The organism is Achromobacter sp. EG18 (assembly GCF_059759395.1).
In genome coordinates this window covers 4,041,419-4,154,376 of sequence record NZ_CM186213.1, presented here as the reverse complement: position 1 = coordinate 4,154,376, position 112,958 = coordinate 4,041,419, and the positions used below count along the sequence as shown (strand labels likewise).

Genomic DNA, 112,958 nt, shown 5'->3' with positions numbered 1-112,958 from the left:
CCGCAAGCTGCCCTCAAGGTCCGCGCATGAAGCCCGCGCGCAATCCCATGGCCGCGGTCCACGGCCCGCAATCCGGACGGTATCAGAAAACCGCCATGAAATCCCCGCGCACCGCCGACGCCCGCGCCGGCCTGCGCCGCTGGCTGCCATTGCTGGCGCTGTTCACGGCGGCCTGCGCGCCCGTCGACGCCCAGCAGCGCACCGCGTCCGTCAATACCCAGCCGCAGCCCGCCGCGCAAGCGCCGCAACCGGCCATCGCCGTGCCGCCGGCCGTGCTGGCGGGCTTGCCGCCCACCGCCGAAACGCCCGCGCTGGCCGCCGTGGTGGCCGCGCGCGAAGCCATGAATCGCAAGCAGTGGTCGATCCTGGGCGCCCTGGTGCCCCAGGCCAAGTCCGATCCGCTCGGCATGTATCCGGAATACTGGCTGTTGCGCTATCAGCTGTGGAGCCCGCCCGCGGGCGGGCGTCCCAACGCCGAGCTGCAGAAGTTCATCAACAGCAATGGCGATGCCTATCTGGCGGATCGGCTGCGCGCCGACTGGCTGCTGGCCGCCGCGCGCAGCGGCGACTTCGAGACCGTGCGCAAGCTGGCTCCGGTCAAGAACAGCAACGCCCAGGTCGAATGCGCCATCCTCAACGCCAAGCACATGACCGGCCAGCGCGCCACGGCCGCGCAGGCCATGGCGGTGTTCGCGCCGGGCAGCGCCTGCTGGACGCTTTACGACCAGCTGGTGGCCGACAACGTCCTGGGCTGGGACCAGCTTGAACCGCAGTTGCGCGACGCCATCGAGGCCAACAAGACCACCGACGCGCGCAAGTTCGTGCAGTACATGTTCGAGCCGCGCGACCAGAAGACCTACGACGTCCTCATCAAGGACCCGATGCGCTGGCTGACGCGACAGGACCGCCTGCCGGTGGGCCGCAACGAAAAAGAACTGGTCACCATCGCCCTGGCGCGCCTGGCCCGTTCCGACATCAACGTGGCGGATTCCTACCTGCGGCGCGAATGGGCCAAGTCCATGGCCAAGTCGAACCTGGCCTGGATCCGCGGCCAGTACGCGCTGGTGGCCGCGCTCAACCTGGACAGCCGCGCCGACGACTGGTACCACGAGGCCGGCCATATCCGCATGACGGAATACAACGCCGGCTGGAAGGTGCGGGCCGCGCTGCGCCAGCCCAAGATCGACTGGAAGTGGGTCATCGAGTCCATCGACCAGATGCCTGCAGCACAACAGCAGGATCCATCCTGGATCTACTGGAAGGCGCGCGGCATGGCCGCCACCGGCCGCCGCGACCAGGCCAATGCGGCCTATGCGTCCATCGCCGACCGTTTCGATTTCTACGGCCAGTTGGCCGCCGAGGAACTGGGCCGGCGCATCACCGTGCCACCGCGCCCGGCGCCCATCAGCGACAGCGAGATCGCCGAGGCTCGTGCCAACCCGGGCCTGCGCCGCGCGGTGCAGCTGTTCCGCCTGGGCTGGCGCCAGGAGGCCGTGCCCGAATGGAACTTCGCGTTGCGCGGCATGAGCGACCGCCAACTGCTTGCCGCCGCCGAACTGGCACGCGCCGAGAACATCTACGACCGCGTGGTCAATACGTCCGACCGCACCGAGAAGGAATTCGACTTCAGCCAGCGCTTCATCGCGCCGTTCGAAGGCCGCGTCACCGCCAAGGCCAATGCCATCGCGCTCGACCCCGCCTGGGTCTACGGCCTGATCCGCCAGGAGTCGCGCTTCATCATGGACGCGCGCTCGCACGTCGGCGCCTCCGGCCTGATGCAGCTGATGCCGGCCACGGCCAAATGGGTCGCGGGCAAGATCGGCATGAGCAACTTCACGCCCGACAGCGTCAACGATTTCGACACCAACACCGAGCTGGGCACCAACTACCTGAACATGGTGCTGCGCGACCTGAACGGCTCGCAGATGCTGGCCAGCGCCGGCTACAACGCCGGTCCGCGCCGCCCGCACAACTGGCGTTCCACCTTCAGCCATCCCGTCGAAGGCGCGATCTTCGCCGAGACCATTCCGTTCAACGAGACGCGCACCTACGTCAAGAACGTGATGTCCAACTCGGTCTACTACGCCGCCATGTTCAGCGGCCAGCCGCAGTCGCTGAAAGAGCGGCTGGGCAACGTCGTGCCGCTGGGCGCGGAAAGCACCACCCTGCCATGACGGCGGATGTGGCGACGCAGGGCTTGCAGGCCTACATCGTGGGCGGCGCGGTGCGCGACGCGCTACTCGGCCTGACGCCCGGCGATCACGACTGGGTGGTGGTCGGCGCCACGCCCGAAGACATGGCGCGGCGCGGCTTCATTCCGGTGGGTGGCGATTTCCCGGTGTTCCTGCACCCGGTCACCAAAGAGGAATACGCGCTGGCGCGCACCGAACGCAAGTCGGGCCGCGGCTACAAGGGTTTCACGTTCTACACGGGCACCGACGTCACGCTCGAAGAGGACCTGCGCCGCCGCGATCTGACGGTCAACGCCATTGCGCAGAAGCAGGACGGAGAACTGGTCGATCCGCTCGGCGGCGCCGCCGACGTCCGGGCCCGCGTGTTCCGCCATGTGGGCGAGGCCTTCGAGGAAGACCCGGTGCGCATCCTGCGCCTGGCGCGTTTCGCCGCGCGCTTTGCCGACTTCAGCGTCGCGCCCGAAACCCTGGCGCTGTGCCGCCGCATGGTCGAAGCCGGCGAGGCCGACGCCCTGGTGGCCGAGCGTGTGTGGAAAGAAGTATCGCGTGGCTTGATGGCCGCCGCGCCGTCGCGCATGTTCGACGTGCTGCGGCAGTCCGGCGCGCTGGAACGCGTCATGCCCGAGTTGCGGGGCTCGGAGGAGACTGGCGGTGACGTCGATCGCGCGGCCGCGCGCAACCTGTCGCTGCCGGGCCGCTATGCCTTGCTGTGCCGCCTGTCACCCGAGCGGGAAGCGCTGGGCCGGCGCCTGCGCGTGCCCACCGAATGCAACCACTACGCGCGGCTCCTGCCCGAGATGTTGACGGGCTTGGACGCCACGCAGGCGCCCGGCGCCGACGAAGCCGACGCACAGCTCGCGCTGATGGAGCGCGTCGACGCGCTGCGCAAGCCCGAGCGCTTTTTCGATCTGTTGGAAACGACGGCAGTGCTGCGGCCGGTGGCTATCGACGCCTGGCGCGAACGTGCCGAAGCGGTGCGGGGCGTGGATGCCGGCGCCATCGCCCGCGCCTGCGCCGGCGATTCGGCGCGCATCAAGCAGAGCGTGCGCGAGGCGCGCCTGCAGCGGCTGCGCGCCGCCTGACGCCGACTACTATAGCTTGCCGAGGCGGTCGCCGCGCGCAAAGCCGATCAGCGGCTGCGTGATGCCGCGGCCCACCGCCAGCACCTTGAACAGTTCGCCCATCTCGGCTTCCGACAGCAGCTTCTGCACCGGCGCCACCGCCTGCGCGTAAGCGCGCGCATCGGTCGGATCCAGTTGCGCCAGCAATTCCATCAAGCCGGCGTTCATCAGGAAGCGCGCCTGCGAGGTATACCCCAGCACCTGCAGACCCGCTGCCTGCGCCGCATCCGCCATGGCGGTGAAGTCGACGTGCGCCGTGATGTCCTGCAGCCCCGGCGCGGTGAACGGATCGCCATGCGCGTGGTGGCGCAGATGGCACATCAGCGTGCCGCCGGCGCGTTGCGGGTGGTAGTACTCACCCTGCGGAAATCCATAGTCGACCAGCAGCGCCGCGCCCTGTTCCAGCCAGCCGCTCATGCCGTCGATCCAGGCTTCGGCCTGCAGGTTGATCTCGGACACATACCCCGGCAACGCCGGCATGCGCGCTGCCACCGCCTCTGCCAGGCGCCGCGGAGCCGGCCGGTCTTCCCAGACGAAACCCTGGGCCGGGTCCAGCGTCACGCCGCGTTCCAGCACCACGCCGTCATCGCTCCAGCGGAATAGCGACACTGGCATCGCGTCCAGCACCTCGTTGGCCAGCACGCAACCGCGGAAACGTTCGGGTAGCGCATCCAGCCAGCGCACCCGCTCGCCGAACGGCGCCAGCCGCTCGGCCTGGCGCGCGCGCAGGTCCGCCGACACTTCGAGAATCAGGTACTGCGTATCCTGCAGCCCCTGAGCATCCAGCTCGCGCAGCACGCCTTCGGCCAGCGCGCCGGTACCGGCGCCGAACTCCAGCACCGTCTGGGTATCGGTCTGGCGCAGCACCTGGGCGACCTGGCGTGCCAGGGTACGGGCGAACAGCGGCGTCAGTTGCGGCGCGGTGACGAAATCGCCCGCGGGCGCGCGCGCATCGGCTTCGGCCAGCTTGACGTTGCCGGCCGCGTAGTAGCCCAGCCCCGGCGCATACAGCGCCTCGGCCATCCAGTGATCGAACGGCAGCCAGCCCGAAGCGGCGGCGATGGCGGCGCGCAGATGCGCGGCGGCGGCTTCGCTATGGGCCTGGGCGGCGGGAGACAGCGGGGGCAGGTTGGCGGGAGCGGGGCGTTGCATGGAGGAAGGAAAGGCGTCGTGAATAGGGCATTTTCCCAAAAAACAAACCCCGCGACAGGCGCGGGGTTTGTTGGGTGCCGATCAGGGCTTAGCCGCGGCGGGCGCCGGCCGGCTTGTTGAAGCGCTTGGCGGGGCCGCCGGGGCGCTTGTCGAAGCTGGGACGGTCACGGAAACCGCCTTCCGAGCGGTCGCCGCCGCGGAAGCCGCCTTCGCGCTGCGGCCGGTCGCCAAAGCTGGGGCGATCGCTGAAGCTCGGACGCGAGTCGCGGTCGCCACCACGGAAGCCGCCTTCACGCGGGCCGCGCTCGTTGAACGGACGCGGATCGCGCTGCGGGCGATCGCCGAAGCTGGGGCGGTCGCTGAAGCTCGGGCGCGAATCACGGTCGCCGCCACGGAAACCGCCTTCACGCGGGGGGCGGTCGCCGAAGGGACGATTGCCCTGGTAGCCGCCTTCGCGCTGGGGACGATCACCGAAGCTGGGACGATCGCCGAACGAACGGGCCGGGCGGTCGCCGAACGGGCGGTTGCCTTGGTAGCCGCCGCCTTCGCGGGCGCCCTGGTAGCCGCCTTCGCGCGGCTTGAATTCACCACGCGGACCGCCGAACGAGCGGCCTTCACGCGAACCGCCGTCACGGTGGCCCTGGTAGCCGCCGCCGAAGCCGCCCGGACGCTTGCCGAAAGGCTTGCCGCCGCGCGGCGCGCCGCCGGTCGACGGACGCGGGGTGCGCTTGGGTTCCAGGCCGGCGATCACTTCGGGCGTGATGGACTGGCCAATGTAGTGTTCGATACGGCGCACCTTGTGGCGCTCGGAATGCGTGGCCAGCGTGAACGCCAGGCCGTTGCGACCGGCGCGGCCGGTACGGCCGATACGGTGCACGTAGTCCTCGGCCTGCATCGGCAGGTCGAAGTTGACGGCGTGGCTGATGCCTTGCACGTCGATGCCGCGGGCGGCCACGTCGGTGGCGACCAGGATGCGCAGTTGGCCGCGCTGCAGCTGCGACAGCGTGCGGGTGCGTTGGCGCTGGTTCATGTCGCCGTGCAGGGCGGCGGCGGCAAAGCCCTGGTCGGCCAGGTGGTCGGCCAGATCGTCGGCGCCGCGCTTGGTCGACGTAAAGACGATGGCCTGGTCCAGCGAAGCGTCGCGCAGGACGTGGTCCAGCAGCTGCATCTTGTGGCTGGCGTCGTCCGCGTACAGCAGGCTCTGCGTGATGTTGGTGTGCTTTTCCTTGGCGCCGGCGACTTCGATGCGCTGCGGGTCGCGCATCATGCGCGCGGCCAGCTTGGCAACGGTGCCGTCCAGCGTGGCCGAGAACAGCAGCGTCTGGCGTTCGGCCGGCAGGCGGCCAACGATGGTTTCGATGTCCTCGATGAAGCCCATGTCCAGCATGCGGTCGGCTTCGTCCAGCACCAGGGTGTGCACGGTGTTCAGTTTGACGCGACCCGAGTTCAGGTGGTCGATCAGGCGGCCGGGCGTGGCCACCAGCACATCGACGCGGCGCGACAGCGCCTTCAGCTGAGCGCCATAGGGCATGCCGCCGACGACGGTGGCGGTGCGCAGGTCGGCCAGCTTGCGGCCGTAGGTGGCGGTGGCGTCGGTGACCTGCAGGGCCAGTTCGCGCGTCGGGGCCAGCACCAGCACTTGCACGCCGACGCCCTTGTTGGCGGGCGTCTGGGCGATGCGGTGCAGCGCCGGCAGCATGAAGGCGGCGGTCTTGCCGCTACCGGTCTGCGACGACACCATCAGGTCGTGGCCGGCCAGCGCCTGCGGAATGGCCGAGGCTTGAACGGTGGTGGGGGTGGTGAAGCCAGCGTCTTGCAGGGCCGACAGCAGGGCGGGCGCCAGGCCCAGGTTTTCGAAAGACATTACTTTCCCTTGCCGCGATCAAATGCGGCGCAGTGCTTGGTCGGGCCAGGGGATTAGGCGGCCGGATCCAGGCGACGGTTGATGGAGCATCGTGCCGACCGAATCAACCGTGCGCGTGGCGCGTTCCCGTGATGCTGCTTGGAACGCAGGGCGAAAGGAAAGGAGGTCAGGAATCGATGATGTTCGGCATGGGCCGGGCTTGGTTGCCCGGCAGACTGCTGAAAATTTCCGCTAAATCAAGGCGGTAAATGCCGAACTCGTTTGGTGCAGTGCGGCGATCATAACCCGAATTCGCCTTGTGCGGGAATTATTTTTTTGTCCAGCTTCCAATCAATAGGGTTTTTCCCTTGGTCGCTCAACCAACGGTTGGTCGCCAGGAAATGGCCGCAGCCCAGGAACGGCACGGGCGGGCGCCGGGCGGACAGGGGAGAAGGATGATTGGCCATCAGCACCAGATGGCCACTGTCGTGCGGAAGCAACGCCTGCTTGGCCTGGGCGTGGGCGCCCCACAGCATGAAAACCTTCGGAGACGGGTCCTGCGCCACCAGGGCGATGAGCGCGTCCGTCACGGTTTCCCAACCCCGCTTGGCGTGGGACGCGGGTTGCCCGTCCTCCACCGTGAGGGCGGTGTTGAGCAGCAACACGCCTTGAGCGGCCCACGGCGTCAGGTCATTGCCGGCCGGCAGCGGCGTGCCGGGATATTCCTGCGCGATTTCATTGAAGATGTTGCGCAGGCTGGGCGGGCGCTTGCAGTCGTCCGGCACCGAGAATGCCAGCCCTTGTGCCTGTCCAGGGCCGTGATACGGGTCCTGGCCCAGGATCACCACTCGCACGTCCGAGGGCGCCAGGCCGTGCAGGGCGCGAAAGGGCGTGGCCGGATAGATCACCGCGCCTTCGGCAAGGCGCTTTTCCACATGGGCGGTCACGGCCTGTAGCGCCGTGGCGACGCGTGGGGCCTGCAGGGCGGCCTGCCAGGCGGCGGGCAATTGTGCCGTCTGGGCGGCGAGGGCGGAGGGAATCAGGCGGTTATCGATCGGCATGGGCGCGATTTTGGCACAGCGCGGGCATGGCAGCGCTTGCCCGGTAAATGCCTCTTGCGCAGCGAATTCAGACTTATCTCATAGCCAGCCGGCCAGCCTCCCGGCTAATTTGCGGCGTAATCGCATGCTACTGGTTCGAAGATGTGCGCCACTCGCATTTTTTTGGTTCATGCCTGAACGTCTGTGAAAACAAGGCATAAATTGAAATGTGCGCTTAATTAATCTCGGAATCTTCCGTTATGGATGGAAACCGGCAATTTCAATAAGAAACAAGTGCATACCGTCTTCATGCGAAGACGCCTCCGGCAGAGGCGTCTTCCCAGTTTGGCGCTGTCCATTTCGTTCGTCGCCATTTTCGCCATTTTGCCTCCCGCCGCTGCGCAGCTTTCGCCCGCGGAAGCGGCCGCGCGCGCCAGCGACATCCAGCGCCGCCAGGAACAGGAACTGGACGCCCAGCGCGCCCGCGCCGCCGAGCGGCCGGACGTGCTGTCGGCCCCCGCTGCGCCAGCAGCGGCCGACGGTGTCCTGGTGCTGCCGACGGAATCGCCTTGCTTTACCGTTGCCAAGGTGGCTTGGGATGGCCCCGCGCCGCCTGCCACGGTGCGCCGGGCCAGCGAAGGGGTACTAAGCCAGTGCGTGGGTGGGCAAGGCCTGCAAGCCCTGCAGGCCCACCTGATGGCGCGCCTGATCGACCGCGGCCTGATCACCGCCCGCGTGCTGGTGCCGGAGCAATCGCTGGCCAGCGGCACCCTGACCCTGCGCTACGTGCCCGGCCGCATCTCCGGGGTCAAGAGCGACGGCGCGCCCGGCTGGTGGCGCACCGCGCTGCCCACTTGGCCGGGCGGCGAGGTCAATCAGCGTGACCTGGACCAGGCGCTGGAAAATATCCGCCGCCTGGCCGGCCAGGCGGACGCGTCGATCGACGTCGCGCCCGGTCCCGAGCTGGGCGATTCCGACATCATCATCAAGCCCGGCACCGGCAAGCGCTGGCATGCCTACGTGGGTGGCGACAACGCCGGCATGGAATCGACCGGCAAGAACCAGGTGAACGCCGGACTCACGCTCGATTCGCCGCTGTTCCTGTACGACCAGTTGTCGGTGTCCTGGAACAGCAACGCCGACCTGCGCAACAACGACGCCGGCTCGCGCGCCGCGTCGGTCAACTACAGCATTCCGTTCGGCTACTGGACCCTGTTCGCCGGCGCCAGCAAGTCGCGCTATCGCCAGACGGTGGCCGGTTTCGAAGAACCCATCGTCTATGGCGGCACCAGCAAGCAGATCGAGGCGGGCGTGTCGGTGGTGCCGTACCGCGGCGCCAGCTACAAGGGCACCGCCATGTTGAAGTTCCTGCGCAAGCGCGCGAGCAGCACGCTGAACGACATCGACATCGAGGTGCAGCGGCGCGACGTGGTCGGCTACGAATTCAGCTATGGCCACCGCCAATACATCGACCAGATGGTGCTGGATCTTGGCGGCGGCGTGCGCGGCACGTTGCCGCAGTTCTCCGACCAGCCCGGCTACGTCTACGGCGATCCCGACTGGAACGGCCGCAGCACCATCCTGACGGCCAACGCCGGCCTCTACCTGCCCTTCAAGGTGGCCGGCCAGCAACTGGCCTACCAGGCCAATTGGCAGATCCAGCACGCCAAGACGCCCATCGTGCCCGCGGATTACTTCACCATCGGCAACCGCTATGCGGTGCGCGGCTTCGATGGCCAGATGACGCTGGCCGCGGAAGACGGCTGGACCCTGCGCAATGACCTGTCGCTGAACCTGGGCAACCTGGGCCAGCAACTTTACACGGGCCTGGATGCCGGCCGCGTCGGCGGCCCTTCGGCCGAGTACCTGGCCAGCCGCACGCTGGTCGGCGCGGTGGCCGGCTTGCGCGGCCGCATCGCCATTCCCGGCGCCGCCAATGCGGTCAACGCCAGCTACGACCTGTCGGCCGGCTGGCCGCTGAAAAAGCCGGACAACCTGAAGACCCAAAGCACGGTCTTCGCCGCCACGCTGATGTTCGAGTTCTAGACCGGGCGGGCCCTGGGCCCGGTCCGCCGTTCGATCTGTTGCTTCACGTTTACCGAGAGTCGCCTCGCCATGTCCAAGCTTCGTTCCGTAGTCGTCTGGTTGGTGCTGTATACGCAGGTCTGGACGCCCGTGCTGGCGCAGACCCTGCCCATCTCCGTGGACAAGAACGTGGCGGGCCAACGGCCCGTGGTGGGCACAGCCAACGGCGTGCCTGTGGTCAACATTGCGCCGCCCTCGGCCGGCGGCGTCTCGAACAACCGCTTCACCCAGTTCAACGTCGGTCCCTCGGGCGTCGTGCTGAACAACAGCGGGGCGGCGAGCCAGACGCAACTGGCAGGCCAGGTGGCGGGCAATCCGATGCTGGGCAACCAGCGCGCCGCAACCATCCTGAACCAGGTCACAGCAAACAATCCGTCGCGCTTGATGGGCATGCTGGAAGTCGCGGGCAACCGCGCCAACGTCATCGTCGCCAATCCGGCCGGCATTACCTGCAACGGCTGCGGCTTCCTGAATGCCAACCGCGCCACGCTGACCACCGGCAAGCCGATGATCGGTCCGGACGGCTCCCTGGGCTTTGACATTGCCAGCGGTCGTCTCGCCATCGAGGGCGCGGGCCTGTATGGCGCGAACCTCAGTCAAGTCGACCTGCTGGCTCGAACACTGGAGCTGAACGCGCAGGTGTGGGCTGATCGTCTGAACGTGGTGGCGGGCTCCGCGCGCGTGGGCTACGACGGCATCGATGTGTCGGCATTGGCCGGCGATGGCGCCGGCACGGGCGTCGCGCTGGATGTGGCGGCCCTGGGCGGCATGTACGCCAACAGCATCCGCTTGATCGGCACCGAGGCCGGCGTGGGCGTGAACGTGGGCGGCAACCTGGCGGCCCTGACCGGCACCCTTAGCGTCAGCGCCAATGGCGACGTCAGGATCCTGCCGTCGGGCCGCCTGCAGGCCGCCACCGACCTGTCGGTCCGAAGCGGACGCGACATCATCAACGATGGCACGGCCGCCGCGGGCGGCGCGCTGGCATTGAACGCGGCCGGCAAGTTCGCCAACAACAACGCCATGTCTTCAGGCGCGGGCGCCAGCATCGTGGCGCGTCAAATGGAGAACCGGGGCGCATTCACGGCAGGCCTGCGCAGCGACGGCACCATCAGTCCGCTGGGCGCGTTGAGCGTGCGGGTCGACCAGCTGCTCAACCCCGGCTCGCTCGTGGCAGGCGGCGATGCCACGGTAACCGCCGGCGTGCTGGGCCTGTCCGGCGGCAAGTTCGTCGCCGGCGGGCTACTGACGCTGGACGCCAGCGGCGCGATCAGCAATCGCGGCGGCGCCGTTTATGGCGGCTCGGTGGCGCTGCGCGCCGCCAACCTCGACAACACCGCGGGCAAACTCACCAGCGGCGGCGCGCTCGAGGGCCGCGTGGCAGGCGTGGTCGACAACACCGGCGGCACGCTGGCAGGCGCGGGCGCTGTTGACATCAGCGGCAAATCCTTGGTCAACGCAGCGGGGGGAGTGGTTTCGGGCGACAGCGTGGCGTTGCGCGGCAACGCCGGCATCGACAATCAGGGCGGATCGGTCCAGGCCAATGGCGCGCTGCGTGTCGAAACGGCGGGTGCGTTGGACAATCGGGGCGGCAAGCTGTTGGCCGGCAGCGCCGAGATCCAGGCGGCCAGCCTGGACAACCGCGCTGGCGTGGCGCAGGCGGATGGCAAGCTGGCCATCGCCAACACCGGCGCGCTGCGCAACCAGGGCGGCGGTCTGTATGGCGGTTCGGCCGACTTGAAGACGGGCAGCCTGGAGAACGCGGGCGGGCGCATCGCGACCGGCGGCGCGCTCGATCTGAATGCGGACGGCGCCGTCGACAATATCGGCGGCACCATCGCCGCGCAGGGCCAGGCGACGCTGAATGCGCAGCGCCTGGCCAATACCCGCGGCATCGTCGCCGCGAGCGGCCTGACGCTCAAGACACTGGGAGTGCTCGACAACAGCGGCGGCCTGATCCAGGCCGACAATGCCCTGGCCTTGAACGCGGGCAGCTTGAACAACCGCGACACGCTCGCCAACGGTATCGCGGGCGCTGGCGGCACCGCTGCCGGGGCCCTCGGGTTGATGGGCAAGCAGGTCACCTTGAACACCGGTTCGGTCGACAATCAGGCCGGTCGCATCGGCGCCGGACAGGACCTGGCGCTGACCACCGGCACGCTCGAGAACGCGCGTGGCAACGTGTCGTCCGATGCCAAGGCCACGCTGGCTTTCACCCGCCTGGCCAACACGGGCGGCGCGCTGACCGCGGGAGCATCGCTGGAACTCGTGACCGGCAACCTGGACAACGATGGCAAGATCCACTCGGGCCAGGACCTGAAGATAACGGCGGATACGCTCACCAACCGCGCGGGCGGTGAATTGATTGCCGTGCGCAACAACGAACTGGTCATCGGCGGCCTGCTGGCCAACGCCGGCCTGATCGACGGCGGCTACACCCGCATCACCGCCGGCAACCTGATCAACACCGGACGCATTTATGGCGACCGCATCGGCATCCAGACGCCGTTGCTGCAGAACGAGCCCAACGCCGTCATCGCCTCTCGTGGCGACATGGACCTGGGCGTGGGCACGCTGACCAACCGCGAGCATGCGCTGATCTATGCGGCAGGCGACCTGCGGATCGGCGGCGCGCTGGACGGCGCCGGCAAGGCGGCGGGGCAGGCGACGCTGCTGGCCAACGAATCGGCCACCATCGAAGCCGAACGCAACGCAGACATCGCCGCGGCCAGTATCCAGAATCGCAATCTGCACTTTGCCAGCGAAACGGTGGAGGTCGGCCGCGGTCCCAAGCTGTATTACCGCCTGGAGAATTCTACCGAGTTCCTGGACGGCTCCAAGCTGTGGCTCTGCGATGCCGTGACGGAACTGTGCGGCCGTGATCCCGTGACGTTCCTGGAGGATGATTCGGAGCGGCGCCTGTTGCTGCCGTCCACAAAATACCCCGAGTCGCGCTACGGGCCGCCCTTCGACTATTTCAAGGGACAGCGGGGAAAGGCCGGCGTCAGCGCGCCCATTCCGCCCGCGTGGCTGCCCGACCAATATGTCTGCGACGGACCCGGCGGCGATGCCGGCGGGTCTTGCACCACCGAGCCAGGAGGGCCGCGCTACAAGGCGGGCGAACGCATCTGGAGCGTGTTCGATGTCGCCGAACCCGTGGCTGTTCCTCCCATGGTGGAACAGAAATGCAACGGCAATCAGATTTGCCTCGTATCGACGCCGGAACGCGAGCAGGCGCTGGCCCTGAACAAGGCTCGCCACGATGAACTCGCGGGAAAGATCTACGCCTTCAACGCGGACTTCAACAGCAGGTTGGTCAAGAACTTCTTCTACTACAAGGTCGAGGAAGTCGTCATGGAAAGCCGCACCTTGTCGACAGATCCCGCCAAGATCATTGTCGGAGGCGCCGCCACATTCACCGGTACGGTCACCAATGACAAGAGCCGTATCGTTGCCGGTGGCACCTTGTCGGTGGTGGGTCCTGCGATCAACAACGTGGGCGCCGAAGGTGTCCGTTCAATCGAGCGGACAGGCATCGAAGTGCGCACGGTCGGCAAAGGGCAAGATCGCAATGAAAGCACCTCCGACTACAAGGACGTCGTAGCGCCCCAGCGCATCGAACTGGCCGTGGCCAGCTCGGACGGCAATACCGCGCCGCCCCAGACCGGCAATCGGTCGCCAGGCGCCAGCGCCATCGCCAACATTCAGGCGCCCGCGCGGGTCCTGGAGGTCGGCCTGCCTGGCAAGGGGGTCATTCGGGTCGTGACCCTGCCGCCCACGGTTCCTACCAACACCCTGTATCGCGTCATGACGGCGCCGGAAGCGCCGTACCTGATCGCCACCGACAGCCGGTTCCTGGGCCAGCGCCAACCCGTATCAAGCGACTTTCTGCTGCAGAAAATCAACCAGGACAGCGGCCACATTCTCAAGCGTCTGGGCGACGGCTTCTATGAGCAGAAGCTGGTCGCCGAACAGATCATGCTGGCCACCGGGCAACGCTTCGTCGGCGACTATACCGACAATGAAACCCAGTACAAGGCCCTGCTGGCCGCGGGCGCCGACTTCGCCACTCAATACGGGCTGACGGTGGGCACCGCGCTGACCGAAGAGCAGATGCGGCACCTGACCAGCGACATCGTCTGGCTTGTGGAACAGACGGTCACGCTGCCTGATGGAAGCCAGCAGACGGTGCTTGCGCCGCAGGTATATCTTGCCGTCAAGCCGGGCGACCTGCGTGGCGACGGTACGTTGATCGCGGGGCGCGACACGCGCATAAACACCTCGGGCGACGTCAATAACAGCGGCACCATCGGCGCGCGCAACGCGTTGGTCGTCGAGGCCGAGAACGTACGCAATACCGTTGGCTCGATGCAGGGCAAGACAGTAAACCTGGCGGCGCGCAACGATATCGAGAATCTGGCGGGGTTGCTCAAGGGTGACAAGGTCGCGTTGAGCGCCGGGCGCGATGTCAATCTGAAAGCCTCGACGCAATCGAACGCCAGCGGCGGGGTCAGCAGCACGCGGATCGACGGCGTGGCGCGTATCGATGCCGGTGACTTGAACGTGCAAGCCGGGCGCGACGTCAACGCGCAGGCCGCGGGTATTTCCGCGACCGGTGACGCGCGTATCCAGGCGGGCAATGACATCAACCTGACCACCGAGCAGGAGCGGTATGCCGAGTCATACGACTACGGCAAGAAGAATCGCTCCGAGATGCGGTCTGCCACCGAAGTGGGATCGCGCATCGTCGCTGGCGGCAATCTCACGCTGATTGCCGGACAGGACGTGAACGCTCGCGCGGCCGAAGTCACCTCGGACAAGCAGCTGGCCGTGGGGGCGGGACGCGACATCAATGTCGTCGCCGGCACCGACAGCAATTACGCCTACAGCGAGACCTATTACAAGAAGCGCGGGTTCCTGTCGAGCAAGAGCGAACACCGCAAGACCGAGTCGGACTGGACAACATCGGCTTCCTCGACTTTCACGGGCGACAGTGCAGTGCTGATGGCCGGACGCGACCTGAACGTCGTTGGCTCCAATGTGGCAGCCCAGAACGACCTTGTCATGTCGGCTGACCGTAACGTCAATATCGTGGCAGCGCAGAACACGTCCGAGGAGTACCAGTACGAAAAGGTCAAGAAATCTGGTTTTGGGGCGATGGGCGGCCTGAGCTATGGCTCGCGCCAACAGACCGATATTCTGGATGGCGATAAGGTGCTGCATACCGCGAGCACGGTGGGCAGTGTCCAGGGTAACGCGCTCATCAACGCCGGCAAGTCGCTCAATGTTGTTGGCAGCAATGTGCTGGCGCGCCAAGGCGATGTGACGCTGATCGGGCGTGACGTGAACATCGCGGCCGCAGTCGATACCGCGCGCGAGAAGGAGTTCCACGAGGTCAAACAGAGCGGCTTGAGCATCAACGCGAGCACGCCGCTGTTGAGCGCGATGCAGACCGCCAGCAAGATGAGCAACGCGGCGGGCAAGACCGACAACAAGGTCATGCAGGGGCTAGCCCTGGCCACGACCGGCTTGGCCGGCGTCAATGCCTATGACGCGATTCAGGCAGATCCCCGTGCGGCGGGCGGCCTGAACATCAGTATCGACCTGGGATCGAGCAAGAGCCAAAGCACCACAAAGCGCGAATCCGCGTCGGTTCGCGGGTCCACCGTGGCTGCAGGACGGGATCTGACCGTTATCGCGCAAGGCGGGGGCCAGGCTTCCAACGTTACGGTGACGGGATCGAGCCTGTCGGCCGGCAACAACGCGGCCATCAAGGCGGACGGTGACATTGCTCTGCGCGCCGCCCAGAACACCTTCGAGCAGCACAGCACGAACAAGAGCACCAACGCCAGTATCGGCGTCGGTGTGACTGTGGGCTCACAGGGGGTGGGCTTCACGCTGAACGTCGCGGCCAGCGCCGCGCGCGGCAAGGCCGATGGCAAGGACACCAGCTGGACCAGCAGTACGGTGACGGCGGGCAAGGTGCTTGGCCTGCAGTCTGGCGGCGACACGTCGTTGATCGGCGCCATCGGCCAGGCTGATCGGATCGTGGCGTCGGTCGGCAACAACCTGCGCATCGAGACCTTGCAGGACATAAGCACCTACGCGTCCAAACAGCAAAGCGCGGGCATCGCAGGCAGTCTTTGCTATGGGTATTGCACCAGCACCATATCTGGCAATGTGTCGCAAGGCCAGATGAAGAGCAACTTCAAGTCAGCCTCGGAGCAGGCGGGCCTGAAAGCGGGGGATGGCGGCTTCATCGTCGATGTCAAGAACAACACGACGCTGATAGGCGGGCTCATCGCCAGCAGCGACAAGGCCGTGGCCGAGGGGCTGAACACGCTGGCGACGGGCACGCTGGTGACCGAGAACCTGAAGAACAGCGCCAGCTACAAGGCGAGCCAAGTCGGGATCAGCGGCGGGTACGGATGGGGCGGCTCGGGCGGAAAGGATGGTGGCAAGGATGCTGGGCTGGGTACGGACGCCAAGGGCAACGTGGCCGGTGGCTCGAAGGCGCAGCCGGGCACGAGCGTGCCGCAGACATCGGGCGGGCTTGGGATGGGCACCCCGGTGGTGGCCGCCGCCAGCGGCCGGGACAGCTCGACCACGTATAGCGCGATCAGTGGCGGCACGGTGGTGATCCGCGATGAGGTTGCTCAGCAAAATCTGACGGGAATGACGGCGGCCGAGACGATCGCCTCGCTCAACCGTGACACGTCGTCCGATACCTTGAATGCGCTTAAACCGATCTTTGACAAGGAGAAGATCGAGGCGGGGTTCGAGATTGTGGCGGAGTCTCAGCGGCAGGTGGGGCAGTTCTTGACGAATCGGGCCAAGGAAGCCAAAGCGCTGGAAGATGCGCTGAAGATTGAGCCTGAAGGACCCCGTCGAGATCAATTGCGGCAAGCCTTTGAGGATGCGAAGACGTGGGGGCCGGGTGGCGAGAGCCGTCGTTGGCTGACCGCGATCATGGGGGCTGTCAGCGGGAATGTGACCGGCGCCGCCGGTGACGCGATACAGGCTGTCGCGGTCAACTATTTGCAAGGGTTGGCGGCGTCCCAGGTAAAGGAGATTGTCTCGGCACTGGGAGACGGGCCGCAGGCGGAAGCTGCTCGCGCCGCAATGCACGCGATTGTGGGATGTGCGGGGGCCGCCGGCAAGGGCAGCGATTGCAGCGCGGGAGCACTTGGTGCGGGTTCCGGGGCTGTGATTAATGCGTTGCTGGGTGGCGATGCATCAAAGATGACCCCGGAAGAGAAGGAGGTGCGTCGCAACCTGATCGGCTCGCTGGTAGCGGGAATTGCACAAGCGTCAGGCGTGTCTGGCGCCGAGGCGGTTTTCGCAGCGAACAACGAGACGGAAAACAACGCCTTGAGCGTGCCGGAACATCAAGCGCGAATTCAAGAAAAAGCGCAATGCAATTTCGACACGCAATGCGAACGGCGTGTCGCGAAAAAGTATAAGGAGATCGATGATCGGAATAGAAAGGCGTTGGCGCAGTGCGCGAGCGTGGACGCTTGTCGAGCAGAAATAGAAGCAGCGACGGCTCGGCTAGGGGAGTACAACAGCCGAATTGCGAATTTGGAAGAAAAGCTGCGTAGTGACGGCGGGCTGAGCGCTTCCGAGTGGGAGGAGTGGTCGATTCTAAAGATATCCGCGTCCGTAATGCTCGATGCGGATCGCAATGCCGCGATCAAGAATTACCTTTTGCTGGGAGGCGATCAGGCCAAGCAGCTTGCGTGGGATGAAATAGCGAAGGCGGGTGTAGCAGGGGCTGCGGCGGCAGTGGGCGCTGTTGGGTCTAATAAGACGTCGGTTGCTGGAGTGAAAGGTGGTGGATCGCCAACAGCTTCCATGCTTCCGAAAAATTTTGGCGAATCAGTTCTCGGACATAACACCCAGATTGGAGTGCGAAATAGTAAAGCGGGAACAATCTCTGGTGCTCACAACCGCGACGCCTTTCTGGAGTCGGTTGAAATAACTGGCGCGAAAGTTACCAACAAAATCACGGATGTCCATTATCCAGGCCTTGTCGAATATAGCTACCAGTTGCCTAGAACCAACACCAATGGCGAATTGATTGGCGGATATAAGCCGATATCCACAAAAACGACATACGATCCCAAGATCCTACCAGATAGCAAGGTGGCTGATATGTCTAGCCGTGCCGCAATTCAAGCCGGTCTTTTGTTTGTAAACAATCCTACGTTAAGAGAGGCCAGCATTAAAGTGGATGGCTATTATTTCCAGGTTACACGTAATGGCAAGACTGGGGAAATAACAAATTCCTTTATAACCATGCCGCCTAGGACAAAATGATGACTAATTTGGCTTGGCTCGAGAGGCTTAAGGAGTCATTTGCGTCAACTGGTCTGAACTATGAAGATCTATACGAATTGATAAAGGCCTCTATCGCGAGGGGCAGGGCCAGTTTTCCAGCGCTTATATATGACGCTTCGAGGGGGATCGGTTTCTCTGTGAGTGAAGGGTTTTTTTACTCTCTTGATCAAGACTGGGATGATCCCAAGGATTTCAATGAGGTCAGTTTTTTTTTGGGCGAAATGGAAACCTCAAGCATTTCAGTGTCCGACTATGTATTTTTGATGAAAATCGCGGCTAGCGTTTATTCTGCCTTTTTTCCCGATGAGGCGAGCGGTGTTCTAAAATCCGCAGAAAAACTAGAGGAGCGATATTTAAAGAAGGGGCCTAACCGGGAATAAGGGGTCTTACTCTGATTCTATAGGCAACGAATACCTTTGCCGTAAAAGCTGCGGATGTTGGCCCTAGAACAATGTTCCGCCCCGATCCTACGCAGCATGGTTATCCAACCAATCAGGATTATTTCAATGCTCAATGAACCGACTAATTTTTGTCGTGTTTGTGGTTTGGAACAGCCGTATCCCCAATATGGGGAAAGTGGGCGTGTTCCAACGTTTGAAATATGCTCTTGCTGTGGGGTGGAGTTTGGCTATGAAGATGCCACTATTGCAGGAACCGTAAGGTTTAGAAACGCTTGGATGGCAAGAGGGAAGGAGTGGTTTCATACAGACAAGAGGCCAAAAGACTGGGCTTGGGAAAGACAAAAAGAACGGATACCTGATGTTTTCAAGTAATTTTGTGCGAAAGGATCGGCGGTCGCTCTTCAGAATTTCGGCGGGTGCACTGCTAATGACCATGTCGCTGCAGCAGCTGCACCCATCAACAAGGAGGACTTGGAGCCGGTAGGCCCGGTCGCCGAGCCGTGCCGCAGGCATGGCATCAGCAACGCCACGCGTCCCATCGGTGCAATTCATGCCTCGGTTGACCTGTGCTGCAATCGTCTATTGGTCGATGTCTAATTGACAGGGCGCTTTCGGGATGCGCCGGAACCCGTGGATATGTGGATGATCGCTGCGCCACGACTAGGTTGACCGGCGTTAATGCCTATGACGCAATCCAGGCAGATCCCCGCGCGGCGGGCGGCCTGGACATCAGTATCGACCTGGGATCGAGCAAGAGCCAAAGCACCACAAAGCGCGAATCCGGGTCGGTTCGTGGGTCCTCCGTGGCTGCAGGAGGGGATCTGACCGTTATCGTGCAAGGCGGGGGCCAGGCTTCCAACGTTACGGTGACGGGATCGAGCCTGTCGGCCGGCAACAACGCGGCCATCAAGGCGGACGGTGATATTGCTCTGCGCGCCGCCCAGAACACCTTCGAGCAGCACAGCACGAACAAGAGCATCAACGCCAGTATCGGCGTCGGTGTGACTGTGGGCTCGAATGGGGCGGGTTTTACGCTGAACGTGGCGGCCAGCGCCGCGCGCGGCAAGGCCGATGGCAAGGACACCAGCTGGACCAGCAGCACGGTGACGGCGGGCAAGGTGCTTGGCCTGCAGTCTGGCGGCAGCACGCCCTTGAATTGATTTTGATTTATAGAAGGAAGCTATGAACTACTATGAGCTACCTCTTTTTAAATATGTTTATTTTGAAGATAGCTATGTTTTAGGGATTGAAGAGAAAAGTGAATCTTTAGTTTTTTATTTGGAAGTGGTTCTCACTGAAGAAAACCCTTTATATATGCCGCCCAAGCCTGGGGAGCGGTATTTCTATAAAAAAGCCATATTGACTTTTAATGATATTAGGGTCAAAAACTGGATTGAGAGAAACTCTTCAGAAACTAAAGATGGCTCGGGAAGTATTGATTATGGGAATATTGATTTATTTAAATTAGAAGGTGGCATTTATACCTTGTCGGGTGACTGGGGTGTTTTGAAGGTCGAGTGTGAAAATATTGATTTTCAATGGGCTGATTTTTAAAACGCCTCAGCCATGTCGAGGGTGTTGGCCTGCTCTCGGATTTTCGTGCTATTGCAGTTTTTTTTTTGGAAAATTACCTCCAAGGAGAAAAGGATGTGATGAAAGTATCACTAAGCGAAGAACAGACCCTCGTGCAAAGCGTGGCACTATCTCCAGCCCGCTGCGCTTGGTCTGATATCGCTGCACACCTTCAAACTCCTTGAGCCCGCACAAGCCACGGGCTAGTCGTACCAAGCACGACACGAGGTCATGACGGACGACAAGTCGTATTCGATCGCGACCCGCTACGCTTCCAATATGGGGCATCAATCATTGCCGCCCCATTGAAGGAGCCAAGCATGAACCTGGATGAATCGATTCAAAAGCACGCCGAGTGGAAACTGAAGTTCCGTTCCGCCATCAGCAGAAAGGAGCAGATGGATGCGGAAACTATTGGCAAGGACAATTGTTGCCAGCTCGGGGTCTGGCTATATGGGGAAGGGAAGCTGAAGTACAGCGCGAAGCCCGAGTTTGGCGCGATCGTCCAGAAGCACAAGGCGTTTCATGCCGAGGCAGGCAAGATCGCCCGCTTGATCAACAGCAACCAGTACGAGCAGGCGGAGAAGGAAATGGGCACCGGCACGCCCTATTCGCAGGCCTCCAGCGCGGTTGGCGCGGCCATCATCGCTTTCAAGCGACACCTGTAAGGGAAGGCGCCTGTCACGCGACAGGCGCCGCCTCGTCCCTCACACCGCCCATTCTCCCAGCCGATACGCCGAATCCCAGAACATCCACTCCAACTGCGCCGCATGCGTATACGTCCGGTGCATCTCGTCTCGCGTCTGGGGCGAGGCCTTCTCGGCCGCCTGGTCCACCGACGCAATCACTTCACGCACCAGCGCGTGGAATTCCTCCCCGGCGTATGTATCGATCCACGCCCCATACGGATTCGGACGGGTTGCGCGCGAGTGAATGTCGCGCCCGATCTCGGCATAGATCCAGAAGCACGGCAGCAACGCCGCCAGCGCCACTGGATACGGCGCGCTCCACGCCGTGGCGATGAGGAAGCTGGTGTAGTGATGGCTGGCCGGCGATAGCGGGGTGCTGGCGAAGGTCTCGCCGTCGATGCCGAACTGCTTCATGAAGCCTTCATGCAGGCTGCGTTCGACCACCACGGCGTTCTTGGCCGCGTCGGCGAACTGCACCACGCCGTCGGCATGGTCGGCCTTGGCGGCGGCGACCGCCAGGGCGCGGCCGAAGGCCAGCAGGTAGTGGGCGTCCTGGATCATGTAGTGGCGGAACGCCTGTTCGCTGAGCTGGCCGCTGGCCAGTTCCTGGTTGAACGGCATGGTGCGCGTTTTTTCGTACAGCGCGGCGTTGCGCGCCCAGGCGTCGGTGCTGAAAGACATGGCAATCCTCGAGTCGAAATCGGACGGCGCGTAAAGGAAGCAAGCGCGCCGTGACCGCGACCCAAGGATATCAAGACTTACTGCATGTACCACCCATGGCTCACCACGAACGACTGTCCCGTGAACGCCGCGCTGGGGAAGGCCGACAGGAACAGAGCCGTCTGCGCCACGTCCTCGACGGTGGTGAAGACGCCGTCGACGGTATCGCCCAGCATCACTTTCTTGACCACGTCTTCTTCGCTGATGCCCAGTTCCTTGGCCTGCTCGGGAATCTGCTTTTCGACCAGGGGCGTGCGCACGAAGCCGGGGCAGATGACGTGCGAGCGCACGTTGTGCTTGGCGCCTTCCTTGGCCAGTACCCGCGCCAGGCCCAGCAGCGCGTGCTTGGCGGCGACGTAGGCGGACTTGAGCGGCGAGGCTTCGTGCGAATGCACCGAGCCCATGTAGATGACCACGCCGCCGCGATCGTCCTTGTACATGTGCTTGAGCGCGGCCTTGGTGGTGAGGAACGCGCCGTCGACGTGGATGGCCTGCATTTTCTTCCAGTCGGCGAAGGCGAAGTTCTCGATGGGGTTGACGATCTGGATGCCGGCGTTCGAGATCAGGATGTCGATGCTGCCATAGGCGGTGGCGACGCGGTCGATGCCCTGGTTGACGGCGTCTTCGTTGGTGACGTCCATGGCCACGCCCATGGCCTTGCCGCCGGCCTGTTCGATTTCGCGGGCGACGGCGTCGGCGCCGGCCTGGTTCAAGTCGGCAATGGCGACCGCGGCGCCGGCGCGCGACAGGGTCAGCGCGATTTCCTTGCCGATGCCGCTGGCGGCGCCGGTGACGACGGCGACTTTTCCGTTCAGATTGCTCATGCTGGGGACCTCCGGGTAAGGATGCCGCGAGCCGGGATGCGCCCGCGGATGCGAGGGGCATGGCTTTGATGGTAGCGCGCCAAAATGAGAGCGGCCTGAACGCCATGCGCCGGTAACCATCCATGTCATTTGCTTCCACGCGGGCATCGCGCCGATGTTCATGCGGCGATGCGCGGGTGAGAGGCAATCATGGACGACAGGCGATGGGCAACGCGTGGGTTGTTACGAATCCGCCCTGCGGCGCTGCAAGCTGCCATTGCCGGCCGCGGCCGGCTGCGCGAGAATCCGCGGCAGTCGGTGCCGCCACAGGGGTGGCTACCCGGGTTCTTTACAGGGCGAAGACAAACGTGCCAGCAGTCATGGATGGTCGAGCGGACGGGAAAATGGCGGGCAGATGGGCGCGCCGCATCGCGGCGTCCGTGCTGGGGTTGGCGGCGGGCTTGGCGCAGGCCGCCCATGTCGTGGTGGACACCGGCCATACGCCCCGGCAGCCGGGCGCGACAGGCGCCAGCGGGCGGGTGGAGTACCTGTACAACCTGGACCTGAGCGGCGCGGTGGCGGCCGACCTGCAGGCATCGGGTGATCGCGTGACGCGGGTGTCGGCCGACGGCGCCGAGGTGCCGCTGGGTCGCCGTACCCGGATCGCGCCGGGTGCGGATTTCTTCATCTCGATCCACCACGACTCGATGCAGCAGCACTACATCGACGCCGGCCGCCAGCGCGAATTCGCGGGGTTTTCGATTTTCGTGTCGCGGCTCAATCCCCGTTATGAGGACAGCCTGCGCTGCGCCAAGGCGATCGGCGAAGCGCTGCTGGCGGCGGGCGAGAAGCCGTCGCTGTATCACGCCGAACCCATCGCCGGTGAAAACCGGCCGTTGCTGGACCCGCGCCTGGGTGTGCATCGCTACGATGGGCTGGCGGTGCTCAAGACCGCCACGATGCCGGCGGTGCTGGTGGAGGCGGGGGTGATCGTGAACCCGGATGAGGAAGCCCGGCTGGCCAAGCCCGAGACCATCCAGCGGCTGGCTCGCGCGATTGCCGATGGCGTGCAGGCTTGCCAGGCGCGCTAGCCTGGCGCGCGGGGCGGGGCAACGGGCCGGAAAAATGGCGATGTCCGGCGAGATGGATAAAATCCCGGTTTCGAGGGGGCCGCGCCATCTCGCGGATGTGGCGGCGCGAAGCGAAAACGACCCCGGAGGCGATCCGGCCCGTGGCATGCGTTGCGAGGACAAGGACTGAGAATGCTGAAAAGAAAACTGACGGCGCTGGGCATGAGCCTGGCGCTCACCCTGATGGGTGTTTCCATGTCGCCCGCCCAGGCCCAGGCGCCCGCGCAGCAAAAGGAAGAGCCCGAGCGCTATGGCCCGTTCTTCTACCTGCCCAGCGAGCCGAACCTGCTGATCTACGTCGGCGCGGTCAGCGCCAACGACCTGCTGCACATGAAGAAGGCGCTGCGCGAGCATCCGACCATCTCCACCCTGATCCTGCAGAACAATGGTGGCGGCCTGGTGCACATCGGGCTGGTGGTGGCCGAAGAGGTCTACGAGCGCGGGCTCAATACCTACATCCCCAAGGACAGCTACTGTGCCTCGGCATGCGCGTTCGTGTTCTTCGCGGGTCGCCAGCGGCTGGCCGAAGGCCGTCTTGGCGTGCACCAGATCACCGCGCCCGAAATGACGGGCGAACAGGCCCAGTTCGGCGTGTCGGATATCGTCACCACCCTGCCCAAGTACGGGGTGTCGGCGGACGTGCTGGGCATCATGTTCAGCACGCCGTCCAAGGACATGTATTTCTTTTCGCCGCAGGAAATCGCCAAGTACGGCATCAACCGCACGGGCAATGTGAAGACGGCTTCCAGCGAGCCGCAGCAGGGCGGCGCCCCGCGCACGGTGCCGGCGGCCGGACCCGCCACCGCGACCGCGCCGCAGGCCCAGGCGCCGGACGACGATACCCGGCTGCCGCCGCGCAAGCCGGCCGCGCCCAATGCCGCGCCAGCGCCATCCGGCCCGCCGCCGGTGACCAATCCGTACATGACCAAGAATCCTCCCGCGCCGGCGCCGCTCTCGGACGAGCAGCGCGCGATCAACGCCGCGACGCTGATGATCCAGGCGGGCAGCGGGACCAATGAAGAGGCGATGAATTTCACGCGCGAGTTCTACGCGGATACGGTCGACTACTTCAAGAAGTCGCGCCCGAAGTCGGAGATCCTGGCGGACAAGACGGCCTACTTCGCCCGTTGGCCGGTGCGGCGCTTCGTGGTCGACCAGAACTCGCTGAAGGCCAAGTGCCAGGACCAGATGTGCATGGTCAAGGGGCTCTACGATTTCAAGGTGTCGAGTCCGGAGCGCGGCAAGACCGCGACCGGCACCTCCAATTTCACTTACGTCCTTGACCTGCGCAACCGCTACCGCATCGTCATGGAAGACAGCGAGGTCGTCAGCCGCTGAACCAGCGGCCAGGCGCCAGGGAGAAGCACCATGGGTTTCACGAATCGCGCGGCGCGGCTGCTGTGCCTGGCCGGGCTGGGCGCCCTGGGGGCGCCGGCGTGGGCGATCGATTGCCACAAGGCCGGCACGCCCGCCGAGAAGCTGATTTGCTCGGATCGCGGCGCGGTTGCCGCCGACGCCGAGTTGAACCGGGCCTACGCCGCGTTGCTCAAGCAGGCGCCGGATGCGCAGATCCGCGCGATGCTGGTGGACAGCCAGCGCCGCTGGATCGAGGCTCGCAACATGCGCCTGGAGGGGTTGGTGTCCGACCCCGAATCGCTGCCCGACGAGAAGACGCCGGGCGCCGTCGCGGCCGACCTGATCCGCTCCCGCGCCAGCGAGTTCAAGGAGCGCGGGAAAGGCGACAGTCTTCCCAGGTTGATCCGCGTGGCGTTGAGCCAGCGCGAGTTCCGCAAGCAGTTCACGGGCGGCCCTTACTCGGGCTATGAGACGTCATGCGATGTCTTGCCGCCCGACTACAAGTACTACGCCTGCTTTTCGACCCGGCATTACCAGAACGATGATCGCGTCTGCAGCACGGAAGAGTATTGGGCCACCGGCTCGGTGTACGTACAGCGCTATGTGGCCAAGGTGGTCGACAACAAGCCAATGCCGATCGCGTCCTGCTCGTACAACGGCAACGACGCGAGCTGCCCGGGCAGCATTGACGACGACGCACGCTGGAATACCGGCCCCAAGGTGAAGGCGCCGACGTATTCGTCCAAGCCCTTGCCCCAGCTCGATGGCGAGGTCGACGACAGCGACGACCATGCCTGGATCAAGGCCTGCCTGACCGACAGCGGCTTCCCGTTGTCCAACCCGACGAAGGCGGGCGGCTAGGCTGCACGCGAAGCGCGTCGGCGGGTCGACGCGCCCCTTGCGGGCAGCATTGGCATGTCGATGGGCCTAGCCCGGGGCCCGCGCCAGGCGCTTGCGGTGATGCCGGGCGTATTCTTGCAGCGCGTCGCGCAATACCACCGCCTGGTTGTGCTCGGTATCGCGGGCGCCATACAACAGGGTCACCGGGCGCGCGCCGGCGGCCTGCAGTAGGGCGTCCATGCGGGCCTGTTGCTCGGGTTCGGCCAGTTCGGCCAGGTATTTCTCGCGGAAGGTGTCCCAGCGTTCGTCGACGTGGCAAAACCACTTGCGCAGTTCGCTGCTGGGAGCGAGGTCCTTGGCCCATTCGTCCAGCGCCAGGTCGGCGCGGCGCAGGCCGCGGGGCCACATGCGGTCCACCAGGGCCCGGTAGTGCCCATCGGGGCCGATACCTTCATAGACGCGCTGCACGGAAATGGCGGACGGCTTCATGGCGGCTCCTGTCGGGGATGCCACCAGTCTACTTCCGCGGCGTACCGAGCCAGGCCGTGGCCTTGGCCTCGCTTTCCGTGGCGCCGCTGGCGCGCAGCAGCAGGAAGCCCGCCACCGCCGAGGCCAGTGAACCGGTCAGCACGCCGATCTTGGTGGCATCGACCGCGGCCGGATCGGTGAATGCCAGCGCGCCGATGAACAGGCTCATCGTGAAGCCGATGCCGCACAGCAGGGCCACGCCATACAGCTGCGTGAAACTGGCATGGCGCGGCAGGCTGGCGATGCCGGACCGGATGGCCAGCCAGGCGAAACCGAACACGCCCAGCTGCTTGCCCAGGAACAGGCCCAGCGCCACGCCCAGCGGCACGGGTTGCGCCAGGCTGGACAGGCCCATGCCCGCGAATGACACGCCGGCATTGGCGAAGCCGAACAGCGGCACGATCAGCAGGGCCACGGGCTTGTGCAGCGCGTGTTCCAGCGCGTGCAGCGGCGAATGCGCGCCCGCGTGGCCCTGGTTCTGCGGACGCAGCGGGATGGTCAGGGCCAACGCGACGCCGGCCAGCGTGGCGTGCACGCCGGACTTCAGCACGAAATACCAGAGCACCACGCCGATCAGCAGATAGGGCGCCAGGCGCAGCACGCCCGCCCGGTTCAGGCAGACCAGGCAGGCCAGCAACGCGCCGGCCATGGCCAGCGCGAACAGGTTCAGTTCGGACGTGTAGAACAGCGCGATGATGACGATGGCGCCCAGGTCGTCCAGGATAGCCAGCGCCGTCAGGAACACCTTCAGGGAGGTCGGCACGCGGCTGCCGAGCAGGGCCAGGATGCCGAGGGCGAAGGCGATGTCGGTGGCGGCTGGAATGGCCCAGCCGCGCAGCGTGTCGGGGCTGCCCAGGTTGACCAGGACGTAGATGAGGGCGGGCATCGCCATGCCGCCCAGGGCGGCGATGCCCGGCAGCACGATGCGGGCCGCCCCGCGCAACTGGCCGTCCAGCACTTCGCGCTTGATCTCCAGCCCGACCAGCAGGAAGAACACGGCCATCAGGCCGTCGTTGATCCAGTGCAGCACCGATTCCTTGAGTATCACCGGGCCGGCCTGGAAGCCCAGCTTGGCCCCGAGCGCTTCGAAATAGTAAGGGGCGAGCGGACTATTGGCGATGACCAGGGCGACCACGGCGGCCAGCATCAGGACATAGCCGCCAAGGGCTTCGGAGCGGAGGAACGCCTGCAGGAAAGAAACGGGCCGGGACGGGGGCGGGGCCTGCAGGGTCAATATTCGCTCCTTGATTGCTGCGGTGCAGCGTAACGCTGGGAAAGTTGAATATTACCTGAATTACGTTTGTTCTCTGAGGAGGAAGGCCTTGATTTACATAGGATTTGGATGGATTCGATGGCCGCCGGCCTGACCGTTCTGTACCGCGGCCGCCCGTCTCAATGCCACAGCAGCGCGTTCATGGCTTCGACCAGCCGATTGCGGTAACGCGGCAGCAGCGCCTGGACGCGGGCCTGGCGTTCGGCCCATCCGGCCGGCTCGGCGCCGGCCGCGATACGCGGGGCCGCCCAGATCGGATCCGGAAAGTGGCGGTCGCCACGCCAGCGCGGAATGACGTGCCAGTGCAGGTGCGGCACCATGTTGCCGAGCGATGCCAGGTTGATTTTGTCGGGCGCCAGGATCGCTTGCTGTGTTTCCTCCACCACGTACACGGCGCGCATCAGCAGATCGCGGCCATGGGTCGACAGGCTGGTCATTTCCGCCAGATGCGCATTCCAGACCACGCGGGTGAAGCCTGGGTAGTCGGGATCATCGACTTCGATCAGGCGCAGGTGCGGTCCACGCCACAGCAGTGTGCCGCCATCGGTCTGGCACAGCGGACAGTCCGGATCGCGCGCGCTCACGGCAGCACCTTGCGGTATTGGACGAAGCCGGAGCGGTCGGCAATGCGGTCGTACAGCTGCATGGCGGTGGCGTTGGTCTCGTGGGTCAGCCAGTACACGCGGGCGCAGTTGGCGGCGGCGGCCTGCGCATAGACGTGTTCGATGAGCTTGCGACCGGCGCCGGTGCCGCGGGTGTCCGGTTCCACGTACAGGTCCTGCAGATAGCAGTAGTCGCCCGCGGTCCAGGTGGAGCGGTGGAAAATCCAGTGCACCATGCCGACGGCCTTGCCGCTATCGTAGGCCAGGGCGGCGTGCACCGGTTCGGCCGGGTCGAGGAAGCGGGCCCAGGTGTTGCGGGTGACGGCGTCGGCGATGTCGACGCGGTAGAAGTCCTGGTAACCCTTCCACAGGGGCAGCCAGACGTCAAAATCGGCGGCGACGACGGGGCGGATTTCGGCGGAGCTCATGGCGCGTGGCCTCCTTGGGGTCAGAGTTGGTTTTCCAGGGTTTCGACGATGTGCCGCAGCACCTGCAGGCGAGCGTAGCGCTTGTCGTTGGCCGACACCAGATGCCACGGGGCATGCTTGACGTCGGTGCGGGCCAGCATCTCGTTGGTGGCGGCCGCGTATTCCTTCCACTTGTCGCGGTTGCGCCAGTCGTCGGGGGTGATCTTGAAATTCTTGAACGGCGATTTCTCGCGGTCCTTGAAGCGTTCGAGCTGCACGTCGGCGGTGATCGCCAGCCAGAACTTCAGCACCAGCGCGCCGCTGCCCGCCAGTTGCGCCTCGAAGTCGTTGATTTCGGCGTAGGCGCGGCGCCAGTGCGCCGGCGGGGTGATCTTCTCGACCCGTTCGACCAGCACCCGGCCATACCAGGAGCGGTCGAAGATGGCGATGCGGCCGCGCCGCGGCACGTGGCGCCAGAAGCGCCACAGGTAGGGGCGCGACAGCTCGTAGCTGTTGGGCGCGGCCACCGGCGTGATGTCGAACTGGCGCGCGTCCAGCGCATGGGTGATGCGGCGGATGGCGCCGCCCTTGCCGGCCGCGTCCTGGCCCTCGAACACCAATACCAGCGAGCGTTCCTGGAACTTCTTCGAGCGCGCCGCGCGCGCCAGCCGGCCTTGCAGCAGGCCAAGCTCGGACTCGTAGTCTTCACGGTCGAGCTTGGCGTCATAGTCCAGCTGGCCGAGCCGGTCGAGAATGCGGGCCGGGCCGGTATGGGCCACGAACGTTGGCGGAATGCGCGGCACGGTCTGCTGGCGCATGGCGGCCAGGACCGCCTCGGCGGTGCGCGCGGCGCGCATGTTCTCGTCGGCGCTGGGAATCACCACCCAGGGCGCATGGCCGCTGTCGGTGTGATTGATGACGACCTGGCCGCTGTTGCGGATGCGGTCGTACTTCTTGTACACCTTGAGATCGACCGGGCTGACCTGCCACGAGGTTTCGGGACTGGCCAGCAGGCGCTTGGCGCGCGCCCGCTGGGCGTCGGACGACAGGTGGAACCAGAGCTTGAGTATTTGCACGCCCTCGGCCGCCAGCATGGCCTCGAAGCGCCGGATGGCGACCGATTGCGCCTCGATGTTGTCCTGGTTGGGTTTCTTGCGCGCGGCTTCGCGGATCAGCGGCGTGTACCAGGAACCGAAGACGATGCCCGTGCTGCCCTTGGGCGGCAGGTCTTTCCAGTAGCGCCACATCGGCGGGCGTTCCAGTTCATCGCCTTCCGGCGGACCATAGGCCAGCGTCCTGATGTGACGCGGGTCCATCCACTCGTTGAGCAGGTTGACCGTGGCGCCCTTGCCGGCGCCATCGATGCCGGCCACCACCACCAGCAGGGATTTCTCGGCCTTCTGCAGGCGCTGGTACTGCGCATTGAGCAGCGCGACGCGCAGCTTGGCCTCCAGCGGCTTGAAGGCTTCCTTGGACAGGACGGGGTCGGCTTCGGCTTCGGCGAACATGGGAGGTTCCGTCGGATCGGCAATCTTGTGACCGGCCGATCTTGCGGGATATCCCGGCGGCGCGCAAGTGCGCGCCCGGCCGTGCCGCCGCGGACGTCGGCTAGAGCGCGTCGACGGGGATCTTGAGGTAGCGCACGCCGTTGTCTTCGGCCGGCGGGAAATGGCCCGCGCGGATATTGACCTGGATGGCGGGCAGGATCAGGGTCGGCATGGACAGGGTGGCGTCGCGCCGGGTGCGCATGGCGACGAAGTCGTCTTCGCCGATGCCGTCGCGCACGTGGATGTTGGCGCGGCGCTGCTCGGCCACCGTGGTCTGCCAGGCGGCCTCGCGCCCGGCGGGCGGATAGTCATGGCACATGTAGAGGCGGGTGTCGCCGGGCAGGTCCAGCAGGCGCCGTATGGAACGGTACAACTGATGGGCATCGCCGCCGGGGAAGTCGCAGCGCGCGGTGCCGACGTCGGGCATGAACAGGGTGTCGCCGACGAAGACGGCGTCGCCGATGCGGTAGGCCATATCCGCCGGCGTGTGGCCGGGTACGTGCATGGCGCGGGCGGTGAGGGCGCCGATCCGGAAGGTTTCGCCATCGGCGAACAGGCGGCCGAATTGCGAACCGTCGAGTTGGAATTGGGGTTCGAGGTTGAAGATCTTCTTGAATACGCCCTGCACGGTGCGGATGCTCTGGCCGATGGCGATGACGCCGCCCAACTGGCGCTGCAGATAGGGAGCGGCCGACAGGTGGTCGGCGTGGGCGTGGGTTTCCAGCAGCCATTCGGTGCGCAGTCCGTGTTCGCGCACATAGGCGATGACGCGGTCGGCGCTGGCGGTGGTGGTGCGGCCGGACTTGGGGTCGTAGTCCAGCACCGAATCGATGATGGCACAGGCGCCGCCCGCCACGGGCTCGTGGACCACGTAGGTGACGGTGGCGGTGACCGGGTCGAAGAAGGCCTGGATATGCGGGTTCATGAGAGGGGGTGCCGGGAGCAAAGGAGGGGGCGCAGAACAATATATATTTTTCAATAATATTGTTGGATAGTTTATCCGTCAATATAATGATCAAACTCTTTCCCGCCGATTGATCCCCATCAAATGCTGACTGCCCTGAACGATTGCGAAGTCGCCGCGCTGCGCGAATCCGCCTCCCAGGCCTGCGCGCTGCTCAAGGCGCTGGCCAACGAAGACCGGCTGCTGCTGCTGTGCCAACTGGTGCAGGGCGAGCGCAACGTCGGTGAACTGGAATCCCTGACCGGCATCCGCCAGCCGACGCTGTCGCAGCAGCTGGGCGTGCTGCGCGACGAAGGCCTGGTGAGCACGCGGCGCCAGGGCAAGTACGTGTATTACCAACTGGCCAGCTTCGAGGTCAACCAGGTCATGAAGACGCTGTCCAGCCTGTACTGCGGCCGCGCGATGGCGGCGCTCGCGTCATGATCGACCTGTCCGCCTTTACTCCCGCAAGCGCGCTTGCCGGCGGCGCGGTCATTGGCGTGGCCGCTGTCCTCATGATGCTGGGCGCGGGCCGCATCGCAGGCATCAGCGGCATCCTCGGCGGGCTGTTGCCACCTGATCGAAACGCCGGCTGGCGTCTGGCGTTTCTGCTGGGCCTGTGCCTGTCGCCCTGGCTGTATCGGTTGGGCAGCGCGCTGCCGCCGATCGTGGTGGAAGCGGGCAATGCGCGGCTGATCGCGGCTGGCCTGCTGGTCGGCATCGGCACGCGTTACGCGTCGGGGTGCACCAGCGGCCACGGCGTCTGCGGGCTGGCGCGCGGCTCGCGCCGTTCCCTGGCGGCGACGGCGCTCTTCATGGCGGCGGGGTTTGCCACCGTGTATGTCGCGCGGCACCTGATGGGAGGCTGACATGGTGGCCTTGTTCGCGTTTCTCGCGGGATTGGTGTTCGGGCTGGGACTGCTCGTTTCCGGCATGGCCAATCCCGCCAAGGTGTTGGGCTTCCTGGACCTGGCGGGAAGCTGGGACCCTTCGCTGGCGTTGGTGATGGGCGGTGCGCTGGCCGTGACGGCAGCGGGCTTTGCCTGGTTGCGCCGTCGTCGTGCCAGCCTGTCCGGCGAGCCGCTGCATTGGCCCACGGCCACGCGTATCGATCCGCGGCTGGCGTTGGGCAGCCTGGCGTTCGGCGCGGGCTGGGGGCTGGCGGGTTTCTGCCCCGGCCCGGCGCTGGTGGCGGCGGCGGCCGGCGTGCCGGAGGCCCTGATCTTCGTGGCGGCCATGGTGGCCGGCATGGCGCTGTACTCGGCAATTCAATACATGACGAACCGGCCACCCCGGACCGGTCGATAGCAGGGAGACAAGCATGCAGATGGCAGCACAGGCGCAGCGCGATTTCGATGTGGTGGTGGTCGGGGGCGGTTCAGCGGGCATCGGCGTGACCGCCAGCCTGCTGCGGCGGCGCCCGGACCTGCGCATCGCCGTCATCGAACCCAGCGACAAGCACTACTACCAGCCGGCCTGGACGCTGGTCGGCGGTGGCGCGTTCGATGTGGCCAAGACCGTGCGGCCGACAAGGGCGGTGATGCCGGGCCGCGCCACCTGGCTGCAGGCCGCGGCGGCCGCTTTCGAACCCGAGGCCAATCAGGTCCGGCTGGCGGATGGCAGCGCCGTCAGCTATCAGCAATTGATCGTGTGTCCGGGCCTGCGCCTGGCCTGGGACAAGGTCGAGGGCCTGTCGGAAACGCTGGGCCGCAATGGCGTCAGTTCCAACTACCGCTTCGACCTGGCGCCCTACACCTGGGAGCTGGTGAGCGGCCTGAAAGGCGGCAAGGCGTTGTTCACGCAGCCGGCCATGCCGATCAAGTGCGCCGGCGCGCCGCAGAAGGCGATGTACCTGGCGTGCGACCACTGGCGCCGCAGCGGCGTGCTGGATCGCATCGATGTCGAATTCGACCTGGCCGGCGCGGTGCTGTTCGGCGTGCCGACCTTCGTGCCGCCGCTGATGCGCTATGTGGAAAGCTACGGCATTTCGCTGGCGTTCAATTCGGCGCTGGTGGCGGTGGACGGCCCGGCGCGCAAGGCGTGGTTCGACGTCAAGGACGCCGAGGGGGCGGTGACCCGTGTCGAGAAGTCATTCGACATGCTGCACGCGGTGCCGCCGCAGGTGCCGCACGAATTTCTGCGCCAGAGCGCGCTGGCGGATGCGGCGGGCTGGTGCGAGGTCGACCCGGCCACGCTGCGCCATGTGCGCTACGACAACATCTTCGGGCTGGGCGATGGCATCAGCACCACCAACGCCAAGACCGCGGCGGCGGCGCGCAAGCAGATCGTCACGGTGGCCGAGAACCTGCTGGCGGTGCGCGAAGGGCATGCGCTGCCGGTCACGTACGACGGCTACGGCTCGTGCCCGCTGACGGTCGAGCGCGGCCGCATCGTGCTGGCCGAGTTCGGCTATGGCGGCAAGCTGCTGCCCACGTTCCCGCTGGACCCGACCGTGCCGCGCAAGAGCGCCTGGTTCCTGAAGGCGACGATGCTGCCGTGGATCTACTGGCACGGCATGCTCAAGGGCCGCGAGTGGCTGGCCCGCCCGCTGGGCAATTGAGCCTGCCGTTGCTGGCGGCGCTGTCGCGCCCGGGCTTTGCCGGTCCCGGGCGCGCGCCTTTCTTCTTATCCTTGTTATTCGTAGGTGCGGATGTCGTCGATGACCTTGCCGTCGTTTGGCAGGGAGCCGGCCTCGGCCCATTCCACGTCGCTGCGCAGCTTGGTCACGTCGCGCACCGATTCGGCGATGCGGGCGCCCAGGTCTTCGCCGCGCACGCGTGATTCCACCCGCAGCACCATCTTGTCCGAACCGGTGGTGCCGCTGATCACCAGGCGTGCCCGCAGGATTTCCGGATGGCGGCGCACCACGTCGGCCACCTGCGAGGGATGCACGAACATGCCGCGCACCTTCGTCGTCTGGTCGGCGCGGCCCATCCAGCCCTTGATGCGGGTGTTGGTGCGGCCGCAGGGCGAGATGCCCGGCATCACCGCCGACAGGTCGCCGGTGCCGAAGCGCACCAGCGGGTAGTCGGGGTTCAGCGTGGTGACCACGACTTCGCCCACTTCGCCATCGGGCACGGGTTCGCCGGTGCCGGGCCGCACGATCTCGACGATGATGTCCTCGCCCAGCACCAGGCCCTGGCGCGCCGGCGTCTCGAACGCGATCATGCCCAGGTCGGCGCTGCCGTAGGCCTGGTAGCCCTCGATGCCGCGCGCGGCCAGCCAGTCGCGCAGCGACGGCGGGAAGGCTTCGCCGGACACCAGGGCGCGGCGCAGCGAATCCAGTTTCACGCCGAGCTCGTCGGCCTTTTCCAGGATGATCTTCAGGAAGCTGGGCGTGCCGGTGTAGCCGCTGGGCGCCAGGTCCTGGATCGCGCGCACCTGCTGTTCGGTCTGGCCGGTGCCGCCGGGGAACACGGTGCAGCCGACGGCGTGCGCGGCCGTTTCCATCATCGAGCCGGCCGGCGTGAAGTGATAGGAAAAGCAGTTGTAGGCCAGCTCGCCGGCGCGAAAGCCTGCGGCGTACAGCGCGCGGGCAAAGCGCCAGTAGTCGGCGCGGGCGCTTTCGGGTTCGTAGATCGGGCCGGGCGAGGCGAACACGCGCATGGCTTCGCCCCAGCCGATGGCCGAGAAGCCGCCGAAGGCCTTTTGCGGTCCGGCCGGTTGCGCCGCCTGTTCGCGGCTGTGCTGCTGGCGTTCCAGCAGCTCGTGCTTGCGCAGCACCGGCAGGCGCGCCAGCGCGGCGCGCGAGGTGACCGCGGCGGGGTCGATGCCGCGCAGCTGCTCGGCAATGGCCGGCGCGCGGGCGATGGCGCGGGCGATGGCGCCGGGCAGGGCCGCCATCAGGTCGCGCTCGCGTTGCTCGGGCGCTCGGGTTTCCAGGACATCGAAAAACTCGGACATGGGATCGCACCCTCTCGTGTGCCGTACTGCGGTGTCGTTGCCGGCGGCGAGCCGGACCGCGCCGGCGTCGCCGCTCCAGGGATCAGGCCAGCCAGCGTTTGCGGCGGCGGTAGAACTTGTTGTCGCGGAAACTCTTGCGCTCGCCGCTGGAAATGCCCAGGTAGAACTCTTTCACGTCCTCGTTCTGGGCCAGGTCCTGCGCCGCGCCGTCCATCATCACGCGGCCGTTCTCCAGGATGTAGCCGTAGTCGGCGTAGCGCAGCGCGATGTTGGTGTTCTGTTCGGCCAGCAGGAAGCTGACGCGCTCGCGCTGGTTCAGGTCGCGCACGATCTCGAAGATCTCCTCGACGATCTGCGGCGCCAGTCCCATGGACGGCTCGTCCAGCAGGATCATGTTGGGGTTGGCCATCAACGCGCGGCCGATGGCGGTCATCTGTTGTTCGCCGCCCGAGGTATAGCCGGCCTGGCTGGATCGGCGCTGCTTCAGGCGCGGGAAATACTGGTAGACGCGGTCCAGCGCCGCGCTGGTGTCGCCGCGGCTGAGGTCGCGGGTGTAGGCGCCCGTCAGCAGGTTCTCTTCGATGGTGAGGTGGGCGAAGCAATGGCGGCCCTCCATCACCTGCACCACGCCGCGCTTGACCAGTTCGGCCGGCGACAGCTTTTCGATGCGCTGGTCGCGGTACTGGATGTGGCCCTTGGTGACGTCGCCGCGCTCGCCCTTGAGCAGGTTCGAGATGGCGCGCAACGTGGTGGTCTTGCCGGCGCCATTGGCGCCCAGCAGGGCCACGATCCGGCCTTCCGGCACCTGCAGGGACACGCCCTTGAGCACCAGGATGACGTGGTTGTAGATCACCTCGATGCCGTTCACATCGAGCAGCACCTTGGGGGTGTCGGCGGTAGTAGCGGTAGTCGTTGCTGCGGTCATGGCGGTTCCTGCGGCTTGGTGGCGGCCGACGCCGTGGGGCGCCGGCCGCCGGTTCACATCAGTTCTCGCAAGTGCGGGGCGTGATGTTCTTTTCCTTGGCGTACTTCGCCGCGGCTTCCTTGACCATCGGGTCCAGCAGGGTCTTGTCGGCCTGGTACCAATCCGAGACGACCTTGAACTTGGCGCCGTCCCACTGCACGATGCGGGCCCAGTCGTCACCCTTGTGGTTGCTGCAAGAAGTCTTGACCGGACGCATGATCTGGCCGAAGCCGAGCTGGTTCAGGCGTTCCTGCGTCAGGTTCAGGTTCTCGAAGCCCCAGCGCACCTGGTCGGGCGTGAGCGCCTTGCCCTTGCCGAACTTCTCCTGCGCGGTGCGGATCGCTTCGACCTGCAGCATCGAAATCATCATGCCGCGGGTGTGGGCGATGGTGCCGAGCGTGGTCTTGCCCGTCTTGTCCGAACCCTGGCCCTTGTCGTAGACGTACTTCTTCAGATCGTCATAGACCTTGTCGTGGTCGGCGCCGCTGTTGTGGATGGTGATGGCGTTGTAGCCCTTGGCGACATCGCCCAGGTCCTTGACGTCGCCTTCGGAGCCGGCCCACCAGATCGCGTACATCTTGTCGCGCGGGTAGCCGCTGGCCTGCGCTTCGCGAATGGCGGTGGGCGTCATGATGCCGGCGCTCCACAGCAGCACGTAGGCCGGACGCGCCTGGCGGATCTGCAGCCAGGTGGACTTCTGTTCCACGCCGGGGGCGGTCACCGGATACAGCAGCAGCTCGAAGCCTTCCTTGGCGGCGCGCTTCTGCAGCAGCGGGATCGGTTCCTTGCCGTAGGGCGAGTCGTGGTAGACCAGCGCGATCTTCTTGCCCTTGAGCTTGTCCATGCCGCCTTCTTTCTTGGCGATGTCCTGGATCATCACGTCGGCGGCGGTCCAGTAGGTGCCCAGCAGCGGGAAGTTCCATTCGAACACGCTGCCGTCGACCGATTGCGACAGGCCGTAGCCCATCGTCTCGACCGGCACCTTGTCGACCATGGCCTTGTCGCTGACGGCGAAGGTGATGCCGGTCGATTGCGTGTCGAAGCCCGATGCGCCGGTGCCCTTGCCCTTCAGGCGCTCGTAGCACTCCACGCCGCGATCGGTGGCGTAGGCGGTTTCGCATTCCTCGTAGGTGATCTTGACGCCGTTGACGCCGCCGTCGCGTTCATTGACCAGCTTCAGGTAGTCCAGCTTGCCGTCGGCCCAGGGAATGCCCAGCGGCGCGAACGACCCGGTCCGGTACACCAGCAACGGAACGAACTGCTCTTCCGCCGCCATTGCCGGCGTGGCCACGGCGCCGATGGCGCCGGCTGCGGCCACCAAGGCTGCCGCCAACTTCAGGTTAAGACGCTTCATCTCCATTTACCTCCTGCGTGGTGTTTGGGTCATAAACCCTCGGACACCGGGGTTGGCCCGGTCTGGAGCCGGGTATTCAGGATGTCGGTCGTGGCGCGCATACCGCTACTACCGACGATGATCACAACGGGAGCCGCACCATCCGGGCCGCGGCGGATCCGGCTTTGCCGGTCCCCAGCGGCGCCCCCTTGAGGGGGAAGCGCCGCAGGCGCTTCGGGGGTGGGCCCATCATTAGTGGGGGAACGGCCAGATGCGAAGTTTCTCCTTGCCGATGCTCCACAACCGCGCCAGCCCGTGCGGCTCGGCGATCAGGAAGAACACGATCAGCGCGCCGAACACCATGTGCTCGACGTGCGCGGCGGTGTCCACCGACAGCGACAGGCCCAGCATGTGCGGCACGTTGGTCAGCGCCACCGGCACCAGCACGATGAAGGCCGCGCCGAAGAAGCTGCCGATGATGGAGCCCAGGCCGCCGATGATGACCATGAACAGAAGCTGGAACGATCGCGTCAGGTCGAAGGCCAGCGGCTCCCACGAGCCCAGGTGGATGTAGCCCCACAGCGCGCCGGCCACGCCGACGATGAACGAGCTGACCGCGAACGCGGTGAGCTTGGCGTACATCGGGCGGATGCCGATGACCGAGGCGGCCACGTCCATGTCGCGGATCGCCATCCACTGGCGGCCGATGGCGCCGCGCACCAGGTTCTTGGCCAACAGGCTGAAGACCACCACCAGGATCAGCACGAACAGGTACTTTTCCAACGCGCTCTGCACCGGCAGCCCGAAGGCGGTCAGCGGCGGCACCGAGACGTTGCCCGACGAAGAATAGTTGGTGAAGAACGGAATGCGCAGGAACGCCCAGTCGACGAAGAACTGCGCCGCCAGCGTGGCCACGGCCAGGTACAGGCCGCGGATGCGCAGGCTGGGAATGCCGAAGATGACGCCGACGATGGTGGCAAAGCACCCGCCCAGCAGGATCTGGACGATCAGCGGCATGCCCGGGAAGCGCACGCCGAAGTTCCAGGCGGCATACGCGCCCACCGCCATGAAGGCGCCCGTGCCCAGCGAGATCTGGCCGCAATAGCCCACCAGGATGTTCAGGCCGACGGCGGCCAGCGACAGGATCAGGAACGGAATCAGGATGGCGCGCAGCAGGTAGTCGCTGGACAGCGCCGGGATGGCGATGAACGCCACCGCCAGCAGCAGCCAGATGAAGACGCGGTCCTGGCGGATCGGGAAGATCTGCTGGTCGGCGCGATAGCTGGTCTTGAATTGGCCGTTTTCGCGATAGAACATGTTTGTATCCCAGAGTGCCTGCGGTCAGACGCGGTCGATGATCTTCTCGCCGAACAGCCCTTGCGGACGGAACAGCAGGAATACCAGCGCCAGCACATAGGCGAACCAGATTTCGATGCCGCCGCCCACCAGCGACCCCAGGTAGACCTCGGACAGCTTTTCGCCCACGCCGATGATCAGGCCGCCGAGAATGGCGCCCGGCACCGAGGTCAGGCCGCCCAGGATCACCACCGGCAGCGCCCGCAGCGCCGCGGTCGATAGCGTGAACTGCACGCCGAACTTGGAGCCCCAGATGATGCCGGCCACCAGCGCCACCAGGCCGGCGACGCTCCAGACGATGACCCAGATACGGTTCAGCGGAATGCCGATGGACTGCGCCGCCTGGTGGTCGTCCGCCACCGCGCGCAGGGCGCGGCCGGTGGAGGTGAACTGGAAGAACAGCGCCAGCGCCGCCACCAGCAGTGCGGCGATGACGGCGGCGGTGAGGTCTTCGAGGTTGATGAGCAGGCCGCCTTCGAACACCGAGTCCAGGATCATCAACGGGTCTTTCGGCATGCCGACGTTGATGGAATAGACCGAGCTGCCGAACGCGATCTGGCCCAGGCCGTCAAGGAAATAACTGATGCCCAGCGTGGCCATGAGCAGGGTGGTGGCCTCCTGGTTGACCAGGTGGCGCAGCACGAAGCGCTCGATCGCCACGGCCAGCAGGAACATCACGATGGCGCTGACGATGAACGCCAGCACGTTGGCCAGGATCATGTTTTCGAAGCCGAACCAGCGCGGTAGCCACTCCGAGAAGCGCGCCATCGACAGCGCCGCCACCAGCACCATGGCGCCCTGGGCGAAGTTGAATACGCCCGACGCCTTGAAGATCAGCACGAAGCCCAGGCCGATCAGGGCGTACAGCATGCCGCTCATCAGGCCGCCGAATAAGGTTTCCAGAAAAAATCCCATCATTCGCCCCTTAAGTCCGTGCAGCCAGTGAGTTTTCTCCCTCCCCCTCGGGGGGAGGGTTAGGGGCGGGGGCTGTTGCCTGCGCTTCGGCGTCCTTGGTGACGGCGGCTTCGCCGCCGACGCCAAGGTACGCTCTGATTACGTCTTCGTTGGCGCGCACCTCATCGGGCTTGCCGTCGCCGATCTTCTTGCCGTAGTCCAGCACCACCACGCGGTCGGAGATGTCCATGACCACGCCCATGTCGTGCTCGATCAGCACGATGGTGGTGCCGAATTCGTCGTTCACATCGAGAATGAAGCGGCTCATGTCCTGCTTTTCCTCGATGTTCATGCCGGCCATCGGCTCGTCCAGCAGCAGCAGGCGCGGCTCCATGGCCAGCGCGCGGCCCAGGTCGACGCGCTTTTGCAGGCCGTAGGGCAGGCGTCCCACCGGGGTCTTGCGGTAGGCCTGGATTTCGAGGAAGTCGATGATGTTCTCGACGAACTGGCGGTGCTCGATCTCTTCGCGCTCGGCCGCGCCCAGGCGGAAGGCCTGCGCCAGCAGCCCGCATTTCATGCGCAGGTTGCGGCCGGTCATGATGTTGTCCAGCACGCTCATGCCCTTGAACAGGGCCAGGTTCTGGAAGGTGCGGGCGATGCCCATTTCGGCGGCGCGGCGCGGATTCATGCGCGAGAAGCGCTCGCCGCGGAACTCGATGCCTCCCTGCTGCGGCGTGTAGACGCCGTTGATGACGTTCAGCATCGAACTCTTGCCCGCGCCGTTGGGCCCGATGATGGCGCGGATCTCGTGCTCGCGCACGTTGAAGGAAATGTCCGTCAGCGCCTTGACGCCGCCGAAGGACAGCGAGATGTTCTGCATGTCCAGCATCACGTCGCCGATGCGCTGGTCGCGGTCGTTGTTGCTCATGGTCTCTACGCGGCTCGGGCGGTGATGGCGGGGAACGTCTTGACCGGGCGGATCTTCAGGTCGGCGGAGATCTTGCCGCTGCGGCCGTCCTCGAACTTCACTTCGGTTTCGATGTACTGGGACTGCTTGCCTTCGAACAGGGCGTCGATCAGCACGCCATACTTCTGCGCGATGAAGGCGCGCCGCACTTTGCGGGTGCGCGTCAGTTCGTCGTCATCCGGATCCAGTTCCTTGTGCAGGATCAGGAAGCGGCTGATCTGCGAGGCCGACAGCTTCGGATCGGTGGCCAGGTCGGCATTGACCTGCTCGACGCAATCGGCGATGAGCTGGTAGACCTCGTCCTTGCCCGCCAGGTCGGTATAGCCGGCGTAGGGCAGGCCGCGGCGCTCGGCCCAGTTGCCCACGGCTTCCAGGTCGATGTTGATGAAGGCGCACACGTCCTGGCGGCCGGCGCCGAACGCCACCGCCTCCTTGATGTGCGGGAAGAACTTGAGCTTGTTCTCCAGGTACTTGGGCGCGAACAGGCTGCCGTCGGCCAGCTTGCCGACGTCCTTTGCGCGGTCGATGATCTTGAGCTGGCCGTCGGTGTCCAGGTAGCCCGCGTCGCCCGTGTGGAACCAGCCGTCGGCGCTGCGCGCTTCCTGCGTGGCGTCCGGGTTGCGGTAGTACTCCTTGAACAGGCCGGGGCTCTTGACCAGGATCTCGCCGTTGTCGGCCACGCGGATCTCCACGCCGGCCACCGGCGGGCCGACGGTGTCGTCACGCACCTGGCCGTCCGGCTGCACGCAGACGAACACCGACGTTTCGGTGGAGCCGTAGAGCTGCTTGAGGTTGATGCCGATGGAGCGGTAGAACACGAACAGGTCGGGGCCAATCGCCTCGCCGGCGGTGTAGGCCACTCGCACGCGGCTCATGCCCAGCGCATTGCGCAGCGGACCGTAGATCAGCACATTGCCCAGCGCGTAGCGCAGGCGGTCCCAGGCGTTGACCGATTCGCCGTCCAGGATGCGGGTGCCGACGCGGCGTGCCAGCTTCATGCAGGCATGGAACAGCTTGCGCTTGAGATAACCGGCGTCCTCCATGCGGATCATCACATGGGTCAGCAGGCCTTCCAGCACGCGCGGCGGCGCGAAGTAGTAGGTGGGGCCGATGTCGCGCATGTCGATCGACACGGTATCGGGCGACTCCGGATGATTCACCGTGAAGCCCGTGACCAGCAACTGCGTGTACGAGAACATGTTCTGCCCGATCCAGGCCGGCGGCAGGTAGGCCAGCACGTCCTCGCGGTCGGTCAGGTTTTCCATTTCGGACACGGCCCGGGCGCGGTCGATCAGCGCATGGTGCGTCAACACCACGCCCTTGGGCTTGCCGGTGGTGCCGGAGGTATAGAACATCGCGGCCGCGTCGTGCGGCTGCACCGCGGCCACGGCGCGGGCGAAGAAGTCGGGATGCTGCGCGGCGTACTCGCGGCCAATCTCCTCGAGCCGGTCATAGGACAGCAGCATCGCATCGGAGTAGTGGCGCAGGCCGCGCGGATCGTCATAGACCACATGCTTGAGCGCGGGGCATTGCTCGCGCACTTCCAGCATCTTGTCGACCTGTTCCTGGTCCTCGACCACCGCGACGCTGATCTCGGCGTCCTGCAGCACGTAGACCATTTCCTGGGCCACGGCGTCCTGATAGAGCGGCACGGGGATGGCGCCGAGCGATTGCGCGGCCATCATGGCCATGTACAGGCGCGGGCGGTTCTCGCCGATCACGGCCACGTGCATACCGGGCTGGATGCCCAGCGACGCGAGTCCGTGGGCGACCTGGCGCACGTGCTCCGCCACTTGCGACCAGGTAAGGGTTTGCCAGATACCCAGGTCTTTCTCACGTATGGCGGGCCGCGACCCGCGTACGTCGGCATGCGCGAACAGCAGCGCTGGAAAGGTGTCCAGCGCCGCCGGCATCTGTGCGGATGCGGGCGATGAATGTGCCACGTTGTCTCCTCCGGTTTGGGCGCATCGCGCCCGCTGCCGCGAGACGCGGCGCGCGGGAGGTTGCGCTTGACCAGTTGGTTTTAGATTTACGGCAGGAGTTAAGGTATAAGGTTGGGTTGCTACCAACTGTCACCATCGCGACATTCAAGGAACTTTTAGGGTATTCCCGATGCAGCTATCCGACTCCCTGCAACTGGCCGCGGCCTGGTTTCGCGTACTCGACGCCGAGCAGCAAGCGCGCGTCGAGCGAGACCTGTCCGTGCAGCAGGTTGCCGCCGGGTCGATCATAGAGCGCAAAGGCGAACTCGCCCAGGCATGGATCGGCGTGCTGGCCGGCCTGGTGAAGGTGTCCGTGGGAAATGCCGAAGGCAAGGTCGCATCGCTGACGGGCGTGCCCGCCGGCGGCTGGATCGGCGAGGGCTCGCTGCTCAAGCGCGAAGTCCGCAAGTACGACATCGTGGCGCTGCGCGATTCCGTCGTCGCGCGCCTGCCGGCAGCCACTTTCGACTGGCTGCTGGACACCAGCATCCCCTTCAACCGCTACCTGCTGCACCAGCTGAACGAGCGCGTCGCCCAGTTCATCGGCAAAGCCGAATACGACCGCCTGCTGGATCCGGACGCCCGGGTGGCGCGCTGCCTGGCCGAACTGTTCAATCCGCTGCTGTACCCGGGCATGGGCATGCGCCTGACCATCACGCAGGAAGAGGTCGGCTACCTGGCGCGGGTCTCGCGCCAGCGCGCCAACCAGGCGCTGCGCAAGCTGGAAGAGGCCGGGCTGCTGAACGTCGAGTATGGCGCCGTGCGGGTGCTGGACCTGGATGGCCTGAAGCTGTACGGCTCCGACCGCGGCGCGCTGGAAGGCGAGCACGCCGCCTGAGTCGTGTGATTCGCTGCGGTTACAAAAGTCGGATGAAAAAGTGCTTGACTATAAATAGCGCGCTATTTAATATTGCGCAATGAAATCCAGATCCCAGCCCAAAAGCGCATTCAATCCGCTGCTGCTAGACAGCCAGCTGTGTTTCGCCCTGTACTCGACCTCGCTGGCGATGAACAAGGTGTACCGCAAGCTGCTGCGCGGCCTGGATCTGACGTACCCGCAGTACCTGGTCATGCTGGTGCTGTGGGAACGCGACGAAATCACGGTCACCGATATCGGCGAACGCCTGTTCCTGGATTCGGCCACCCTCACGCCCCTGCTCAAGCGGCTGGAGGCGGCGGGCCTGGTCAGCCGGACTCGCGCCCAGGACGATGAACGCCAGGTGATCGTCACCTTGACGAAACAAGGGCGCGACCTGCGCAACCAGGCCGAAGCGGTGCCTCACGCCGTCGCCGCCGCGGCCCAGTGCTCGCTGGAAGAGGCGCAGGGCACCATGCGCGCGTTGCACGAATTGCGGGAAAAGCTGGTCAGCAGTCTTTGATTGTTAGTGTTCGAGGCGGATGATGGCAGGTGCTGTCATCGCCGATTAAAGATAGCGCGCTATGAAATTGTGTACTATTTAATTAGTAAAGGCCGAAGCGGGAAGGGTCCCGCCAGCCTGGCAGTCCAACCTTCATCCAAAAGGAACGCACCATGTCGATCGAAAAAGTCCTGTACCGCGCCCACGCCCACGTCACCGGCGGCCGTGAAGGCACCGGCGTCTCCAGCGACGGCAACCTGAACGTCAAGCTGACCACCCCGAAGGAACTGGGCGGCGCCGGCGCCGCGGGCACCAACCCCGAGCAACTGTTCGCCGTCGGCTATTCGGCCTGCTTCATGGGCGCCATGAAGTTCGTCGCCGGCCGCGACAAGATCGCCATGCCCGCCAACGCCACCATCGACGGCTCGGTCGGCATCGGCCCCATCCCCACCGGTTTCGGCATCGAAGCCGAGCTGAAGATCTCGCTGCCCGGCATGGACCGCGCCGAAGCCGAAAAACTCGTCGCCGCCGCCCACATCGTCTGCCCCTACTCGAACGCCACCCGCGGCAACATCGACGTCACCCTGACCATCAACGTCTAAGCAAAGCGCGCGTCCCGCGCGCCAAAAGCAAAGGCAGGATTGCACCAAGCGCAATCCTGCCTTTTTTCATCCGCCCCACTCCAAGAGCAGGCGACCCGCCAAGCCGCTTCCCCCCAGCGCGCAGCGTCATCCGCCAACACACCAAGTCGCGTAAGCCCAAAAAGGCCGCCCGCGCGGCCGCCTTTGGGCGGGCCCTGCAAGATCTTCAGCGAGAACACCCACGGCAAAAGAACGCCAAGCACACGGCTCACCCCAGCAACGCCGGAACCAAAGCAATCGCGAGCACGGCGGGGCGGCGGGCGGTGGCGGGCGGGGCGTGTAGATGCGCCCGAGGGAAACCGTAGGGAGCCGAAGGCGTACGAGGTTGACAACGGGGCAGTCCGGAGCGAACGCTCCGGACCGCAATCGTAGCCCCGTCCGCCACCGCCCGCCGCCCCGCCGTGCGTCTCAAGAACTCAATCCCACGCCAGCAAAAAACTAATGCGACCCCCCAAGATAAGCCGCCACCACAGCCGGATCATGCTTCAACTTCTCCGCACTCCCATGCACAGAAATCCGCCCGTTCTCCAACACATACCCATAATCCGCGACATTGAGCGCCGCCGCCGCAAACTGCTCGACCAGCAACATCGTCACCCCTTCATCCTTGAGCCGCGCGATGATCCGGAACACCTCTTCCACCAGGATCGGCGCCAACCCCATCGACGGCTCATCCAGCAGCACCAATTCCGGATTCAGCATCACCGCCCGCGCCATCGCCAGCATCTGCTGCTCGCCGCCAGACAGCGTCCCCGCCAGTTGCTCGCGCCGCTCCTTCAGCCGAGGAAACAGATCCATCGCCCGTCCCAGGTCCGCCTGCACGTCACCCTTGGGCCGGCTCCCCGTCAACCGGGGAAATGCGCCCAGCAGCAGATTGTCGGTGACGGAAAGCGTGGGAAACACCCGCCGCCCTTCCGGCGAATGCGCCAGCCCCAGCCGCGCGATCCGATGCGATTCCAATCCGTCGATGCGTTTGCCGCCCAGCGTGACCTCGCCCGCCGTCGGCCGGATCATCCCCGACAGCGCCCGCATCGTCGTCGTCTTGCCGGCCCCGTTCGAGCCGATCAACGTCACCACCTTGGCCTTCGGGACCTCCATGCTGATGCCGTGCAGCACCTTCACCTTCCCGTAGCCCGCTTCCAGATTCTTGATCGATAGCATGTTGTCGTCCTTGGCGTCAGGCGGGCGCGCCGCCCAGATACGCCTCGATAACCTTGGCGTTGCTCTGCACTTCATTGGGCAGCCCCTCAGCGATCTTCTGGCCGAAGTCCAGCACCGACACGGTGTCGCACACCCCCATCACCACATCCATGTGGTGCTCGATCAGGATCAGCGTAATGCCGTGGTCGCGCACCTTGCGGATGATCGTCAGCAGCTCGGCGATATCCGGCGCCGTCAGGCCGGCGGCCGGCTCGTCCAGCAGCAGCAATTGCGGGTCCAGCGCCAGCGCGCGGGCGATTTCCAGCAGGCGTTGCTTGCCGTAGGGCAGGTTGCGGGCCTCTTCGCTGGCCAGGTCCTCCAACCCCACGAATTCCAGCAGCGCCAGGGCCCGGGCGCGCGCGCCTTGTTCCTCCCCCTTCCACTTCGGCGTGCGCAGCGCGATGCCCGCCAGTCCCGTCGTGAAGGTGTGGTGCAGGCCCACCAGCACGTTCTCCAGCGCCGTCATCTCGCCGAACAGCTGCACGTTCTGGAAGGTGCGGGCAATGCCCGTGGCGGCGATGTCGGCCGGCGCCAGGCCCACCAGTGACTTGCCGCTGAACTCCACCGCGCCTGCCGTGGGCACATAGATGCCCGTCAGCACGTTCATCATGGTGCTCTTGCCCGAACCGTTCGGTCCGATCAGCCCATGGATGGTGCCGCGCTTGACCGTCAGGTCGACCTGGTTCAACGCCTTCAGGCCGCCGAACTGCATCAGCACCTGCTTGGCCGCCAACAGCGTTTCGCCATGGCCTCGCGCCGCGTCGGGCACCGCTTCCTGTTCCTTGACCAGGTCCTTCTTGACCGACAGCGCCGCGCGTCGGGTCGAGAAGAACAGGTTGCGCACGAAGCCGACGATGCCGTCCGGCAGGTAGTACACGACGAACAGGATCATGGCGCCGAAGATCGTCAGGCGCCAGTCGGTCACCGCCTCCAGCCAATACGAGAACACCGCCAGCAGGATGGTGCCGACCACCGGCACTGCCACCCGGCGGGCCTCGGTGCGGCCCTTGGAGATGGCGATCGCGCTGCCCACCGTCACCAGGATCGCCACGCCCAGCGCGATCAGGCGGAAGGTGGCGATGTCGTCCAGCATCTTGGGCAGCAGCACGATGATCGATGCGCCCAGCAGCGCCCCGGTGCGGCTCTTGCGCCCGCCCATGATGATGGCCAGCAGGAACAGGATGGTGAGTTCGAAGTTGTAGGTGTTGGGCGAGATGTACTGCTCGGAGTAGGAATACAGCGCGCCCGCCAGGCCGGCGAAGCCGGCGCTGATGACGAAGGCGAACACCTTGTGGCGATAAACCGACACGCCCATGCAGTCCGAGGCGATCGGGCTGTCGCGCAGGGCCTCGAACGAGCGGCCCAGGTGCGACTTGAGGATGCGGTGCACCACGATCAGAGACAGCACCAGCAACGCCGCCACCAGCCAGAAGTACTCGCTCTTGGTCAGGATGTGCCCGCCGATCGACGGCTTGGGGATCTTGATGCCGAGGGGGCCTTCGGTCATGAAGGTCATCTCGTTGATCAGGATCTGGATGATGGTGCCGAACGCCAGCGTCACCATCGCCAGATACGGGCCGGTGACCCGCAGCGCCGGCAGCGCCAGCACCGCGCCGAACGCCGCCGCGATCAGGATGGCCGCCGGCAGGATCACCCATATCGGCATCTGCAGATGGAAGAACAGCACGCCGGCGACATACGAGCCGATGCCGAACAGGCCGGCATGGCCCAGCGACACCTGGCCGGTGTAGCCCACCACGATATCGAGCCCGAACAGCAGGATCGAATAGATCATGATGGTTTCGATCAGGTGCAGGTAGTACGTGTTGGTCACGCCCAGGGGCACGGCGGCCAGGCAGGCCACCGCCACGATGGAAAGCAGCAGGTGCAGGGGTTTCATCGCTTACACCTTCTTGATCGCGGTCTTGCCGAACAGGCCGGCGGGTTTGAAGGTCAGTACGAGCAGCAGCAGGACCAGTCCCGGCACGTCTTTGTACCCCGTCGAAAGATAGAAACCGGTGGTGGTCTCGGCGATCCCCAGGATCAGGCCGCCCACCACCACGCCCATGCCGCTGGACAGGCCGCCGATGATGGCGACCGCGAAGGCCTTCAGGCCCAGCACCGCGCCCATGGTGGCGCCGGTCAGCGTCAGCGGCGCCACCAGCACGCCCGCGAAGGCGGCCGTCAGCGACGACAGGGCATACGAAAACGTGATCACCATGCCGGTGTTGATGCCCATCAGCCCTGCGGCGTCGCGGTCGTTGGACGTGGCGACGAAAGCCTTGCCGTAGATGGACTTGCGGTTGAACAGTTCCACCAGCAGCATCATGGCCAGCGCGCCGAACACCACCAGCAGTTCCATCGGCAGCACGTTCGCGCCCAGCACCTCGATCGGCGCCTCGGGCAGCGGCGAGGGGAATCGCAGGTCGTCGCGGCCCCAGATGTTCTCGGCCACGTTCTTGAAGATGATGCCCAGGGCGATGGTGGCCATGATCCAGCCGAATTCGGATCGCGTCTTGATGGCCGGCCGCACGCCGACCCGCTCGACCAGCGCGCCTTGCGCGAAGCCGAAAATGCAGACGATGGGGATCATGACCCAATAGTTCACGCCCAGGCCGACCAGCGTGAGCCCGACCAGCGCGCCCAGCATCAGGGCTTCGCCCTGGCCGAAGTTCAGGGTGCCGGATGTGGCGAAAGTGAGCTGGTACCCGAACGCGATGACGGCATAGATCATGCCCAGCGCGATACCGCTATAGATAAGCTGTAGAAGAATCATGGTGTGTGTCGTGAGGCGCTGTGTTCCGTCCCAACCCCCTTGGGCAGAACGCTGTTGTCAGGCGACTGCATGCCGGCGCCCCGCGCGCGGGAACGCCGGCGGCGGCGGCTGGGCAGCCGCCGCCGCACTGCTTCGGACGAACTTAGTTGGCCTTGACCACGCGGCCGCCCTTGACCTCGCCGATGACCACTTCCTTGGCGCCGATGGCGTCGTGGTTGTCGTGGGTGAAGGGCTTGTTGTAGGTCATCACCACGCCCTCGACCGGCGTCTGCAGGTTCTCGAGCGCTTCACGGATCTTCGGGCCTTCGGTGGAGTTGGCCTGCTTGATGGCGGCAGCCAGCAGGAAGATCGAGTCATAGCCCTGGGCCGCCGACACCGGCGAGTCGATGCGATTGTTCTTGGGCTTGAACTTGGCCAGGTAGGCATCGATGAAGGCCTTGCGCTTGGGCGTATCCGGATCCTGGATGAAGGTCTGCGGCATGCGCGCGCCTTCGCCGTTGGCGCCGGAGTTGTCGATGTAGTTGGCCATCGACAGCGTCCAGCTGCCGATGATCGGCACCTTCCAGCCCAGCTTGGCCATGCCGTTGGCGATCTGCGCCAGCTCGGGGCCGATGCCGTAGGTCAGCACGGCTTCGGCGCCCGCGGCCTTGGCCTTGAGCAGCTGGGCCGTCATGTCGACGTCCTTGATGTTGAACTTCTCGACGGCCACAGGCTTGATGCCCTTGGCGTCCAGGGCCTTTTCCAGGTCCTCGCGGCCGAGCTGGCCGTAGTTGGTGGAGTCGGCCAGGATCGCGACCTTCTTGAAGCCGCGGCGGGTGATGGCCTCTTCGACGATCATCGGCGCCTGGATACTGTCGTGCGCCGCGTTGCGGAATACGTAGTTGTCCGGGTATTCGGGCGCCTTGAACTGGTGCGTGATGACGCTGCCGGTGGCCACGTTGTTGAACACCGGGATCTTGGCGTCCTGATAGAAGCGTTGCGAGGCCAGCGCCACGCCGGTGTTGATGTAGCCGACCGTGGCGGTGACCTGTTCCTTGTTGATCAGTTCCTGGGCGATCTGCACGCCGCGCTCGTTCTTGGCTTCGTCGTCGCGTTCCACCGCGACCAGTTGCCGGCCGAGCACGCCGCCATTCTTGTTGATTTCCTCGATGGCCAGGCGCACGCCGTCGCGCATGCTCACCCCCATGGAGGAAGAGCCGCCCGTATAGGGGCCGGCCACGCCGATCTTGATGGGGTCGGCGGCGTAGCCCGCGGCCGATACGGCAAAAGCAAGGGTTCCTGCAAGCAGCTTCAAACGAAAATCCATGGATGTCTCCGTTGTAATTGGTAGAACTGCGTGGAAAACCGTGTGCCGGCGCCAGGCGGCGTGAAGAAGGTGGGTGGCGCACTCCTGTTGCGTGTTGTGACTGTCTGCTTAATCGCTTACGCGAATCTGACCCGGCGGGGTTTTTCCGCGTAAATACCTAGTACCGTCGCACCCGCCGACGGCCCGGCATTGCGATGCAGCATGGGACGGCCAAAGATCGGGGCAGGCCCGGCGCGCGGAGCCGGTTTGCGCGCGCAGGCCATGTTGGGCGCATGCTAGCCAGCGACGCGCGGCGGTGCGCGGAATTTCCTTCCGCCCGGGGCTGGAAATTTATTCCGGCTTGGCCGAAGAAGCCCGTGGCCATTGGGCCGCGCGTTCACAGACGGCGGCCAGCCATAGGGAAAACGCTTGGGCCGCGCCGCCCGGAGGGCGCGAGATTTCAGTACACAGGTAGTACTGGGATTCACCCGCCGTCTCGATGTCGAGCACCCGCAGCAATTTGCCCTCGTCCAGCCACTCGGCCGCCAGCGTGCGGCGGGTCAGCGCGATGCCCTGGCCGGCTCGGGCCGCCGCCAGCATCATGCCCAGGTCGACCAGCCAGACGCCGCGCGCGGGTTCGGGCCAGTCGAGCCCGGCCGCCGCCAGCCAGGGACGCCATGGCTCCATCGGGCAGCGCAGCAGGGCGGCGCGCGACAGGTCCTGCGGGCGTTCGAACGGCCCGTGCGCATCGCGGTAGGCGGGCGAGCAGACCGCGAACACCGGATCGGTGGTCAGCGGCCGCGCGTGCAGGCCGGGATATTTGCCGCTGCCGAAGCGGATCCAGACGTCCGCGTTCGGCGGCATGATGTCCAGGTAGGGAATGGACAGCATGATTTCCAGCTCGACGTCCGGGTGCGCGGCGGTGAAGCCAGGCAGGGCGGGGATCAGCACCTGGCGGGCAAAGGTCGGGGTGGACACCACCCGCAGGGGTTCGAGCTTGGGTTCGCCGCGCTTGTGCAGCGAGGCATCGGACAGCAGGTCCAGCGCGGTGCGCACTTGTTCCAGGTATTCGCGCCCGGCGGCGCTCAGGGTGGCGCCGCGGCTGCTGCGGATGAACAGGGTGACGTCGAGCTGCGCTTCCAGCGCGGCGATGCGCTTGCCGATGGCGCTGGCGGTGACGAACAGTTCTTCGCTGGCGCGCTCGAACGAACCGAGCCGGGCGGCCGCCTCGAAGGCCTGGATGGCGGCCAGCGGCGGCAGGCGCACGTCTTTGGAAGGGGAGGGTCCGCGCATGATCGTCTGGCGGGCCGGCCATGCGCCCGACGAAAGAGTGGCAACCCGGCGATTATAAAAGTGCTGGGCCGGGTAGCCCGTCCCCGTATTCCCTGAGTACCTGGGCGATGACGACCCGGTAGCCGTCCAGCCAGCGCGATTGCGCGGCCTTGGCCTGCTGATGGGCAGGGTGGTGGATCAGGGCTTCCAGGGCTTCAAGCGATTCCCAGTAGTAGACATTGGCGTACAAGCCGCGCACGGGATCTTCCCAGGCCTCTTCGCCCAGGTAGCCGGGGGTGGCCCGCGCCGCCGTGGCGATGGCCTGGTCGAGCCGGTGGAAGTCGTCGTCGAACTGCTTCTTGGCGAAGATGAAGGTGGCGGTGTAGCGCGCCGGCCCCGGGCGGGCGGGGCCAGCAGGACAGGCGGCGTTGGGCACGGTCGTCAGACGCCCTTGACCGCCAGGCTGATCGCCAGGCCCGCCATCACCACGGCGATGATGCCGTCCAGCACACGCCAGGCCGAGGCGCTGGCGAAGAAGCGCGCGAACAGGCGCGAACCGATACCCAGCACGGCCAGCCACAGCAGGCTGGCGGTGAAGGCGCCGGCGGCGAACGCCATGCGGGCGTCCTCGAAGCCGTGGGCCAGCGAGCCCACCACCACCATGTCGAGCCAGAAGTGCGGGTTCAGCAACGAAAAGCCCAGCGCGCCCAGCATCGCGGCGCGGCGCGAGGGCACCACGTCGCGCGCGGCGGCCAGCCCGCCGGTGGCGTTCCAGGCACGGCGCGCCGATTGCAGCGCGTACCAGGACAGGAAGGCCACGCCGAACCACAGCACCGCCGTGGTCAGCCAGGGGAACCAGGCCGTCAAGGCCTGCAGGCCCGACACGCTGGCGAAGATGAAGACGGCGTCGATCAACGCGCAGATGGCAACCACCGACAGCAGGTGCGCGCGCATCAATCCCTGGCGCAGGATGAATGCGCTTTGCGCGCCGACGACGGCGAACAGGCCCAGCCCGGTGGCCGTGCCGCTGGCCCAGGCGGTGAGAAAGAGGGGGGATGACAACGTGGCGAACATGATGCGAACCTTTTGACTGCAACGCCTTGTGGCGGCGCTTGGAATACCGGGCCGGCAGCGTTGCGCATGCCGACAATGCACCATTTTCGCTTGTCACCGATATGAAATACAGCTTATTTTCCTTCACTATCTTAAGCAAAGCTAATTTATGAAAATCGATCACGGCAACCTGCGCGCCCTGGCGGCGGTGGTGCGCGAAGGCAGTTTCGAGCGCGCTGCGTTGGCGTTGAGCGTGACGCCGTCGGCGGTGTCGCAGCGGATCAAGGCGCTCGAAGACCGCATGGGAAGACTGCTGGTTCAGCGCACCGTGCCCGCCGCGGCCACCGGCGATGGCCAGGTGCTGGTGCAACTGGCGGAGCAGACCGCGCTGCTGGAACACGACGCGCTGAACCGGCTGGGCGTGGCGGACGACGACGTGCCGCACGCCAGCATCCCCATCGCGGTCAACCACGACAGCCTTGAGACCTGGTTCGTCGAGGCGGCGCTGCAGTTCTCCAGCCGTACCCGCGCCACGCTCGACATGCAGTCCGAGGACCAGGACCACACCGCCGCGCTGCTGCGCAACGGGTCGGTGCTGGGCGCGGTGACGACGCTGGCCGATCCGGTGCAAGGCTGCCGCATCCATGCGCTGGGCAGCATGCGCTATGTGGCGACGTGTACCCCGGCCTTCCACAAGCGCTATTTCGCGCAGGGCGTGAATGCGCAGACACTGGCGCAGGCGCCGGTGCTGGTGTTCAACCGCAAGGATGCGTTGCAGGCCCGTTTCGCTCACAAGATCTCGGACCCGGCGCCATGGCAACCGCCGGTCTGGTGGGTGCCGTCGACCCGCGCCTTCGTGCAGGCCACCCTGGGGGGCCTGGGCTGGACCATGAATCCGCTGCCGCTGGTGCAGGAACACCTTGATGCAGGTCATCTGATGCTGCTGCGGGGCCGCGCCTGGGAGGACGTGCCGCTGTACTGGCAGCATTGGCGGGTAAACTCCGAAGCGATGGAAGCTTTGACCGACTCGGTTCTGTCAGCCGCCCGCAGCCTGGTCCGGCGGCGTTAACCCATAGGAGAACACCCCATGAACATCCGCAAGTTCGCCGCTGTTGCCGTCCTGGGCCTGTGCGCGGCCGGTTCGGCCTGGGCCAGGGACTACAAGGTCGGCCAGGTCGAGATCGACGATCTCTGGGTGCGCGCGTCCGCCCCGGGCCAGTCCAACGGCGCCGGCTACATGGACATCGACAACGATGCAAAGACCCCCGATCGCCTGCTGTCGATCTCGTCCGACGCCGCCGAGCGGGTCGAGCTGCACACGGTCGAGACCACCAACGGCGTGGCCAAGATGCGCCAGGTCGAGGGCGGCATCGCGCTGCCGGCCGACGGCGAGGTCAAGCTGGCCCCCGGGGGTTACCACGTCATGTTCATCAAGCTGAAGGCGCCGTTCGCCGAAGGCGCCACGGTGCCCGCCACGTTGAAGTTCGAGAAGGCGGGCGAGGTGGCGGTGCAGTTCAAGGTCAAGCCGGCCTCGCACAACCCCGGCATGAGCCACGATCACGGCGCGATGAAGCACTGATCCCGCCGCGCGCGGCACAGAACAAAAAAAGGCGGCGGGCTCGAACAGCCTGCCGCCTTTTTTGTCGCTGGCCGGTACCCCCCAAAATGGGGCGCCGGCCTGTCGATCAGTACAGCCCTTGCTGGCGCATCGCGTCGGCGACCTTGACGAAGCCGGCGATGTTGGCGCCGTCCAGGTAGTTCACGTATTCGCGCTCGCTGTGGCCGTGGCGCACGCAATTCTCGTGGATATCGCGCATGATGGCGTGCAGGCGCGCGTCCACTTCCTCGCGGGTCCATGCCAGGCGGGCCGAGTTCTGGGCCATTTCGAGGCCCGACACGGCCACGCCGCCGGCGTTGCTGGCCTTGCCCGGCGCGTACAGCACGCGGGCGGCGATGAAGGCCTTGGCGGCGTCCAGGGTGGCGGGCATGTTGGCGCCTTCGGCCACGCATTGCACGCCGTTCTTGATCAGCGTTTCGGCATCGGCCAGCTCCAGCTCGTTCTGGGTGGCGCAGGGCAGGGCCACGTCCACCGGCACGTGCCAGGGACGCTTGCCGGCTTCATAGGCCAGACCGAACTGGCGGGCATAGGTGTCCAGGCGGCCGCGCAGGTCGTTCTTGACGTGCATCAGCGCCACCAGCTTTTCGTGGTTGAAGCCGGCTTCGTCGACCACCGTGCCGTTCGAGTCGGACACCGTCACCACCTTGGCGCCCAGCGCCATGGCCTTTTCGATGGCGTACTGGGCCACGTTGCCCGAGCCCGAGACCGACACGCGCAGGCCGTCGAACGACTTGCCGACGCGCTTGAGCATTTCCTCGGCGAAGTAGACGGTGCCGTAGCCGGTGGCTTCGGGGCGGATCAGGCTGCCGCCGAAGGTCAGGCCCTTGCCGGTGAAGACGCTGGCGGTGGAGTTCGACAGTTTTTTCATCATGCCGGCCATGAAGCCGACTTCACGCGCGCCCACGCCGATATCGCCGGCCGGCACGTCGGTGTCCGGGCCCAGGTGGCGGTACAGCTCGATCATCAGGGCCTGGCAGAAGCGCATGACTTCGGCGTCGGACTTGCCCTTGGGGTCGAAGTCGGAGCCGCCCTTGCCGCCGCCCATGGGCAGCGTGGTCAGCGAGTTCTTCAGGGTCTGCTCGAATGCCAGGAACTTCAGGATCGACAGGTTCACCGAGGGGTGGAAACGCATGCCGCCCTTGAACGGGCCGATGGCCGAACTGTGCTGGATGCGGAAAGCGCGGTTGACCTGCGCCTGGCCCTTGTCGTCGGTCCAGCACACGCGGAACTGGATCACGCGTTCCGGTTCCACCAGGCGTTCGAGCAAAGCGTGCTCGGCGTAGTGGGGGTGCTTTTCGATGAAAGGCCACAGACTCAGCATCACCTCCTGGACGGCTTGCATGAATTCCGGTTGCTGCGGATCGCGCACGGCGACGCTACGCAGGAAGTCGTCCAGACGCTGCACTTTCAACATGATCTCCTTGGGGGGGCGCTTCGAATGAGTGCGGAGATGCGCTGTTTAGGGGCGTCGAATCTCCGTTTTGGTGCGGATTGCACCGGCTTGGTGCGGAATTGTAGGGCCAATTTGTTGCCCTGCGCAAAGCCGCGGGCTGCTCCATCACCTTGATATCAAAGCGCTTTTTTCTTTAATTATTGGGGTCGCATCATGTTTTGACGGGCTGGGATATCACCCTGGGTTCCATAGGGAGAAGGGGGAGGCCTTGAATTCACAGGGAAAATTAATGCGTCCCTAATAATTAGCAGAGCTCTCTGAAGGAAAGGGATGGCCGCTACATAGGGGAATTCACCCGGCAGCTAGGGCAGAGTCCTATATTTGCCGGCCGGATTTCCCTTAATATGTCCCTAATTATTTTTTGCGCCAGATCATGCGCGAGGCGGTGGAACGGACGTCCCACCGCCCGGTTGCTACAGCGTGGCGTCGTAGTCGATCGTCAGCGGCGCGTGGTCGGAAAAGCGTTCGTCCTTATAGATCGCGACGCTGCGGGCGCGGGCGGCGATGCCGGGCGTGGCGATCTGGTAATCGATACGCCACCCGACGTTCTTGGCCCAGGCCTGGCCGCGGTTGCTCCACCAGGTGTACTGGTCCGGCCGCTCGTCGATGGTGCGGAACACGTCGACGAAGCCGCGCTTGTCGAACACGTCGGTCAGCCAGGCGCGTTCCTCGGGCAGGAAACCGGAATTCTTCAGGTTGCCCTTCCAGTTCTTCAGGTCGATTTCCTTGTGGGCGATGTTCCAATCGCCACAGATGATGAATTCGCGGCCGGTCTTCTTGTGTTCGTGCATCAACTCGTCCATCCATGGGCCGAAGCGGTCCAGGAAGCGGTACTTGGCCTGCTGGCGTTCGTCGCCGCTGGAGCCGGAGGGCAGGTAGGCGCTGATCACGGACAGGTTTTTCCAATCGGCGCGGATGACGCGGCCTTCCGGGTCGAATTCCTCGCAGCCCAGGCCGATGTTGACGCGCTCGGCCGCGTCGCGCAGGTAGATGCCGACGCCGCTGTAGCCTTTCTTGACGGCATGGTGGAAGTGGCCGGTGTAGCCCGGCGGGTGGCGCAGGTCATCGGTCAGATCCTCGTCGGATACCTTGATTTCCTGCAGGCACAGCACGTCGGCGGCGTGCTTTTCCATCCATGGTTGCAGGCCCTTGCGGAAGGCGGACCGGATGCCATTGAGGTTGATCGACGTGATGCGCAGCAAAGCGGGACTCCTGTAGGGCGGCCGGGAACGGCCGGAACAATGGCAGGAATTTAACCGACTGGGCGACGTTGCCCGGCAATAGCCCCGACAACGGATAAAATGCCGGGGTTTGCCACCTCTCGGACCCCGCTCGCATGTCTGCCGCCCATTCTGCCAACTCCGCCACCTCGCTTGATTTTGTCCGCTTCGCCCTGAACGAAGGCGTGCTGCGCTTCGGCAGCTTCAAGGTCAAGTCCGGTCGAATCAGTCCCTATTTCTTCAATGCGGGCCTGTTCAACAGCGGCGGATCGGTCGGCAAGCTGGCGGGCTTCTATGCGCAGGCGCTGCTGGATTCGGGCGTGGCCTTCGACATGCTGTTCGGCCCGGCCTACAAGGGCATCCCGCTGGCCACGGCAACCGCTGTCGCGCTGGCCAGCCATCCCGCGATGCAGGGCCGCAGCGACGTGCCGTTTGCCTACAACCGCAAGGAAGCCAAGGACCACGGCGAAGGCGGCACCCTGGTGGGCGCGCCGCTCAAGGGCAAGGTCGTCATCATCGACGATGTGATCACCGCGGGCACCTCGGTGCGCGAGTCGGTGGAGATCATCCGCAGCGCCGGCGCCGAGCCGGCCGCGGTGCTGATCGCCATGGACCGCATGGAACGCGCGGGCGCCGACGACGCGCTGTCGGCGCACTCGGCGGTGCAGGACGTGGCCAAGACCTATGGCATCCCGGTGGTGGCGATTGCATCGCTGGCGGACATCATGGCGCTGCTGCAGGACGACGCCGCGTTTGCCGAGCACCGCGATGCGGTGCAGGCGTACCGGACGAAGTACGGGGTGAAGTAAATCCGGGCCGGTGGGACTTGGCCTGCCGGCTGCCGTATCGGGTCGCCGGGGACTCCAGCCTGCTGGCCGGCGCTTCAGGGCCGATGACGACGACATCGCAGGCACATGCCGCTTGCGCCAGGCGCTTGTCGAAGGTGGCCAGTGCGGCATCGTGCCAAAGCGCAAGTTCCAGGTACGATGCGTCGTACACCGTGAGGGCGTGTTCCCGGGCAAGCGCGACACAGCGCGGCAGCCAGGTGGTGGCAGGGCGGTTCTCGTTGACCACTGGCGCCATCTTCAACCGCGTCGAAAATTTTTTCAGCATGTCTGGCGTGGCTTGCCGCAACCGTTCGATGCGTAAGGCTCCCTGGGCGACTTCCAGCTTCCAGATCAATGGGACAAGCGCGGGCTTGTCAATCAGGCCTTCCAGTATCGTGAGCGCTTGCCCACTGTGGGTCTGGCTGGGCAATTGCAGCCAGCTCAAGGCAACCGACGCATCGAGCACGAGCTTCATTCGCGTATCCCCTTCACGGCGTACCACCAGGTGGCGTCGTCCACATACGGGATGCCCTTGAGTTGCTTGAGTTCCTCGATCGCGCGGTGCGCCTCTTCGGTCAGCAGCGGGTTGACCCGCCAGAACTGAGCATACGCCATGCCGTCCCGGGTGATGACGACGCGGGTCCCGGTATGGGCCGCTTCAATGAGTTCATCCAGTCGCTCGGCGACCTGTTCTTGCGGAACGGATAGATAGGGGGTGGTCATGGCCAAGTCTCCGGCGCGAAATCGACCGAACCATTCTTGGCCAAACAAAAAGCCGCGGCAAGATGCCGCGGCCTTCGGTTCGGTCTGATACTGCGCCGGTCCTCGTGATGACGGGCCGGCGCGGGGATCAGCTATCCAGCTTCTGCTTGAGCAGGTCGTTGACCTGCTGCGGGTTGGCCTTGCCGCGCGCGGCCTTCATGATCTGGCCGACCAGCGAGTTGAACGCCTTCTGCTTGCCGGCGCGGTATTCCTCGACGATGGCCGGATTGGCCGCCAGCACCTCGTCGATCATGGCGCCGATGGCGCCGCTGTCGCTGATCTGTTTGAGGCCGCGGGCTTCGATGATGGCGTCGGGCTGGCCGCCGTTCTCGCCGGCCCACATGGCGCCGAACACTTCGCGCGCGATCTTGTTGGAGATCGTGCCGTCGATGATGCGGTTGATCAGCGCGGCCAGGGCTGGCGCCTGCACCGGCGCGTCGGCGATGGCCTTTTCTTCCTTGTTCAGGGTGGCGGCCACTTCGCCCATGATCCAGTTGGCGGCCAGCTTGGCCTGGCCGGCCGGCAGCGCGTGCGCCACGGCCTCGAAGTAGGCGGCCAGGTCGCGGCTGACGGTCAGTTGCGCGGCGTCGTAGGCCGGCAGGCCGTACTCGGATTCGAAGCGGGCGCGCTGGGCGGCCGGCAGCTCCGGCATGGCGGCGCGGACCTCGTCGACCCATTCGCGCGAGATCACCAGCGTGGGCAGGTCGGGATCGGGGAAGTAGCGGTAATCGTGCGCGTCTTCCTTGCTGCGCATGCTGCGGGTTTCGTCGCGGTCGGCGTCGTACAGGCGGGTTTCCTGGACCACCGTGCCGCCGTCCTCGATCAGCTCGATCTGGCGCCGCGCTTCGTAGGTGATGGCGCGTTCCAGGAAGCGGAACGAGTTAACGTTCTTGATCTCGGTGCGGGTGCCGAATTCCTTCTGGCCGACCGGGCGCACCGAGACGTTGGCGTCGCAGCGGAACGAGCCTTCCTGCATGTTGCCGTCGCAGATGCCGAGCCAGACCACCAGGCTGTGCAGGGCGCGGGCATAGGCCACGGCCTCGGCGGCCGAGCGCATTTCCGGTTCGGTGACGATTTCCAGCAACGGCGTGCCGGCGCGGTTCAGGTCGATGCCGCTGGCCGGCGAGCCGTTGGCCAGGGCGAAATTGTCGTGCGAGGACTTGCCCGCGTCTTCTTCCAGGTGGGCGCGCGTCAGGTTGACGGTTTTTTCTTCCTCGCCGACGAAGAACGACAGCGAGCCGCCCACCACCACCGGCAGCTCGTACTGGCTGATCTGGTAGCCCTTGGGCAGGTCGGGGTAGAAGTAGTTCTTGCGCGCGAACACCGAGCGCGGCGCGATCTCGGCGCCGACCGCCAGGCCGAAGCGGATGGCGCGTTCGGCGGCCCCACGGTTCATGACCGGCAGGCTGCCCGGCAGGGCCAGGTCGACTTCGTTGGCGTGGGTGTTGGGCGCGGCGCCGAACTCGGTGCTGCTGCCCGAAAAGATCTTGGAGTCGGTGGAAAGCTGGGTGTGCGTTTCCAGGCCGATGACGATTTCCCAGTTCATGCTTAGGCGTCCTGCTGGGCCGGCGTGGCCTTGTGCCACGTCGTGACTTGTTGGTAGCGGTCGGCGATGGCCAGGAGGCGGCCTTCGTCGAAGTAGTTGCCGATGATCTGCAGGCCAACGGGGCGGCGATTCTCGCTTCCTCCGAAACCGCACGGAACCGACATGGCCGGCAGGCCCGCCAGGCTGACGCCCAGCGTGTAGACGTCGGCCAGCCAGTCGGCGGTGGGGTCGTCGCGGTTGTCGCCGATGTTCTTGGCGACCGTGGGGGTCACCGGGCCCATGATGACGTCGCACTGGCCGGCGAAGGCGCGCTGGAAGTCCTGGGCGATCATGCGGCGCAGGCGCTGGGCCTGCAGGTAATAGGCGTCGTAATAGCCGTGCGACAGCACGTAGGTGCCGATCAGGATGCGGCGCTTGACCTCGTCGCCGAAGCCTTCGGCGCGCGAGCGGCTGATCATTTCGTTCAGGTCGCCGTACTGTGCGGCGCGATGGCCGTAGCGCACGCCGTCGTAGCGCGCCAGGTTGCTCGACGCTTCGGCGGGGGCGATGACATAGTAGGCGGGGATGGCCAGCTCGGTGCGCGGCAGCGACACTGGCACGCGCACCGCGCCCAGCGTTTCGAACTGGGTCAGCGCGGCCTGTACCGCGGCGGCTACGTCCGGCGCCAGGCCGGCGCCGAAGTATTCCTCGGGCACGCCGATGCGCAGGCCCTTCAGGGGCTGGCTGCCGGCGGCGTCAAACCTGCCTTGCGCGGCATCGAAATCGCGCCGCACGCGGCCCGGTTCGTTGGCGGCGGCATCGCATTTTTCCAGGCTGGTGGCGTCGCGCGGGTCGAAGCCGCTGATGACGTCCAGCAGTTCGAGCAGGTCGCGGCTGCTGGGGGCCAGCGGGCCGGCCTGGTCCAGGCTGGAGCCGAAGGCCACCATCCCGTAGCGCGAGACGGTGCCGTAGGTCGGCTTGATGCCGCTGACGCCGCACAGCGCGGCGGGCTGGCGCACCGAACCGCCGGTGTCGGTGCCGGTGGTGGCGGCCACCAGGCGGGCGGCGACGGCCGCGGCCGAACCGCCCGAGGAACCGCCGGGCACGGCCGCCGGATCCCACGGATTGCGGACCACGCCGTAGGCCGAATTCTCGTTGCCCGAGCCCATGGCGAACTCGTCGCAGTTGAGCTTGCCCAGCGACACGGCGCCGGCGGCCTGCAGGCGCTCGACCACGGTGGCGTCGAACGGACTGACGTAGCCGTCCAGCATCTTGCTGCCGGCGGTGGTGCGCCAGCCGCGGGTGACGAAGGCGTCTTTGTGGGCGATGGGCACGCCGGCCAGGGGGCCGGCGTTGCCGGCGGCCAGCGCGGCGTCGGCGGCGCGGGCCTGGGCCAGCGTTAATTCGGCGTCAATATGTAAGAAGGCGTTCAGGCCGCTGGCCGCGTCGGCGGCCGCCAGCGAGCTTTGCGCCAGCTCGACGGCGCTGACCTGGCGTTGGGCGAGGGCCGCGCGCAGGGCGGCGATCCCCTCGAATTGGGTGTGCAGGGCGGGTTGGGTCATGGCTTAGTCGAGAACCTTGGGGACCAGGAAAAGGCCGTCCTGGGCATCGGGGGCGTTGGCCAGCAGTTCGGCGCGGCGGGCCTCCGAAGCGGTTTCGGTGACCGCGTCCTGGCGCAGGCGCAGGACGATGTCCTCGTGGGCGGACAGCGGGTGGGCCAGGGGTTCGACGCCTTGGGTGTCGACGGCCTGCAGCCGTTCGATCAGGTGAAGGATGCCATTGAGCTCGGCTTGCGCGTGGCCGCGCTGGTCCGGGGTCAGTTCGATTCTGGCCAGCCTGGCAATGCGGGCCACATCTGTGTCATTGAGCGCCATGGGGATTGCGAATATCGAGAAGCGAAGGCCGAGGGGCGGGACTGGGCAGTATGCACATGCCAAACCCGTTACAAAGCTTGAATAGCCTGCATTTATGCGCTATTTCCGGGGAAATTATAAGTTATGATTCACGGTTTAATCGCCGTGATGACAGGCGCACCCAGGCTTTCCCGGGTGGTACGCCCCGCGGCATGACCCCAATTCCCCCCAGAATTTAGCTGAGCTCCCATGTTCGGATTCCTGCGCAGTTATTTTTCCAGCGATATGGCGATCGACCTCGGTACCGCCAATACGCTGATCTACGTCCGCGGCAAGGGCATCGTGCTCGACGAGCCCTCCGTGGTCGCGATCCGTCATGAAGGCGGGCCTCACGGCAAGAAGATCATCCAGGCCGTCGGCCACGAAGCCAAGCAGATGCTCGGCCGCGTGCCCGGCAACATCGAGGCCATCCGGCCCATGAAGGACGGCGTCATCGCCGACTTCACGGTCACCGAGCAGATGCTCAAGCAGTTCATCCGCATGGTGCACCCGCGGAACATGCTGGCGCCCAGCCCGCGCATCATCGTCTGCGTGCCCTGCGGCTCCACCCAGGTTGAACGCCGCGCCATCCGCGAATCGGCCCTCGGCGCCGGCGCCTCGCACGTGTTCCTGATCGAAGAACCCATGGCCGCGGCCATCGGCGCCGGCCTGGCCGTCTCCGACGCCAGCGGCTCCATGGTCGTCGACATCGGCGGCGGCACCACCGAGGTGGCGGTCATCTCGCTGGGCGGCATGGTCTACAAGGGTTCGGTGCGCGTCGGCGGCGACAAGTTCGATGAGGCCATCGTCAACTACATCCGCCGCAACTACGGCATGCTGATCGGCGAACCCACCGCCGAACTCATCAAGAAGGAAATCGGCTCGGCGTTCCCGGGTTCCGAAGTCCGCGAAATCGAAGTCAAGGGCCGCAACCTGGCCGAAGGCGTGCCGCGCAGCTTCACGGTCTCGTCCAACGAGATCCTGGAATCGCTGACCGATCCGCTCAACCAGATCGTATCGGCCGTCAAGATCGCCCTGGAACAGACCCCGCCCGAACTCGGCGCCGACATCACCGACAAGGGCATCGCCCTGACCGGCGGTGGCGCGCTGCTGCGCGACCTCGACCGCCTGCTGCAGGAAGAGACCGGCCTGCCGGTGGTGGTTGCCGATGATCCCCTGACCTGCGTCGTGCGCGGCTGCGGCGAGGCGCTGGAACATCTTGAGAAACTGGGCGCGATCTTCATCAACGACTAATACCGCCCGCCAGCCCGGAGCCCCGCTTTTCCACGGCTCCGGCCGCTGCGGGGGCTGCGGGCGCGGGCGCCCGGGCTGAGATTCATGCAACGACAAGGGACTCCCCCCCTATTCAGGCGCGGCCCTCCCGCGGAGGTGCGGCTGGTCATCCTGGTCGTCCTGGCACTGGCTCTGATCATCATGGATTCGCAGTGGCGCATGCTGGAACCGGCGCGCCGGGCGATGTCCGTGGCGCTGTATCCCTTCCAGCGCGCCGTCATGGCGCCGCGCGACCTGGTCCAGCAGGTCAATGAATGGGTCAACGCGGCCAACCTCATCCGCAGCGAAAACGAAGCCCTGCAGCGCCAGCGCATCGAACTGGCCCAGGTGGCCACGCACGCGGCGCAGCTGGCCGCCGAGAACGCCCAATTGCGTCGCCTGCTCGGCGTGACCGACACCGTGGCCCAGTCGGCCGTGGTGGTCGAAGTGCTGTATGAACCCACCAACGCCTTCAACCAGCGGCTGGTGTTCAACAAGGGCAGCAAGGCCGGCCTGGCGCCGGGCATGCCGGTGATCGATGAAGGCGGCGTGGTCGGCCAGATCGTGCGCGTCACGCCCATGACGGCCGAGGCCGCCCTGGTCACCGACGAACAGGTATCGATCCCGGTGCAATTGCTGCGCAACGGTCTGCGCCTGATCGCCTTTGGCGGGAACTCTCCCGGCAAGATGGAGGTGCGTTACCTCGCGGCCAATGCCGACATCAAGGAAGGCGATACCATCGTCACCAGCGGCGTCGGCGGCCTGTTTCCCGCCGGCCTGCCTGTGGCAAAGGTGACCTCGGTCGAGCGCGACACCGCTTCCGGCTTCGCCCGCGCTGTTTGCGAGCCGCTGGCCCACCCTGAGCGCTATCGCCACTTCCTGGTCCTGCAGGTGGATGTGGAACGTGCCGAGTCCAACCGTCAGGAGGTCGATTCCGGTGGATCGGACTAACCAACAATCAGCCGGCCAGCCCCGGCGCCGCCTGGGCACGCCCAGCAACGTGCAGCCCGACCGCCTGTCGGGGCCGGCGCACGGCCTCTTCGTGTGGGGCACCATCCTGCTGGTGTGGCTGGTGTCGCTGCTGCCGTGGCGGTTGTGGCAGGGCGCGCCCGACGTGCTGATCCTGATCATCGCTTTCTGGTGTGTCCATGAGCCGCGCCGCGTCGGCCTGTTCACCGCCTTCTGCTTCGGTCTGCTGATGGACGTGCATGACGCGGGCCTGCTCGGCGAGCATGCGCTGTCCTACACCCTGGTCGCCTACGGCGCCGTGGTGCTGCACCGCCGCCTGCAGCGGTTCGACCTCTGGAGCCAGGCGATGCACATGTTGCCGGTGTTCCTGATCGCGCGCTTCATCACCCAGATCATCCATGCCTGGCTGGCCGGCAAGTGGCCGGGCTGGGACTGGAGCATCAGCGTGGCCATCACCGCCGCGTTGTGGCCGCTTGCGGGCTGGGTGCTGCACTTGCCGCAGCGCGGTGCCGACGACGCCGAATCCTCCTCCGCCTGACGGCGGCGCCGCGTCTCATGTTCGAATTCAAGAAAACCGGCCAGCAGCAGAAGCAGCGCTTCCGCCTGCGCGCCTGGGTCGGCGGCATCTTTGCGCTGGTCTGCTTCGGCGTGCTGATAGGCCGATTCTGGTACTTGCAGGTCGACCGTTACGAAGGCCTGTCCGAACGCGCCGACCGCAACCGCATCGCGGTCGTGCCGATCCCGCCGCGCCGCGGCGAGATCCTCGACCGCAATGGCGAAGTGCTGGCGCGCAACTACCGCACCTACACCCTCGAAGTGGTGCCCGCCCAGGCCGGCAACATGAATGCGCTGTTCGAGCGCCTGACCGAGGTGGTCTACATCAGCCCGGCCGATCAACGCCGCTTCAAGCGCCGCGCCGCCGAATCCAGCCGCTACGCCAGCCTGCAGCTGCGCAACAACCTCAACGAGACCGAAGCGGCCTGGTTCGCGGCCCACGCCTTCCAGTTCCCTGGCGTCGAGCTGCGCGCCCGCTGGGTGCGCGAATATCCGCAAGGGCAGTCCGCCGCCCACGTGGTGGGCTACATCGGCCGCATCGCCGAAAACGACAACGAGGAGCTCGAACGCGCCGGCCTGCTGGGCAACTATCGCGGTACCGACGTAATCGGCAAGAAGGGCATCGAGAAGACCTGGGAAGAAGCCTTGCATGGCCGCACCGGCCTGGAAGAGGTCGAAGTGACCGCGGGCGGCCGCCCCATGCGCACGTTGCGCCGCATCGACCCGGTACCCGGCTCCGACATCATGCTGTCGATCGATCTGGGCCTGCAGAAGGTGGCCGAGGAAGCCTTCGAGGGCCAGCGCGGCGCGCTGGTGGCGATCGATCCCGACACTGGCGAGGTGCTGGCCTTCGTCTCGCAGCCCTCGTTCGATCCGAACCTGTTCGTCGACGGCATCGACGTGGACAACTGGCGCATGCTGAACGAGTCGCCGGACCACCCGCTGATCAACCGCCCGCTGTACGGCACCTATCCGATCGGTTCCACCTACAAGCCTTTCGTCGGCCTGGCGGCGCTGGAACTGGGCAAGCGCCGCGCCACCGACCGCATCTCGGACCCCGGCTACTACGAGTTCGGCGGCCAGAAATTCCGCAACGCCGGCGGCGCCGCCTATGGCATGACCGACATGCACAAGGCCATCGTGGTGTCGTCGGACACGTACTTCTATTCGCTCGGCCCCGAGATCGGCGTGAACGCGCTGCATGATTTCACCAAGCAGTTCGGCTTTGGCCAGATCACTGGCATCGATCTCGAAGGCGAGAAGCGCGGCGTGCTGCCGTCGACCGAGTGGAAGCGTTCGGCCTACAAGGACAAGGACCGCCAGCGCTGGTACGCCGGCGAGACGATTTCGGTGGCGGTGGGGCAGGGCTACAACGCCTTCACCCTGCTGCAACTGGCGCAGGGCACCTCGACCCTGGCCAATAACGGGCTGTACCGCCGTCCGCACCTGGTGCACGCGGTGCGCGACCCGCGTTCGGGCGTGGCCAAGCCTACGGAATCCGCGCCCGACTACCGCATCCCCCTCAAACAGGCCAACGTCGACGTCATCAAGAACGCCATGGCCGACGTGGTCCGCGCCGGCACCGCGCGCCGCGCCTTCGCCAACGCGCCCTATCAGGCCGCCGGCAAGACCGGCACGGCCCAGGTGTTCAGCCTGCGTGGCGGCCACTACCGCGCCAGCGCCATCGACGAACGCCTGCGCGATCACGCGCTGTTCATGGGTTTCGCGCCGCTGGAACACCCGCGCATCGCCGTCGCGCTGATCGTCGAAAACGCCGGCTGGGGCGCCAGCGTCGCCGCGCCGGTGGCGCGCAAGGTGTTCGACTACTGGCTGGCCAAGGATCGCCAGGACAAGATCCAGCGCCCCGAGCGCAACGCGTCGACGGCCTCGGTCGAAAACATCACCTCCGATCTGGTGCGCCAACAATGAAGCGTCTCGGCCTGATCCTGCTGCGCGTCTTCACGGCCTTCGACTGGCCGCTGCTGGCGATCCTGCTCATGTTCGCGGCGCTCGGCCTGACGGTCATGCATTCGGCGGTGGGCGGCACCGACTGGCGCTTCGCCGAACAGTCGCGCAATTTCATCATCGCCTTTTTCGCCATGTGGACCATGGCGCTGATCCCGCCCAAATGGCTGATGAAGCTGGCGCTGCCGTTCTATGTGATCGGCGTGGTGCTGCTGCTGGGGGTGGAATTCTTCGGCGAGACCAGCAAGGGCGCGACGCGCTGGCTCAACCTGGGCGTGACCCGTATCCAGCCGTCCGAAATGATGAAGATCGCCGTGCCCATGATGCTGGCCTGGTATTTCCAGCGCCACGAGGGCGCGGTGCGCATCCGCGACTTCCTGGCCGCCGCCGCGATGCTGGCCGCGCCCTTCGGGCTGATCGTGCTGCAACCCGACCTGGGCACCGCGCTGCTGGTCTTCGGCGCCGGCTTCTTCGTCATCTACTTCGCCGGACTGTCGTTCAAGCTGCTGGTGCCGGTCATGCTGGCGGGCATCATCGCCATCGGCACACTGGTGTACTACGAAGACCAGCTGTGCGAACCGGACGTCAACTGGGTGGTGCTGCACGACTACCAGAAGCACCGCGTCTGCACGCTGCTCAACCCCAGCTCCGACCCGCTCGGCAAGGGTTTCCACACCATCCAGTCGATGATCGCGGTGGGCTCGGGCGGGGTCTACGGCAAGGGCTACATGAAGGGCACGCAGACGCACCTGGACTTCATCCCCGAACGCACCACCGACTTCATCTTCGCCGTCTACGCCGAGGAATTCGGCCTGTACGGCGGTATCGCCATCCTGGTTCTGTATGGCCTGATGATGGCCCGCGGCCTGACCATCGCTTCGCGCGCGTCATCGCAGTTCGGGCGGTTGCTGTCCGGGGCGTTGACGATGATGCTGTTCATTTATGTATTTGTGAACGTGGGCATGGTGACGGGGATTCTGCCTGTGGTCGGGGTGCCCCTGCCGTTCATGAGTTACGGCGGCACGGCGTTGTTCACCATGGGGATCGCGTTTGGGATCATGATGAGCATCAGTCGGCATCGGTCGGTCAAAAGCTGAGCTTTTTTTTCTTCGTGGGCCGCCCGGGGCGGTGGGCGCACGGGTGGGCGCGCCTACGATTGCGGTCCGGAGCGAAGGCTCCGGACCGCAATCGTAGCCCCGCCGCCCCGCCCGCCAACGCAACGGGCGGCTCAAGAACCCCTGAGCCGCCCGCAAAAACAACCGTAAACACAAACCCTCAAGGCAACGCTTCAGGCACCCCTAAGTCCGCGGCCAGCTTCTTCAATCCATCCCAGATTGGGGGCGCGAATTCCAGCGACTCCGCGTTCAGCTCGCGGTTGCGGGCTTCGTACTCGCCCGGGTACTGAACCCCATCCACGCCCGGTTGGGGCGGGCAGGCATGCAGGTAGTCGATGAACGCGCCCACTTCCATCGAGCGCCAGTCCGTATTGAAGTCCACCTGCGGATCCAGCAGCAGCGCGAACATATTGTTCGTGGCCACTCCGTTGCGCGGGTGTTCCGGCTGGATCGTGCCGCCGCCGGACAGCACGCCCGCCAGCAGCTCGGCCACCAGGCCCATCGCGTAACCCTTGTGGCCGCCGAACGGGAGCAGCGCGCCCGGCGGATCGGTGAACAGCGCGCCCGGATCCGTGGTCGGATTGCCTTGCGCATCGATCAGCGAGCCCGGCGGCGCCTGCTCGCCCTTGGCCGCCAGCACGCGGGCCTTGTTCACCGCGATCGAACTGGTCGCCATGTCGACGATGAACGGCGGGCGGCCGCCCGGCAACGGGCCGGCAAAGCACAGCGGATTGGTCGTCAGGCAGGCGCGCGCGCCGCCGAACGGCGCCACGGTGGGGGCGCGGTTGATCACGTTGGTGAAGGCCAGCAGGATCAGACCCTTGGCCGCCACCATCTCGCCGTAGTGGCCCATGCGGCCCAGGTGGTGGCTGCGGCGCAGTGTCAGGATGCACTGGCCGTGCGCCTGCGTGCGCTCGATGGCTTGCTCGATCACGGTCTTGCCCACGTACTGGCCCAGGCCGTTGTGGCCGTCGTAGGCCAGCATGGCGCCACGGTCGTTGAGCAGTTCGGGGCGGCCGTCGGCCTGCGCCAGGCCTTCGGCCAGCACACGCCGATAGTTGGTCAGGATCGACAGGCCGTGGCTGGTGTAGCCGACGCGGTCGGACTCCACCAGGTGCTCGGCCACGTCGCGCGCGATATCTTCCGGCACGCCTTGCGCCATCAGCACGCGACGGCCGTATTCATTGGCTTGGGCAATGGAGATTTTCATGACCTGATCTCCTTACAGCCAGCCCAGCCAGCGCCAGTAGGTCATGCCCATCAGCATCATCAGCGCATAGCCGATGACGGTGACCAGGATGCCGACCTTGGCGAACTGCTTGGCGTTGAAGGTTTCCGTGCCCAGGCACACCATGTTCTGCGGCGCGTTGATCGGCAGGATGAAGCCATAGCTGACCACAAAGCCCAGCAGCATGGTCATGCCCAGGCGGCTGAAGTCGCCCGGCAGCGTGGCCAGCACCGAGATCAGGATCGGCAGCATCGCCGAGGTCAGCGCGGTGGCGCTGGCGAACCCCAGGTGGATGACAATCAGGAAGGCCGACAGGATCGCGAAGATGGCCAGCGGGCCGAGGTGGTCCAGACCCGTGTGCGCCACCACCTGGTTGCCCAGCCATTGGCCGGCCTGCGTGGTCAGCAACGCGGTGCCCAGGCTGATGCCGACCCCGAACACGATCACAGTGCCCCATGGAATGCGTGATTGCACGTCTTTCCAGGTCATCACGCCAAAGCGCGGCAACAGCAGCAGCACCAGGCCGAAGTAGGTGGTGGAGGTGGTGTCGAACTTGTGCAGCTTGCCTTCGGTCGACCAGAACAGCAGCAGCATGACCGACACGGCCATCAGGCGCTTTTGCGCGCCCGTCATGGGGCCCAATTCAAGCAGCGATTTCTCGACAGCTTCCTTGCCCCCCGCGATGCTGTCGCTTTCCGGCGGCAGCAGCTTGAGCACGATGATGATCAGCACCGCCGACATGATCAGCGACCACGGCGCGCCGGCGATCAGCCAGTCCGACCAGGCCACGCGCTGGCCCAGCATCTTTTCCATGAAGCCGACCGTCAGCAGGTTCTGCGCGGCCGCGGTCTGGATGCCGACGTTCCAGATGCTGGTGGCCTGCGCCACGATGATCATGATGCCGGCGGCGATGTTCGAGCGCTTGTCCACGCCAAAGGCCGCGATCACGCCCATCATGATGGGCACCACGGCCGCGCTGCGGGCGGTCGCGCTGGGCACCACCAGGCTCAGCACGATGGTCACGGCGATACATCCGATCAGGATGCGCCGCGTGCTGGTTCCGACCTTGGACAGCGTCACCAGCGCGATGCGCCGATCCAGTCCGGTGAAGGTCATGGCCGCGGCGATGAACAGGGCGCCGGTGACCAGCGCCAGCGCCGAGTTGGCGAAGCCGGTCAGCGCCATGCTGATGGCGGCCGACGTGCCGTAGACCACCTGCGGATCCTTGATGGTGGGCGCGGTGCCCAGCAGGAAGGCCATCAGCGTCGTGATCATGATCGCGCTGGCTTCGTAGGACACGGCTTCCGTGATCCACACCACCACCGCGAACGCCAGGATCGCCAGCATGCGATGGCCGGCAACGGGCAGGTCGGCCGGCAAGGGCAGCATCAGCACGCCGATCATGACGATGAAGCCGGCGACCAGGCCGATCGGGATTTTGGTTTTCTTGGGGGCTTGCGAGGCAGGGACAGCGGTTTCCGCAGTCATATCCATCTCCGGTTGAGGTCAAACTGACGACACCCCGTTGCCAAGCCTTGGGCTGGATCAAAGCGAAGTGTCGACGCTACAGAATGATCGTGACGGCATTAAGGAAAACCCGTATTGATACGTATCAATTCGACGGACAATCGTGCTTGTCGGAAACCCGCTCCGGAGATTATGCTCGTCGGCCGGCAAAAATCGCAACCCTGCGAATGTTGCATAAAAACAAACAAATACTGCAACACCACCCGTGCGAGGCAGTTAATTCGTTCGTGTTATGACGCGAATGAGATCAGCCCAACGCCAGGCGCAATTGCTCGTCCAGGTGCAGCGTGGGCGCCACGCGCCAGCCGCTCTGCGCATAGCGCAGCCACCGCCCCAGCACCAGGTGCGTCAGCAGGCTGGCGTGCGCGGCCACGTTGGCCTCGGGCGGCAGGCCGCCGTCGGTCACGGCGATACGCAGCGATTGCTTCAACGACGCCTCGATGCGGTCGTTGATGTGGTTGATCCGTTCCTGCAGGCGATTGTCCTCGGTGACCAGGGCGTCACCCGTCAGCACCCGCGTCATGCCTCGATTGCGTTCCGAGAACGTCAGCAGCATCGACACCGTCTGGTGCGCCTGCGACAGGCCATAGGGCTCGGCGATGGCGATCTGGTTCACCAGCGTGAAAATGCTGGTTTCGATGAATTCGATCAGCCCTTCGAACATCTGCGCCTTGCTGGCGAAATGCCGATAAAGCGCGGCTTCCGATACCGCCAGGCGCGCGGCCAGCGCCGCCGTGGTGATGCGCGAGGCGTGCGGCTGCTCCAGCATCTCGGCCAGGGTCTGCAGAATCTGGGTCTTGCGCTCGCCGGGTTTGCTCGCCATGGACGGGTCTGGTGTTACGCAGGCTGACGGTGGAGGAGGGAAGGCGCGTCGGCGGTCAACCCCGCAAGGGGCGCCGGCGCAGCAGCAAATCACTGACGGAGTTTACCCGCAAGTCGACGTAGGCCGGCCGTTGCGCGCGGCCGCGCGCGAACGGGCTGCCGGGATGGAACACATGCACCGTGCGCAGCCCGGCGCGCCGCGCGCCGCGCAGATTGGCAAGGGTGTCTTCCACCAGCACCGCCTGGCGCGCCGGCACGCCTTCGCGCGCCAGCACGTAGCGCAGCAGCGCCGGCGATGGCTTGGGGCGGAATTCGCCATGCAGGCGCATGTGCTCGATGGCCCACAGGCTGTCGAACTGGCGCAGGATGCCCAGCCGCCGCAGCACCGCGCGCGCGTAATGCAGCGGCGCGTTGGTCAGCAGTACCTTGCGCCCGGGCAGTTGCTTCAGCTTGTACGCCAGCGCCTTTTCGGCGCGCACGAGCGGATTGACGTCGAAATCATGGCTGCGGTGCAGGAAGACATGCGGGTCCACGCCATGGTGCCGGACCATGCCGATCATCGTGGCGCCATAGCGCTGCCAGTACTGCTTGCGCACGGCATTGGCGGTGTCGACGTCGACCTCCAGCGCCTCGGCCACCGCCATGGTCATGCCATGGTCGATCCGAGGGAAGATCGCATGCGACGTATCGTGCAGCGTGTTGTCCAGGTCGAACAACCACAGGCGCCCGGGGGCGCCCGTGGTCGTGCGGCGCGAGCGGCGCTGGCGCACCGTCGGCCGCAGCAGGGTGCGCAGCGCTCGCATCAGTGCGAGCTGATCATCGTGCCAACGCCTTGGTCGGTCAGGATTTCCAGCAACAGGCAGTGCGGCACGCGGCCGTCGACGATGTGCACCGAATTGACGCCATTCTTGGCGGCATCCAGCGCCGACGAGATCTTGGGCAGCATGCCGCCAGAGATGGTGCCGTCGGCGAACAGCTCGTCGATGGTCTGGGCCGACAGGCTGCGCAGCAGCTTGCCGCCCTTGTCCAGCACGCCCGGGGTGTTGGTCAGCATCAGCAGCTTTTCGGCGCCCAGCACTTCGGCCATCTTGCCGGCGACGACGTCGGCGTTGATGTTGTAGGCGGTGCCGTCTTCACCGTAGCCGATGGGCGAGATGACCGGAATGAACTGGTCGTCCTGCAGGGCCTTGACCACCGCCGGCTCGACCAGGGTGATGTCGCCGACGAAACCGATGTCGATCGGTTCGGCCGGGTTTTCCTTGTTGGCCATCAGCTTCTTCTGGGCCTGGATCAGTCCGCCGTCCTTGCCGGTCAGGCCCACGGCCTTGCCGCCGACCTCGTTGATCATCATGACGATGTCCTGCTGGACCTGGCCGCCCAGCACCCATTCGACCACTTCCATGGTCTCGGCATCGGTGACGCGCATGCCCTGGATGAAGGTGCCCTGCTTGCCGATGCGGCGCAGCGCGTCGTCGATCTGCGGGCCGCCGCCATGCACCACCACCGGATTCAGACCCACCAGCTTGAGCAACACCACGTCATGCGCGAAGCTGCGCTGCAGGCGCTCTTCCGTCATGGCGTTGCCGCCGTACTTGACCACGATGGTTTTGCCGTGGAATCGTCGGATATAAGGCAGCGCTTCGGAGAGCACCGCGGCTTTGACAGCGGGAGACGAGACGGCAGCAGGGTCGGGGGTGTCGGTCATGGCAGCTAAGTCGGCAATAAGTAGGGTATGAAAGTTAGAGGTTGAAAGCCTGCGCCAGCGATGGCGGACAGGCATTGCCCCCCGTGGGGGCGTGAGGTCCGGCAGTAAAAAAATGCCTGCACAGGAACGCGTTGGCAACGCGCTAGCGCAAGCATACGACGGATTGTAGTACCCGCAGGTTGCTTATGCTTTAAACCCATGTTGTTATGCCCGACAAATAACCGGCATTCGGGTAAATTGGGGGCGTTTTCGCAACGGAGCACCCCTCACAAGGGGGAATCTCCACACCGGCCGGGCATATGCCCCCAAATTTCTACCTATAAAAGAGGCAACTCATGCGTTTGAATTTCGTCCGTTCCGCCCTGGTGGCGTCGGCCCTGCTGGTGGCAGCCACCGCCGCCCATGCCGAAAAGATCGTGGTGGGCGCCACCCAGGTGCCGCATGCCGAGATCCTGGAAGTGGTCAAGCCGCAGCTGGCCAAGGAAGGCGTGGAACTCGACATCAAGGTGTTCAACGACTACGTCCAGCCCAACCTGCAACTGGCCGACAAGCAGCTCGACGCCAATTTCTTCCAGCACAAGCCGTATCTGGACACCTTCAACAAGGACCGCAAGGCCACGCTGGTGCCGGTCGCCCTGGTCCACGTCGAACCTTTCGGCGGTTACTCCAAGAAGATCAAGACCCTGGCCGAACTGAAGGACGGCGCCACCGTCGCCATCCCGAACGATCCGTCCAATGGCGGGCGCGCGCTGGTGTTGCTGCAGAAGCAGGGCGTCATCAAGCTGAAGGATCCCTCCAACATCCTGGCGACCGCCGCGGACGTGACCGATAACCCCAAGAAGCTGAAGTTCCGCGAACTCGAGGCCGCCATGCTGCCGCGCTCGCTGGACGACGTCGACCTGGCCCTGATCAACACCAACTACGCGCTCGAAGCCGGCCTGGTGCCGACCAAGGACGCGCTGTTCATCGAGGGTTCGGATTCGCCGTACGCCAACATCCTGGTGACCCGCTCGGACAACAAGGACGCGCCGGGAATCAAGAAGCTGGTCAATGCGCTGCATTCGCCCGAGGTGAAGAAGTTCATCGTCGAGAAATACAAGGGCGCCGTGGTGCCGGCGTTCTGATCGCGACGCTTCCCCCTGCCGAAACCGCCCGCATCATGCGGGCGGTTTCTTTTTGGGCCAGCCGCTGGCTTCGGACATGGGGCCAGGGGGGCGGCGGGGATCGGCCCGGGGTGTGGCCGAGGCCGGCGGGCCGGCCGCGGCCAAATGAAAACCGCCCGGCAGGCGGGCGGTTCATGGCGGCGGCCAAGCGGACCGGGGTTCAGCCCGCGGCCAGTGCCTTCTCGACGGTGGCATGGAATTCGGCCACGTCGTACTCGCCCAGGTAGCGCTTGATAATGCGTCCCTGTTTGTCGATCAGGAAGGCCGTGGGCGTCAGGCGGATGTCGCCAAAGGCGCGGGCGATGTCGCCCTTGGTGTCCAGCGCCACCGGGAACGGCAGTTTGCGGCTTTCGCTGAAGTTCAGCACGTAGTTGGGCGGGTCGTAGTCCATGGCGACCGCGATGGCCTCGTAGCCCTTGCCCGCGTACTCGTTGTAGGCCGAGATGGTTTCCGGCATCTGCTTGACACAGGTGACACAGCTGGTGGCCCAGAACTTCACCAGGACCACCTTGCCGCGCAGGTCCTGCATGGAGAAGGTCTTGCCCTCCAGCGTGGTGAAGGTGACGTCGGGCGCGGTTTGCGTGGGGCGCAGGGTGAACCAGGCGCCGACGCCGACCGCCACCAGGACGGCCAGGGCTACGATGGCTTTTTTCATTTGATGGGCATCGCCTCTACGGCACTGCCACCGCTGCTGGGCGCGCTGCTGCCGCTGTCGGCAGCGCCCGCGCCGCTTTCGATGGGGGCCTTGGTTTCCGTGGTGGTCGACTTGCTGCCGCTGCTGGACAGGCGGATCGCTTCCTCGCGGCTGATGGTCTCGAACAGTTTTACCACTTTTGCCACGCCGCCGAGGTCGGCCACCGCGTTGGCGGCGTAGTCGCCCTCGGCCTGCGTCACCTTGCCCATGAGGTAGACGACGCTGTGGTCGGTGGTGACGGCGATGGTGCCGGAGGGCACGTACTTGGTGTTGATCAGCGCGGTCTTGGCCTTGGACGTCAGCCAGGTGTCGTTCGAGCGCACGCCGAACGACGCGATCGGACCGACGGTGAGCTGGTTGACCACCTGCTTGACGTTCTCGACGCCCTGGGCGATGGCGGTGGCCTGCGACTTGGCTTCCTCGGTGGGCACGTCTCCGGTCAGCAGCAGGTGGCCGCCGTACGCCATGGCGTTGACGCGCGCCGCGTCGCCGAGCTTGTCGGAGATCTGCTTCTGGGCCTTGAAGGCCATGTTCTGGTCTTCGAGCTGGATCCCCGAGGTGCGCCGGTCGGTGACGACGACGGCGGTGGTGGCGGCCGCGCCGCCCACGATCAGGGGCGCGCAGGCCGACAGCGACAGCGCGGCGCCGGACAGGGCCGCGGCGAGCAGCAGGGGGCGGGCGGCGGTTCTGGCGTCTGAAATCATTCGGTGTCTCCAAGCAGAAGAGCGTCAATGCCGTCGCAAAGCGCATGCAACAGCAGTATATGGACTTCCTGGATGCGCATGGTGCGATCGCTGGGAACACATAGATGGACGTCCATTGGCGTGATGAGTTCCCCCATGACGCCGCCGCCCTTGCCGGTCAGGGCCAGCACATGCATTTCACGGCTGGCGGCCGCCTCCATGGCGCGCACCACATTGGGCGAATTGCCGCTGGTGGAAATGGCCACCAGCACGTCGCCGGCTTGGCCAAAGGCGTTGACCTGGCGTTCGAACACTTCGTCGAAACCGTAGTCATTGCCGACGGCGGTCAGGATCGAGGTGTCGGTGTTCAGGGCGATGCCGGCCAGGGGCAGGCGTTCGCGTTCGAAGCGGCCCACCAGTTCGGCGATGAAATGTTGCGCGTCGGCGGCCGAGCCGCCGTTGCCGCAGGCCAGAATCTTGCCGTTGTTGGCCAGGGCGCCAAACAGCACGTCCACCGCGATCGCCAGCGGCTCGGCCAGCACGTTCATGCTTTGTTCGTACGTGGCCATGGCGTCGCGAAAGTGCGACGTCATTCGAGAGGTCATATCCATGGCCGCGATTATCTCACGGGCGGCGCCCGATCAAGGCAGCTCGAACGCCGCGCGTAGCCACCGGACCTGGCCGCCGTCGAAGAGCACGGCGTCGAAGCGGACCGCGGGCGGCCTGCCGCGCCAATGGCGTCGGGCCAGCTCGGGCAGCCAGTGGGCCGCCGCGCGCGCCAGCCGCGCCTGTTTGTCGCGGCCGATGCTGGCGGCCGCGCCGCCAAAGGCGTCTGCCTGGCGTGAACGCACTTCGACCAGCACCAGGATGTCGCCTTCACGCATGGCCAGGTCGATCTCGCCGGCGCGGCAGTGCAGGTTGCGCGCCAGCAGCACCAGACCGGCGGCCTGCAGCAGGCGCAGCGCGGCGTCTTCATGGGCGTCGCCGGTGCGTTGGCGGGGCGAGCGCCGGGGAGGCGGGCGGTCCGCGGGGCCGGCGCGTCGCGCCGCGCGGCGGCGGCGTTTTTCGGCGCGGCGGCGTGCCGCCAGGGCGAGCTCGAAAGCGAATGTGTCAACCGTCATGCCAGTTCCGAAACGGGGGGGCGATGGCGGCTACACTGGCATGGTTTTCCGTGTAAGTAGGCTGCAATGAACCAAAATGTCTCACCCCCGGTGGCCGGCGATGCCTGGGCCCGCGTGGCTGAACGCGTGGCCGGGCAGCATTGGCCGGCCTCGACGCTGTATGTGGTGGCCACGCCGATCGGCAATCTGGGCGACCTGGGGTTGCGGGCCTGGCACGCGCTGCAGCGCGCCGACGTGATCGCGGCCGAAGACACCCGCGCCAGCCGCACCCTGCTGGATGCCTGGGGCGTCGGCACGCCCCTGATGGCGGCTCACCGACACAATGAAGCGGCGGCGGCGCAGGCCATCTGCGAACGCCTGGCCCAGGGCCAGCGCGTGGCGCTGGTGTCGGACGCCGGTGCGCCGGCGGTCAGCGACCCCGGGGCGCGCGTGGTGCGCGCGGTCCGTGAAGCCGGTTTCGCCGTGGTGCCGGTGCCCGGCCCCAGCGCGGTGATCGCCGCCTTGATGGGCAGCGGCGTCACCACCGACGAAAATCCCGCATACGCGTTCGCCGGCTTTGCGCCATCCAAGGCCGCGGCCCGCCAGCGCTGGCTGCGCACCTGGTGCGCGTTGCCCGCGCCGGTGGTGATGTTCGAATCGCCGCATCGGCTCGCGGCGACCCTGGCGGATCTGCTGGAGGTCTGTGGCCCCGCCCGCCTGGTGACGGTGGCCCGTGAATTGACCAAGCGTTTCGAGGAGATCGCCACGTTTCCGCTGTCCGAGGCCGCCGCCTGGCTGGCAGCCGACGCGCATCGCGAGCAGGGGGAATTCGTGCTGATCGCGCATGCCCAGGCGGGTGGCGAGGTCGACGAAGACGCCGACCCGCGCGCCGACGCGTTGCTGGACGCGCTGCTGGAAACCCTGTCCCTGCGCGATGCCTCGAAGGTTGCGGCCAAGGTCACCGGCCTGTCGCGCGACGTCCTGTACAACCGGGCCCTGGCCCGCAAGAATTCGTAAGCCATGATCTACATCGCACAGGCACGCAAGCGTCCCGGCGAAGCGGCCGAACGCGTGGTCTATCGGGACATGCCCACGCCTTTGGGTGAAATGCGGCTGGTGGCCAGCGCCAGGGGCCTGCGCGGCGCCTGGTTCACCGACCAGATGTCGCTGCCCCCGGCCGACGGCTGGGTGCTCGACGAATCGGATCCCATCCTGGAACAGGCGCGGCGCGAACTGGACCAGTGGTATGCCGGCGAGCGCCGCGATTTCGACGTGGCGCTCGATCCGGTCGGCACGCCGTTCCAGCACGAGGTCTGGCGCGCCCTGTGCACGCTGGATTTCGGCCAGCTTGCCAGTTATGGCGAACTGGCGCGCGTCGTGGGGCGTCCCAAGGGGGCCCAGGCGATCGGCGGCGCGGTCGGGCGCAATCCGGTCAGTATCATCATCCCCTGCCATCGCGTGATCGGCGCGGACACCTCACTGACCGGGTTTGGCGGCGGCCTGCCGCGCAAGCAGGCGCTGCTCAAGCACGAAGGCAGCCAGTACCTGAGCCGCAATCCGCGCGCGCGCCGGGTTTGCGACGGGCAGGCGCAACTGCCGTTCGAGTTGCCGACGTTCGACTGGCCGCCGGCAAGGTAGGCGTTATTGCGCGGCGATGCTGGGGGTGATGCCGAGGCGGTCGGACACCAGCTGTACCGCGTTCAAGGCGCTCTGGCGATCCGGATAGGGCCCGATCTTGACGCGGTACAGATTGTTGGCCTGCTCCACCGCGGCCGCGGGCGCGCCCTCGGCGCCCAGTTGCGTATTGATGCGGCTGACCAGTGATTGCGCGTTGGCCGGCTGGCTGAACGCGCCCACCTGCAGGTAGACGCTGCCGGCTGCGCCCATCGGGCGCACCGGCGCGCTGCCCGGCGCGGGCGCGGGCTGCTGCGCCAGCGGCTGGGGTTCCAGCGCCACCGGCGCGGCGGCAACGGGCGTGGCCACCGGCGTGGAGCCGGTCGCCGAGGCGGGCATCGGCGCCGGCGTGCCCTGCGAGGCCAGGCGGCGGATCTCGTCCTGTCCGATGCTCTCGACCACCACCTGGCCGCTGCCCGGCCCGATGATGCCCAGCTTGTAGGCCGCCACGTACGACAGGTCCATGATGCGGTCGCTGTGGAATGGCCCGCGGTCATTGACCCGCACGACGATGGTCTTGCCGTTTACCAGACTGGTGACGCGCGCGTAGCTCGGGATCGGCAGCGTGGTGTGGGCCGCCGTCATGGCGTACATGTCGTACGGTTCGCCGATGGAAGTGGAGTTGCCGTGGAACTTCTTGCCGTACCACGAGGCGATGCCCTGGCGCTTGTAGGGTTGGCCGCTGGTATCCGGCACGTAGCGCTGGCCGAACACCACGTACGGCCGGTTGGCGCCGCTGGCGTAGGGCTCGATGCGCGGCACCGCGTCCGGAACCTGGTCCAGGTTGGACGGCGGATTGGCGTCCGGGCCATCGTCCTTGTAGTACCCGCCGCCTTTCTTGCGTCCCCCGGTGGAAGAGCAGCCGGCCACGGCAATGGCCAGCAACAGCATCATCAGGATATGGAGCGGGCGGGACAGGATCATGCGGATTCGTCGGGCAGTTGGGTGCGATGGCGCACCAGCAGTGGGTCGTGGTCGGCAAAGCGCTTGGCCAGCTCTTCGACCACGTAGACCGAACGATGCTGGCCGCCGGTGCAACCGATGGCGACCGTCAGGTAGTTGCGGGTGTCTTGCGTGTATTGCGGCAGCCAGCGGTTCAGGAAGCCGGTGATGTCGTCGATCATCTGGCCCACCTGTTCATAACCGGCCAGCCAGGTGGCGACGGGCTCGTCGCGGCCGGTCAGCGGACGCAGGTTGCGGTCGTAATAGGGGTTCGGCAGGCAGCGCACGTCGAACACCAGGTCGGCATCGCGCGGCACGCCGCGCTTGTAGGCGAACGATTCGAAGGTCAGCACCAGCGGCGCGCGATCGGCCTGGATCAGGTCGCGGATCCAGGCGCGCAGCTGGCCCGGGGTGAGTTCCGAGGTGTCGATGACGTGTTCCTGCTCGCGCAGCGGCGCCAGCAGTTCACGTTCGAGCGCGATGCAGTCGGTCAGCGACGGCGCGGTGCCGCCGCGTTGCAGCCGGTCGGTCAGCGGATGGCGGCGGCGCGATTCGGAGTAGCGTTGCACCAGGGTGTCGGTGCTGGCGTCCAGGAACACCACGCGCAGGCTGGTTCCCATGGCGCGCAGCGCGGTGACCACGTCCGGCAGTTCGGCCAGCTCGCCCGGCGAACGCACGTCGATGGCGACCGCCACGCGTTCCAGGCCGTCGTCACGGGCATTGGCGATGAATTCTGTCAGGAACCGCACCGGCAGGTTGTCGACGCAGGTGTAGCTGGCGTCCTCGAGCATGCGCAGGGCGACGGACTTGCCTGAGCCTGAGATGCCGGTGACGAGGACGACTTTCAACATGGACATGATTGTGGCACGCTTTTCCGGGAGGATGCCGGCGGTTGGCATCTGATATGGCCGTAAACTGCGGATCTGCGCCTGTACCGTTTTACCGCCCCTGGCGTAAGCTTGGGCACCGGCACACGACCGAGATTCATCTACGCGCCCCGCCGCCATGCGCTTCCGGGGTTGGTTCGACTTAGTGTTAACTGGCCCTAGATGTTAGCCTTCATTTCCTTTCGTAGTGTTTCACTGCCACGGTTTTGGGCAAAATCCCGGCTTCTGGCCGCCGCCGTTGTGGCCTTTTCCGCAGCCCCCGTGCTGGCCCAGGACACGCCCCAGGTATTGCAGCCCGGCACCATGGCGGCCCGGGTGGCGGCCTGTACGGCCTGTCATGGCGAGCAGGGCCGCGCCGGCGCCGACGGTTATTACCCGCGCCTGGCCGGCAAGCCGCAGGAATACCTCTACCACCAACTGCTCAATTTCCGCGACGACCGGCGCCAGTACCGGCCCATGGCGCACCTGCTGGCGGGCCTGCCGGATGCCTATCTGCACGAAATGGCCGGCTACTTCGCGGCGCAGCACGTGCCGTATCCGCCGCCGGTGCGCGCCGAGGTGTCCGCCGCCACGCTGGAAGCCGGCCGCAGGCTGGCGCTCGGCGGCGATGCCGCCCGCGGCCTGCCGGCCTGTGCGTCCTGTCACGGCGCCTCGTTGGGCGGCTTGTTGCCCGCCGTTCCCGGATTGCTGGGCTTGCCGCGCGACTACATCAGCTCGCAGATCGGCAGCTGGAAGAACGGCCTGCGCCGCGCCGCCGCGCCCGATTGCATGGCCGACGTTGCCCACAAACTCACGCCCGCGGACATCGGCGCCCTGGCGGCCTGGCTGTCGTCGCAGCCGGTGGCTGACGACTATGCGCCCGAACCGGCCGGTTCCCTGCGCCTGCCAGCCGAGTGCGGCAGCCAGGTGCAGCGTTGAGGGGGCACGCCATGAAACTGATGAAGCGACTCCTCGGCATCCTGTTGGCGCTGGCCGCGTTGGCGGTCGGCATTCTCTATTGGCAAGGCACGCGCGACGATGCCAGCACCGGCCCGACCGAGGCGCCGGCCGATCCGCAGCAGCGCATCGAGCGCGGCCGCTACCTCGCCCTGGCCGGCAATTGCATGGCCTGCCATACCGCGCGCGGGGGCCAGGCGTATGCCGGAGGCACCGCCATTCCGACGCCATTCGGCACGATCTACGGCCCCAACATCACGCCCGACGAGAAGACCGGCATCGGCGCCTGGAGCGCGGATGATTTCTGGCAAGCGCTGCACAACGGCAAGTCGCGCGACGGCACGCTGTTGTATCCGGCCTTCCCGTACACCGAATACACCCGCGTCACGCGTGCCGACTCGGACGCCCTGTTCGCCTATCTGCGTACGGTCACGCCGGTCGAACGGCCGAGCCGCGCGCCGGAACTCGATTTCCCGTACGACCAGCGCATCCTGCTGGCGGCGTGGCGCGCCCTGTATTTCCGCCCTGGCGTGCAGGAGGCCGATCCGGGCCAGTCGACCCAGTGGAACCGCGGACGCTACCTGGTCGAGGGCCTGGGTCACTGCGCCGCCTGCCATGCGCCGCGCAACAGCCTGGGCGCGACGCGCGCGGCCGACGGCCTGGCTGGCGGCATCATTCCCATGCTGGACTGGTATGCGCCGCCCTTGACCAACGATCCGCAGACGGGCCTGGGGCGCTGGTCGGCCGAAGACATCGCGGCGCTGCTGCGCACCGGCATCGCGGCCCACTCCAGCGCCAGCGGCCCCATGGCCGAGGTGGTGCTGGGCAGCACGCAGCACCTGAGCGATGCCGACGCGCTGGCGATGGGCGTGTATCTCAAATCGTTGCCGTCGACTCCGGCGCCGGCCGCGGTCGCGAGCGCCGCGGTCGCGCCCGCGGCGATGGAGCTTGGCGGCAAGATCTACCGCCAGCAATGCGCGCAGTGCCACCAGCCGGCGGGCGAGGGCAGCGCGGGCGCCTGGCCCGCGCTGGCCGGCAACCCGACCGTGACGGCGCCGTCTCCGCTCAATGCCATACGCATGGTGCTGGATGGCGGCTTCGCGCCGGCTACCGCGGCCAATCCGCGGCCCCACGGCATGCCGCCGTTCGGCCAACTGCTCAATGACAATGATGTCGCCATGCTGGTGTCCTACATCCGCAACAGCTGGGGCAACCAGGCGGGGGGCGTGACGCCGCTGGAGGTCAAGCGCGCCCGCGCCGCCTCAACCCGCAACTGATCAGGAGGGCCGCGTCGCCTGGCTGCAGGCCGCGCGCGCCATCTCGCCCAGGACGCGGACGGCGTCAGCCTTGCCGTCGTCCCATGGATGGCCGTAGTTCAGCCGCAGGGCGTTGCCGAATTGCCCGCTGGCCGAGAAGATCGGTCCCGGCGCCACGCTGATGCCGCGCGCCAGCGCCTGCCGGTGCAGCGCCAGCGCGTCCACCGCCGCGGGCATTTCCAGCCACAGGAAGAAACCGCCCTGCGGACGCGTCACGCGGGTCCCGGCGGGAAACTCGCGCGCGATCGCATTGGCCATCAGGTCCTGCTGGGCCTGCAGCGTTTCGCGCAGCCGGCGCAGGTGGCGGTCGTAGCCGCCTTGCTCCAGGTATTCGGCGAGCGCGCCCTGGGCCGGACCGGACGCCGACAGGGTGGACGACAGTTTCAGGCGCTGCACGCGCTGCGTATAACGGCCGGCGCTGGCCCAGCCGATGCGGTAGCCCGGCGCCAGGCACTTGGAGAACGACGAACAGTGCAGCACCAGCCCGTGCTTGTCGAAGGCCTTGGCAGGCACCGGCCGGGCCGCGCCGAAGTACAGCTCGCCGTAGACGTCGTCCTCGATCAACGCGATTTCGTGGCGCGCCAGCAGCTCGACCAGCTGCCGCTTCTTTTCCTCGGGCATCAGGCTGCCCAGCGGATTCTGGAACTGCGTCATCAGCCAGCAGGCCTTGGGCCGGTGGCGCTTGATCGCCGTTTCCATGGCCTCCAGGTCCACGCCGGTGCGCGGATGCGTGGGCACTTCCAGCGCTTTCAGGCCGTGGCGCTCCAGCGCCTGCAGGGCGCCGTAGAAGGTCGGCGCTTCGACGATGACCGTGTCGCCCGGTTCGGCCACGGCCTGCAGGCACAGGTTGAGCGCTTCCAGCGCGCCATTGGTGACCACGATGTCGTTGGCCGGCACGTTGATGCCGGCGATCAGGTAGCGCAGCGCGATCTGCCGGCGCAGGCCGGGGTTGCCGGGCGACAGGTCTTCTATCGTGTCCAGCGGGGCCTGGCGCTTGAGATGGGCCGACATGGCCTGGGCCAGCCGCGGCAGCGGGAACAGCAGCGGCGACGGAAAGGCCGAGCCCAGCGGCGTGACGTCGCGGTTGCGCACGGAATCGAGGATGTCGAAGATGCGCTCGCTGATCGCCAGCTCGGTCGATTCGCCGTCGGGACAGGACGTGTCAGGTTCGGGCGGCAGACTGTCGTCGCGCGCATTGACGTAGTAGCCGGAGCGGGGGCGGGCGCGGACCAGGCCGCGCGCTTCCAGCAGGTAATAGGCCTGGAATACCGTCGACGGACTGACGCCGCGGCTGGAACAGGCATCGCGCACCGAGGGCAGCTTGTCGCCCACGCGCAGCACGCCGTCGCGGATCGACTTGGCGATCTCGTTGGCGAGTTTCTCGTACAGGCTCACGGTGCCGCGGGGCGACGCGCGTTACTTGCTGCTTTGCAGGATCGCCATGGCCTGGCGTTCCATGAATTCGCCCAGGGTGTCGATGCCGCGCAGCTTCAGGATGGTGTTGCGCACGGCGGCTTCGACCAGCACCGCCAGGTTGCGGCCGGCGGCCACCTGCAGCATGACCTTGCGCACGGGCAGGCCCAGCATGTCCTGGGTGATGTCCTGCAGCGGCAGGCGTTCGAACTTGTCCTGCGCGGTGGCGCGCACCAGGTGCACGATCAGCTTCAGCCGCATCTTGCGTCGCACCGAGGTCTCGCCGAAGATGGTGCGGATATCCAGCAGGCCCAGGCCGCGCACTTCCAGCAGGTTCTGCAGCAGCTGCGGGCAGTGGCCTTCGATCATGTTGGGCGCGGTGCGCGAGAATTCGACCGCGTCGTCGGCCACCAGGCCGTGGCCGCGCGAAATCAGCTCCAGCGCCAGTTCGCTCTTGCCCAGGCCGGATTCGCCGGTGATGAGCACGCCCAGGCCCAGCACGTCCAGGAACACGCCATGCACGGTGGTGGTGGGCGCGAGCTTCTTGCCCAGGTAGATGCGCAGCAGGTCGATCAGCTGCGCGGCCGCCACGGGAGTGGACAGCAGCGGCACCTGGTGCTGGTCGCATTGGTCCACCAGATCCTGCGGCGGCGTCAGGCCGTCGGCCAGCAGGATGGCCGGCACGCCGCCGATCAGCAGCTCGTCCATGTGGTGCATGCGGCGGCGCAGGTCGAAGCGCGTGTAGTACGCCAGTTCCTCCTGGCCGAACACCTGGATGCGCGACGGGTGGATCAGGTTCAGGTGGCCCACCAGGTCGGCGGCCGCCATGCCGTCATCGGGAATCGCGCGGTCCGCGGCCCCCTGGCCGGAAATCCAGTTGAAGGGGATTTTGTCGGCGTTGTCGTCGACGAGTTCCTGCACCGTGAGCATGGCAGCGTTTCCGCGAGGGTCAGAGTTGGCCGGTGGTGAGCATCTTGTGCACGACGGCCGGATCCGGCTCGGTGGCCAGGGCCTCGCGCAGGGCCTTGTTGGACATCAGTTGCGCCAGTTCGGCCAGGATGTCCAGGTGTTGTTGCGTGGCGGTTTCCGGCACCAGCAGACAGAGCAGCATCGAGACGGGCTGGCCGTCCGGTGCGTCGAACGTGATGGGCTGCGCCAGGCGGATGAAGGCGGCCAGCGCCTGCTCCAGGCCCTTGACCCGGCCGTGCGGCACGGCAACGCCCTGGCCCAGTGCCGTCGAGCCCAGGCGTTCCCGTGCAAACAGGCTGTCGAACACGAGCGCGCGTGCCAAGCCGTGGTTGTTTTCAAAGAGGAGGCCAGCCTGTTCGAACGCGCGTTTCTTGCTCGTAGCGAGCATATCGAGGACGACGTTGCCGGCGGGAAGGATGCGCGACAAATGATTCATCGGGTCATTATAGGGTTATATGACGCACTGCAAAAAAACTCCGGTGGGAGGCACTTTCCTGGCGGTCCGCACCCTCCTGGATCAGGCCGCCGCTCCCGGCACGAGAGCGACAGCATAGACCGATAGCGCCGCGTTGTGGGCATTCTTCGTGCGCAGGTAGGTATACCAGCAGGGTATGGCGTGCTCGCTGCGAGCGGATATTCGGGGAGTACACGGCGCTCCGCGGCCATGTGCCGGGGAATCGGGGGACAAAGAGAAGGGACTGAGGGAGGGAGTTTGCCGATGCCCCGGCTGGACGATGCGTCTAGCGGGACACCGGGACTTAGGCAGGATTCAACGATTGCTGTTTCCTGGCTCGCACGGCGAGCGGATCATGAAGCGCGTTGTTACTGGGTTGGCGAGAGGCTCGCCGCTTGCCGCTTCACGGACTCTGCCGAGTGGCTTCGTACCTTGTCCTTGTGCTTGATGACCTGACGGTCGACTTTGTCAGCAAGAAGGTCGATCGCGGCGTAGAGGTTTTCATCGGTTGCTTCACAATGAATGTCCTTGCCACTAAGACGCATGGTGATTTCGGCTCTGTGCCGCAGGGGCTCTACTGAGAGCATGACCTGGGTATCGATGACGTGATCGAAATGCCGCAGCACTCGCGCCAGTTTGTTCATGACATATTCCCGGATGGCCGGGGTGACGTCGAGGTGACGACCGCAGATGCTCAGGTTCATAGTGTGCTCTCCTTCTAAAAGAGGAAAAAATGGTGCGCGGAAGGCGCGGTGGGGTCGTTAGGCGTTCTCCTTGTTCGAGGGGTTCGTTTGATACTAGTGTATAGACTCGGGCCGATAAAACAAGCTGACCTAGCGCAAGTTCATGGCATTTTCATGGCGGCCGCCCAGGGGTGTGCCCCAGGGGCCGTCGCGGACCCTGGGACTTTCCCCAATCGGGGTGTTACATGCGGAAGTGTTCGCCCAGGTAGACGCGCCGAACGGCCGGATCGCCGACGATTTCGTCGGGGTGACCGTCGGTCAGCACCTTGCCTTCGCTGATGATGTAGGCGCGGTCGCAGATGCCCAGCGTTTCGCGCACGTTGTGGTCGGTGATCAGCACGCCGATGCCGCGGCCCTTCAGGAAACGCACGATGCGCTGGATCTCGATCACGGCGATCGGGTCCACGCCCGCGAAGGGCTCGTCCAGAAGGATGAAGCGCGGGCTGGTGGCCAGCGCGCGCGCGATTTCGACCCGGCGGCGTTCGCCGCCCGACAGCGAGATGGCGGCGTTGCTGCGGATATGGCCGATCTGCAGCTCTTCGAGCAGCAGTTCCATCTGTTCATTGATCTTGGGCGTAGACAGCGTGCGGCCGTCCGGCCCCAATTGCAATTCGAGCACGGCGCGGATGTTCTGCTCGACCGTCAGGCGCCGGAACACCGAGGCGTCCTGGGGCAGGTACGACAGTCCCATGCGGGCGCGCTTGTGGATCGGCATCGCGGTGATCACCGAGCCGTCGATCTCGATGCGGCCGGCGTCGGCCGGCACCAGCCCGACGATCATGTAGAAGCTGGTGGTCTTGCCCGCGCCGTTGGGGCCGAGCAGGCCGACCACTTCGCCGCTGGAGACGGACAGGGACACGTCCTGCACCACGGTGCGGCCGTTGTAGGTCTTGCGCAAGCCGGTTGCGCGCAGGCTGCCCTGCTTGACGCCCGAAGGGGCGGAGGTCACGGGAGTCTGCACAGAGGGTTGGTTCATCGTGGCTGCGTGTGGATAACGTGGGAGGCGCTTCAGCGCCCCTTCTTCGATTCTTGCTGCTTGCGGCACTCGGCGATCGCGGCATCGGACTTGGCGCGCGGCTCGGCCACCGAGCGCACCCGACCGCCGGCGGCGGACGAGTTCGGGCCTCCCTGGGCCTCGTAGGTGCCGCTTTTCTCGTTGTAACGCACCCGGTCGCCGCGAATCGTGTCAAACGGCTTACCACAGACATAGCGCACCACCACGGCCTGGCCGATCAGGTCGAAGGTGCTCTTGGTGCCGTCGTATTCGGCGCGCAGGCCCTTGCCTTCGATCAGTTCGAAGTTCTCGGGACGTTCCTGGCGGATGGTCACGACCTTGCCCTTGTTGGCGGTCGCCGTGCCGTACTGGTTGCCCGCGGCGTCTTCGCGCATTTCCAGGTTGTCGGAGGTGAGCGTCATCAGGCCGCGCGTCATGTTGACGTTGCCCGTGAAGACGCTCTGCTTTTTCACGTCGTCGTAATGCAGCGTGTCCGACAGGATCGTGGTGGTGGGTTCCTCGGCGGGCGCGGTCTTGCTTGCGCCGGCGGCCGGCTTGGGGTCGGCGGCGAGCGCCGGCGCAACCGCCGATGCCATCAGCAGCACCGCGCCCAGCAGGCGCGTGGTGGGGGCAATGCGAATCCGGAAGTCGGTCATGGTTTCTTCTGGTCAGAGGTGTTGGCAGGGCTGTCGGCCTGGCGGCGCGGCTTGTTCTCCGAGCCGGCGATCTCCACGTCCGTGGAGGCCGATACCTGCAGTTGGCGTGTCTTGTTGTTGTAGTGCATACCCTTGCCGTTCATGCGCGAGCGTCCCTTGATGACCTCGGCCGGCAGGTCGGTGTACACCACGTCTTCGTCGGGCAGCAGGATCAGCTGTTGGCTGCGCACGTCCAGCACGTCGTTGTTGGCGTCGGGCTGGCGGTGCACGTGGGCGTCGCCATTCATGACGATGCGCTTGCCGCCCTGCTCCATGACGGCGGTCTTGGACACGCCCACGGTGATGGGACTGGCTTCGCGCTGGCCGACGGCCCGCGGTTGGGTGATGTGGTACGAATCGTCGTCGGGGAAATGCTCGGCGTAATCGCCTTCCAGCCGGTTGATGGGGCGACCGGTCGGGTCGGTGCGCAGCATCACGAAATTGCGCGACCAGGCGTCCATTTCGTGCGTGACGCGGCGCGGCGGATCCGTCTGGATGGCCCGTTGCGCGTAGTCGGCGGCCCAATACGTGCTGGCGACCAGCACCAGCAGCAGGAACAGCGCGATCAGGGAAGGGAAACGATCTTTCATCAGGTGTGCGAAGCGAGGTTTGGGGGCGCGCTTACTGGATGGCGCCCGGGCCGAGCAGCCCCGGCGCGGCCAGGAATCCGCCCAGCCGGCCCTGGGAAGCCAGCAGCAGGTCGCAGCACTCGCGGACCGCGCCACCGCCGCCAGGCTGCGTGGCGATCCAGTGGGCCGCCTGGCTGACATAGCCCGGCGCATTCGGCACGCTGGCGGCGAAACCCGCGCGTTGCATTGCCGGCAGGTCGATGATGTCGTCGCCCATGTAGCCGGTCTGGTTCAGTTGGACCGCGCTGCGCTGCGCAAGTTCGGCCAATGCGGCACCCTTGTCGCGCACGCCCTGCATGATCTCGGAAATGCCCAGTTCGGCGGCGCGGCGCGCCACGATCGGGCCGGAGCGGCCGGTCATCAGAGCGACCTTCAGGCCGCCTTCCATCAGCAGGCGCAGCCCGTGGCCGTCCAGCGCATGGAAGCGTTTCTGCACTTCGCCGCTTTCCCCGTAATACAGGCTGCCGTCGGTGAGCACGCCGTCCACGTCGAAGACCATCAGGCGCACGGCGGCGGCGCGTTCGCGCACGCCCGGCGGGATGCGGGCAAGGACCAGCGCTTCGGCGGGGTGGGTGATCGAGGGAGGAAGAGTCATAGTCATACCACTTTGGCGGCCATCAGGTCATGCATGTGCAGGGCGCCGAGCAGGCTGCCATCGGCATCCAGCACCAGCATGTGATTGAGCCGCAGTTCGTCCATCTGGCGCGCGGCCTCGACGGCCAGCGCGTCCGGGTTGATGCTGCGCGGCGAGCGTGTCATGCCGGCCTCGACGTTCAGGCTGCGGATGTCGCCGTAGCGCGCGATCAGGCGACGCAGGTCGCCGTCAGTGAAGATGCCCACGGGGCGGCGCTGCGGGTCGCATACGACCGTCATGCCCATGCCTTTGGCGGACATGACCTCGAGTGCCTGCGCCACCGGCGTGCCCAGGGCCACCACGGGCAGGGCGTCGCCCTGGCGCATGACGTTGCGCACGTGGGTCAGCAGGCGGCGGCCGAGGGCGCCGCCAGGATGCGAGCGGGCGAAATCCTGCGGGCCGAAGCCGCGCGCTTCGAGGCAGGCCACCGCCAGGGCGTCGCCCAGCGCCAGGGCGGCCGTGGTGCTGGCAGTGGGCGCCAGGTTCAGGGGGCACGCTTCCTGGGCCACGCTGGCGTCCAGGTGGACATCGGCCAGCAGGGCCAGTTCGGACTGCGGATTGCCCGTGATGGCGACCAGGCCCGCGCCCATGCGGCGGGCGACAGGCAGGATGGTCAGCAATTCCTGGCCGGAGCCGGAGTACGAAATGGCGATCAGGACGTCGTCGCGGGTGATCATGCCCAGGTCGCCGTGCACCGCCTCGGCGGCGTGCACGAAGAAGGCGGGTGTGCCGGTGGAGGCCAGCGTCGCCGCGATCTTGCGGGCCACATGGCCGGTCTTGCCGATGCCGCTGACCACGACGCGGCCGCGGCAGGCCAGCAGCATGGCGACGACCTGCGCGAAGCTGTCGTCGAGCCGGGCGGACAGGTCCAGGATGCCCTGGCTTTCGATTTGCAACGTCCTGCGCGCAGATGCCAGCGCGGTCTCGGACGATGTGGTGGGATGGTCGGTCATCAGGGGATTTTAATATCAGGTTGCGGGTTTGCCCCGGGCTGGGGGGTATGGCATCCTGGCGGCTCTTTCATCCGGCTATCACTCTTTCCTTTCCAGGCCCGCTCCATGTCCAGCATTCCCAGTCCCGTCCTCGGCACGCCCCTGTCCCCCCTGGCCACCCGCGTCATGCTGCTCGGGTCGGGCGAACTGGGCAAAGAGGTCATCATCGCCCTGCAGCGGCTGGGCGTGGAAGTCATTGCGGTGGACCGGTATGCGGACGCGCCCGGACACCAGGTGGCGCATCGCGCGCATGTGGTGTCGATGACGGATCCCGAAGCCCTGGAAAAGGTCATCCGGCAGGAGCAGCCGCACGTTATTGTCCCCGAAATCGAGGCCATTGCCACCAATTTGCTGGTGCAGCTCGAATCGGCCGGCGTGGCGCGGGTCACGCCGACCGCCCGGGCGGCGCAACTGACCATGAACCGCGAGGGCATCCGCCGTCTGGCGGCCGAGACCCTGGGCCTGCCCACGTCGCCCTATGCCTTCGTCGACACGGAAGACGAGTTGCGCCAGGCCATCGATGGCGGCATCGGCTATCCCTGCGTCATCAAGCCGGTCATGTCGTCGTCCGGCAAGGGCCAGTCCCTCATCAAGGCGCCCGAAGAGGTCGCGTCCGCCTGGCGCTACGCCCAGGAAGGCGGCCGGGTCGGCGGCGGCCGCGCCATCGTCGAGGGCTTCATTCGCTTCGACTACGAAATCACACTGTTGACCGTCCGCGCCCGTGGCGCCGACGGCCAGGTCGAGACCCGCTATTGCGAGCCGATCGGCCACAAGCAGGTCGACGGCGACTATGTCGAAAGCTGGCAGCCGCATCCCATGTCGCCGGCCGCGCTGGCGCGGGCCCGCGAGATCGCGTCGGCGGTCACGGCGGAATTGGGCGGGCTGGGCATCTTCGGTGTCGAACTGTTCGTGGCCGGTGACCAGGTCTGGTTTTCGGAAGTGAGCCCGCGGCCGCACGATACGGGCATGGTCACCATGATCACCCAGGCCCAGAACGAATTCGAGCTGCACGCCCGCGCCCTGCTGGGGCTGCCGGTGGACACCTCGCTGCGCCAGCCCGGCGCCAGCAGCGTCATCTATGGCGGCGTCGACGCCCAGGCCGTGTCGTTCCACAACGTGGCGCAGGCTCTGGCCGAGCCCGGCACCGATATCCGCCTGTTCGGCAAGCCCGAATCCTTCGTCAAGCGCCGCATGGGCGTGGGCCTGGCCGTGGCCGACGACGTCGCGGCGGCCCGTGCCAAGGCCAAGCGCGTTTCCGCCGCCGTGACCGTCAAGGCCGGCTGAGCTTCCCGCTTTTCCCGGGCGCTTGGCGCCCGGCTTCCCGTTGTTTCCCGCCACCGCCCCACCGGCCGGTGGCTTTTTTTCGTCGTTCGGCCGCAACAAACGCCGATTGAATCCACGGCGAAAGCGGTTGAATACGCTGCGCTTGCGGTCTTGCCCCCACCGGGAGTGTGGTTTGTGTTTTCGCACAGTTTGTTCGATAATTTCAGGAATTTCTGAAAACGGCGTAACTATTTATGTTTGCGCCGTTGCATTTGTCGGCCTGGATTCCTCATGGTGCTTACCCCCCAAAACGAACGTTTCGTCCTGCACTTCGGCGAAATGGGCAGCCGTTGGGGCGTGAACCGCACCGTCGGCCAGATCTACGCCTTGCTGTTCCTGGCGCCCCAGCCCCTGCATGCCGACGACATCGCCGAAACGCTCGGCTTTTCCCGCTCGAACGTCAGCCTGGGCCTGAAGGAACTGCAGTCCTGGCGCCTGGTGAAGCTGGTGCACCAGGTCGGCGACCGCCGCGACTACTTCGAGACCCCCAAGGATGTGTGGGAGATCTTCCGCATCCTCATGGAAGAAAAGCGCAAGCGCGAGATCGATCCCACCCTGACCCTGCTGCGCGACACGCTGCTCGAGCCCCCGAGCGGGCCCGATGGCGCCTACGCCCAGCAGCGCATGACCGAAATGCTGGAGCTCATCGAACTGTCCACCGGATGGTTCGATGAGGTTCAACGTCTGCCGCCGGAGACACTGCAGAACCTGATGAAACTGGGTTCGAAGGTGCAGAAAGTGCTGGGCTTCGCCGGCAAGTTGCGGGGCAAGGGTTGATTTTTGATCTGCCCCGTTTTTTTCAGGAAACCTCTATGAAGCTGTATACAACGCCCTTATCATGGCGCCAGAGTCGGCCTGGGAACCATGCCGGTTGCTGTGGCTACTCACCTGCAAGGGAGCGCCTCAATGATTGATCTCGACGTCGTCAACCTGTCGCGATTCCAGTTTGCCGCGACCGCGCTGTACCACTTCCTCTTCGTCCCCCTCACGCTCGGCCTGTCGTTCATCCTGGCCATCATGGAGAGCGTGTACGTCATGACTGGCCGCCCCATCTGGAAGCGGATGACAATGTTCTGGGGCACCCTGTTCGGCATCAACTTCGCGCTGGGCGTGGCCACGGGCGTGGTCATGGAGTTCCAGTTCGGCATGAACTGGTCGTACTACAGCCACTACGTGGGCGACATCTTCGGCGCGCCGCTGGCGCTCGAAGGGCTGATGGCCTTCTTCCTGGAAGCCACCTTCGTCGGCCTGTTCTTCTTCGGCTGGAACCGCATGTCCAAGGTCAGCCACCTGGTGGTGACCTGGCTGGTGGCGTTCGGCACCAACTTCTCGGCGCTGTGGATCCTGATCGCCAACGGCTGGATGCAGAACCCGGTGGGCGCGGTGTTCAACCCCGACACCATGCGCATGGAAATGACCGACTTCGCCGCGGTGATCTTCAACCCGGTGGCGCAGGCCAAGTTCGTGCACACGGTCAGCGCGGGCTACGTCGCGGGCGCCATGTTCGTCATGGCGATCAGCGCCTGGTACCTGCTCAAGGGCCGCCACACCGACCTGGCCAAGCGCTCGATGGCGGTGGCCGCCAGCTTCGGCCTGGCTTCTGCGCTGTCGGTGGTGGTGCTGGGTGACGAAAGCGGTTATCTCACCACCGAGCACCAGAAGATGAAGATCGCGGCCATGGAATCCATGTGGCACACCGAGCCGGCGCCCGCGTCCTTCAACCTGATCGCGCTGCCCAACCAGGCCGAACGCAAGAACGACTTCGCCATCGAGATCCCCTACGTCATGGGCATCATCGGCACGCGTTCGCTGACGACGCCGCTGCTGGGCATCAACGACCTGATCCTGCGGGCCGAGAACCGCATTCGCGACGGCATGGTGGCGTACGATGCGCTGCAGAAGATACGCGCCAATCCCAAGGACGTCGACGCGCGCATGGTGTTCGACCGCACCTGGCCCGATCTCGGCTACGCGCTGCTGGTCAAGCGCTACCAGCCAGACATGAGCAAGGTCACCGAGGAAGACATCAAGAAGGCCGCGGTGGATACCGTGCCGAACGTGGCGCCGCTGTTCTGGGCGTTCCGCATCATGGTGGCCGTGGGCATGTACCTGATCCTGTTCTTCGGCGTGGCGTTCTGGCTGGCCTCGCGCGGCCGCCTGGACAGCCGTCGCGGCCTGCTGAAGGTGGCGCTGTGGAGCCTGCCCCTGCCCTGGGTCGCCATCGAGAGCGGCTGGTTCGTGGCCGAGTACGGCCGCCAGCCGTGGGTGATCGAAGGCGTGCTGCCGACGTACTACGCGGCATCGGGCCTGACTATCGCCGACCTGGCCATCAGCCTGACGATCTTCCTGGTGCTGTACACCGCGCTGCTGATCATTGGCGTGAAGGTCATGCTGCACGCCGTGCGCAAGGGCCCGAAGTCCGACGCGCCGGCCCCGGCCAGCGCCGCCGCCGATCCCGTCCACGCCGCCGTGCGCGCTTAAGGGGAGAGAAACAATGGATACCCTTATTCCTTTCGACTACGCCACCTTGCGGGTGGTCTGGTGGGTGCTGCTGGGCGCGCTGCTGATCGGCTTTGCCGTCATGGACGGCTTCGACCTGGGCGTGGCCGCGCTGTTGCCGGTGGTCGCCAAGACCGATGCCGAACGCCGCGTGGTGATCAACGTGGTCGGCCCCGTGTGGGAAGGCAACCAGGTGTGGCTGATCACCGCGGGCGGCGCCATCTTCGCCGCCTGGCCGCTGTTGTATGCCGCTTCGTTCTCGGGCTTCTACCTGGCGATGATGCTGGCGCTGATCGCGCTGATCCTGCGTCCGGTCGGGTTCAAGTACCGCAGCAAGATGGAAGGCACGCGCTGGCGCAACAGTTGGGACGGCGTGCTGTGCTTCTCGGGCGTGGTGGCCTCGCTGGTGTTTGGCGTGGCCGTGGGCAACATCATCCTCGGCGTGCCGTTCACGTTCGACGGCAACGCGCTGCGCATGGTGTACCAGGGCCATTTCTACCAGTTGTTCACGCCCTTCGCGCTGCTGTGCGGCGTGTTGAGTGTGTTGATGCTGGCCATGCACGGCGCCGTGCTGCTGGCGTGGCGCACCGAGGACCCGGTGTCGTCGCGGGCCCGTAACTGGGGCCGCCTGTGCGCGCTGCTGACGCTGGCGCTGTTCGTCGCGGGCGGCTTCTGGGTGGCCAAGCTGGGCGGCCATGCGATCACCAGCACTGTCGACCTGCAAGGGCCGTCGGACCCCATGCTCAAGACGGTCGCCGTGGCGCCGGGCGCCTGGATGGCCAACTACGCCAAGTGGCCGCTGATGTGGATCGCGCCGGCGTTGGGCGTGGCCGGCGCCGTGCTGGTGCTGCTGCTGTTGACGCTGCGCGCCAATGTGCTGTCGTTCCTGGCCTCGGCGGTATCGATCGCCGGGATCATCCTGACAGTCGGCTTTTCGCTGTTCCCGTTCCTGATGCCCTCGTCCAGCAACCCGAAGGCGGGCCTGACGGTCTGGGACGCCTCCTCCAGCCACATGACGTTGTGGATCATGGTGATCGCCGTCGTCATCTTCCTGCCCATCGTGACGCTCTACACCGCCTGGGTGTACCGCGTGATGCGGGGCAAGGTGACCCACGCATCCGTGGGCGACACGCCCAACTCATACTGACAAGGAGTCTGCACCATGTGGTATTTCTCATGGGTACTCGGCCTGGGATTGGCGTGTGCGTTCGCCATCCTTAATGCAATGTGGTTCGAGCTGCGCGAAGGTCACTCGCATGACCCGCGCGCCAACCGCGACGACGAGTGAACGGCCGCGCGAGCAGCCTGGAGCACGATCCCTCGGCCAGCCTGCGCAAGCCGCCGCGCGAGCAATCGCGCTGGTTGATGGCGCTGGCCGGGGTGGCGCGGCTCCCGCTGATGTTGGCCGGCGCCGCGCCCCTGGCGTCGGGCGCGCTGCTGGTGGCGCAGGCCTGGCTGCTGGCCAGCGTGCTGGATGCCGCCATCGTCCGGCACGTCGCGCGCCAGGAGTTGCTGGGGCAGATCCTGGCCATCGTGGCCCTGATCCTGGTGCGTGCATGCATTACCTGGGCGGGTGAGCGCGCCGGGGCGGACGCCGCCGAACGCATCAAGCGCCATGTGCGCCAGGCCCTGTTTGCGCGCCTGCTGCAAAAAGGACCTGACTGGAGCCGCAGACAGGCCTCGGGTGAAATCGCCAGCGCGCTGGTGGATCAGGTCGAGGCGCTCGACGGCTTTTTCGCCAAGTACCTGCCGGCCATGGCCGCGGCGGCGCTGCTGCCGGTGGCGTTTTCGGTATTGCTGCTGCCGGTCGACGTGATCGCCGGGTTGGTGTTGTTGATCACGGCGCCGCTGATTCCCTTGTTCATGGCGTTGGTGGGCTGGGGTGCGCAAGGCGCCAGCCGCCGCCACTTGCGCGCTTTCGCCCGCCTGTCGGGGTTTTTCGCTGACCGCATGCGCGGCCTGTCGACACTCAAGCTGTACGGTCGCGCCGAGGCCGAGGCGGCGTCCGTGGCCGCGGCCAGCGATGCGCTGCGCCAGCGCACCATGTCCGTGCTGCGCATCGCCTTTCTTTCCTCGGCGGTGCTGGAGTTCTTTGCCGCGCTCGGCGTGGCGGGCGTGGCCGTCTACATCGGCCTGAGCTACCTGGGTTTCCTGGACCTGCGCTGGTCGCCTTTCACGCTGCAGGCCGGGTTGTTCTGCCTGCTGATGGCGCCCGAAGTCTATGCGCCGCTGCGCCAGTTCGCGGCGCACTATCATGACCGCGCCACGGCGTTGGCGGCGGTGTCGCAGATCGCCACGTTGTTCGATGGCCTGCCGCGGGAGGAGGGCGTCGCGCCCGCGTCCGATGCGCCGCTGGCGCGCCCGCCGGGCGGCGCTGCGGCAACGGTGGCCGGCCTGACGGTGACGGCACCTGGCCGGCCGTCGCCGGTGTTGGCCGATGTGGCCTTGACGCTGGCGCCGGGTGAACATGTGGCGCTGATGGGCCCCAGCGGCATCGGCAAGTCGACCCTGATCGAAGCGATCGCGCGACTGCGCCCCGCCCAGGGCGACATCCGTCTGGACGGGGTGCCCCTGGATCAGTGGGGCGAGGCCGATTTGCGCGCGCGCGTGGCCTTGATCGGGCAGAAGCCGCAACTGCTGGCCGGCTCGATTGCCGACAACATCCGCCTGGGCCGTCCGCAGGCCGACGACGCGACGCTGCGGGAAGCCGCCCGCCGTGCCTGTGTGCTGGAGTTTGCCGCCGGACTGCCGCAGGGGCTGGACACGCTGTTGGGCAGTCGCGGACATGGCCTGTCGGGCGGCCAGGCGCAGCGCGTCGCGCTGGCACGGCTGTTCCTGCGCGATCCGGGCCTGATCCTGCTGGACGAACCCACCGCGCATCTGGACGAGGCGACACAGGCGCGCGTACTGGACGAGATCCTGGCATTCGCCGCCGGCCGGACGCTGTTGCTGGCCACGCATTCGCCCGCGGTCGCCGCGCGTTTCCCGCGGGTGCTGCGCATCGCCGATGCACAAGTGAAAGACGCATGAAGAATCTATTGCTGCTCCTGCCGCTCTACGCACGCCGCAAGGGCGGGCTGCTGCTGGCGTTGTTCTGCGCCCTGGCGACTGTCGCCGCGGGCGTGGGGCTGCTTGGCGTGTCGGGCTGGTTCCTGACCGGCGCGGCGCTGGCCGGCGCCGGGGGCGCCTTCAACCTGTTCGCGCCGTCCGCGCTGGTGCGCGGCCTGTCGTTCCTGCGGATCGTTTCGCGCTACGCCGACCGCGTGGTCGGGCATGCGGCCACGCTGCGCCTGTTGGCGGATTTGCGCGCGGCGGTGTTCGCCGCGCTGATCCGGTTGACGCCACGACAGCTGGCGCGCTATCGCAGCGGCGACCTGGTGGCCCGCATGACCGGCGATGTCGATGCGCTGGACACCGTCTTCCTGTTCGTGCTGGCGCCGCTGGCTACCGCCATCCTGGCCGGCGCGGCGCTGACGGCGGTGCTGGGCTATTGGGTGCCCGCGGCCGCGCTGGTGTTCGCGCTGGCCCTGCTGACGGTTTGCGTGCTGGTGCCGCTGTGGCTGCTGCGGGCGGCGCGCGCGCCCGGCGCGGCGGCGCAGGAAAGCGCCGCCGGATTGCGCGCCGCGACGCTGGACGCGGTCGATGGCCATGCCGACATGGTGGCGCTGCACGCGCAGGCGCAGACCCATGCGCATTTCGAACGGCTGTGCCAGACCAGCGCCAGGGCGCGCGCCAGCCAGGCGCGGGTGGCCGCCAGGGGACAGTGGTTCCTGCAGGCGGCGGCGGGGCTGTCGCTGGTGGCCTTGCTGTGGTTCGGCCTGGCACAGCATGAAGCCGGCGCGCTGGAGGGGCCGCTGCTGGCGGGCCTGCTGCTGGCCGTGATCGGCATTTTCGAAGTGGCGGGTCCCATCATGCGCGGGGCCTCGCGCATGGGGTCGGCCCTGTCGGCCGCGCAGCGCATCCGCGATGTGGCGCAGCGCGAACCCGACATGCGCGATCCGGCCGCGCCCAGTCCGCTGCCGCGACGCGGCGCATTGGAAGTGGTGGACCTGACGTTCGCCTATCCGGCCAGGTCGGCGGAGCCGCCCGCGCCATTGCTGCGCGATCTGCGCCTGCGGGTGGAGCCCGGCGAACGGGTGGCGATCCTGGGCGAAAGCGGCGTGGGCAAGTCCACCTTGCTGCACCTGCTGTTGCGCCTGGAGGATCCGCTGGCGGGCCAGGTGCGCTACGCCGATGTGGACGCCCGCGCCTGCGCCCAGGCCGACTGGCATCGACGCATCGCCTTGCTGTCGCAGGATGCGCCGGTGTTCCTGGGAACGCTGCGCACCAACCTGCTGATCGGCGACCCGCAGGCCGACGATGCCACGCTGTGGCGCGCCCTCGACGCGGCCCGGCTGGGGGAGTTCGTGCGGGGCCTGCCCGACGGCCTGGATACCTGGACCGGCGAGACCGGCTCGCAATTGTCCGCCGGCCAGGCGCGGCGTCTGTGTCTGGCGCGCGCCTTGCTGTCGCCGGCAGAGGTCATCGTGCTGGACGAGCCGACGGCCGGCCTGGACGGCGCGGCCGAAGCCGCGTTCTTCGCCGACCTGGGGCAGGCGGTGCAGGGGCGCACGGTCGTGTTGGCGACGCACGCCGCATTGCCCGCCGGCGCCGTCGACCGCTGTTGCATATTGCGCGGCGGACAGTTGCATGACGTGTCATCGGCGATGGCAATCCTGGCTTAAGCGCGGTTGCGCGGTTATAGTTCGCGTTGCTTCAATTCTTCAGGGCCGTCTTCCATGCAGACCGACAACGCCGAGTACATCCGGCGCACCATCCGCAGCGTTCCAGACTGGCCCCAACCCGGCATCATTTTCCGGGACATCACGCCGGTGCTGCAGGATCCTCGTGCGTTCCGGGTGCTGATCGATCTCTTCGTCTACCGCTACATGCGCCAGCGCCTGGACCTGGTGGCCGGCGTGGACGCGCGCGGTTTCATCATCGGCAGCGTGCTGGCCTATGAACTCAACCTGGGTTTCGTGCCGGTGCGCAAGAAGGGCAAGCTGCCTTATCGCACGGTGGCCGAGGAATACTCGCTGGAGTACGGCAATGCCGCCGTCGAAATGCACACGGACTCCGTGCGCACGGGGCAGCGCGTCCTGCTGGTGGATGACCTGATCGCCACCGGCGGCACCATGTTGGCGGCGATCAAGCTGTTGCAGCGCCTGGGTGCGAACGTGGTCGAGGCCGCCGCCATCATCGACCTGCCCGAGCTGGGCGGTTCGGCCAAGATCGCGGCCACCGGCACGCCCTTGTACACCGTCTGTCAGTACGACAGCGCGTCCGTCTGAAACGCGGCGGCGAGCCCGAAGGAAAAGGGCTCAGGCGTCCGACAGCCGCGGCTGGATGAAGTCCAGGAAGGCCTTGGTCTTGGCGGGCAGCATGCGGGACGGCAGCAAGGCGAACAGGGGCAGCGGCGTCAGGCTCCAGTCGGGCAGCACCCGCACCAGTCCGGCCTGCTTGATCGCGCGCTCCATTGCATCGAACACCAGCAGTGGCGTGATACCCAGCCCCTGGCCGGCCAGGCGTCCCAGCATGCCGACGTTGTTGGCGGACAGCCGCCCGGAGACCTGCACGCGCTCGACCTTGTCGCCTGAATGAAGCATCCAGAAGGATGACTCGTCGCGCATCGTCGGCCGCAGGCATTCGTGATGCGTCAGGTCGGCCGGCACCCGCGGTTCGCCGTGGCGTGCCAGGTAATCCGGCGAGGCATACAGCTGGTGGGCCATCAGCACGATCTTGCGTGAAATCAGGCTGGAATCGGGTTGCTGCCCGAATCGAAGGATCAGGTCGAATGGATTGCTGATGGGATCGATCGGCCGCATGCTCAGATCGAAATCGCACTCGATATCCGGATGCTGTTCGCGGAATTCGCGGATCACGGCGGGCAGGAACAACTGCGCCAGGCTGGTCGGCAGCGAGATGCGCAGGCGGCCCTTGGGCTGCACCGCCATATCGAGCAACTGATCGTGGGCGATGCGGGCTTCTTCGACGATGTGCCGGCACCGCTCGAAATAGATGGCGCCGGCTTCGGTCAGGTCGATCTTGCGGGTGCTGCGGTTGAGCAGCCGCATGCCTACGCTGCGCTCGAGTTCGCTGACACGGCGTGACAGCGTGGACGTCGGAATATTCAAGGCTTCCGCGGCATGGCTGAAGTTCTTGCGCTTGGCGACCTCGACGAAAAGCGCGATGTCGTTAAGCTGGATGTCCATGGAGCCCTCGATTTCAATTCCATTTCTGGCAGGGTCATATGATAAATGGAATTATTGTCCCGGCAGTGGAAATGTCTATTTAGTTAGGACAAAGAAACTTCGGGGCGCGGCTGCGCCCATTTTTCGTTACACGGCTGGCGCGTAGCTGAATGGACGACGGCGGATCACATCGGAGCAAGGTCGGCATTGCGCAATTGATGCGCAGGTTCCGCGTATGTGCTCGGCAATTGTCCCGCATATGCAAATATGTTCACCAAAATAAGGGTTTTTACTAAGGCCTGATCGCCAGATACTTCACCCCAGCAATCGAATTGACACATTGCCGCCGTCGCCCTGGCGGCGGACGGTGTGCCAGGTTTAGGATGGAGTCAACGCAATGAAAGCCCTAGCTACCGCAATCATGGTTACCGCAACGCTCGCGGGCATGTCCGCCGCCCACGCCGAAGGCAAGACCCGCGAACAGGTCCAGCAGGAACTGCAGGCCGCCAAGGCCGCCGGCCAGGTCACGTTCGGCGAACAGGATTACCCCCCCGCCATTCCCCAGCAGACCAACCTGACGCGCGAACAGGTCCAGCAGGAGCTGCAAAGCGCCAAGGCCGCCGGCCAGGTCACCACCGGCGAGCTGGATTACCCGCCGCGTGCCGCCGCCCCGCAGGCCATGGGCAAGACGCGCGAGCAGGTGCGCGAAGAACTGGCCCAGGCCAAGGCCCGCGGCGAATACACCTTCGGTGAACTCGACTACCCGCCCAAGGGGCGCTGAGTCGTCACGGCCGCGCCGCATGGAGGCATAAGCCCCTGCAAGGGGTTTTGCCTTTGATGCGGGAGGCTGCGTGTGGCCTCGCATGTGGTGTTTATGCCGCAAAAATTGTGCGGCTCGCGCAACAGGTGATGTCGATCGCCCGGCCCGCCGGGCCACGTCGCGGAGGCCGTCGCGGCGCGATTGCGAGCAACAATTCGCATTTGATATCAAGACGTTAAAGCGCGTTCCTCGAGGTGCGGAAGCGGCTGCCGCCGCGCATTATCCCACCCATGGAAAGTAGTTCTTCGAAATTCGGATTACTTCAAATTGTTCCAGGTCCGACACTAGATTCAGTGCAGACGCCGCTCGCTTTTTCGTAGCGGCACGCAGCCCGAAGCGGAACCCGCCGTACGGATGCGGATTGCCTTTATCTTGCCATTTCGAGGACTCTCATGAAAAAGACGCTATTGGCTGTCGCGTTGCTGACCGGCTTTGCCGGTGCCGCGCAGGCTGCCGACTCCGTGACGCTGTACGGCTTGATCGACGCCGGTATCGGCTACGAAAAAGTCAAATTCAACGGCAATTCGCAAAGCCGCGTCGCCGGCGTGCAGGGCGTGAGCAGCGGTTCGCGCTTCGGCCTGCGCGGCTCGGAAGACCTGGGCGATGGCTTGCGCGCCGTGTTCAACCTGGAAGGCGGCTTCGGCCCGATGAACGGCCAGTCGCTGCAAAGCGGCCGTCTCTGGGGCCGCCAGGCCACCGTGGGCCTGGACAGCGACTCGTGGGGCCGCCTGGAATTCGGCCGCCAGACCAACCTGGCCTCGAAGTACTTCGGCTCGATCGACCCGTTCTCGATCAGCTACAACAACGCCAACCTGGGCACCACGTTCAGCAGCGCCAACACGATGCGCCTGGACAACATGGTGCTGTACCAGACCCCCAGCATGGACGGCTTCAAGATCGGCGTGGGCTATTCGTTCAGCGCCGATGACAGCGTGGAAGACGGCGTCAAGGAAAAGCACCAGACCGGCTTTGCCACGGGCAACAACAACCGTGTGCTGACCGCGGGTGTGCAATACCTGAACGGCCCGCTGAACCTGGCGGCAGCCTATGACCGCTTCAATCCGTCCAATGACAACATCGGCGGCAAGTCCAGCGCGCGTATCCAGTCGTACCTGATTGGCGGCACCTACGACTTCGAGGTGGTCAAGGTGGCGGCGGCTTTCGGCCAGACTCGCGACGGCTGGTTCGTAGGCCAGAACATGGGCACCACGCCGGACGGCATGCAGAAGTTCGGCACGTTCAAGCTGGCCGACGGCTTCCGCGCCAATTCCTACATGATCGGCGCCACCGTGCCGCTGGGCCGCCACGCTGTCTTCGGCTCGTGGCAGCGCGCCGCGCCGAGCAACGACAAGCTGACCGGCGACGACGCGACCTTCAACGTCTACAGCCTGGGCTACACGTACGACTTCACCAAGCGCACCAACCTGTATGCGTATGCGTCCTACGCCGACAACTACGCGTTCCAGCGCGATGCCAGCGACACCGCCTTCGCGGTGGGTCTGCGTCACCGGTTCTAAGCGCAGGCGCCGGCCTGGCTGCACCTTGCTGAATGCGCGGCACATCTCCGTGAGCCGCCGAGTGACAGCGAACCCCCCCTCCAGGTTGCAGCCGGGCGGGTCTTGAGCAAAGAAGGGCAGGGCCTCCGTTTGGAGGCCCTCTCGCTTTCCGGACCGGGAATTACAGGAACAGCTTGTAGGCCGGGTTGTCGGTCTCGTTCCAGTGTGGATAGCCGAGCTCGGCCACGAAGTTGCGGAATTGCTTCTTGTCGGCCGGCGGCACCTGGATGCCGATCAGGATGCGGCCGTAGTCGGCGCCCTGGTTGCGGTAGTGGAACAGGCTGATGTTCCATTCCGGGTTCATCGCGTTCAGAAAGCGCATCAGCGCGCCCGGCCGCTCGGGAAATTCGAAGCGGTACAGCAACTCGTCGCGCGCCTGCGCCGAGCGGCCGCCGACCATGTGGCGCAAGTGGGTCTTGGCCATTTCGTCGTGCGTCAGGTCCAGCGTATCGAAGCCATGGCGGCGGAAGTGGCCGGCAATCCTGTCGGGTTCGGTCGGCGCTGAAACCTGCAGGCCGACGAAGACATGGGCGCGGTCGGAATCGGAGATGCGGTAATTGAATTCGGTCACGCTGCGCTCGCCGACCAGTTCGCAGAAGCGGCGGAAGCTGCCGCGCTGTTCCGGCATGGTGACGGCGAAGACGGCCTCGCGCATCTCGCCGACCTCGGCGCGTTCGGCCACGAAGCGCAGGCGGTCGAAGTTCATGTTGGCGCCGCAGGCGATGGCCACCAGCGTCTTGTCCTTGAGCTTGTGTTCGGCGGCGTACTGCTTGGCGCCCGCCACGGCCATGGCGCCGGCCGGCTCCAGTACGCTGCGGGTGTCCTGGAACACGTCCTTGATGGCGGCGCAGATGGAATCGGTGTCCACCACGACGAAATCATCGACGTACTTGCGGGTGAGCTTGAAGGTCTCGGCGCCGACCAGCTTGACCGCGGTGCCATCGGAGAACAGCCCCACGTCGTTCAACTGCACGCGGCGGCCGGCGCGCACGCTGCGCAGCATGGCGTCGGAGTCTTCGGTCTGCACGCCGATGATCTTGATCTCGGGGCGCAGCTGTTTGATGTAGGCGGCCACGCCGGCGATCAGGCCGCCTCCGCCGATGGCCACGAAGATGGCGTCGATCGGGCCGGGATGCTGGCGCAGGATCTCCATGCCGACCGTGCCCTGGCCCGCGATCACGTCGGGATCGTCGAAGGGGTGCACGAAGGTCAGTTTTTCCTTTTTCTCCAGCGTCTGCGCGTGGGCGTAGGCATCGGAGAAGCTTTCGCCGGCCAGCACCACTTCGCCGCCCAGCCGGCGCACCGCGTCGATCTTGACCTGCGGGCTGGTGGTGGGCATGACGATGACCGCGCGGCAGCCGAGCCGGGACGCGGCCAGCGCCACGCCCTGGGCGTGGTTGCCGGCCGAGGCCGCGATCACGCCGCGGTTGCGCGCCGCCGGCGCCAGGTTGGCCATCTTGTTGTACGCCCCGCGCAGCTTGAAGCTGAAGACGGCCTGGGTGTCCTCGCGCTTGAGCAGGATCGTGTTCGCCATGCGCTGCGACAACAGCGGCGCGGCTTCAAGCGGCGATTCGACCGCGACGTCGTAGACCTTGGAGGTCAGGATGCGTTTCAGATAATCGGTGGACATGGACTGCGCGAGGGTTGGAGCGGAAAGAGGGCGGGGCGCGGGCAGGCCCGCGCGCCGTGGTGTGAGCGCGATTATTGCAGGGAAAGCCGCGTCTCCGAGGGTTTTCAGGCGCTTTCGCCACGCACCGGACGGCCGCGGCCGCGCGCGGCTACACTCGCTGGCATCATGGAAGAAAGCCTCCTCTCCGCCGTCCACTGGTTGCTTGGCCTGCTGGCCTTGCCCTCGGTCGGCCTGCCCGCGATCTTTGCGGTGTCGTTGATTTCCGCCACGCTGCTGCCGCTGGGGTCCGAGCCGGCGGTGTTCGGTTATCTGAAACTGTCGCCGGACATGTTCTGGCCCGCCATTCTGGTGGCGACCGCCGGCAACACCATTGGCGGGGCCATCAGCTATGCCATGGGCCTGGGCGCGGAGAAGGCGGTCGAGCGCTGGAAAGAGCGCCACCCGCACGCGCCGGCCGAACGACGCATGCGCGGCCGTTGGCACGAGCGCGCCCACGACTGGATCCACCGCATGGGACCGCCGGCGCTGCTGCTGTCCTGGCTGCCGGCGGTGGGCGATCCGCTGTGCGCCGTGGCCGGATGGCTGCGGCTGCCGTTCTGGCCTTGCGTGGCCTATATGGCCATCGGCAAATTCCTGCGCTATCTGGCCATGACGGCCAGCCTGCTGTGGCTGTTTCCCGGGCAGGTCTAGCGCTGACGTCCCGCTTAATTGGGGACATATAAACATGCAATTGCCCCGGTTTTGGACGCTTCCCAGGGGGTATTCGGGGGCAGTTCCGGCCAATGGCATAAAATAATTTTTTAAGGGCCCCCTCTTGCCGCCATGAACGCCCCACTCGCCAGCCACATCTTGAACGGGGCGACGCCGCCCGCAGCACCCGCGCGACTGCGCGAAATCCCCTACAACTACACGTCGTTTTCCGATCGCGAGATCGTCGGCCGTCTGCTGGGCGATGATGCCTGGAGCCTGCTGACCGACCTGCGCGGCGAACGCCGCACGGGGCGGTCCGCCCGCATGTTGTACGAGGTGCTGGGCGACATCTGGGTGGTGCGCCGCAACCCGTACCTGCAGGACGACCTGCTGGACAATCCCAAGCGCCGCAAGCAGCTGATCGATGCGCTGCACCATCGGCTGGGCGAGATCGACCGCCGCCGCGAACCCGGCGCGCCGGCCGAGGCCGGCCACGATCCGCATCGCGATGAGAAAGTGCTGGGCCTGCTGGGTCGGGCGCGTTCGGCCATTGCCGCCTTCGAGGGCGAGTTCGACCAGACCGCCATGCTGCGCAAGCAGGCGCAGAAGGTGCTGGGCCGCATCACCGCGCGCGACAACATCAAGTTCGACGGCCTGTCGCGCGTATCGCACGTGACCGACGCCACCGACTGGCGCGTGGAGTACCCCTTCGTGGTGCTGACGCCGGACACGGAAGACGAGATCGCCGCGCTGGTCACCGCCTGTATCGAGCTGGGCCTGACCATCGTGCCGCGCGGCGGCGGCACCGGCTACACCGGCGGCGCGATTCCGCTGACCTGGAAGTCGGCCGTCATCAACACCGAGAAATTCGACAAGCTGGGCAAGGTCGAGTCCTGTATCCTGCCCGGGCTCACCGAGCCCGTGGCCGTCATCCATGCCGGCGCCGGCGTGGTGACCAAGCGGGTGTCGGAGGCGGCCGAGGCGGCCGGTTTCGTGTTCGCCGTGGACCCGACCTCGGCCGAGGCCTCGTGCGTGGGCGGCAACATCGCCATGAACGCCGGCGGCAAGAAGGCCGTGTTGTGGGGCACCGCGCTCGACAACCTGGCCTGGTGGCGCATGGTCGACCCGGACGGCAACTGGCTCGAAGTGACGCGCCTGGCGCACAACATGGGCAAGATCCATGACGTCGACGTGGCCCGTTTCGAACTCAAGTGGTTCGACGGCCGCGGCAAGCCGGGCGAGCGCCTGCTCAAGACCGAGACCCTGGAAATCGCCGGCCGCGTGTTCCGCAAGGAAGGCCTGGGCAAGGACGTCACCGACAAGTTCCTGGCCGGCCTGCCGGGCATCCAGAAGGAAGGCTGCGACGGCCTGATCACGTCGGCGCGCTGGGTGCTGCACCGCATGCCCAAGCATACGCGCACGGTCTGCATGGAATTCTTCGGCCAGGCGCGCGACGCGATTCCTTCGATCGTCGAGGTCAAGGGCTACCTGGACGGCGAGGGCCGCGCCCGCGGCGCCATCCTGGCCGGCCTGGAGCACCTGGACGAGCGCTACCTGCGCGCGGTTGGCTATGCCACCAAGAGCAAGCGCGGCTCGCTGCCCAAGATGGTGCTGATCGGCGATATCGTCGGGGACGACGAGGACGCCGTGGCCGCGGCCGCCAGCGAAGTGGTGCGCCTGGCCAACACCCGCCACGGCGAAGGCTTCGTCGCGGTGAGCGCAGAGGCCCGCAAGAAGTTCTGGCTCGACCGCTCGCGCACCGCGGCGATCGCGCGCCACACCAACGCCTTCAAGATCAACGAAGACGTGGTGATCCCGCTGCCGCGCATGGGCGAATACACCGACCATATCGAGCGCATCAACATCGAGCTGTCGACCCGCAACAAGCTGCGCCTGCTGGGCGCGCTGGACGACTACCTCTGTACGCCCTTGCCGGTCGGCAAGGCCGAGGACGCCGCCGACGACGATGAAACCCGCGCCGAGGTGCTGGCCGAACGCACGCGCCAGGCCATCGAGCTGCTGGCCGCCGCGCGCCAGCGCTGGCAGTGGTTGCTGGACAATCTGGACCTGCCGTTGGCGGACGCCATGCCGCAGTTGGAAACGCTGGGCATGGGCCATCTGCGCGCCACGCTGGCCGAGCGCCTGGCGGCGCAGCCGCAGGCGCGCGTGTTCGATGTGGTGCAGGACCGCACCATCCGCGTGTCGTGGAAGACCGAGGTGCTGGCCGGCCTGCAGGCCGCGTTCTCGGGCGCGGCGCGCAAGCCGATCCTGGACGAGCTGGTGGCGATCCATGGCCGCGTGCTCAAGAGCCGCGTATTCGTGGCGCTGCACATGCACGCCGGCGACGGCAACGTGCACACCAACATTCCGGTCAACTCGGACGACTACGGCATGCTGCAGGAGGCCCACCAGGCCGTCGAGCGCATCATGCAGATCGCGCGCGACCTGGACGGCGTGATCTCGGGCGAGCACGGCATCGGCCTGACCAAGTACGAGTTCCTGACGGAGGCCGAACTGGCGCCGTTCCAGGAATACAAGCGTCGCGTCGATCCCAACGGCCACTTCAACGCCGGCAAGCTGATGCCCGGCGCCGACCTGCGCCACGCCTGGACGCCCAGCTTCAACCTGATGGGCCACGAATCGCTCATCATGCAGCAGAGCGACATCGGCGCCATCTCGGATTCGATCAAGGACTGCCTGCGCTGCGGCAAGTGCAAGCCGGTCTGCGCCACCCACGTGCCGCGCGCCAACCTGTTGTACTCGCCGCGCAACAAGATCCTGGCGACCTCGCTGCTGGTCGAGGCCTTCCTGTACGAAGAGCAGACCCGCCGCGGCGTCAGCCTGAAGCACTGGGAAGAATTCGAGGACGTGGCCGACCACTGCACCGTTTGCCACAAGTGCTACAACCCCTGTCCGGTCGACATCGACTTCGGCGACGTATCGATGAGCATGCGCGCCGTGCTGCGCCGCATGGGCCGCAAGTCGTTCAATCCGGGCACGGCCAGCGCCATGTTCTTCCTGAACGCCAAGGACCCGGCCACCATCAACGCCACCCGCAAGGCGATGGTGGGGGTGGGCTACAAGGTGCAGCGCGCCGCGCATGACCTGCTGTCGGGCCTGGTGAAGAAGCAGACCTCGGCGCCGCCAGCCACGGTTGGCAAGCCGCCGCTGCGCGAGCAGGTGGTGCACTTCGTCAACAAGAAGATGCCGGGCGGGCTGCCCAAGCAGGCCGCGCGCAAGCTGCTGGACATCGAGGACGCGAACTACGTACCGATCATCCGCGACCCCAAGGCCACCACGGCCGACACGGAAGCGGTGTTCTACTTCCCGGGCTGCGGTTCGGAACGCCTGTTCTCGCAGGTCGGCCTGGCCACGCAGGCCATGTTGTGGCATGCGGGCGTGCAGACCGTGCTGCCGCCGGGCTATCTGTGCTGCGGCTATCCGCAGCGCGGCAACGGCATGACCGACAAGGCCGAGCAGATCATCACCGACAACCGGGTGCTGTTCCACCGCGTTGCCAACACGCTGAACTACCTGGACATCAAGACCGTGGTGGTCAGCTGCGGCACCTGCTACGACCAGCTGGCCGGCTACGAGTTCGAGAAGATCTTCCCGGGCTGCCGCCTGATCGACATCCACGAATACCTGCTGGAAAAGGGCATCAAGCTCGAAGGCGCCAAGGGCGTGCGCTACATGTATCACGACCCCTGCCACACGCCGATGAAGCTGCAGGATCCGATGAAGACGGTGCGGTCGCTGGTGGGCGACGGCGCGGTCAAGAGCGACCGCTGCTGCGGCGAGTCGGGCACGCTCGCCGTCAGCCGGCCGGACATCTCGACCCAGGTGCGCTTTCGCAAGCAGGAAGAGTTGCTCAAGGGCGATGCGGCCTTGCGCAGCGATGGCTTCACGGGCGACGTCAAGGTGCTGACTTCGTGCCCGTCGTGCCTGCAGGGCCTGTCGCGCTACCAGGGTGATACCGGCATGGACGCCGACTACATCGTGGTCGAGATGGCGCGCCACATCCTGGGCGAAGGCTGGATGGAAGACTACGTGCGCCGCGCCAATGCCGGCGGCATCGAGCGCGTGCTGGTGTAGCGACCGGCGCGGCTGGTATGGCGCGAGGAACGCCCGGCGGTAACGCCGGGCGTTTCGCTTTTTGGCGGACCGGCGCACCGGTTGAGCCAACAGAAAGCTTGAGTTGCAATTTTATTGCAAATAACATTGCGTCTCAGTTGTAATGTGAGGCGTCGCTTTCCCCATGCCTGTTTCTTCCCGCTCCCCCCTCCTGGCCGTCGTCCTGGCGGCCGCGGCCAGCCTGCCGGCCCATGCCGCGCGCCAGCCGGTCGCCGAAGCGCCACTGTCCGGCGAAACCGAGTTCCACTGCCGATTTGGCAAGGACAACAGCACCGAGTGTGTCAGCACCTATCGCTACACCATCCTGACCCTGGCCGGGCGCGACCTGGTATCGCGCATCGACCGCAGCTACGCCGAGAACGACAGCCTCAAGGTCGAGCGCGCCGAACTGATCCAGCCGGGCGAAAAGCCGGTGCCGCTGGCCGCCGCCCAGATCGACACCCGCATGGCGCCCAATCCGGACCAGGGCTTCCTGCGCCAGAAGCAGACTTCGCTGGCCTTTCCCAATCTGCGCGTGGGCAGCACCATCGTCTACACCTTGCGTGAACACTTTGCCGGCATCCCTTCGGCCACGCAGTTTCATTACGTGCTGGATCTGCAACCACGCGCCGTGCGCCAGGAGCGCTTCCGCGCCGAGTTCAGCGCCGATCGCCCGATGCTCTGGCGCGGCCAGGCCATGGAGGCCTACCGCGTCGAGGCGGCGCCCGATGCCAGGCACATCACCGTGGAGTTGAAGGCCACGCCTTACTACTACGCCTACGTCAACGAGTCGGACCAGGGTTATCTGCGGCAGTCGCCGCGCCTGGAGATCGGCAGTGCCGACGCGCTGCAGGATTATTTCGGCCCGTTCGCCAAGCGCTACAACGAGATCCTGGCGGCCCCGCTGCCGCCGAACGCCGCCGCGGTGGTCGCGGCGCAGCGCGACAAGCCCGCGCCCCAGGCCGTGGCCGGCCTGATGCGCCATCTGCACGAACACTATCGCTACCTGGGCGACTGGCGCAGCAGCGAGCGTGGCCAGATTCCGTTTGCGCTCGACGAGATCGAGCGCCGCGGCTATGGCGACTGCAAGGACCTGGCGGTGCTGCTGGTGGCCATGCTGCGCGCGGCCGGCATCGAGGCAGAACCCGCCCTGGTGGCGCGCGGCACCATGGCGCCCGAGGTATTGCTGCCCGGCCTGGCCGCGCCCAACCATGCCATCGTGCGCGCCCGCGTGCAGGGCGCGACCTGGTGGCTGGATCCCACCAACCCGGTGTTCGTGCCGGGCTTCACCATGCCCGATATCCAGCAGCGCTGGGCGTTCGTCATGGACAGCCAGGGCAATATGCGGCGCGAGGACATTGCGCTGGAGGCGCCGGGCGTCGGCGTCGTGGTGACGCGCAACGAGCGCTTTGGCGAGGACGGGCAGGCGCAGGTGCGCGCATCGGTCGAGGTGGGGCGCATGGTGGCGGCCGAAGTCAGCGTGGGTGATCTGCAGAACGGCGCGACGGCGATGGACCAGGCGCTGTGCCGCAGTTTCGCCGCCGAGAATCGCGATTGCCGGCTGCAGCGCGCCGCCAGCGATTTCGTGGTGCCCGCCACCTATCGCATCGACGCCACGCTGGTGGACCTGCGGGCGCTGGAACGCGTCGGCCGGCAGTATGTGCACACGCAATCGCACCTGGGCGATGACTGGGAGGCCTTCGCCCGCTACCGCCAGACCGGCCAGCTGGCGGATATCTATCTGGGCACGCCGGAGACCGCGTCGTACGACGTGACGCTGACGGGCGGCCAGGTCGACGCGCCGGCGCTGCATTGCCAGGTGCGCTCACCCTGGATCGATGTGGACCTGGACGGCAAGCCCGCCGCCTCGGGCTACCAGTACCGCTATCGCAGCGTCCGCAAGGTCAGCTGGTTCAGCCATGCGGACATCGTGTCGGATGGCTTCGGCCAGGCCATCGACAAGGGCCGGCAGTGCGTGGAATCCCTGCGCCTGGCGGTGACGCTGCCGGGCAAGTGACCGGCAGCCTGTCCTTCGCCGGTGGCGCGGTCACCAATGAAAAACGCGGCCCCGGGGCCGCGTTTTTCATTGGCAATGCGCGCTCATTCGAGCTTGATGTTGGCCTTCTTGATCACGTCGGCCCAGGTGGCGCGCTCCTTGTCGGCATAGGCCTTGAAGTCCTGCGCCGACATGGGCATCGGGATGACGCCCATGTCCAGCATCTTCTGCGACACGGCAGGCGACTTCAGCGTGGCGTCGAGTTCGGCGGACAGCTTCTTGACCACGGCTTCCGGCAGGCCGCCGGGGGCCACCAGGCCTTGCCAGGCGTAGGCGGTGAAGTCGGGCACGCCTTGTTCGGCCATGGTGGGCGCGTCCGGCAGCACGGCAACGCGCTCGGGCGTGGCCGCGCCCAGCACGCGCAGCTTGCCGGCCTTGACGTTGGGCAGGCCGGCGGCCAGGTCGATGAACATCACGTCCACCTGTCCACCCAGCAGGTCCTGGATGGCGGGCGCCGCGCCCTTGTAGGGCACGTGCAGCAGGTTGGCGCCCGTGCGCTGCTTGAACAGCTCCAGCGCCAGGTGGTGCGGCGAGCCGGCGCCGGCCGAGGCGGCGGTCAGCTTGCCGGGTTCCTTCTTGGCGGCCTGGATCACGTCGGCGACCGTCTTGTAGGGTGAATTGACGTTCACCGCCAGCAGCAGCGGGAACTTGGCGATGCCGCCGATGTAGGTGAACTTGGACGGATCGTAGGCCAGCTTGGCGTACAGCGTCGGGTTGTAGGCCAGGGTGCCGGAGTCGGCGGTGCCGACGACGTAGCCGGTGGGTTCGGCCTGCGAGATCGCGGTGGCGCCGATGATGGTGGCGGCGCCGGGGCGGTTCTCGACCACGATGGTCTGGCCCAGCGGTTTCTCGATGCCGCTGGCGACAGTGCGCGCGACCACGTCGGCGCCGCCGCCGGCCGGGTAGGGCACGATCCAGCGGATGGGTTGGGTGGGCCAGGATTGGGCGACGGCCGCGGTGGCGGCCAGCGACAGGGCGGCAAGCGCCAACAGGCGCCGGGCGTGCTTGTGCATGGGGAGTCTCCTCATTTTTTTGCGACGCTATTATGCCCCGGCAACGCGGCAATATGCGCCTGTTTCCCGGCCCGGATTCAGCGGCTTATTGCGGATCCGGGTAGCTGCGGGCGCCGAAGATGGCGGTGCCGATGCGCACTTCGGTCGAGCCCTCCTCGATCGCCAGTTCGAAATCTCCGCTCATGCCCATCGACAGGCGTTCCAGCGACACCCCTTCGATCGCTTCCTGGCGCAGCTGGTCGCGCAGTTCACGCAAACTGCGGAAGCAGGCGCGCACTTCGCCCGGATCCGGCGAGTTGACCGCCATCGTCATCAGGCCGCGCACGCGCAAGGTCGGGAACTCGGCCACGATGCGCCGCAGGAAGGCCGACACCTCACCCGGCGCCATGCCGTATTTGCTGGGTTCACTGGAGGTCTTGACCTGCACCAGCACGTCCAGCGTCCGGCCCTCGAGAACGAGGCGGCGGTGCAGGGCCTCGGCTAGGTCGATCCGGTCCAGCGATTGCAACTCGGCGGCATCACGCGCCGCGTCCTTGGCCTTGTTGGTCTGCAGGTGGCCGATCAACACCCATTGCAGTCCCTGTCCCGCCAGCGCCGCGGCTTTCTGCCGCAATTCCTGGGTCTTGTTCTCGCCGAACCGGGCCAGGCCCAGCGCCATGGCCTCGCGGATGGCGTCGACCTCGAACGTTTTGCTGACGGGCAGCAGCGTCACGCTGTCCGGTGCCCGGCCGGCGCGTTCGCAAGCCTGGGCGATGCGTTGCCGGATCCCGGCCAGGCGGATGGCCATGGTGTCTACTTCGGTCATGCGGGTCTCTTCGGTACGGAATGTCCCATAGTGTAGGACGCGCGCGCACCGTTTCGCCACACCAGTCCGCGCCGCGCCGCATCTTCGTTGACCCTGCCGGAGCGGCAGGCTTAGAATTTGGCGATATTTGTTTAGATTTCAATGTTCTAAGCCTCCGGCGCCGTCCGCACGACGGCGCGGGTCCTCCCTTTCTCCTCGCCGTCCCCTCCGCCATGTCCAGCGCCGCGCCCGAGTACGCTTTTGCCACGCCTTTCCTGAATCCCCCCGCCTCCCCGATCCGTTCGCTGATGCCCTACGCGATGCGGCCGGGCACCATTTCGCTGGCGGGCGGCTATCCGGCGCAGGAACTGTTCGACGTGGACGGCCTGACGATCGCCTCCACCCAGGTGCTGGCGCGGCTTGGCGCCTGCCTGCAATACTCGAACATCGACGGACAGGCCAGCCTGCGCAACGAATTGGCGCGGTTGTCGGCGGCGCGCGGCCTGCACTGCAACGCGGACACGGAACTCGCCGTCACCGGCGGGTCGCAGCAAGCCATGGCGCTGCTGACCCGTGTGATGCTCCAGCCCGGCGACCATGCCGTCATCGAATCGCCGGCCTTCCCCAATTCCGTGCAGGCGTTGCGCTACACCGGCGCCACGGTGCATACCGTGCCGTCCGGCCCGGACGGCGTCGACATCGACGCGCTCGATGAGCTTGCCGCGCGCGTCAAGCCCAAGGTCGTCTGCGTGGTGGCGTCGTTCTCCAATCCCTGTGGCGCCACCATTTCGCGCCAGCGCCGCCTGCGCCTGCTGGAGCTGGCGGTCAAGCATCGCTTCCTCATCGTCGAGGACGACCCGTACAGCGAATTGCGCTTCGCCGGCGAGGCGGTGCCACCCATCATGGCGCTGGCCGAGGGCGAGGCCCGCAACTGGGCCGTGTACCTGGCAAGCATGTCCAAGACCATGGCGCCCGCCTTGCGCATCGGCTGGCTGGTGGCGCCGGCCGAAATCCGCCGCCGCTGCGTCGGCGCCAAGGCGGCCGACGACATGGCTTCGTCCACGTGGATCCAGGAAGTCGTGGCGCAATACCTGGCCAATGGCCGCTACGAAGAGCACGTGCCGCGCATCCGCGCGGCCTATGGCCTGCGCTGCGACGCCATGGCTGAATCGTTGACGCGCGAGCTGAACGGACGCATTGCGTTCAGCAAGCCCGAGGGCGGCATGTTCTTCTGGGCGCGCCTGACGGGCGAGGTCGACGCCACCCGCCTGCTGCCCTACGCCATCGAGCACGAAGTGGTCTA

101 protein-coding genes (1 of these 101 cut by a window edge) are annotated in these 112,958 nt (G+C 66.1%); 45 read left to right on the top strand and 56 right to left on the bottom strand.

Going from position 1 to position 112,958, the window contains the following annotated elements; genetic code table 11:
- Positions 1–95: 95 nt before the first annotated feature.
- Both AC6CR5_RS18980 and AC6CR5_RS18975 read left to right on the top strand, forming a co-directional pair.
- Complete coding sequence (locus tag AC6CR5_RS18980) at positions 96–2,174, top strand: lytic transglycosylase domain-containing protein (protein ID WP_238875049.1); 2,079 nt, start codon at positions 96–98, stop codon at positions 2,172–2,174.
- A complete protein-coding gene (locus AC6CR5_RS18975) occupies positions 2,171–3,274 on the top strand; it encodes a tRNA nucleotidyltransferase/poly(A) polymerase-related protein (RefSeq protein ID WP_241059223.1) in 1,104 nt (367 codons plus the stop codon). Before AC6CR5_RS18980 ends, AC6CR5_RS18975 begins: the two co-directional genes overlap by 4 nt.
- A 9-nt stretch (positions 3,275–3,283) precedes the next feature.
- Here the strand turns inward: AC6CR5_RS18975 and AC6CR5_RS18970 are convergent, their stop codons facing one another.
- The 3 genes from AC6CR5_RS18970 to AC6CR5_RS18960 form a co-directional block, all read right to left on the bottom strand.
- Positions 3,284–4,465 carry a class I SAM-dependent methyltransferase gene (locus AC6CR5_RS18970; RefSeq protein ID WP_054499580.1) on the bottom strand — a complete coding sequence of 394 codons (1,182 nt, stop codon included), beginning with the start codon at positions 4,463–4,465 and terminating at the stop codon, positions 3,284–3,286.
- Positions 4,466–4,553: 88 nt separating this feature from the next.
- Complete coding sequence (locus tag AC6CR5_RS18965) at positions 4,554–6,329, bottom strand: DEAD/DEAH box helicase (RefSeq protein WP_054482025.1); 1,776 nt, start codon at positions 6,327–6,329, stop codon at positions 4,554–4,556.
- 278 nt (positions 6,330–6,607) lie between these two features.
- A complete protein-coding gene (locus tag AC6CR5_RS18960; RefSeq protein WP_049054922.1) occupies positions 6,608–7,369 on the bottom strand; it encodes a uracil-DNA glycosylase in 762 nt (253 codons plus the stop codon).
- 273 nt (positions 7,370–7,642) lie between these two features.
- On the opposite strand from AC6CR5_RS18960, the gene AC6CR5_RS18955 reads away from it, so the two are divergent.
- The 6 genes from AC6CR5_RS18955 to AC6CR5_RS18930 all read left to right on the top strand — a co-directional run bounded on the left by AC6CR5_RS18955 (position 7,643) and on the right by AC6CR5_RS18930 (position 20,414).
- The gene (locus AC6CR5_RS18955) at positions 7,643–9,394 is read left to right on the top strand and encodes a ShlB/FhaC/HecB family hemolysin secretion/activation protein (protein WP_269876432.1); all 1,752 of its coding nucleotides are present in this window, start codon (positions 7,643–7,645) and stop codon (positions 9,392–9,394) included.
- A gap of 69 nt (positions 9,395–9,463) precedes the next feature.
- Positions 9,464–17,752, top strand: a complete 8,289-nt coding sequence (locus AC6CR5_RS18950) for a hemagglutinin repeat-containing protein (protein WP_498084815.1) — start codon at positions 9,464–9,466, stop codon at positions 17,750–17,752.
- Complete coding sequence (locus AC6CR5_RS18945) at positions 17,749–18,153, top strand: hypothetical protein (RefSeq protein ID WP_173361342.1); 405 nt, start codon at positions 17,749–17,751, stop codon at positions 18,151–18,153. The genes AC6CR5_RS18950 and AC6CR5_RS18945 overlap by 4 nt, the downstream gene beginning before the upstream one ends.
- Before the next feature lie 686 nt (positions 18,154–18,839).
- Positions 18,840–19,334 carry a hemagglutinin repeat-containing protein gene (locus tag AC6CR5_RS18940; RefSeq protein ID WP_165601384.1) on the top strand — a complete coding sequence of 165 codons (495 nt, stop codon included), beginning with the start codon at positions 18,840–18,842 and terminating at the stop codon, positions 19,332–19,334.
- 22 nt (positions 19,335–19,356) lie between these two features.
- Complete coding sequence (locus AC6CR5_RS18935; RefSeq protein WP_082402855.1) at positions 19,357–19,728, top strand: hypothetical protein; 372 nt, start codon at positions 19,357–19,359, stop codon at positions 19,726–19,728.
- Positions 19,729–20,066: 338 nt separating this feature from the next.
- Positions 20,067–20,414: a CZB domain-containing protein gene (locus AC6CR5_RS18930; RefSeq protein ID WP_006389811.1), complete on the top strand. Its 348-nt coding sequence runs from the start codon at positions 20,067–20,069 to the stop codon at positions 20,412–20,414.
- Positions 20,415–20,453: 39 nt separating this feature from the next.
- On the opposite strand, the gene tenA is transcribed toward AC6CR5_RS18930, so the two are convergent.
- Positions 20,454–21,116, bottom strand: a complete 663-nt coding sequence (gene tenA, locus AC6CR5_RS18925; protein ID WP_498084814.1) for a thiaminase II — start codon at positions 21,114–21,116, stop codon at positions 20,454–20,456.
- A gap of 77 nt (positions 21,117–21,193) precedes the next feature.
- Positions 21,194–21,979 carry a 3-hydroxybutyrate dehydrogenase gene (locus tag AC6CR5_RS18920; RefSeq protein ID WP_026382095.1) on the bottom strand — a complete coding sequence of 262 codons (786 nt, stop codon included), beginning with the start codon at positions 21,977–21,979 and terminating at the stop codon, positions 21,194–21,196.
- Positions 21,980–22,362: 383 nt separating this feature from the next.
- On the opposite strand from AC6CR5_RS18920, the gene AC6CR5_RS18915 reads away from it, so the two are divergent.
- From AC6CR5_RS18915 to AC6CR5_RS18905, 3 genes are all read left to right on the top strand, one after another.
- A complete protein-coding gene (locus AC6CR5_RS18915) occupies positions 22,363–23,049 on the top strand; it encodes an N-acetylmuramoyl-L-alanine amidase family protein (protein WP_045952945.1) in 687 nt (228 codons plus the stop codon).
- Between the two features lie 171 nt (positions 23,050–23,220).
- Positions 23,221–24,426 carry a COG3904 family protein gene (locus AC6CR5_RS18910; RefSeq protein WP_020925945.1) on the top strand — a complete coding sequence of 402 codons (1,206 nt, stop codon included), beginning with the start codon at positions 23,221–23,223 and terminating at the stop codon, positions 24,424–24,426.
- A gap of 30 nt (positions 24,427–24,456) precedes the next feature.
- Positions 24,457–25,305: a lysozyme inhibitor LprI family protein gene (locus AC6CR5_RS18905; RefSeq protein WP_498084813.1), complete on the top strand. Its 849-nt coding sequence runs from the start codon at positions 24,457–24,459 to the stop codon at positions 25,303–25,305.
- A gap of 66 nt (positions 25,306–25,371) precedes the next feature.
- On the opposite strand, the gene AC6CR5_RS18900 is transcribed toward AC6CR5_RS18905, so the two are convergent.
- From AC6CR5_RS18900 to AC6CR5_RS18875, 6 genes are all read right to left on the bottom strand, one after another.
- Positions 25,372–25,773 carry a DUF488 domain-containing protein gene (locus AC6CR5_RS18900; RefSeq protein ID WP_006389819.1) on the bottom strand — a complete coding sequence of 134 codons (402 nt, stop codon included), beginning with the start codon at positions 25,771–25,773 and terminating at the stop codon, positions 25,372–25,374.
- Positions 25,774–25,801: 28 nt separating this feature from the next.
- Complete coding sequence (gene nhaA, locus AC6CR5_RS18895) at positions 25,802–27,046, bottom strand: Na+/H+ antiporter NhaA (RefSeq protein WP_054446354.1); 1,245 nt, start codon at positions 27,044–27,046, stop codon at positions 25,802–25,804.
- A gap of 158 nt (positions 27,047–27,204) precedes the next feature.
- A complete protein-coding gene (locus AC6CR5_RS18890) occupies positions 27,205–27,669 on the bottom strand; it encodes an HIT family protein (RefSeq protein WP_024070685.1) in 465 nt (154 codons plus the stop codon).
- Entirely contained in the window at positions 27,666–28,115 is a 450-nt protein-coding gene (locus AC6CR5_RS18885) for a GNAT family N-acetyltransferase (protein WP_006389822.1), read from the bottom strand. The genes AC6CR5_RS18890 and AC6CR5_RS18885 overlap by 4 nt, the downstream gene beginning before the upstream one ends.
- 20 nt (positions 28,116–28,135) lie before the next feature.
- Entirely contained in the window at positions 28,136–29,602 is a 1,467-nt protein-coding gene (pap, locus tag AC6CR5_RS18880) for a polyphosphate:AMP phosphotransferase (protein WP_006389823.1), read from the bottom strand.
- Positions 29,603–29,702: 100 nt separating this feature from the next.
- The gene (locus tag AC6CR5_RS18875; RefSeq protein WP_047993190.1) at positions 29,703–30,566 is read right to left on the bottom strand and encodes an MBL fold metallo-hydrolase; all 864 of its coding nucleotides are present in this window, start codon (positions 30,564–30,566) and stop codon (positions 29,703–29,705) included.
- 123 nt (positions 30,567–30,689) lie between these two features.
- Between AC6CR5_RS18875 and AC6CR5_RS18870 the strand changes: the two genes are divergently transcribed.
- Genes AC6CR5_RS18870 through AC6CR5_RS18855 form a run of 4 tightly spaced genes read left to right on the top strand, consistent with a single transcriptional unit; the run spans position 30,690 to position 33,144 of the window.
- Positions 30,690–31,028, top strand: a complete 339-nt coding sequence (locus tag AC6CR5_RS18870) for an ArsR/SmtB family transcription factor (protein ID WP_006389825.1) — start codon at positions 30,690–30,692, stop codon at positions 31,026–31,028.
- A complete protein-coding gene (locus AC6CR5_RS18865) occupies positions 31,025–31,453 on the top strand; it encodes a YeeE/YedE family protein (RefSeq protein ID WP_006389826.1) in 429 nt (142 codons plus the stop codon). The genes AC6CR5_RS18870 and AC6CR5_RS18865 overlap by 4 nt, the downstream gene beginning before the upstream one ends.
- A gap of 1 nt (position 31,454) precedes the next feature.
- Positions 31,455–31,892 carry a YeeE/YedE family protein gene (locus tag AC6CR5_RS18860; protein ID WP_054497941.1) on the top strand — a complete coding sequence of 146 codons (438 nt, stop codon included), beginning with the start codon at positions 31,455–31,457 and terminating at the stop codon, positions 31,890–31,892.
- Positions 31,893–31,905: 13 nt separating this feature from the next.
- Positions 31,906–33,144 (top strand): NAD(P)/FAD-dependent oxidoreductase, encoded by a 1,239-nt coding sequence (locus tag AC6CR5_RS18855; RefSeq protein WP_498084812.1) that lies wholly within the window; start codon positions 31,906–31,908, stop codon positions 33,142–33,144.
- A gap of 74 nt (positions 33,145–33,218) precedes the next feature.
- Here AC6CR5_RS18855 and AC6CR5_RS18850 read toward each other — a convergent pair whose 3' ends face one another.
- The 7 genes from AC6CR5_RS18850 to AC6CR5_RS18820 all read right to left on the bottom strand — a co-directional run bounded on the left by AC6CR5_RS18850 (position 33,219) and on the right by AC6CR5_RS18820 (position 41,944).
- On the bottom strand, positions 33,219–34,487 hold the full coding sequence (locus AC6CR5_RS18850) for a phenylacetate--CoA ligase family protein (RefSeq protein WP_498084811.1): 1,269 nt from the start codon (positions 34,485–34,487) through the stop codon (positions 33,219–33,221).
- Between the two features lie 82 nt (positions 34,488–34,569).
- Positions 34,570–35,412 (bottom strand): ABC transporter ATP-binding protein, encoded by an 843-nt coding sequence (locus tag AC6CR5_RS18845; RefSeq protein WP_148317409.1) that lies wholly within the window; start codon positions 35,410–35,412, stop codon positions 34,570–34,572.
- Between the two features lie 58 nt (positions 35,413–35,470).
- Complete coding sequence (locus tag AC6CR5_RS18840; RefSeq protein WP_081089634.1) at positions 35,471–36,811, bottom strand: ABC transporter substrate-binding protein; 1,341 nt, start codon at positions 36,809–36,811, stop codon at positions 35,471–35,473.
- A 225-nt stretch (positions 36,812–37,036) separates the two neighbouring features.
- Positions 37,037–38,101 (bottom strand): branched-chain amino acid ABC transporter permease, encoded by a 1,065-nt coding sequence (locus AC6CR5_RS18835; RefSeq protein ID WP_006389832.1) that lies wholly within the window; start codon positions 38,099–38,101, stop codon positions 37,037–37,039.
- Positions 38,102–38,125: 24 nt separating this feature from the next.
- Positions 38,126–39,055, bottom strand: coding sequence for a branched-chain amino acid ABC transporter permease (locus AC6CR5_RS18830; RefSeq protein WP_006389833.1), 930 nt, complete (start codon positions 39,053–39,055; stop codon positions 38,126–38,128).
- Positions 39,056–39,065: 10 nt separating this feature from the next.
- Positions 39,066–39,962 carry an ABC transporter ATP-binding protein gene (locus tag AC6CR5_RS18825; RefSeq protein WP_020925956.1) on the bottom strand — a complete coding sequence of 299 codons (897 nt, stop codon included), beginning with the start codon at positions 39,960–39,962 and terminating at the stop codon, positions 39,066–39,068.
- 5 nt (positions 39,963–39,967) lie between these two features.
- Positions 39,968–41,944: an AMP-dependent synthetase/ligase gene (locus AC6CR5_RS18820; RefSeq protein WP_020925957.1), complete on the bottom strand. Its 1,977-nt coding sequence runs from the start codon at positions 41,942–41,944 to the stop codon at positions 39,968–39,970.
- A 169-nt stretch (positions 41,945–42,113) separates the two neighbouring features.
- On the opposite strand from AC6CR5_RS18820, the gene AC6CR5_RS18815 reads away from it, so the two are divergent.
- From AC6CR5_RS18815 to AC6CR5_RS18805, 3 genes are all read left to right on the top strand, one after another.
- Positions 42,114–42,821: a Crp/Fnr family transcriptional regulator gene (locus tag AC6CR5_RS18815; protein WP_006389836.1), complete on the top strand. Its 708-nt coding sequence runs from the start codon at positions 42,114–42,116 to the stop codon at positions 42,819–42,821.
- A 79-nt stretch (positions 42,822–42,900) separates the two neighbouring features.
- The gene (locus AC6CR5_RS18810) at positions 42,901–43,362 is read left to right on the top strand and encodes a MarR family winged helix-turn-helix transcriptional regulator (protein ID WP_047993194.1); all 462 of its coding nucleotides are present in this window, start codon (positions 42,901–42,903) and stop codon (positions 43,360–43,362) included.
- Positions 43,363–43,514: 152 nt separating this feature from the next.
- Positions 43,515–43,943 carry an organic hydroperoxide resistance protein gene (locus AC6CR5_RS18805; protein WP_006389838.1) on the top strand — a complete coding sequence of 143 codons (429 nt, stop codon included), beginning with the start codon at positions 43,515–43,517 and terminating at the stop codon, positions 43,941–43,943.
- 477 nt (positions 43,944–44,420) lie between these two features.
- Here the strand turns inward: AC6CR5_RS18805 and AC6CR5_RS18800 are convergent, their stop codons facing one another.
- The 7 genes from AC6CR5_RS18800 to AC6CR5_RS18770 form a co-directional block, all read right to left on the bottom strand.
- Positions 44,421–45,143, bottom strand: a complete 723-nt coding sequence (locus tag AC6CR5_RS18800) for an ABC transporter ATP-binding protein (RefSeq protein WP_006389839.1) — start codon at positions 45,141–45,143, stop codon at positions 44,421–44,423.
- A 16-nt stretch (positions 45,144–45,159) separates the two neighbouring features.
- Positions 45,160–47,082: a branched-chain amino acid ABC transporter ATP-binding protein/permease gene (locus tag AC6CR5_RS18795; RefSeq protein WP_498084810.1), complete on the bottom strand. Its 1,923-nt coding sequence runs from the start codon at positions 47,080–47,082 to the stop codon at positions 45,160–45,162.
- A gap of 3 nt (positions 47,083–47,085) precedes the next feature.
- Positions 47,086–47,958 carry a branched-chain amino acid ABC transporter permease gene (locus AC6CR5_RS18790; protein WP_006389841.1) on the bottom strand — a complete coding sequence of 291 codons (873 nt, stop codon included), beginning with the start codon at positions 47,956–47,958 and terminating at the stop codon, positions 47,086–47,088.
- A 142-nt stretch (positions 47,959–48,100) separates the two neighbouring features.
- On the bottom strand, positions 48,101–49,264 hold the full coding sequence (locus AC6CR5_RS18785; protein WP_006389842.1) for an ABC transporter substrate-binding protein: 1,164 nt from the start codon (positions 49,262–49,264) through the stop codon (positions 48,101–48,103).
- A gap of 330 nt (positions 49,265–49,594) precedes the next feature.
- Positions 49,595–50,536 (bottom strand): LysR substrate-binding domain-containing protein, encoded by a 942-nt coding sequence (locus AC6CR5_RS18780; protein ID WP_035184243.1) that lies wholly within the window; start codon positions 50,534–50,536, stop codon positions 49,595–49,597.
- Between the two features lie 52 nt (positions 50,537–50,588).
- The gene (locus AC6CR5_RS18775; protein WP_047992087.1) at positions 50,589–50,951 is read right to left on the bottom strand and encodes an antibiotic biosynthesis monooxygenase family protein; all 363 of its coding nucleotides are present in this window, start codon (positions 50,949–50,951) and stop codon (positions 50,589–50,591) included.
- A gap of 5 nt (positions 50,952–50,956) precedes the next feature.
- Complete coding sequence (locus tag AC6CR5_RS18770; protein ID WP_020925961.1) at positions 50,957–51,589, bottom strand: LysE/ArgO family amino acid transporter; 633 nt, start codon at positions 51,587–51,589, stop codon at positions 50,957–50,959.
- A 148-nt stretch (positions 51,590–51,737) separates the two neighbouring features.
- Here AC6CR5_RS18770 and AC6CR5_RS18765 point away from each other — a divergent pair, with 148 nt between their 5' ends.
- Together AC6CR5_RS18765 and AC6CR5_RS18760 are read left to right on the top strand one after the other, a co-directional pair.
- On the top strand, positions 51,738–52,637 hold the full coding sequence (locus AC6CR5_RS18765) for a LysR family transcriptional regulator ArgP (protein WP_006389845.1): 900 nt from the start codon (positions 51,738–51,740) through the stop codon (positions 52,635–52,637).
- Between the two features lie 18 nt (positions 52,638–52,655).
- Positions 52,656–53,147 carry a copper chaperone PCu(A)C gene (locus AC6CR5_RS18760; RefSeq protein ID WP_026382113.1) on the top strand — a complete coding sequence of 164 codons (492 nt, stop codon included), beginning with the start codon at positions 52,656–52,658 and terminating at the stop codon, positions 53,145–53,147.
- A 106-nt stretch (positions 53,148–53,253) separates the two neighbouring features.
- Here the strand turns inward: AC6CR5_RS18760 and gdhA are convergent, their stop codons facing one another.
- Together gdhA and AC6CR5_RS18750 are read right to left on the bottom strand one after the other, a co-directional pair.
- The gene (gdhA, locus tag AC6CR5_RS18755; protein WP_020925963.1) at positions 53,254–54,600 is read right to left on the bottom strand and encodes an NADP-specific glutamate dehydrogenase; all 1,347 of its coding nucleotides are present in this window, start codon (positions 54,598–54,600) and stop codon (positions 53,254–53,256) included.
- 452 nt (positions 54,601–55,052) lie between these two features.
- Positions 55,053–55,841, bottom strand: coding sequence for an exodeoxyribonuclease III (locus AC6CR5_RS18750; protein ID WP_026382115.1), 789 nt, complete (start codon positions 55,839–55,841; stop codon positions 55,053–55,055).
- Positions 55,842–55,975: 134 nt separating this feature from the next.
- Between AC6CR5_RS18750 and pyrE the strand changes: the two genes are divergently transcribed.
- The gene (gene pyrE, locus AC6CR5_RS18745) at positions 55,976–56,668 is read left to right on the top strand and encodes an orotate phosphoribosyltransferase (protein ID WP_498084809.1); all 693 of its coding nucleotides are present in this window, start codon (positions 55,976–55,978) and stop codon (positions 56,666–56,668) included.
- On the opposite strand, the gene AC6CR5_RS18740 is transcribed toward pyrE, so the two are convergent.
- The 5 genes from AC6CR5_RS18740 to gatC form a co-directional block, all read right to left on the bottom strand.
- Positions 56,583–57,161 (bottom strand): type II toxin-antitoxin system VapC family toxin, encoded by a 579-nt coding sequence (locus tag AC6CR5_RS18740; RefSeq protein ID WP_006389850.1) that lies wholly within the window; start codon positions 57,159–57,161, stop codon positions 56,583–56,585. The genes pyrE and AC6CR5_RS18740 overlap by 86 nt on opposite strands.
- Positions 57,158–57,409 (bottom strand): hypothetical protein, encoded by a 252-nt coding sequence (locus tag AC6CR5_RS18735; protein ID WP_047992086.1) that lies wholly within the window; start codon positions 57,407–57,409, stop codon positions 57,158–57,160. Before AC6CR5_RS18735 ends, AC6CR5_RS18740 begins: the two co-directional genes overlap by 4 nt.
- 127 nt (positions 57,410–57,536) lie before the next feature.
- Positions 57,537–58,994 (bottom strand): Asp-tRNA(Asn)/Glu-tRNA(Gln) amidotransferase subunit GatB, encoded by a 1,458-nt coding sequence (gene gatB / locus AC6CR5_RS18730; protein WP_026382119.1) that lies wholly within the window; start codon positions 58,992–58,994, stop codon positions 57,537–57,539.
- Between the two features lie 2 nt (positions 58,995–58,996).
- Positions 58,997–60,535 (bottom strand): Asp-tRNA(Asn)/Glu-tRNA(Gln) amidotransferase subunit GatA, encoded by a 1,539-nt coding sequence (gatA, locus tag AC6CR5_RS18725; protein ID WP_498084808.1) that lies wholly within the window; start codon positions 60,533–60,535, stop codon positions 58,997–58,999.
- A 3-nt stretch (positions 60,536–60,538) separates the two neighbouring features.
- Complete coding sequence (gene gatC / locus AC6CR5_RS18720) at positions 60,539–60,847, bottom strand: Asp-tRNA(Asn)/Glu-tRNA(Gln) amidotransferase subunit GatC (protein ID WP_006389855.1); 309 nt, start codon at positions 60,845–60,847, stop codon at positions 60,539–60,541.
- A 228-nt stretch (positions 60,848–61,075) separates the two neighbouring features.
- On the opposite strand from gatC, the gene AC6CR5_RS18715 reads away from it, so the two are divergent.
- The 5 genes from AC6CR5_RS18715 (at position 61,076) to rodA (ending at position 66,723) form a co-directional block, all read left to right on the top strand.
- Positions 61,076–62,119, top strand: a complete 1,044-nt coding sequence (locus tag AC6CR5_RS18715; protein ID WP_006216320.1) for a rod shape-determining protein — start codon at positions 61,076–61,078, stop codon at positions 62,117–62,119.
- 84 nt (positions 62,120–62,203) lie between these two features.
- Positions 62,204–63,088 carry a rod shape-determining protein MreC gene (gene mreC / locus AC6CR5_RS18710; RefSeq protein ID WP_006389856.1) on the top strand — a complete coding sequence of 295 codons (885 nt, stop codon included), beginning with the start codon at positions 62,204–62,206 and terminating at the stop codon, positions 63,086–63,088.
- 49 nt (positions 63,089–63,137) lie between these two features.
- On the top strand, positions 63,138–63,644 hold the full coding sequence (gene mreD / locus AC6CR5_RS18705) for a rod shape-determining protein MreD (protein ID WP_006389857.1): 507 nt from the start codon (positions 63,138–63,140) through the stop codon (positions 63,642–63,644).
- 17 nt (positions 63,645–63,661) lie between these two features.
- Positions 63,662–65,590, top strand: a complete 1,929-nt coding sequence (gene mrdA / locus AC6CR5_RS18700) for a penicillin-binding protein 2 (RefSeq protein WP_006389858.1) — start codon at positions 63,662–63,664, stop codon at positions 65,588–65,590.
- Positions 65,587–66,723: a rod shape-determining protein RodA gene (gene rodA / locus AC6CR5_RS18695; RefSeq protein ID WP_006389859.1), complete on the top strand. Its 1,137-nt coding sequence runs from the start codon at positions 65,587–65,589 to the stop codon at positions 66,721–66,723. The genes mrdA and rodA overlap by 4 nt, the downstream gene beginning before the upstream one ends.
- Positions 66,724–66,901: 178 nt before the next feature.
- Here rodA and AC6CR5_RS18690 read toward each other — a convergent pair whose 3' ends face one another.
- The 5 genes from AC6CR5_RS18690 to argB form a co-directional block, all read right to left on the bottom strand.
- Complete coding sequence (locus AC6CR5_RS18690) at positions 66,902–67,951, bottom strand: Ldh family oxidoreductase (RefSeq protein ID WP_148317401.1); 1,050 nt, start codon at positions 67,949–67,951, stop codon at positions 66,902–66,904.
- A 12-nt stretch (positions 67,952–67,963) separates the two neighbouring features.
- A complete protein-coding gene (locus AC6CR5_RS18685) occupies positions 67,964–69,457 on the bottom strand; it encodes a DASS family sodium-coupled anion symporter (protein WP_148317399.1) in 1,494 nt (497 codons plus the stop codon).
- A 286-nt stretch (positions 69,458–69,743) separates the two neighbouring features.
- Positions 69,744–70,319, bottom strand: coding sequence for a nucleoid occlusion factor SlmA (slmA, locus tag AC6CR5_RS18680; protein WP_006389862.1), 576 nt, complete (start codon positions 70,317–70,319; stop codon positions 69,744–69,746).
- Positions 70,320–70,374: 55 nt separating this feature from the next.
- Positions 70,375–71,121 (bottom strand): pyrimidine 5'-nucleotidase, encoded by a 747-nt coding sequence (locus AC6CR5_RS18675; protein ID WP_498084807.1) that lies wholly within the window; start codon positions 71,119–71,121, stop codon positions 70,375–70,377.
- Positions 71,121–72,023, bottom strand: coding sequence for an acetylglutamate kinase (gene argB / locus AC6CR5_RS18670; RefSeq protein ID WP_026382124.1), 903 nt, complete (start codon positions 72,021–72,023; stop codon positions 71,121–71,123). Before argB ends, AC6CR5_RS18675 begins: the two co-directional genes overlap by 1 nt.
- Before the next feature lie 335 nt (positions 72,024–72,358).
- On the opposite strand from argB, the gene AC6CR5_RS18665 reads away from it, so the two are divergent.
- On the top strand, positions 72,359–73,147 hold the full coding sequence (locus tag AC6CR5_RS18665; protein WP_058665579.1) for a MetQ/NlpA family ABC transporter substrate-binding protein: 789 nt from the start codon (positions 72,359–72,361) through the stop codon (positions 73,145–73,147).
- Between the two features lie 199 nt (positions 73,148–73,346).
- Here the strand turns inward: AC6CR5_RS18665 and AC6CR5_RS18660 are convergent, their stop codons facing one another.
- Genes AC6CR5_RS18660 through AC6CR5_RS18645 form a run of 4 tightly spaced genes read right to left on the bottom strand, consistent with a single transcriptional unit; the run spans position 73,347 to position 75,684 of the window.
- Complete coding sequence (locus AC6CR5_RS18660; protein ID WP_026382126.1) at positions 73,347–73,841, bottom strand: peroxiredoxin family protein; 495 nt, start codon at positions 73,839–73,841, stop codon at positions 73,347–73,349.
- Positions 73,838–74,584, bottom strand: a complete 747-nt coding sequence (locus AC6CR5_RS18655) for a BON domain-containing protein (protein ID WP_006389867.1) — start codon at positions 74,582–74,584, stop codon at positions 73,838–73,840. Before AC6CR5_RS18655 ends, AC6CR5_RS18660 begins: the two co-directional genes overlap by 4 nt.
- Entirely contained in the window at positions 74,581–75,174 is a 594-nt protein-coding gene (locus tag AC6CR5_RS18650) for a phosphoheptose isomerase (RefSeq protein ID WP_006389868.1), read from the bottom strand. The genes AC6CR5_RS18655 and AC6CR5_RS18650 overlap by 4 nt, the downstream gene beginning before the upstream one ends.
- Positions 75,175–75,204: 30 nt before the next feature.
- Positions 75,205–75,684 carry a YraN family protein gene (locus AC6CR5_RS18645; RefSeq protein ID WP_026382127.1) on the bottom strand — a complete coding sequence of 160 codons (480 nt, stop codon included), beginning with the start codon at positions 75,682–75,684 and terminating at the stop codon, positions 75,205–75,207.
- A 66-nt stretch (positions 75,685–75,750) separates the two neighbouring features.
- On the opposite strand from AC6CR5_RS18645, the gene rsmI reads away from it, so the two are divergent.
- Positions 75,751–76,680, top strand: a complete 930-nt coding sequence (rsmI, locus tag AC6CR5_RS18640; RefSeq protein WP_238920562.1) for a 16S rRNA (cytidine(1402)-2'-O)-methyltransferase — start codon at positions 75,751–75,753, stop codon at positions 76,678–76,680.
- Between the two features lie 3 nt (positions 76,681–76,683).
- Positions 76,684–77,301, top strand: a complete 618-nt coding sequence (locus AC6CR5_RS18635; RefSeq protein WP_006389871.1) for a methylated-DNA--[protein]-cysteine S-methyltransferase — start codon at positions 76,684–76,686, stop codon at positions 77,299–77,301.
- Positions 77,302–77,304: 3 nt separating this feature from the next.
- On the opposite strand, the gene AC6CR5_RS18630 is transcribed toward AC6CR5_RS18635, so the two are convergent.
- The gene (locus AC6CR5_RS18630) at positions 77,305–78,261 is read right to left on the bottom strand and encodes a septal ring lytic transglycosylase RlpA family protein (RefSeq protein WP_024070668.1); all 957 of its coding nucleotides are present in this window, start codon (positions 78,259–78,261) and stop codon (positions 77,305–77,307) included.
- Positions 78,258–79,130, bottom strand: coding sequence for an RNase adapter RapZ (gene rapZ / locus AC6CR5_RS18625; protein ID WP_006389877.1), 873 nt, complete (start codon positions 79,128–79,130; stop codon positions 78,258–78,260). Before rapZ ends, AC6CR5_RS18630 begins: the two co-directional genes overlap by 4 nt.
- A gap of 198 nt (positions 79,131–79,328) precedes the next feature.
- On the opposite strand from rapZ, the gene AC6CR5_RS18620 reads away from it, so the two are divergent.
- Both AC6CR5_RS18620 and AC6CR5_RS18615 read left to right on the top strand, forming a co-directional pair.
- Positions 79,329–80,084 (top strand): c-type cytochrome, encoded by a 756-nt coding sequence (locus AC6CR5_RS18620; protein WP_110135050.1) that lies wholly within the window; start codon positions 79,329–79,331, stop codon positions 80,082–80,084.
- 11 nt (positions 80,085–80,095) lie between these two features.
- Positions 80,096–81,379, top strand: coding sequence for a c-type cytochrome (locus tag AC6CR5_RS18615; protein ID WP_110135051.1), 1,284 nt, complete (start codon positions 80,096–80,098; stop codon positions 81,377–81,379).
- Here the strand turns inward: AC6CR5_RS18615 and AC6CR5_RS18610 are convergent, their stop codons facing one another.
- The 9 genes from AC6CR5_RS18610 to AC6CR5_RS18570 form a co-directional block, all read right to left on the bottom strand.
- On the bottom strand, positions 81,380–82,813 hold the full coding sequence (locus AC6CR5_RS18610) for an aminotransferase-like domain-containing protein (protein ID WP_498084806.1): 1,434 nt from the start codon (positions 82,811–82,813) through the stop codon (positions 81,380–81,382). It lies immediately after the preceding gene.
- A gap of 21 nt (positions 82,814–82,834) precedes the next feature.
- Positions 82,835–83,761 carry an HPr(Ser) kinase/phosphatase gene (hprK, locus tag AC6CR5_RS18605; RefSeq protein ID WP_006216298.1) on the bottom strand — a complete coding sequence of 309 codons (927 nt, stop codon included), beginning with the start codon at positions 83,759–83,761 and terminating at the stop codon, positions 82,835–82,837.
- Between the two features lie 19 nt (positions 83,762–83,780).
- Positions 83,781–84,236, bottom strand: coding sequence for a PTS sugar transporter subunit IIA (locus AC6CR5_RS18600; protein WP_006389881.1), 456 nt, complete (start codon positions 84,234–84,236; stop codon positions 83,781–83,783).
- A gap of 386 nt (positions 84,237–84,622) precedes the next feature.
- Positions 84,623–84,958 (bottom strand): ribosome hibernation-promoting factor, HPF/YfiA family, encoded by a 336-nt coding sequence (gene hpf, locus AC6CR5_RS18595; RefSeq protein WP_006389882.1) that lies wholly within the window; start codon positions 84,956–84,958, stop codon positions 84,623–84,625.
- 220 nt (positions 84,959–85,178) lie between these two features.
- Positions 85,179–85,973 (bottom strand): LPS export ABC transporter ATP-binding protein, encoded by a 795-nt coding sequence (lptB, locus tag AC6CR5_RS18590; protein WP_035184247.1) that lies wholly within the window; start codon positions 85,971–85,973, stop codon positions 85,179–85,181.
- A gap of 32 nt (positions 85,974–86,005) precedes the next feature.
- A complete protein-coding gene (gene lptA, locus AC6CR5_RS18585) occupies positions 86,006–86,647 on the bottom strand; it encodes a lipopolysaccharide transport periplasmic protein LptA (RefSeq protein WP_006389884.1) in 642 nt (213 codons plus the stop codon).
- Positions 86,644–87,276 (bottom strand): LPS export ABC transporter periplasmic protein LptC, encoded by a 633-nt coding sequence (gene lptC / locus AC6CR5_RS18580; protein ID WP_006389885.1) that lies wholly within the window; start codon positions 87,274–87,276, stop codon positions 86,644–86,646. The genes lptA and lptC overlap by 4 nt, the downstream gene beginning before the upstream one ends.
- A gap of 31 nt (positions 87,277–87,307) precedes the next feature.
- On the bottom strand, positions 87,308–87,916 hold the full coding sequence (locus tag AC6CR5_RS18575) for a KdsC family phosphatase (RefSeq protein WP_006389886.1): 609 nt from the start codon (positions 87,914–87,916) through the stop codon (positions 87,308–87,310).
- Positions 87,913–88,902 (bottom strand): KpsF/GutQ family sugar-phosphate isomerase, encoded by a 990-nt coding sequence (locus AC6CR5_RS18570; protein ID WP_006389888.1) that lies wholly within the window; start codon positions 88,900–88,902, stop codon positions 87,913–87,915. Before AC6CR5_RS18570 ends, AC6CR5_RS18575 begins: the two co-directional genes overlap by 4 nt.
- Positions 88,903–89,007: 105 nt before the next feature.
- Here AC6CR5_RS18570 and purT point away from each other — a divergent pair, with 105 nt between their 5' ends.
- The 8 genes from purT (at position 89,008) to AC6CR5_RS18530 (ending at position 98,093) form a co-directional block, all read left to right on the top strand.
- Complete coding sequence (purT, locus tag AC6CR5_RS18565) at positions 89,008–90,225, top strand: formate-dependent phosphoribosylglycinamide formyltransferase (RefSeq protein ID WP_026382131.1); 1,218 nt, start codon at positions 89,008–89,010, stop codon at positions 90,223–90,225.
- Between the two features lie 270 nt (positions 90,226–90,495).
- Positions 90,496–91,041 carry a GbsR/MarR family transcriptional regulator gene (locus AC6CR5_RS18560; RefSeq protein ID WP_020925982.1) on the top strand — a complete coding sequence of 182 codons (546 nt, stop codon included), beginning with the start codon at positions 90,496–90,498 and terminating at the stop codon, positions 91,039–91,041.
- Between the two features lie 129 nt (positions 91,042–91,170).
- On the top strand, positions 91,171–92,745 hold the full coding sequence (locus AC6CR5_RS18555) for a cytochrome ubiquinol oxidase subunit I (protein ID WP_006389891.1): 1,575 nt from the start codon (positions 91,171–91,173) through the stop codon (positions 92,743–92,745).
- A gap of 13 nt (positions 92,746–92,758) precedes the next feature.
- Complete coding sequence (cydB, locus tag AC6CR5_RS18550; protein WP_238920560.1) at positions 92,759–93,910, top strand: cytochrome d ubiquinol oxidase subunit II; 1,152 nt, start codon at positions 92,759–92,761, stop codon at positions 93,908–93,910.
- 15 nt (positions 93,911–93,925) lie between these two features.
- Positions 93,926–94,051, top strand: a complete 126-nt coding sequence (gene cydX / locus AC6CR5_RS18545) for a cytochrome bd-I oxidase subunit CydX (protein ID WP_020925984.1) — start codon at positions 93,926–93,928, stop codon at positions 94,049–94,051.
- Complete coding sequence (gene cydD / locus AC6CR5_RS18540; RefSeq protein WP_498084805.1) at positions 94,048–95,793, top strand: thiol reductant ABC exporter subunit CydD; 1,746 nt, start codon at positions 94,048–94,050, stop codon at positions 95,791–95,793. Before cydX ends, cydD begins: the two co-directional genes overlap by 4 nt.
- Positions 95,790–97,487 carry a thiol reductant ABC exporter subunit CydC gene (cydC, locus tag AC6CR5_RS18535; RefSeq protein ID WP_006389895.1) on the top strand — a complete coding sequence of 566 codons (1,698 nt, stop codon included), beginning with the start codon at positions 95,790–95,792 and terminating at the stop codon, positions 97,485–97,487. The genes cydD and cydC overlap by 4 nt, the downstream gene beginning before the upstream one ends.
- 54 nt (positions 97,488–97,541) lie before the next feature.
- The gene (locus AC6CR5_RS18530) at positions 97,542–98,093 is read left to right on the top strand and encodes an adenine phosphoribosyltransferase (RefSeq protein ID WP_006389896.1); all 552 of its coding nucleotides are present in this window, start codon (positions 97,542–97,544) and stop codon (positions 98,091–98,093) included.
- 30 nt (positions 98,094–98,123) lie between these two features.
- Here AC6CR5_RS18530 and AC6CR5_RS18525 read toward each other — a convergent pair whose 3' ends face one another.
- Positions 98,124–99,014, bottom strand: a complete 891-nt coding sequence (locus AC6CR5_RS18525; protein WP_006389897.1) for a LysR family transcriptional regulator — start codon at positions 99,012–99,014, stop codon at positions 98,124–98,126.
- Between the two features lie 376 nt (positions 99,015–99,390).
- Here AC6CR5_RS18525 and AC6CR5_RS18520 point away from each other — a divergent pair, with 376 nt between their 5' ends.
- Together AC6CR5_RS18520 and AC6CR5_RS18515 are read left to right on the top strand one after the other, a co-directional pair.
- Positions 99,391–99,774 (top strand): DUF4148 domain-containing protein, encoded by a 384-nt coding sequence (locus tag AC6CR5_RS18520; protein WP_006389898.1) that lies wholly within the window; start codon positions 99,391–99,393, stop codon positions 99,772–99,774.
- A 431-nt stretch (positions 99,775–100,205) separates the two neighbouring features.
- Positions 100,206–101,330, top strand: a complete 1,125-nt coding sequence (locus AC6CR5_RS18515) for a porin (protein WP_241072078.1) — start codon at positions 100,206–100,208, stop codon at positions 101,328–101,330.
- A 160-nt stretch (positions 101,331–101,490) separates the two neighbouring features.
- On the opposite strand, the gene ilvA is transcribed toward AC6CR5_RS18515, so the two are convergent.
- Complete coding sequence (gene ilvA / locus AC6CR5_RS18510; RefSeq protein WP_006389900.1) at positions 101,491–102,999, bottom strand: threonine ammonia-lyase, biosynthetic; 1,509 nt, start codon at positions 102,997–102,999, stop codon at positions 101,491–101,493.
- A gap of 165 nt (positions 103,000–103,164) precedes the next feature.
- Here ilvA and AC6CR5_RS18505 point away from each other — a divergent pair, with 165 nt between their 5' ends.
- The 3 genes from AC6CR5_RS18505 (at position 103,165) to AC6CR5_RS18495 (ending at position 109,819) form a co-directional block, all read left to right on the top strand.
- Positions 103,165–103,689 carry a YqaA family protein gene (locus AC6CR5_RS18505; RefSeq protein WP_020925988.1) on the top strand — a complete coding sequence of 175 codons (525 nt, stop codon included), beginning with the start codon at positions 103,165–103,167 and terminating at the stop codon, positions 103,687–103,689.
- A 132-nt stretch (positions 103,690–103,821) separates the two neighbouring features.
- A complete protein-coding gene (locus tag AC6CR5_RS18500) occupies positions 103,822–107,784 on the top strand; it encodes a DUF3683 domain-containing protein (protein ID WP_024070656.1) in 3,963 nt (1,320 codons plus the stop codon).
- A 163-nt stretch (positions 107,785–107,947) separates the two neighbouring features.
- The gene (locus tag AC6CR5_RS18495) at positions 107,948–109,819 is read left to right on the top strand and encodes a DUF3857 domain-containing transglutaminase family protein (protein ID WP_238874936.1); all 1,872 of its coding nucleotides are present in this window, start codon (positions 107,948–107,950) and stop codon (positions 109,817–109,819) included.
- A gap of 83 nt (positions 109,820–109,902) precedes the next feature.
- On the opposite strand, the gene AC6CR5_RS18490 is transcribed toward AC6CR5_RS18495, so the two are convergent.
- Together AC6CR5_RS18490 and AC6CR5_RS18485 are read right to left on the bottom strand one after the other, a co-directional pair.
- Positions 109,903–110,871, bottom strand: a complete 969-nt coding sequence (locus AC6CR5_RS18490) for a Bug family tripartite tricarboxylate transporter substrate binding protein (protein WP_498084804.1) — start codon at positions 110,869–110,871, stop codon at positions 109,903–109,905.
- An 85-nt stretch (positions 110,872–110,956) separates the two neighbouring features.
- Positions 110,957–111,676, bottom strand: coding sequence for a YggS family pyridoxal phosphate-dependent enzyme (locus tag AC6CR5_RS18485; protein ID WP_150101138.1), 720 nt, complete (start codon positions 111,674–111,676; stop codon positions 110,957–110,959).
- Positions 111,677–111,888: 212 nt separating this feature from the next.
- On the opposite strand from AC6CR5_RS18485, the gene AC6CR5_RS18480 reads away from it, so the two are divergent.
- Positions 111,889–112,958 carry the 5' portion of an aminotransferase-like domain-containing protein gene (locus tag AC6CR5_RS18480; protein ID WP_498084803.1) on the top strand. The gene runs 172 nt beyond the window's last position, so the window shows 1,070 of its 1,242 coding nt (coding positions 1–1,070); its start codon is at positions 111,889–111,891; its stop codon lies off the right edge, out of view.

Excerpts from the sequence above, each read along its gene's own strand:
- AC6CR5_RS18900 (WP_006389819.1), bottom strand. The coding sequence starts at position 25,773 with ATGAAGCCGTCCGCCATTTCCGTGCAGCGCGTCTATGAAGGTATCGGC.
- AC6CR5_RS18555 (WP_006389891.1), top strand. The coding sequence starts at position 91,171 with ATGATTGATCTCGACGTCGTCAACCTGTCGCGATTCCAGTTTGCCGCG.
- AC6CR5_RS18630 (WP_024070668.1), bottom strand. The coding sequence starts at position 78,261 with ATGATCCTGTCCCGCCCGCTCCATATCCTGATGATGCTGTTGCTGGCC.
- rapZ (WP_006389877.1), bottom strand. The coding sequence starts at position 79,130 with ATGTTGAAAGTCGTCCTCGTCACCGGCATCTCAGGCTCAGGCAAGTCC.
- AC6CR5_RS18490 (WP_498084804.1), bottom strand. The coding sequence starts at position 110,871 with ATGCACAAGCACGCCCGGCGCCTGTTGGCGCTTGCCGCCCTGTCGCTG.
- pyrE (WP_498084809.1), top strand. The coding sequence starts at position 55,976 with ATGTCTGCCGCCCATTCTGCCAACTCCGCCACCTCGCTTGATTTTGTC.
- gatA (WP_498084808.1), bottom strand. The coding sequence starts at position 60,535 with ATGACCCAACCCGCCCTGCACACCCAATTCGAGGGGATCGCCGCCCTG.
- AC6CR5_RS18795 (WP_498084810.1), bottom strand. The coding sequence starts at position 47,082 with ATGAAACCCCTGCACCTGCTGCTTTCCATCGTGGCGGTGGCCTGCCTG.
- AC6CR5_RS18910 (WP_020925945.1), top strand. The coding sequence starts at position 23,221 with ATGCTGAAAAGAAAACTGACGGCGCTGGGCATGAGCCTGGCGCTCACC.
- AC6CR5_RS18650 (WP_006389868.1), bottom strand. The coding sequence starts at position 75,174 with ATGGATATGACCTCTCGAATGACGTCGCACTTTCGCGACGCCATGGCC.
- AC6CR5_RS18975 (WP_241059223.1), top strand. The coding sequence starts at position 2,171 with ATGACGGCGGATGTGGCGACGCAGGGCTTGCAGGCCTACATCGTGGGC.
- AC6CR5_RS18735 (WP_047992086.1), bottom strand. The coding sequence starts at position 57,409 with ATGACCACCCCCTATCTATCCGTTCCGCAAGAACAGGTCGCCGAGCGA.
- AC6CR5_RS18855 (WP_498084812.1), top strand. The coding sequence starts at position 31,906 with ATGCAGATGGCAGCACAGGCGCAGCGCGATTTCGATGTGGTGGTGGTC.
- AC6CR5_RS18655 (WP_006389867.1), bottom strand. The coding sequence starts at position 74,584 with ATGATTTCAGACGCCAGAACCGCCGCCCGCCCCCTGCTGCTCGCCGCG.
- AC6CR5_RS18965 (WP_054482025.1), bottom strand. The coding sequence starts at position 6,329 with ATGTCTTTCGAAAACCTGGGCCTGGCGCCCGCCCTGCTGTCGGCCCTG.
- AC6CR5_RS18840 (WP_081089634.1), bottom strand. The coding sequence starts at position 36,811 with ATGGAGATGAAGCGTCTTAACCTGAAGTTGGCGGCAGCCTTGGTGGCC.
- AC6CR5_RS18690 (WP_148317401.1), bottom strand. The coding sequence starts at position 67,951 with ATGAAAATCTCCATTGCCCAAGCCAATGAATACGGCCGTCGCGTGCTG.
- cydC (WP_006389895.1), top strand. The coding sequence starts at position 95,790 with ATGAAGAATCTATTGCTGCTCCTGCCGCTCTACGCACGCCGCAAGGGC.
- AC6CR5_RS18835 (WP_006389832.1), bottom strand. The coding sequence starts at position 38,101 with ATGTTCTATCGCGAAAACGGCCAATTCAAGACCAGCTATCGCGCCGAC.
- AC6CR5_RS18815 (WP_006389836.1), top strand. The coding sequence starts at position 42,114 with ATGCAGCTATCCGACTCCCTGCAACTGGCCGCGGCCTGGTTTCGCGTA.
- AC6CR5_RS18560 (WP_020925982.1), top strand. The coding sequence starts at position 90,496 with ATGGTGCTTACCCCCCAAAACGAACGTTTCGTCCTGCACTTCGGCGAA.
- AC6CR5_RS18685 (WP_148317399.1), bottom strand. The coding sequence starts at position 69,457 with ATGACTGCGGAAACCGCTGTCCCTGCCTCGCAAGCCCCCAAGAAAACC.
- AC6CR5_RS18935 (WP_082402855.1), top strand. The coding sequence starts at position 19,357 with ATGAACTACTATGAGCTACCTCTTTTTAAATATGTTTATTTTGAAGAT.
- purT (WP_026382131.1), top strand. The coding sequence starts at position 89,008 with ATGTCCAGCATTCCCAGTCCCGTCCTCGGCACGCCCCTGTCCCCCCTG.
- AC6CR5_RS18805 (WP_006389838.1), top strand. The coding sequence starts at position 43,515 with ATGTCGATCGAAAAAGTCCTGTACCGCGCCCACGCCCACGTCACCGGC.
- pap (WP_006389823.1), bottom strand. The coding sequence starts at position 29,602 with ATGTTCGCCGAAGCCGAAGCCGACCCCGTCCTGTCCAAGGAAGCCTTC.
- rodA (WP_006389859.1), top strand. The coding sequence starts at position 65,587 with ATGAAGCGTCTCGGCCTGATCCTGCTGCGCGTCTTCACGGCCTTCGAC.
- AC6CR5_RS18515 (WP_241072078.1), top strand. The coding sequence starts at position 100,206 with ATGAAAAAGACGCTATTGGCTGTCGCGTTGCTGACCGGCTTTGCCGGT.
- AC6CR5_RS18760 (WP_026382113.1), top strand. The coding sequence starts at position 52,656 with ATGAACATCCGCAAGTTCGCCGCTGTTGCCGTCCTGGGCCTGTGCGCG.
- AC6CR5_RS18785 (WP_006389842.1), bottom strand. The coding sequence starts at position 49,264 with ATGGATTTTCGTTTGAAGCTGCTTGCAGGAACCCTTGCTTTTGCCGTA.
- AC6CR5_RS18780 (WP_035184243.1), bottom strand. The coding sequence starts at position 50,536 with ATGCGCGGACCCTCCCCTTCCAAAGACGTGCGCCTGCCGCCGCTGGCC.
- AC6CR5_RS18495 (WP_238874936.1), top strand. The coding sequence starts at position 107,948 with ATGCCTGTTTCTTCCCGCTCCCCCCTCCTGGCCGTCGTCCTGGCGGCC.
- AC6CR5_RS18500 (WP_024070656.1), top strand. The coding sequence starts at position 103,822 with ATGAACGCCCCACTCGCCAGCCACATCTTGAACGGGGCGACGCCGCCC.
- AC6CR5_RS18790 (WP_006389841.1), bottom strand. The coding sequence starts at position 47,958 with ATGATTCTTCTACAGCTTATCTATAGCGGTATCGCGCTGGGCATGATC.
- AC6CR5_RS18810 (WP_047993194.1), top strand. The coding sequence starts at position 42,901 with ATGAAATCCAGATCCCAGCCCAAAAGCGCATTCAATCCGCTGCTGCTA.
- AC6CR5_RS18665 (WP_058665579.1), top strand. The coding sequence starts at position 72,359 with ATGCGTTTGAATTTCGTCCGTTCCGCCCTGGTGGCGTCGGCCCTGCTG.
- lptA (WP_006389884.1), bottom strand. The coding sequence starts at position 86,647 with ATGACCGACTTCCGGATTCGCATTGCCCCCACCACGCGCCTGCTGGGC.
- AC6CR5_RS18860 (WP_054497941.1), top strand. The coding sequence starts at position 31,455 with ATGGTGGCCTTGTTCGCGTTTCTCGCGGGATTGGTGTTCGGGCTGGGA.
- gatC (WP_006389855.1), bottom strand. The coding sequence starts at position 60,847 with ATGGCGCTCAATGACACAGATGTGGCCCGCATTGCCAGGCTGGCCAGA.
- tenA (WP_498084814.1), bottom strand. The coding sequence starts at position 21,116 with ATGTCTTTCAGCACCGACGCCTGGGCGCGCAACGCCGCGCTGTACGAA.
- lptC (WP_006389885.1), bottom strand. The coding sequence starts at position 87,276 with ATGAAAGATCGTTTCCCTTCCCTGATCGCGCTGTTCCTGCTGCTGGTG.
- ilvA (WP_006389900.1), bottom strand. The coding sequence starts at position 102,999 with ATGTCCACCGATTATCTGAAACGCATCCTGACCTCCAAGGTCTACGAC.
- AC6CR5_RS18715 (WP_006216320.1), top strand. The coding sequence starts at position 61,076 with ATGTTCGGATTCCTGCGCAGTTATTTTTCCAGCGATATGGCGATCGAC.
- AC6CR5_RS18675 (WP_498084807.1), bottom strand. The coding sequence starts at position 71,121 with ATGCGAGCGCTGCGCACCCTGCTGCGGCCGACGGTGCGCCAGCGCCGC.
- AC6CR5_RS18825 (WP_020925956.1), bottom strand. The coding sequence starts at position 39,962 with ATGAGCAACAACGACCGCGACCAGCGCATCGGCGACGTGATGCTGGAC.
- cydX (WP_020925984.1), top strand. The coding sequence starts at position 93,926 with ATGTGGTATTTCTCATGGGTACTCGGCCTGGGATTGGCGTGTGCGTTC.
- AC6CR5_RS18520 (WP_006389898.1), top strand. The coding sequence starts at position 99,391 with ATGAAAGCCCTAGCTACCGCAATCATGGTTACCGCAACGCTCGCGGGC.
- AC6CR5_RS18525 (WP_006389897.1), bottom strand. The coding sequence starts at position 99,014 with ATGGACATCCAGCTTAACGACATCGCGCTTTTCGTCGAGGTCGCCAAG.
- slmA (WP_006389862.1), bottom strand. The coding sequence starts at position 70,319 with ATGGCGAGCAAACCCGGCGAGCGCAAGACCCAGATTCTGCAGACCCTG.
- argB (WP_026382124.1), bottom strand. The coding sequence starts at position 72,023 with ATGACCGACACCCCCGACCCTGCTGCCGTCTCGTCTCCCGCTGTCAAA.
- AC6CR5_RS18530 (WP_006389896.1), top strand. The coding sequence starts at position 97,542 with ATGCAGACCGACAACGCCGAGTACATCCGGCGCACCATCCGCAGCGTT.
- mrdA (WP_006389858.1), top strand. The coding sequence starts at position 63,662 with ATGTTCGAATTCAAGAAAACCGGCCAGCAGCAGAAGCAGCGCTTCCGC.
- AC6CR5_RS18505 (WP_020925988.1), top strand. The coding sequence starts at position 103,165 with ATGGAAGAAAGCCTCCTCTCCGCCGTCCACTGGTTGCTTGGCCTGCTG.
- hprK (WP_006216298.1), bottom strand. The coding sequence starts at position 83,761 with ATGCTCACGGTGCAGGAACTCGTCGACGACAACGCCGACAAAATCCCC.
- lptB (WP_035184247.1), bottom strand. The coding sequence starts at position 85,973 with ATGAACCAACCCTCTGTGCAGACTCCCGTGACCTCCGCCCCTTCGGGC.
- AC6CR5_RS18950 (WP_498084815.1), top strand. The coding sequence starts at position 9,464 with ATGTCCAAGCTTCGTTCCGTAGTCGTCTGGTTGGTGCTGTATACGCAG.
- AC6CR5_RS18875 (WP_047993190.1), bottom strand. The coding sequence starts at position 30,566 with ATGAACCCGCATATCCAGGCCTTCTTCGACCCGGTCACCGCCACCGTC.
- AC6CR5_RS18845 (WP_148317409.1), bottom strand. The coding sequence starts at position 35,412 with ATGACCGCAGCAACGACTACCGCTACTACCGCCGACACCCCCAAGGTG.
- AC6CR5_RS18885 (WP_006389822.1), bottom strand. The coding sequence starts at position 28,115 with ATGAGCTCCGCCGAAATCCGCCCCGTCGTCGCCGCCGATTTTGACGTC.
- AC6CR5_RS18800 (WP_006389839.1), bottom strand. The coding sequence starts at position 45,143 with ATGCTATCGATCAAGAATCTGGAAGCGGGCTACGGGAAGGTGAAGGTG.
- AC6CR5_RS18915 (WP_045952945.1), top strand. The coding sequence starts at position 22,363 with ATGGCGGGCAGATGGGCGCGCCGCATCGCGGCGTCCGTGCTGGGGTTG.
- AC6CR5_RS18485 (WP_150101138.1), bottom strand. The coding sequence starts at position 111,676 with ATGACCGAAGTAGACACCATGGCCATCCGCCTGGCCGGGATCCGGCAA.
- AC6CR5_RS18870 (WP_006389825.1), top strand. The coding sequence starts at position 30,690 with ATGCTGACTGCCCTGAACGATTGCGAAGTCGCCGCGCTGCGCGAATCC.
- AC6CR5_RS18570 (WP_006389888.1), bottom strand. The coding sequence starts at position 88,902 with ATGACCGACCATCCCACCACATCGTCCGAGACCGCGCTGGCATCTGCG.
- hpf (WP_006389882.1), bottom strand. The coding sequence starts at position 84,958 with ATGAACCTGAGCATCTGCGGTCGTCACCTCGACGTCACCCCGGCCATC.
- AC6CR5_RS18600 (WP_006389881.1), bottom strand. The coding sequence starts at position 84,236 with ATGAATCATTTGTCGCGCATCCTTCCCGCCGGCAACGTCGTCCTCGAT.
- AC6CR5_RS18620 (WP_110135050.1), top strand. The coding sequence starts at position 79,329 with ATGTTAGCCTTCATTTCCTTTCGTAGTGTTTCACTGCCACGGTTTTGG.
- AC6CR5_RS18575 (WP_006389886.1), bottom strand. The coding sequence starts at position 87,916 with ATGACTATGACTCTTCCTCCCTCGATCACCCACCCCGCCGAAGCGCTG.
- gdhA (WP_020925963.1), bottom strand. The coding sequence starts at position 54,600 with ATGTTGAAAGTGCAGCGTCTGGACGACTTCCTGCGTAGCGTCGCCGTG.
- AC6CR5_RS18770 (WP_020925961.1), bottom strand. The coding sequence starts at position 51,589 with ATGTTCGCCACGTTGTCATCCCCCCTCTTTCTCACCGCCTGGGCCAGC.
- AC6CR5_RS18740 (WP_006389850.1), bottom strand. The coding sequence starts at position 57,161 with ATGAAGCTCGTGCTCGATGCGTCGGTTGCCTTGAGCTGGCTGCAATTG.
- AC6CR5_RS18960 (WP_049054922.1), bottom strand. The coding sequence starts at position 7,369 with ATGCCGATCGATAACCGCCTGATTCCCTCCGCCCTCGCCGCCCAGACG.
- AC6CR5_RS18645 (WP_026382127.1), bottom strand. The coding sequence starts at position 75,684 with ATGACGGTTGACACATTCGCTTTCGAGCTCGCCCTGGCGGCACGCCGC.
- AC6CR5_RS18635 (WP_006389871.1), top strand. The coding sequence starts at position 76,684 with ATGATCTACATCGCACAGGCACGCAAGCGTCCCGGCGAAGCGGCCGAA.
- cydB (WP_238920560.1), top strand. The coding sequence starts at position 92,759 with ATGGATACCCTTATTCCTTTCGACTACGCCACCTTGCGGGTGGTCTGG.
- AC6CR5_RS18970 (WP_054499580.1), bottom strand. The coding sequence starts at position 4,465 with ATGCAACGCCCCGCTCCCGCCAACCTGCCCCCGCTGTCTCCCGCCGCC.
- AC6CR5_RS18945 (WP_173361342.1), top strand. The coding sequence starts at position 17,749 with ATGATGACTAATTTGGCTTGGCTCGAGAGGCTTAAGGAGTCATTTGCG.
- AC6CR5_RS18830 (WP_006389833.1), bottom strand. The coding sequence starts at position 39,055 with ATGGGATTTTTTCTGGAAACCTTATTCGGCGGCCTGATGAGCGGCATG.
- AC6CR5_RS18660 (WP_026382126.1), bottom strand. The coding sequence starts at position 73,841 with ATGAAAAAAGCCATCGTAGCCCTGGCCGTCCTGGTGGCGGTCGGCGTC.
- mreC (WP_006389856.1), top strand. The coding sequence starts at position 62,204 with ATGCAACGACAAGGGACTCCCCCCCTATTCAGGCGCGGCCCTCCCGCG.
- AC6CR5_RS18920 (WP_026382095.1), bottom strand. The coding sequence starts at position 21,979 with ATGAGCAATCTGAACGGAAAAGTCGCCGTCGTCACCGGCGCCGCCAGC.
- AC6CR5_RS18765 (WP_006389845.1), top strand. The coding sequence starts at position 51,738 with ATGAAAATCGATCACGGCAACCTGCGCGCCCTGGCGGCGGTGGTGCGC.
- AC6CR5_RS18980 (WP_238875049.1), top strand. The coding sequence starts at position 96 with ATGAAATCCCCGCGCACCGCCGACGCCCGCGCCGGCCTGCGCCGCTGG.
- rsmI (WP_238920562.1), top strand. The coding sequence starts at position 75,751 with ATGAACCAAAATGTCTCACCCCCGGTGGCCGGCGATGCCTGGGCCCGC.
- AC6CR5_RS18865 (WP_006389826.1), top strand. The coding sequence starts at position 31,025 with ATGATCGACCTGTCCGCCTTTACTCCCGCAAGCGCGCTTGCCGGCGGC.
- AC6CR5_RS18615 (WP_110135051.1), top strand. The coding sequence starts at position 80,096 with ATGAAACTGATGAAGCGACTCCTCGGCATCCTGTTGGCGCTGGCCGCG.
- AC6CR5_RS18905 (WP_498084813.1), top strand. The coding sequence starts at position 24,457 with ATGGGTTTCACGAATCGCGCGGCGCGGCTGCTGTGCCTGGCCGGGCTG.
- AC6CR5_RS18850 (WP_498084811.1), bottom strand. The coding sequence starts at position 34,487 with ATGTCCGAGTTTTTCGATGTCCTGGAAACCCGAGCGCCCGAGCAACGC.
- gatB (WP_026382119.1), bottom strand. The coding sequence starts at position 58,994 with ATGAACTGGGAAATCGTCATCGGCCTGGAAACGCACACCCAGCTTTCC.
- AC6CR5_RS18930 (WP_006389811.1), top strand. The coding sequence starts at position 20,067 with ATGAACCTGGATGAATCGATTCAAAAGCACGCCGAGTGGAAACTGAAG.